Here is a 113,079-nt window from a genome sequence, read left to right as displayed (position 1 = left end):
CGCACGCATGACTCGCTGGCGCACCGTGGCCGAATCCTCGTCACGCGTACTGCGCTGCGCGCTCAATTCGCTCAGGGGCACCGCAGGCACTTCGACGCACAAATCGATGCGGTCAAGCAGCGGACCGGAAATACGCGAACGGTAGCGCTGAATCTGATCGGGTGTGCAACGGCAACGCTGACTGCTTTCGCCCGCATAGCCGCAGGGACAGGGATTCATCGCGGCGACCAGCTGGAACTGCGCGGGAAACCTGAGCTGCCTCGCTGCACGCGAGATCAGGATGTGTCCCGATTCCAGGGGTTCGCGCAGCACCTCCAGGACGTGCCGACTGAACTCGGGCAGCTCGTCCAGAAACAGCACGCCGTTGTGCGCGAGGGAGATCTCGCCGGGCCGCGGCTGCGAACTCCCCCCCACCAGGGCCACCGCCGACGCGGTGTGGTGCGGCGCCCGGAACGGGCGGCGGCGCCAGTGCGCCGGGTCCACCGCCTGGCCGGCCACCGACAGCACGGCGCAGGTTTCCAGCGCCTCCGATTCGCTCAGCGGCGGCATGATGCCAGGCAAGCGCTCGGCCAGCATGGTCTTGCCGGTACCCGGCGGCCCCACCAGCAGCAGGTGATGACCACCGACTGCGGCGATTTCCAAGGCGCGGCGCGCCTGCAATTGGCCACGAACGTCGATGAGATCCGGGCCGGTGTCGTCATCAGGAGTCAGGCTCAGCGCCATCGCCGGCTGCATCAACTCGTGCGAGCCGCGCAGCCAGCCACATACGTCGGAAAGCGTGTCCGCCACGCGCACATCGACTTCGGGAATCAGGGCGGCTTCATCCGCATTCGCACGCGGCACCACCACCCGCCGCCCGCGTGCCCTGGCGCGTAGCAAGGCCGGCAGTACGCCGGAGACGGGGCGCAACTGGCCCGAAAGCGCCAGTTCGCCCAGGAACTCGCAGTCGTCCAGCTTTTCGCGCGGAACCTGGTTGCCGGCAGCAAGGATGCCCAGGGCGATCGCCAGGTCGAAACGACCGCCATCCTTCGGCAACTCGGCCGGAGCGAGGTTCACCGTGACCTTGCGATTGGGGTATTCGAAGGCGGCGCTCTGGATGGCTACGCGCACCCGGTCGCGCGCCTCGCGCACGGCCGCTTCGGGTAGACCCACGATGTGGGTGCTCGGTAGACCGCCGGAAAGATGCACTTCCACCATCACCTGCGGTGCGGCGACTCCTTCCTGTGCACGGCTGAGGGTGACGGCCAGGCTCATAAGGAGGGGCCACCACCCTCGCCTACGGAGTCGCTGATTGATCGGCCCATCGAGCGACTCCGTGGCATCTACGCGGAATTAGGAGTGAAAACGGCCGCCCCCGATTCATTGGGGTGATGGTGACGAATCGGGGACGGCTACCGGAACTGAATTAGACCCCGCGGGATGACACGGCGGCTTCCAGTTCCGCCACGCGTTTTTCGAGTGCCTCGACCCTGGCGCGGGTACGCGCCAAAACCTGGGTCTGGACATCGAATTCCTCGCGGGTAACCAGCTCGAGATGGCGCAGTCCCTGCGCCAGAATATCGCGGAAATTGGCGCGCAAATCCTTATGCGCGTCCACCATCCCTGGCGGAACCAACGAAACTAGTCGCAGGGCAATCTGATCGATATCCTGCCCGCCCATCATGGTCGGCACCTCGAACTCGTCGGGGAGTAGTTTAAGAAGAAGGGGAAAAGCCGCGCCATCAGTGTGCTCCGTCAAAGCTTGTAGGCATTTTCCTACAAAGGAGGACGAGGTGCCTTCGTCGGGGCAGAATGGCTATGCTCCGCACCCCGTAACCGGGCTCGTCCGGGCCTACCGAGGAAGAATTCCATGAAATTGGTGGTAGCTGTCATCAAACCGTTCAAGCTGGACGATGTCCGGGAAGCGCTCGCCGAAGTAGGCGTGCAGGGCATCACTGTGACCGAGGTCAAAGGTTTCGGCCGTCAAAAGGGCCACACCGAGCTTTACCGCGGCGCCGAGTACGTGGTCGATTTCCTACCCAAGATCAAGCTGGAAGTGGCGGTGGACGACGACCAGCTCGAACGAGTGGTGGAGGCCATCACGCAGTCGGCCCGCACCGGCAAGATCGGCGACGGCAAGATCTTCGTCAGCAACCTGGAACAGGTGGTCCGCATCCGCACGGGCGAACTGGACCACGACGCTCTCTAGGGATCGTCTGAAAAAATCCGTCCTGGCTCATTTCAGACGCGTCACGCACGGCGCATGTCCGCACGCGACTACCACGAATCAATCACTTACATGCTTGATTCGCGGGCGGTGCAGCCCTGCACCGCGGAAACTCTGAACTTATTCATTGTTTCCCTTAGGGACCCTCTGTGATCAGGCCGATTCGCGCAACTCCGGCCGGCTACGCACGATGCGCTGGTGGTGGATCAGCAGCCCTGCGTAGTAGCAGACGTAATAGCCCACGACCAGGCCGAAGGTGAGCAAGGTCAGCGGACTCTGGCCGATGCCGGGGCCGTGGATGGGCGGCGTGGCGCCGGTCGGGTCCTGCATCGCGGGCCCTAGCATGGCCAAGCGCCATGCCAGCCGTGCCAGCAACAGGGCGGTGATGAGGGCGCCGATGTAGGGATTGGGCACATAGCAGTCGCCTTTCACCGGGTGCACCTCGAAGCGGCTGAGGCGAAGCCCGAGCAGGCCCAGGGCGGAACCAGCCAGGACTCCGCCACTCAAGCCGCCCAGCAGCCGCAGGTCGTGCCTGGCGGCAAGCGCGATGAGACCGGCGATGACGGCGAAGAACGCGATGCGCAGGATCATCCGGTTGCGCTGGATCGGCTGCGGGCCGAACTGCCTGCGCACTCGCCGCCATACCGCAAAGGCGATCACCGGGATCAGGACCAGCGGCATGCTGAAGTGAGGTTCCATGATGTCTGCCCCTAGGAAGTCACGAACAGATTAGCAACGCACCGTATGACCGGCGATTGACCGCCGCCATCGGCCTTGCCGGCGGAGTCTTGCTTACTTGGCCTTGCCCTGGTTGGCCACGGCGGCCATCTTGGCGGCGATCGCGTCCGCATCGCCCAGGTAGTAGTGGCGCAGCGGCTTGAGCTGTTCGTCGAATTCGTAGACCAGCGGCACGCCGTTGGGAATATTCAACTCGACGATGTCCTCGTCGGAAATATGGTCCAGATACTTCACCAGCGCGCGGATCGAATTGCCGTGTGCCACCAGCAGCACGCGCTGGCCGCTGCGAATGGCCGGTGCCAGCACTTCATCCCAATACGGCATGACACGGGCGACGGTGTCCTTCAGGCACTCGGTTTCCGGAATCAGCCTCGGATCGAGCCCGGCGTAGCGCGGGTCCTCAAACGAAGGGTTTTCCGAGCGTGGCAGCGGCGGCGGCGGAATGTCATAGCTGCGGCGCCAGACCTTTACCTGATCCTCGCCGTACTTGGCCGCGGTTTCGGCCTTGTTCAGACCGGTAAGACCGCCATAGTGGCGCTCGTTGAGCCGCCAGTCGGTTAGCACCGGTATCCACATCAGGTCCATGGCGTCCTGCACGTGCCACAGCGTGCGTACCGCGCGCTTGAGCACCGAGGTGTGCGCCACGTCGAAGTGATAGCCGGCCTGCAGCAGCAGTTCACCCGACTCGCGCGCCTCGGCGGCGCCCTGCTCGGTGATGTCCACATCGGCCCAGCCGCTGAAGCGGTTTTCGAGGTTCCATAGGGATTGGCCGTGACGGATCAGGACGAGCTTGTGCATGGTGTGGATTCGAATGAAGCGAAGGCAAGAAAGGGAATGGTGCAGGCGGTGCCTGGCCGCGTCAATTCCCGGCCATGGCGGAAGTCACGCTAAACCCTCGGGCGGGAGCAGGCATCCTATGCCCATCCACCAAGGAGGTTCATCATGCGCTTCACTACGTTGGCCCTGGCCCTGCTTCTCCCCCTGACCGCGGCAGCCCAGGACATCAGCAAGGTCAATGGTTCGGTTTCAGTCGATGCGGGCCAGCGCGCCGGGGACGTACACAGCGTCAACGGCTCGGTGAACATCGGTGACAGCGCGACGGTGCAGGAAGCCAGCACCGTGAACGGCTCCGTGCATCTGGGCGCCAAGGCGCAAGCGAGCAGCCTGCATACCGTCAACGGCGCCGAGACCCTCGCGCAGGGCGCCCAGGTACGTGGCGATGCAAGCAGCACGAATGGAAGCATTACCCTGGCTCCAGCTGCGGATGTGACCGGCAACGTGTCCAACGTCAATGGCGCGATCCGGCTCGACCATGCCCACATCGGTGGCGGCGTCGAAACGACCAGCGGCGATATCGACATAGGCGAAGGCTCGCGCGTGGACGGCGGCATCATCGTCAACGAGCAGCATGGCTGGGGCTTCTCCAGCCGCCCGCCACGCGTTGTCATCGGCCCGCACGCCGTCGTGCGCGGCACGCTGGATTTTCGCCGCGAGGTGGTCCTTGAGGTCAGCGAAAGCGCGCAGATAGGCCCGGTGAAGGGCGCCACGCCGAAGCGTTTCAGTGGCGCCCAACCGTCGGAGTGAATTTCACACCCACTCGCGCGGCTTGAGGTATTGCGCAAGCCGCGCTTCGGCGGAACCTTCCAGCGGCTGGTAGGCATATTCGAAGCGCACGCGGGGCGGCAGGCTCATCAGGATCGATTCGGTACGGCCGCCGGACTGCAGCCCGAACAGCGTGCCGCGATCGTAGACTAGGTTGAATTCCACGTAGCGGCCGCGCCGATAGAGCTGGAATTCGCGTTCGCGTTCGCCGTAAGGCAGTTCCTTGCGGCGTTCGACTATCGGCAGATAGGCATCCAAAAACCCCTGCCCCACCGCCTGCATGAACGCGAAGCAGCGTTCGAAGCCGCCCTCGTTGAGATCGTCGTAGAACAAGCCGCCGACGCCACGCGTTTCGGCGCGATGCTTGAGATAGAAATACTCGTCGCACCATTTTTTGTAGCGCGGATAGACATCCGCGCCGAACGGTTCGCACACGGCATGGGCAATGGCATGCCAATGTCGCACGTCTTCATCGAACGGATAGAACGGCGTGAGATCAAAGCCGCCACCGAACCACCACGCCGGCTCCTCGCCTTCCTTTTGTGCTTCGAAATAGCGCACGTTGGCATGCGTGGTGGGTACGTAAGGATTGCGTGGATGCAAGACCAGCGACACGCCGGTGGCGATAAAGCCGCCACCGGACAGTTCCGGCCGATGCGCGGTCGCGCTGGGGGGCAGCTTGTCCCCGTGGACGAGGGAGAAGTTCACGCCGGCCTGCTCGAACACGGCGCCCTCGCGCAACACGCGAGTGCGTCCGCCGCCGCCTTCCGGGCGGGCCCATGCGTCCTCCACGAAGCGGGCCTGGCCATCGGCCTGTTCGACCGTTTCGCAAATTCGGTCCTGCAGCTCGCGCAGGAAAGCTTCGACGCGTTCGACTTGCTCGCTTTTCATCCGTCCATCCGTTCCACAGCGTGATCGCCAAGCTTAACAAGAGCGCTTTCACTGGAACCTTAAGGACCCTGTGATCTGTTCCTATGCACCCGGCATGACGTCCTGTATGCGCCTCTGGCGGAGCGTAGGAATAGATCAGAGGGTCCTTAGCTGCGTCAATGAACGCCAGCTGCCCCGGCCGGGCAAGCCATCTAGGCAAGCCCCTGGCCGCTGGCTAGGCTCACGACATGCGTGTGACATCCCTTCCGTTGGCGGTCACAGCCTATACCGCCACTTCCGCACTGGGCCTCGGCCTGAACGCCCACCTTGACGCCTTATGCCAGCAACGCAGCGGCCTGCGCCCCAACGACTTCAGCAGCATGCCGCTGCCTTGCTGGATCGGGCGCGTCGACGGCGTGGAAGACGTCGCATTGCCGGCCGCCCAGGCCCAATGGGATTGCCGCAACAATCGCCTGGCCTGGCTGGGTTTGCGCCAGGATGATTTCCTGGACCACGTGCATGCCGCCCGGGAACGTTATGGAGCGATGCGCGTGGCCTTGCTGCTGGGCACCTCCACCGCGAGTATCGGCGCTACCGAGGAAGGCTACCGGCGTCTCGAAGCCGGACGCTTGCCCGCCGACCTGCGGCGCAGGGACATTCATACGCCGCATTCGCTTACCGCCTTCGTAGCCGCCGGGCTGGGTATCGGCGGCCCCTGCCTGACCGTTTCCACCGCCTGCTCTTCCAGTGCAAAAGTCTTTGCCAGCGCGGAGCGGCTGATCCGCCTGGGGCTGGTCGATGCAGCCGTCGTGGGTGGGGTCGACTCGCTCTGCGACAGCACGCTGTTCGGCTTCAACGCGCTGGAACTCGTGTCGCCGCAACCCTGCCGTCCGTTCGATGCGGCAAGACGTGGCATATCGATCGGGGAAGCCGCCGGCTTCGCCCTGTTGGAACGCGCCCACGCCCAGCCCCAGGCACCGCTGCAACTGCTCGGTTGCGGCGAGTCGAGCGATGCGCATCACATGTCCACGCCGGACCCGTCGGGTGTCGGCGCCGAGCTGGCCTTGCGCGACATGTTCGATCGCGCCGGCATCGACGCATCCCGGGTGAGCTACATCAACCTGCACGGCACCGCGAGCCAGAAGAACGATGCCATGGAAGCCGCGCTGGTCGCACGCCTGTTTCCCGCCGCCACGCGCGTCAGCTCGACCAAAGGACTTACAGGCCACACCCTGGGCGCTGCGGGGATCGTTGAAGCGGTGATCACTCTGCTGGCATTGCGTGAGGGCTTCGTCCCCGGCAACGCAGGCGTCATCGAGCCTGATCCGCTGTGCTCCGCCCACTTCGCCTGGCGCAATGAAACACGGCCTTTGCAGGTGGCGCTCAGCCATTCGTTCGGTTTCGGCGGGAGCAATGCCTGCCTCGCCTTCGCGCGCGCAAGGCAAGCCGCATGAATGCGCTGCATGTCCAGGTGAAAGGCATCGGCCTATGCTCGCCGCATCTGGCTGACTTCCATGCATTGCGTGGCCTGCTCGCCGGCGAATTGCCCGCCGTGGCAACGACGCGTGCGCATGCTTCGGCCTTGTCACCGAATGAACGGCGGCGCGCTCCGCAAAGCGTGCTTGTCGCGATCGAAGCGGCTTCACAAGCCGTTGCCATGAGCGGGTACGCCGCCAGCGGCCTGGCCTGCGTGTTTGCCTCGGCCTATGGCGACCAGGCCACCACGGATTACATGTGCAACTTGCTCGCACGCGCGCCCACCGAGCTTTCACCCACACGCTTCCACAATTCCGTGCATAACGCGGCGGCAGGCTATTGGACCATCGCCACCGATTGCCGCGCATCTTCCAGCGCCACCTGCGCAGGCAACGCGAGTTTCGGCGCCGGCTTGCTGGAAGCTGCCGTGCTCGCTTGCGCCGACCACCGGCCGGTGCTGCTGGTCTGCAGCGATGATGCCGGCGTCGGTCCGCTTGGCGAGCTGATCGGGAGCACGCAGTTCTTCGGCTGCGCGCTGGTGCTGTCGCCAGGTACGGACACCGGGATTCAACTGCGTCTTGCCGTAACGGCATCGGCGCCCAGACACCCTCCACTGCCGGCCGACTGCCTGGCATGGATGCACAGCAATCCAGCCGCGGCAGCTCTACCACTGCTGGCGATGTTGGCGACGGGCGCGGGTGACTGCGTGCTGGGCGCTACGCAGTTGCTGGGATTGCATGCACAGGTGGAGACGAAGGCGTGAACAGTGCATTGCGTTGGTGCGTACTGATTCCCTGCCTCAACGAGGAGAAGGCGATCGGTTCGGTGGTGAAATCGACCCTGCGGCTGGGCGTGCCGGTCATCGTCATCGACGACGGCTCCGACGATCGCACGCCGGAGATCGTCAGTGCATTGCCCGTTACGCTGCTGCGCCACCGTCACCGACAAGGCAAGGGCGAAGCGTTGCGCAGCGGCTTTCGTGAAGCGCTGCGGCAAGGTTTTGACGCTGTGGTAACGATGGATGGCGATGGCCAGCACCTAGCCGAGGACATCCCGCGCCTGGTCGACGTGGGCAAGCGCTTCCCCGATCACATCGTGATTGGTGCGCGCCTGTTGCAACGTGAGCAGCAGCCGAAGGCGCGCCGCCGCGCGAACGCCTTTGCGGATTGGGGTATTTCGTGGGCGTGCGCGCAGCCGGTGGCCGATACGCAAAGCGGGCAACGCTGGTATCCGCGCAACGCCCTGGATCTGGTTGAGCTGGATGCACAGAACTTCGTCTTTGAAGCCGCGGTTTTGATTGCAGCCTCGCGCCAAAAGGGGCTGGGTATCGTCTCGGTGCCGATCGCTTCGCGCTACGAAGGCTCGTTTCGCCTGAGTCATTTCAAGCCGGTGCGCGACTTCATGCGGATTACCCTGTATACCGTCGGACAGGTGTTCCACTACGGACAAATCCGCGCGAGCTACAGCCGCTCGAGAACCGGGCCGTTGATCGTTGACGACAAGTATTCGCACCGCACGACGTAGGTTTGCACCCCAGCCAACTAAACCGCAGCGGCATGCATCGCGGTCACTCGTCCTGATGCGAGCAGCCGGCCTTGCTGCCAGACCTCGAACAGGTACTGTGCACCACGCTCGTCAGCCAGGAGTCGATGTGCATGGATGTCCATGCGCCCGCCCGATAAATCGACGTATTCGACCATCAGTCGCAGGTCACGCAGGCTGACCAGCCGGCCCTCACGCCCGCCCGTTTCACCGAGCAACGCGCCGTGCACAGCCATAGCCTGTGCGCCGTATTCGGCCAGATGCACGGCGTGCAAACCGGCAGGACTGCGCAGCGGATGTTCCTCCGGCGTATGCCGTTCGGCCACCGCATGTATGACGGACGCGTCCCACTCCACCACAGCGTCGATCAAGGCCATGGCGCCGGCATGGGGAATCCGTGCCGCCCAAGCTGCTTGCGTCAGCATGCTCATGCCTCGCGCAAGGCACGTGCATGGACAGCAGACGCCGGCGCACTGTCCTGTTGCCAGAAATCGTAGAAATTGAACCAGTTGTACGGCTCAAGGCGCGCATAGTGCTCCAGGCGCTGCGCGTAGTGGCGCAAGATCTCGTCCAGCACCTGGTGACGGGCCGCGCGCGGAATGTCCACGCGCTCACTGAAAAGCTCGAAGCTCAGTGCGTAGCGGCGGCCGCCGCGATACAGGCCAAAACACAGCATTACCGGCACCTGCAACGTACTGGCCAGCAACCACGGACCGATCGGAAACGGCGCCGGCTCGCCCAGGAAGTCCACGCGCCGCAGCGTTTCGTGGGCGCGGCCACGATCGGCGAGCAGGGCCACCATGCCGCCGGCGCGGCAGGTTTCAGCCATCGCCAACGTAACGGCCGCACCACCCTGCGAAATGTCGATGACCGCCGCACCGACTTCGGGCGCCAGGGCTTCCAGCAGTTCGGTAATGACCGGGGTTTTCTGCTTGTCCAGCAATACACGCAGCGGCGCGTCGGGACAACGTGCCGCCAACGCGCGCAGCGCCTCGAAACTGCCCTGATGCGTACCGACCAGCAGCACTCCGCGTCCTTGCCCAAGGTAATGCTGAAGCTGCTCCAGCCCGGTCACCTCGAATTCGAAATCGCGTTCGCCATGCGCCAGCAGATAGATGCGGTCGAGCATCGTGGTGGCAAAATAGTGAATGTGCTTGAACACCTGCAGGAGGCTCGCGCGGCGACCGAACAGGCGCGTCAGATACGCGCGCGAAGCACGTCGCTCGGAACCGCGGCGCAGAAAGTAGTACAGGCTGATCAGATAGAGGAACCGGCGCATGAAACCATGGCCGAAACGCAGGGTCGCCGCCACCAATACGCCAAGCCAGAAGCGATTGCCGCCTTCGCGCTGGTCCTGCCAATGACCGCTCATGCGGCCCCCTCGATCACGCCCCGAGCCAATACCTGGCCTGCACGGCGCAATTCGAATCGCAGCTGTCCGGAGCGCTCCGTCAACTCAAGGTCGGCCGCCTCACCAGGATTGAGCGGCGCGAGGAATTTCGCTTCGCGGACACCCGCAAGACGCTGCTGGCGCCATTCGCGCAGGGCCTGCGCCACACGTTCGAGCAGGACCACACCGGGCACCAGCGGATGACCAGGGAAGTGCCCGGCAAGGCAGGGGTGCTCCGGCGCAATGCAAAGCGTCGTTCGATAGCTGATTTGGCTGGAAGTAGGCAGGTCCACGTGTGCAACGCTGGGACAGAGACCGTGCCGATGATGCACGGCCCGAATGTCGGGCAGCTTAATGCAGCTTCAAGCTGTACGCTCGCGTTCAATATGGGTTGAGAGCGCACGCAGGCTGCTGAAGATGCGCTGGTTGTCTGGATGGTCCGAGCGCAGTTGCATGCCGTAGCGCTTGGAGACGGCCAGGGCGATTTCCAGGGCATCGATGGAATCCAGCCCCAGCTCGCCGCCGAACAGCGGGGCTTCGGGATCGATCGCCGCAGGATCGGTCGCTTCGAGATTGAGCGCTTCCACGATCAGGGTGGCCAGTTCGTGTTCGGCAGCGGTCTGCGTGGACATGCGTGGTTTCGATGCTCCGGGGGCACGCCCCGGGGAAGGGAGATGGCCGGCCAGTGTAACATAGGGGTCTTTCGCTCCCGGCCGCCGCTTCCAGGCTTGGTTCAGGCAAGCGAAACCGTCAGGCCCGGCTCGACCTGCCGCGAACGGCCAACGAAACTCGACGGCCAGCGGTTCAAAGGGCGTAGCTTGGGCCTTCCTTCGTCATGTGCCGCGAGGGCAGCCACGCCTGCAATTCCCGCTCAAATTCGGCCCCGCGCCTGGATCGGCCATATATCTACCAGCGTGTCATCGTCGACCACATGGTAATAACCATGCAAATTGACCGTTGGATCGCAATGCGAGGTGATGAACTCGATGTGATCGCCCAGCTTCGGGCGATGCGGCGCATCGACGATCAGCTTGCCATGCTCGTCGCCGAAGAATTCATAACGCGATGCTCCCTGGAGGCCATACGCCACTTCAGGCGTGCCGCTGTCCGTGGCCAGGCTCTTGAGGCCGGCATCGACGGTGACCCACTCGCCAGCGTTGACGCTGACCACCATGCCCTGCACGAATAGCGCGGTTTCGAACGGTGCCGGATGCGCGGCATCGCTCAATGCGCGCAAATAATCCCAATCCATGAACAGATAGGAGCCCGGCTGCATCTCCGTGAAGACGCCGGCGGCCGCATCGAAAGCGTGGGTGCCAGTGCCGACACCGGTAACGATTTCAAGCGGCATGCCGGCCGCTTCGATCGCCGCGACAAGGGCCTTCACTTCCTCGCACAGGTTGGCTGCAGCGTGCGCCCGTTGCTGTTGATCATGGATGTGCTGCAGATGCCCGCCATAAGCTTGCAGGCCTTGCAACAGCAGCGTATCGCTGCCGCTGATCTGTTGCGCCAATGCAACCGCTGCCGCTGCGTCGGCAACGCCGGTGCGGTGAAGACCGGCGTGATAATCGACCAGCACCGGCAACCGGTAGCCCAGGGTGCTGGCGAGCACGGCAAGCTCTTCGACGTTGCGTGGATGATCAGCGACGACCATCAGTTGTCCAGGACTGACTTTGCAGCCCAATTCGATCAGTCGGCGCAACTTGTTGGCGCCCACCACCGGCGAAGTGATCAGTACACCCGGCATCCCGGCTTCGACCATCACCTCGGCTTCGCCGAGCGTTGCACAAGAAATGCCGAGCGCACCGGCTTGGGCTTGCAGGCGGGCGATCTCGATCGATTTATGGCTCTTGGCGTGCGGCCGAAGACCGATGCCATGGCGACCGGCCAGCGCGGCCATGCGCGCGATATTGCGTTGCAGGGCGGGCAGGTCCAGCACCAGGGCGGGAGTGTCGAGTCGATACCGGCTGCCGCGTATGCCGATCAGCGTAGTGTTTGGGTTCATTGATGTAGTAGCTAAAAGGCAAAAGATGACTTGCGTAGGATACGTGCATGAATGTCAAGTTCGCCGCTTGCGATATTCCATCGTAGCCGTGCGCCTTTCCAAGACGATACCATCCACCGGCGTGGCGTGGGCTTGCGCAACAGTCCTTATTGAGAAAGCAAATCGGGTAATAGAAGTGGCACCGCGGCATTGACATTGTTTGCCGTAAATCCGACTTCGACTGGAATATTTAAGCGCCCATTATTATTGAATACGGGACTTTCCTGTAAGGGTATGGATACTGTCTGGATATGGTGGGCCAGTGGAATGCCACCTTGGATATGCTCAGTTTCCACCCTGTCCTCTATGGTTGTTATGCTACCCACCACACTCGCACCTATTTGGGCAAGGCGTACCGTATACCTTACCCTGAATGGCACGATGACATTATCTTGTCCAGGAACACTGTTTCTTGCCCGAATTCCCCCCAACAGACGGAACTGGAATTCGTCTTGAACGGAACGATCCCCTAATTCAAGCAGTGGCGTCGCATAGCTTTCTCCTTGCGTCAACGCGGGCGCCCTGGGAATAGGGATTGTTCGACCATCAACCCGGTAGCCGGTTATCTGAACACTCGTGAAGAGAGCAGGAGGCAATCTGGCAATCGTCAGGGGTATTATAACCTTGATAGGTACGGCAAAAACGCTTCCAGAAAACAGAGCCATAAACAAGATGATGAATATTCTTTATATCCAATCATTTCAACATCACTCCTTGTATTTTGAATTGTCGCGGAGACTACACCTCATGATGAGCCATAAATGTCTTTATACCTTCAATTTAAGATGAATCAAATTTTCAATGCAAGATCAATATATTTCAATTCATTGCAAAGCCGATATGCGGCAGGGTGTATCGGCCGAGTGCTGATGGGACTCGAAGGTTTGCGCTTGGAGCAGCACCACGGATGCTCGTGGTGATGCATTGAAGGCTCCCCTGCACGCACCTGATTAGCACCATGTCTCAGCTGGCGTGTATTTGCTCCCTCCCCTACGTGTAGTAGGGGAGGGTTGGGGTGGGGTGAAGCAACCTCGCGGTAAGCTCAAACTCTGCAGCAAGCTCGTGCAACCCTACCCTAGCCCTCTCCGCATGCAGGGGAGGGGTCCGCCTATCGTGCAGCTGAGACTCGACGCTAATCAGGTGCGCGCAGAAAAGTGCTGAAGGATCCGCCGTCGCGGCGCACATGGGAAAAGCATATGGACGTGTCCGGCTTTGAAAAGAAGCGCGGAAAGTCGGGGCTTGGTGCCGCCCCAAACGCCTAAAGACCCCGGTTGCCGGCTTCCGCTGGGACAACCATTCGGAATAGGCACGGACGCTCAATTGCCATGGCGTCACACCGTCTACTTCTGCTTTTCGGGGCGCTTCCATCCGGACAACGTCGTCTGACGCCCACGCGCCACAGTGAGTTCGCCGGCAGGCGCGTCCTTGGTGATCACCGAGCCGGCGCCGATAGTGGCCTGCGCGCCGACCGTCACCGGCGCAACGAGCGCGCTGTTGGAACCGATGAACGCACCATCCTCGATCGTAGTGACGAACTTGTTCACGCCGTCGTAGTTGCAGGTGATGGTGCCCGCGCCGACATTGACGTGGCGTCCGATCACCGTATCACCGAGATAGGTGAGGTGATTGGCCTTGCTGCCCTCGCCGAGGCGCGCCTTCTTCGCCTCCACGAAATTGCCGATATGCACGCCCGCCGCCAGCTCGGTGCCGGGGCGCAGGCGCGCAAAGGGGCCGATCAGGCAAGGTCCATGTGTAACGACGCCTTCGATATCGCAATGCGCATGCACGATGGTGCCGGCAGCGAGCTGCACATCCTTGAGGCGCGAAAAGGGTCCGATGCGCACGTCTTCGCCCAGTTGCACGTTGCCTTCCAATATCACGTCGATGTCGATTTCCACATCGCGCGCCGCGCTGACGCTGCCACGTACATCCACGCGCCGGGGATCGGCCACGCGCACACCCTCCGCCATCAACGCCTGCACGGCGCGCAGCCTGTAGGCATCCTCCAATTCGGAGAGCTGCCACGGGTTGTTGGCTCCGGCGGCCTCCACCGCGTCCTTGCACTCGATGCACTGTGCCGCGCGATGTTCCTCGGCGGCCATGCGGAAGATGTCGGTGAGGTAGTACTCGCCTTGGGCATTGTTGCGGCCGAGCTTGCCGATCCATGGCCTGAGCAGGGCAACCTCGGCGCAGACAATGCCGGTATTGATCAGGTCGATAGCCCGCTGCGCCTTATCGGCGTCTTTTTCCTCGATCACCTCCTGGACAAAACCAAGGTCATCGCACAGTACACGACCATACCCATGGGGATCGGCCACGCGCGTAGCCAACATCGACAAGGCGCTTTCGGTTTGTACGAGACGTTGCAAAGTTTCAACACGCGTAAGCGGTACATCGCCGTAGAGCACGAGTACACGCGCATCGTCCGGCACTTTGGCCAAGGCCTGCCCAACCGCATGGCCGGTGCCGAGCTGTTCGGCCTGCAAGGTCCACTGCAGATCCGGCTGGCCATCGAACGCAGCTAGCACCTGATCACCATGGAAACCGTAAACCACATGAATGGCCGCGGGACGTAAGGCGCGTGCCGTTTCAAAAACGTGCGCCAGCAGCGGGCGCCCCGCCAACGGCATCAGCACCTTGGCTTTCTTCGACTTCATGCGCTTGCCTTCGCCGGCGGCGAGGACGATGACATGCAGGGAGGGCTGGCTCATAAGGGGTCGCTGCCTGGATGACGATGGGCACTAAGAATACCTGCTGACGCGCATGCACTTTGAGGCGCCCGAGTGTCAAAGCGGTGCGCAAACCAATACGCCGACGCGGAGCCTGCTCGACGGGCAGGCATCAAAGCAGCGTGCAAACAAAAACGCCGGCACTGGGCCGGCGTCATGCTGAATGTCAACGCGTTCAGTGCTTGAGGTTCTTGCGCAGGCGTTCCAGCGCCTGCAGCTGGGCCAGCGCCTGGGTGAGCTTGGCCTGCGCCTCGGCCACGTCGATCGTGCCGGTGCGGTTGGCCAGGGCATCCTCGGCTTCCTGCTTGGCGCGCTTGGCGGCGGCTTCGTCCAGGTCAGCGGCACGTGCGGCGGTGTCGGCCAGCACGGTGACCACCTGCGGCTGCACTTCAAGGATGCCGCCGGAGACATAGAACTGCTGGCGCTCGCCACCTTCCAGCACCACGTCGATGTGGCCGGGCTTGAGGCGGGTGATCAGCGGGGCATGGCGGGGCGTGATGCCCAGCTCGCCCAGCTCGCCGGTGGCGACCACCATCACCGCGTCGCCATGAAAGATCTCGGCTTCGGCACTGACGATATCGCAACGAATAGTGCTCATAACTGTCTCGCTTCGCCCGGCGGACCAGGCGGAAAGGATTTATCGGCTTGGCAGGAACCCGCCCTGGCGAGCTCCTGCGAGGGCCTGGATCAGGCAGCCTTCTTGGCGCCCATGTCCTCGGCCTTCTTGATGGCCTCGTCGATGCCGCCGACCATGTAGAACGCCTGCTCGGGGATATGGTCCACCTCGCCTTCCACGATCATCTTGAAGCCGCGGATGGTTTCCTTCAGCGTCACGTACTTGCCGGGCGCACCGGTGAACACTTCGGCCACGTGGAACGGCTGCGAGAAGAAACGCTCGCACTTGCGCGCGCGGTACACCACCTGCTTGTCTTCCTCGGACAGTTCGTCCATGCCGAGAATCGCGATGATGTCCTTCAGTTCCTTGTAGCGCTGCAGGGTGCCCTGCACCTTGCGGGCCACTTCGTAGTGTTCGGCGCCGACCACGTTCGGATCCAGCTGGCGGCTGGTGGAGTCCAGCGGATCCACCGCCGGGTAGATGCCCAGCGAAGCGATCTGGCGGCTCAGCGTGACGGTGGAGTCCAAGTGCGCGAAGGTGGTCGCCGGCGACGGGTCGGTCAGGTCGTCCGCCGGCACGTACACGGCCTGGATCGAGGTGATCGAACCGGTCTTGGTGGAGGTGATGCGCTCCTGCAGAACACCCATTTCCTCGGCCAGGGTCGGCTGGTAGCCCACCGCCGACGGCATACGGCCGAGCAGCGCGGAAACTTCGGTGCCGGCCAAGGTGTAGCGGTAGATGTTGTCCACGAAGAACAGCACGTCGCGGCCCTTGCCGTGCTCGTCCTTCTCGTCGCGGAAGTATTCGGCCATGGTCAGGCCGGTCAGCGCGACGCGCAGACGGTTGCCCGGCGGCTCGTTCATCTGGCCGTACACCATCGCCACTTTCGATTCCGGCAGGTTGTCCAGCTTCACCACGCCGGCGTCCTGCATCTCGTGATAGAAGTCGTTGCCTTCGCGGGTGCGCTCACCCACGCCGGCGAACACCGACAGACCCGAGTGCTGGGTGGCGATGTTGTTGATCAGTTCGAGCATGTTCACCGTCTTGCCCACGCCGGCGCCGCCGAACAGGCCGACCTTGCCGCCCTTGGCGAACGGGCACACCAGGTCGATCACCTTGATGCCGGTTTCCAGCAGCTCGTTGGCCAGCGCCTGCTCGTCATAGGACGGGGCTTCGCGGTGGATTTCCCAATGCGCTTCGGCGTTGATCGGACCGACTTCGTCGATCGGGCTGCCGAGCACGTCCATGATGCGGCCGAGGGTGGCCTTGCCGACCGGCACCTTGATGCCTGCGCCGGTGTTGCGGGCAACCAGGCCGCGCTTCAGGCCGTCGGTGGAACCGAGGGCGATCGTACGCACCACGCCGTCGCCGAGCACCTGCTGGACTTCCAGCGTGATCTGCGTGCCGTCGATCTTCAGTGCGTCATACACCTGCGGCACCTGATCGCGTGCGAACTCGACGTCGATGACCGCGCCGATGATCTGTACAACTTTGCCCTGGCTCATGGAATGTGCTCCGGATAGATCTTTAAAGTATTCGTTCGAGGCGCCGCCAAGCGTCGCCATGCATGATTCAAATCAAACCGCCGCGGCGCCGCCGACGATCTCGGAAATTTCCTGCGTGATCGCGGCCTGGCGCGCCTTGTTGTAGCTCAGCGTCAGCTCGGCGATGACCTTGCTGGCGTTGTCGGACGCGGACTTCATCGCCACCATGCGCGCGGCATGTTCGCTGGCGAGGTTTTCCAGCACTCCCTGGTACACCACGCACTCGATGTAGCGGCCCAGCACATGCTCGAGCACGGCAGCCGCGTCGGGTTCGTAGATGTAGTCCCAGTCATGCGACTGTTCCAGCGTGACGCCCGCGATGTTCTGCGCTTCCAGTTCGGCGGCGACCGCCGGCAGCGGCAGCAGCGCATCCATCGTCGGCTTCTGGGTCATGGTGTTGACGAAGTCGTTGTAGGCCAGGTAGACGCGATCCAGCTTGCCTTCCGTGTACGCATCCAGCACGACCTTGATCACGCCGATCAACTGCTCCAGCTTCGGACGCTCGCCCAGATGGGTCGTGCTGCCGATCAGGTTCACGCCCTTGAGGCGGCGGAAGAACTGCACCGCCTTCTGGCCGATCGCCACCACGTCGACCTGCACGCCCTTGTCCTGCCATTCGCGAATGGCAGGCAGCAGGCGACGGAACAGGTTGGAGTTGAGGCCGCCGCAAAGACCACGGTCGGTGGTCACGACTACATACGCCACACGGGCGACTTCCGCACGCTCGACCAGGAACGGATGCTTGAACTCGGTGCTCGCCTGCGCCACATGCGCAATCACCTTGCGCATGGCGCGCGCATAGGGACGCGAGGCCTTCATCAGGTCCTGCGCTTTGCGAATCTTGGAGGCCGAGACCATTTCGAGCGCGCGCGTCACCTTGCGCATGTTCTGCGTGCTCTTGATCTTGGTTTTAATTTCGCGTCCGCTTGCCACGTTTGCCTCAACCTGTTGGGTCCTATTCGGTCGGTTGACCGACCTGCGGTGCAGTCATCCAGCACGGACGACTGCACACCCTTGCATTGCTTACCAGCTGCCGGTCTTCTTGAACTCGTCGAGACCGGACTTGAAGGTCCCCTCGATGTCGTTGTTCCAGTCACCGCTGGCGACGATCTTCTTCATCAGTTCGCCGTGGTTCTGGTGGAAGAAGGCGTGCAGGCCCTTCTCGAACGCCAGCACCTTGCCGACCGGCAGCTCGTCCAGGTAGCCCTTTTCGGCGGCATACACGGACAGGGCCAGCTCGGCGATGGAGAGCGGGGCGTACTGCTTCTGTTTCATCAGTTCGGTGACGCGCTGGCCGCGGTCGAGCTGGGCGCGGGTGGCCGGGTCGAGGTCCGAAGCGAACTGCGCGAAGGCAGCTAGCTCACGGTACTGCGCCAGGGCCAGCTTCACGCCGCCGGAGAGCTTCTTGACGATCTTGGTCTGCGCCGAGCCACCCACGCGCGACACCGAGATACCGGCGTTCACGGCCGGACGGATACCGGCGTTGAAGAGGTCCGTTTCCAGGAAGATCTGGCCGTCGGTGATCGAGATCACGTTGGTCGGCACGAAGGCGGACACGTCGCCAGCCTGCGTTTCGATGATCGGAAGTGCGGTCAGCGAACCGGTCTTGCCCTTCACTTCGCCGTTGGTGAACTTCTCTACGTACTCCTCGGACACGCGCGCGGCGCGCTCGAGCAGACGCGAGTGCAGGTAGAACACGTCGCCCGGATACGCTTCGCGACCCGGAGGACGCTTCAGCAGCAGCGAGATCTGGCGGTAGGCCACGGCCTGCTTGGACAGGTCGTCGTAAATGATCAGGGCGTCTTCGCCGCGGTCACGGAAGTATTCGCCCATCGCGCAACCGGCGTACGGTGCGATGTACTGCAGCGCGGCGGATTCGGAAGCCGAAGCGACCACGACGATGGTGTTGGCCAACGCGCCGTTCTCTTCCAGCTTGCGCACCACGTTGGCGATCGACGAGCGCTTCTGGCCGATCGCGACGTAAACGCACTTAATGCCGGAATCTTTCTGGTTGATGATCGCGTCGATGGCCAGCGCGGTCTTGCCGGTCTGGCGGTCGCCGATGATCAGCTCGCGCTGGCCGCGGCCGATCGGGATCATCGAGTCGACCGACTTGTAGCCGGTCTGCACCGGCTGGTCGACCGACTTACGCCACACCACGCCCGGCGCCACTTTCTCGATCGGCGAGCTGAGCTTGGCGCTGATCGGACCCTTGCCGTCGATCGGGTTGCCGAGCGAGTCGACCACGCGGCCGAGCATTTCCGGGCCGACCGGCACTTCGAGGATGCGGCCAGTGGTCTTGGCGGTGTCGCCTTCACGCAGGTGCTGGTATTCACCCAGCACCACGGCGCCGACGGAGTCGCGCTCGAGGTTCAGCGCCAGCGCAAACGCGTTGCCCGGCAGTTCGATCATTTCGCCCTGCATCACGTCGGCCAGGCCGTGGATGCGCACGATGCCGTCGGACACGCTGATGATCGTGCCCTCGTTGCGGGCTTCCGCGCCGAGCTTGAACTGCTCGATGCGGTTCTTGATCAGTTCGCTGATCTCGGACGGATTGAGAGTGGTGCTGGACATGGTCAGATCCTGAATGTGTATGCTTAATTCGTGAGTGCCGAAGCCAGGCGCTGCAACCTACCGCGGGCGGAGCCGTCGATCACTTCGCTGCCGGTGTCGATCACCACGCCGCCCAGCAGCGAAGCATCGACCTGGGTTTCCAGTTCGATCTCGCGCTTGAAGCGGCGCTTGAGCGATGCCTTGAGCTGCTCGGTCTGCGCGACATCCAGGGCCATCGCGCTGGTCACTTTCACCAGCAGCTGCGACTCGGATTCACGCTTGTAGGTTTCGTACAGCGCGGCCACTTCCGGCAGCAGCGGCATGCGGCGCTTTTCCGCCAGCTCCGCCAGGAACTTGCCGAAGGCGCCATCCGCCTGCGAGCCATTGGGCAGATGCAACGCCACGAGTTGCTGCGGCTGTACGCGCGGATCATTGCTTAGCGCGGCCACACGTGCGTCCTTCGCCACTTCAGCGGCGAAAGCCAGCGCCTGCGACCAGGAAGAAAGCGTGCCCTCGGCCCGCGACAGCTCGAAGGCGGCGCGGGCGTAGGGACGGGCGAGGGTAATCGACTGGGCCGCCATCGATCAGATCTCGGTGGCGAGCTGGTCGAGCAGCGCCTTGTGCGCCGCCGCGTCGATTTCACGCTGCACGATCTTCGAAGCGCCCTGCACCGCCAGCGAACCAACGCGCTCGCGCAGCTCTTCGCGTGCACGCTGCGCCATCGAGGCGATGTCGTCCTGCGCGGCCGCTTTCAGGCGGTTGATCTCCGCCACGGCATCGGCGCGCGCCTTGTCCAGAATCTGGTTGGCCTGCTGCTGCGCACGGTCGATGATCTCGGTCGCCTGCTGGCGAGCCTGCTTCACCTCGGCGGCGGCCTTGTTATCGGCCTCACGCAATTCGGCATGCGCGCGCTCGGCGGCATTGAGGCCTTCGGCGATCTTCAGCTGCCGCTCCTCGATGGCCTTGGTCAGATGCGGCCACACGAATCGCACACAGAACAAGATCAAAAAGGCGAAGGCAATCATTTCGCCAATTAGAGTGGCATTGAAGTCCATCGCTGCGTTACCTGTACGTCGGATTATTGCGGACACGGGCGCCTGGCGCCCGTGTCGGGTTGGCGGCGCCGAAGCGCCGCCGGTGGATTAGCCGCCAGCAACCAGCTTCGACAGCAGCGGGTTCGCCACCGCGAAGTACATGGCCAGCGCCACGCCGATCAGGAACGCCGCGTCGATCAGACCGGCCAACAGGAACATGCGGCCCTGCAGCAGCGGGACCAGCTCAGGCTGGCGAGCAGCGGCTTCGAGGAACTTCGAGCCCATGATGCCGATGCCGATACAAGCGCCCAGCGCGCCGAAACCGATGATCAAGCCGAGAGCGATAGCGGTGAAGCCCTGGACCTGAGCAATGTGAGCAACTAGTTCCACGATGATCTCCTCAAGAAAAAGAAAGCAGTAGTTCTAACAAGTGAACAAAATCAATGATGATCGTGAGCCATCGAGATGTACACGATGGTGAGCACCATGAAGATGAAGGCCTGGATCGAAATGATCAGGATATGAAAGATGGCCCAGACGGTGTAGCCGATGATGCCCATGCCGTAGAGCAACCAGCTGCCAGCGCTGAACAAGCCGGCGATGAGCATGAACACCAACTCACCTGCATACATATTGCCGAACAGTCGCATGGCCAGGCTGACCGGCTTGGACGCCAGCTCGACCAGGTTCAGCGCGAAGTTGAAAGGCGCGAACCATTTGCCGAACGGCGCCGTAAACAGTTCGTGCATGTAGCCGCCGAAACCCTTGGCCTTGAAGCTGTAGAAGATCACCAGGATCAGCACCGTGAGGGACATCGCAAACGTCATGTTGACGTCCGCGGTCGGCACGGAGCGGAAATGGCCGACACCGAACTTTTCCGTGATCACCGGCAGCAGATCCACCGGCAGCAAGTCCATGGCGTTCATCAGGAACACCCAGACGAAAACGGTCAGAGCCAGCGGACCCAGGAAGCGGCGGTCGCCGTGGAACACGTCCTTGACCTGGCCGTCCACGAACTCGAGCACGATTTCGACGAACGCCTGCCCCTTGCTCGGCACGCCGGAGGTGGCCTTGCGCGCCTTGGACCAGAACCACAGGCAGAAGATGACGCCCAGCGCCAGTGATACCGACACGGAATCGAGATGGAATGACCAAAAACCACTTGGACTGACCCGGAAGTTCAGGTGCGTCAAATGGTGCTGGATGTATTCGGTAAGACCGCCCTGCGGCTCGCTTGCCATCTCTCAACCCTTAAATCTGAATGCCAGCAGATTAACCGCGTACGCTGCCGCCAGCCCCGTAATGGCAGCCAGCGGCGGCAATTTCCATTGAAACATGATCATGATCATCCCCCCGATGATCATCATCCATTTCAGGATCATGCCCGTCAGCAGACGTCCCAGCGCCATACCGGCGCCGCCCACCTGGCTGAATGCCCTCACCGACAGCAGCGCAGTACCTGCCGCCGCGATCGCCGCCCCAGCCGCTGCCGCTATCGCCTCGCGACGCCCTAGCGCCGCGAAAGCGAGACCCACGATGATTGCCGCGGATAGTTGCCAGAGCAACAATCGCAAAGCAAGACGTCGACCGGAAGCAAGACTGTTGAGCACGTGAGATTCCCGCGGTGTAGCGTGTAGCAGGGTATCAAACCCGCCACGGGTCACGAACCTATCTAAAAAAGTATATCAGCGAGGCTTTTGCGCCAGCAAGCCGCATCCCGTGCGACACGCCGTCTCGGGGGGATTTTCGGACAAGAAAAAGGCCGGATGCTTACATCCGGCCCAAGGGCCTATCGCAAGGGGAGTTGCGATAGGCGAAAGAGCTTGAATTACTTGGCAGCGGCGGCGGCCTTCTTGATGGCAGCGACCGGAGCGGCCACGGCCTCGTTGGCGGCCTTCTGCTGTTCCTGCAGCAGCGCATTGAGCGACTCGGCGGTCTTCTGGGCCACGGCGACCACTTCCTTGGTGACGGAAACCGCGCCTTCAGCCTGCTCGCGGGTCAGCGAGGCGCCCTTTTCCCACAGGCCACGCAGAGCGTCGATGTCACGCACTTCCACCGCCTGGGCAATGAAATCAGCCGTCGCCTGGGTCTGCTTTTCCAGCGCGGCGAGCTGCAGCTCGGCTACCTGCTCCAGGCCCTTGATGGTCAGGGCGTGGGCCTTGAACGCATTCTCGGCCAGCTGCTTGGCGTAAGCGAAAACCTGGGTGTTCAGTTGCTGAGTCATGACTTGGTTCCCTCGCGGCGGGAATGGGATAGTGGAACAAAGCCTAACAGAGCTTTTTGTGCGCTGCAATATGATTCTTGTTAAAAAATGTGACTGTCACAAAAATTTCAACTACGGCAACTGTTTAGTTATGGATTTGTGAATTTTGCACCGCGTCAAAAACTGTTGCGGGAGCAGCTGGCGCCCGAAGTACAGGTTTCGTGCACCACCACTTTGTCCAGTCCCGGCAGGCTGGGCTCCAGGCGCGTCCAGATCCAGCGCGCCAGCCTTTCGCTGGTCGGATTCTCCAGGCCCTCGATGTCGTTCAGGTAACGGTGGTCGAGCTGGTCGTAGAGCGGGGCAAAGGCCGCCTTGACGTCGGCGAAATCCATCACCCAGCCGAGCTTGGGATCGGGTTCACCATGCAGATGGATTTCAACGCGGAAGGAATGCCCGTGCAGGCGCGCACACTTATGCCCCTCGGGCACGTTCGGCAGGCGATGGGCGGCTTCGATCTGGAAAACTTTGAAGATATGCATGGCGCCATTTTACTCGTCTGCGGCACGCCCGTAGGCTGGGATGCCAATCCCAGCATTGCCATGCATGTCACCTGCGCGATGCTGGGATTGACATCCCAGCCTACGATCGCCATCCCAGCCTGCCCGACTAGATCTCGCCGTTGCGCGCAATCGACCGCCAGCTATGCCCCGGATCGAGCAGACGCTGCTGGCTAGCCGGCCCTTCGGAACCGGCCGCGTAGAAATCCGGCGCACCCTCTTGCCAAGCATCGAGCACCGGCATCAACAGTTTCCATGCCCATTCCACTTCGTCGAAACGCAGGAAGTGCGTGCGGTCGCCACTGATCGCATCGGTCAGCAACTGCTCGTACGCGGAAAATTCGCGGTCGTCCGAGCTGGCGTAAGGCGCGGTGAGCACCACCGGCCGGCCGGCCAGCTCAAGGCCCGGCCGCTTCGCCGTCACCAGCAGATCCATCTGCTCGGTCGGCCGGATGCGGAAGATCATCCAGTTGTTGCCCGCATGCACCGCCTTGGGCAAGGCCCCAGGCACTTCGCGGAATTGCACGGCGATTTCCGAATAATTGGTCGCCAGCCGCTTGCCGCTACGCAGGTAGAACGGCACGCCACGCCAGCGCCAGTTGTCGATCTCCAGGCGCAGCGCTGCAAACGTTTCGGTACGGGAACCCCGCGCGATGCCGGGTTCGCTGCGATAGCCGGGAAGCTGCTTGCGCCCGATCCGGCCGGCCCGGTACTGCCCTCGCACCGCATGCGTATCCACGTTGGCCGGCGTGATCGGCAGCGTCGAGCGGAGCACTTCCACCTTGTGGTTGCGCAAGACCTCCGGATCCCATTCCGCCAGCGGCGCCATCGCGGTAAGGCTGAACAGCTGCATCAAGTGGTTCTGCAGCATGTCGCGCAACGCGCCGGCCTTGTCGTAGTACGCCGCGCGCTTTTCGACGCCGAGCGTTTCGGCATAGGTGATCTGCACCTGGGCGATGTGCTGCGCGTTCCAGATCGGCTCGATGAAGCGATTGGCGAAGCGGAACACCATCAGGTTCTGCGTGGTTTCCTTGCCGAGGAAGTGATCGATGCGCAGGATCTGCTCTTCCTCCCAGTGCGTGTGCATGGCCTGGCGCAGGGCCTGCGCGGAAGCCAGGTCGGTGCCGAACGGCTTTTCCACGATCAGCCGGCGCCAGCCGCCCCTCGGCGCCTTGGCGAATCCGGCCTGACCTAGCGCCGCGGCCGCCGTGCCGAACAACGGCGGCGGCAGCGCGAGATAAAACAGTGTGCCGGGGCTCAATTTATCCTTCAGCGCCGACAGGTGTTCGGGATGCAGCTCGCCGCCCACGTAATCGAGTTGGCGGCGGAAGCGGTTCCAGTGCGCCGGCGTGTAGTCCGGCGCAAAGGATTGCAGCGCTTTGTGGATATGCCGCTCGAAGCGCTCGCGGCTCCACGATTCCATCGCGTAGCCCACGATGCGCAATTCGCGCGTCAGACCCAGCGCATGCAGGCGAAACAGCGCCGGCATCAGCAACCGCTGGGTCAGATCTCCGCTTGCGCCCAGGATCACCAGCGTAGTGGTGGCCATGGCTCAGCTCTTGTCGCCGGTTTTTTCTTGGTGCCCGCCAAACGCATGGCGCATCGCCGACATCACCTTGTTGGCGTAAAGGTCATTGCCTTGCGAAGTGAAACGGCCGAACAGCGCGGCGGTCAGCACCGGCACCGGCACACCCTCGTCGATGGCGGCTTGCGCGGTCCAGCGACCTTCGCCGGAATCGGAAACGCGGCCGGTGTAACTGTTGAGCCCCGGATCACGCGCCATTTCCGCCGCCGTGAGATCGAGCAGCCACGAACCAACCACGCTGCCGCGACGCCACAGCTCGGTGATGTCGGCGATCGGAAAGTCGTACTGGTACAGCTCCGGACGTTCCAGCGGCGCGGTCTCGGCGTCTGCAGTGCGCTTCTGTTTGCCGGCATTGGCGCCCTTGAGCACATTGAGTCCTTCCGCATACGCAGCCATCAGGCCGTACTCGATGCCGTTGTGGACCATCTTCACGAAGTGCCCTGCCCCACTCGGACCGCAATACAGATAGCCCTTTTCGGCCGGCGACGGATCGCCGCTCCGGCTTTCGCTGCGCGGCGCGGCATCCACGCCCGGTGCCAGTGCCGCAAACGCCGGCTCCAGGCGCTTGAAGGCGGACTCGGGCCCGCCGATCATCTGGCAGTAGCCGCGCTCGCGTCCCCACACGCCACCACTCACGCCGACGTCCACGTACATCAGCTGATGCTTGCTCAAGGCTTCCGCGCGACGCAGGTCTTCCACGTAGTGCGAATTGCCGCCGTCGATGACCGTATCGCCGGCATTGAGCAGCGGCACGAGCTGATCGAGCACTACATCCACCACCGCCGTTGGCAACATCAGCCACACCGCGCGCGCGCCGTCGAGCCTGGCGACCAGGTCCTGGATCGATTCCGCCGCGGTCGCGCCGAAACCTGCCGCTTCGCGCCGCGCCTCGACGTGAGTATCGAACACCACGCATTCGATGCCCGCTTCGAGCATGCGGCGCACCATGTTCAGGCCCATGCGGCCCAATCCGATGAAACCCAGTTGCAGGTTCCGTGCTTTCCCGGCACTCATGTTCTGTTCCCCCATAAACGGAAGCCGCCCGCAAAGGCGTTAAGGTTGTCGCCACGCCGCACGTTGTCCGGCAGCTCTTCGAGGTGGCGCACATTGCCGCCGCCCAGCACGACGTAATCCGGCTCCAGCGCCGCCTGCAGCTGGCCGATCACGTCGAACACGTGCGCCTGCCATTTCTTCTTGCCATGCTCCTTCAGGCCGCGCGCGCCGACGTAGTCTTCGAACGTTCCCTTGCGATACGGCAGATGCGCCAGTTCCATCGGCTCGACGATGCTGTCGACGATGAACGCCGAGCCCAGGCCCGTGCCCAGGCCGAGGAACAGCATGCGTCCGCCCGCATAGCTGCCGAGCGCCTGCATCGCCGCATCGTTGATCAGCTTCACCGGACAACCGAAGGCCTTTGCAAAATCGAAACCGACCCAGCCCTTGCCGAGGTTGTACGGCTCGCGCGCAATGCGTTCATGCAGCACTGGACCGGGGTAGCCGATGCTCACCGCTTCGTACTTCCAGCCACGCATGGCCGGACGCAACTGCTTGATCATGTCTTCCGGCGTCAGCTTGCGGCTGGACTTGATCGCCACCTCGCGCTTGTTGCCGCTGATCATCGCCTTGACGTGGCTGCCGCCGACATCGATCACCAGCACCTTCGGCTGCACCTGCGCCACCGCTGCACCGGCGCCCGCTTCCGTTTTGCGGCGGGCCTTGCGATACCAGGCGATCGCCGCGTTGGTGGCGCTGTCGTGATTGAGCGGCTTGCGCGGCGATTCGATTTCGTCCACCACGCGCAGTGCCAGCTGCTTGCCCAGTTCCACGCCCCACTGGTCGAACGGATTGATGTCCCAGATCGCCGCCTGCGTGAACACGATGTGCTCGTACAGCGCGATCAAAGCCCCCAGGGCGTGCGGCGTCAGGCGATCCGCCAGCAACAGGCTGGAAGGACGATTGCCTTCGAACACGCGGTGCGGCGCGAGGCTCGCATCGATGCCTTCGGCCAACACCTGCTCCAGCGTCTTGCCCATGGCCAGCGCTTCGGCCTGCGCGATCATGTTGGCCAGCAGCAGATCGTGATGGCGCCCGGACGGATTGAGCGATTGCCCGAAACCGACGAAATCGCAGGGAATCAGCCGCGTGCCCTGGTGGATGAGCTGGTAGAACGAATGCTGCCCATTGGTGCCCGGCTCGCCCCAATACACCGGACCGGTGGCGTAGTCGACCTGTGCACCGTCGATGGTAACGTGCTTGCCGTTCGACTCCATCGTGAGCTGCTGCAGATAGGCCGGGAAACGCTTCAGATACTGCTCGTACGGCAGCACCGCCTGCGTTTCCGCGCCGAAGAAGTCGGTGTACCACACGCCCAGCAAGCCCATGATCGCCGGCAGGTTGCGTTCCAGCGGCGCGGTGCGAAAGTGTTCGTCCATCACGTGGAAGCCGGCGAGCAGGTCGGCGAACGCATCCGGGCCGATCGCGATCATGCTGGACAGGCCGATCGACGAATCCATCGAATAGCGCCCGCCCACCCAATCCCAGAAGCCGTACATCTGCTCGGTGGAAATGCCGAACTCCGTAACCGCCTTCGCGTTGGTGGACAGAGCGACGAAATGCTTCGCCACTGCGCCTTTGTCACCGCCCGCCGCCTGCATCAGCCAGTCCCGCGCGCTGTGCGCGTTGGTCATGGTCTCCAGCGTGGTGAAAGTCTTGGAGGCGACGATGAACAGCGTTTCGTCCGGGCGCAGGTCGTGCACGGCCTCGGCGAAATCGGTGTAGTCGACGTTAGACACAAAACGCATCGTCAGCTTGCGGTCGGTGTAGTGACGCAACGCTTCGTACGCCATGACCGGCCCCAGGTCGGAACCGCCGATGCCGATATTGACGATGTTGCGGATCGGCCGCCCGCTGAAGCCTAGCCAGCTGCCCTCGCGAATGGCGCCGGCAAATTGGCGCATGCGCTTGAGCACCGCATGCACCTCGGGCACCACGTTGGCGCCGTCGACCTTGATCACTCTACGCGGAGGCGTACGCAAGGCAATATGCAAGGCGGCACGTTGCTCGGTGGTGTTGACCTTCTCGCCGGCGAACATCGCGTCGCGACGCGCTTCCAACCCGCACTCGCGCGCCAGGGCGAACAGCTGCTCCAGCGTTTGGTCGGTCATGCGATGGCGGGCGTAGTCGAGCCGCCAGCCGGCCGCCTCGACCCGATAACGTTCGGCGCGACCCGGATCGGCAGCGAACAGATCACGTAAATGTTGGGTTGCCAGTGCTTGCGCTTGTGCTTGCAGATTTTGCCATGCCACCTTTTCGCGCAAGGCACTCATGCAACGGCTCCCATGCGCTCGCTCACGGTATCGATCAGCTCGCGCCAGGACTTCACGAAGGCATCGGCGCCTTCCTGCTGCAGCACGCCGGCCAGCGGCTCCACCTGGATGCCGTGCGCCTCGAACTGCGCCAGCGTGCCTGAAAGACCCGGATCATCCAGCGGCATCAGGCGCTCGGCCTTGCCGTGCTCGGCGAACGCGAGCAAGGTCTTTTCCGGCATGGTGTTGACGGTGAGCGGCGCGATCAGGTTTTCGATGTACATCACGTCGCTGGCGTTCGGGTCTTTGGTCCCCGTACTTGCCCATAGCAGGCGCTGCACGCGCGCGCCCGCATTCTGCAGCCGCTGCACGCGCGGCGAATCGATCAGCGCGCGGTACCTGGCGTAGATCTGCCCACACACGGCGAAGCCCAGCTTGTTGCGCAACTCGGCCGGCACTTTGTCCGCCACCTTCACGTCCCAGCGGCTGATGAACACCGAGGCGACCGAAGCCACGTCCAGTTCCAGCCCGGCCGCATGGCGGCGTTCCAGGCCACGCAACCATGCCTCGGCGGCGGCCTGGTATTGCTCGGGCGAGAACAGCAGCGTGACATTGATCGGGACGCCGCGGAAGATCAGCTCCTCGATCGCGGGAATGCCGGCCGGCGTGCCGGGCACCTTGATGAACAGGTTATGCACGGCGGCCTGATTGTGCAGCGCCACCGCCTGCTCGATCGTGCCTTGCGTATCGTCCGCCAGTAGCGGCGACACTTCCAGCGAAACCCAGCCGTCCACGCCGTGCGTATGCTGATACACCGGCTCGAAAATGGCCGCTGCGCGACGCAGATCGTCGATGGCCAGGCCGAAGAACACCGTTTCCGGATCCGTTTGCCCGGCTCCGCGAATGGAAGCGTCGTAATCTTTGCCGGCCTTGATCGCCTGGGCAAAGATGGTCGGATTGGACGTGAGGCCGGTCACATGCTTAAGCTCGCGATAGCCGAGCAAGGTGCCGTCACCCAGGATGCCGCGGGTGATGTTGTCCAACCACAGACTCTGTCCGAGCCCATGGAGCGTGCGGGTCGGTTGATCCATTGCAGTACTCCTAGCTGATTGAGGCGAGTATTCGATCGGGCCGCAACGGCAAGACCTGGCAGGCGTGCCGGCATGTCGGCCGGCAGGGTAGCAAGGCGGGGGTCGCGGTCTGATGACCGTTGCGACTATACGCCTGAACATCACGTGCCCGGAACCCGGCCGCAGCGACCTTAAGCTAGTTCACTTCCTGCCAACGATAGAACTTTCGCTGCGCCATGGAGAGCATGTCGAGATCTTCCTTGGTATCGCCGTAGGCATACACCAAGGGAAAGCTCGCCGGATCACACAGCTCGCGTACGCGCCGGCATTTTTCCTCCTTGACACACTGCAGGCCTTGGTAACGGCCACTGAGCACACCGTTTTCGGCATGCAGGCTTGAGCACAGCAGCTCAACGCCATGCCGCTTGCACCACGGCTTAAGGTAAATATCCAACGCACCGGAGACGACCACGACCTTGTCGCCTTGCGCCTGGTGCCACTGGATTCGTTCCAGCGCCGAAGGGCGCACGATCTGCGGCAGCACCTCTTCGGAGAAACGCCGGCCTGCGTGAGCGATGCTCTCCGCGCGCAAACCGCGGAAGCCGAACGCCACCAATTTTGAGCGGATGCGGATGCCCGAGACCAGCCCGAGCCGGTAGCCGATGACCCACGGGGGAAAGAGAGCGCTCCCCAGCACGTGTCTACGGCGCGGGATAGCAAATCGCAGAAAGGGCGCGAAGGTTTCCTTATGGGTGATCGTGCCGTCGAAATCGAACAGGGCAAGATTCATGCGCGTTTTTAATAGCGGAGGAACTGCGATCATGCCATGCGTATGCGGATAGATTGGAGTGCGAAGGTTGACGCGCGGTGATTCCGATGCCAAGGCGATAGCCATGCCGCCATGCACGGCAACGAATATAAATATCGTGTTTGCTCCGATCGTCGAACCGTTTAACCGGATGCGAACAAGCCGCCCGCTAGCCTGGACTTCCGCGACACACCATCGAGGAACGTTTATGCCTCCCACGATGTTCGACCTGCCGCTCCGCCGCGTGGATCACGACCACGAAGCCCGTCGTGCCTCCACCGAACCGGTCGAGGGGTATGTGCTGGACCCGTGGTCCGGCCTGTATCTGGAAACCGAAGTCGCTTACAAGCATCGCGTTGCCCCGCAAGAGCTGGCTTGATGATCCGCGAATGCAGCGGGATCAAGTTCGCGGCGTTCGATGGTAGCGATCATTCAGTGCATAAAGAATGGCCACGGCTTCCAGGTCCATGCTGCCGCTGTAGTCCGAAGAGCGAAAATGCATCTGGAAGGCGCGCACCAGCAACTTGAATGCGTCTGCATCGGAAGGGCCGGGCATGGCATGGCGCTATCGCCGGAACGCGGCGAGTAACTGCGCGGTGGATGGCAAGCCGCTGCTGGCGAATTCATTTTTTGATAGCGCTGCATCGTGGCGGCCTCGTACCAGGAGCCCACTCCCTTTCACTCCTTTCAAATAGAGTTCGTGCCATGGAAAGCGCGGACCAGGATCCGATTTGCGCGCATAGGCAATGTCCGAATGTCCGAGGACGTGAGTAGGCGTAATCTCCGGATATCGGCTCAGGATATTTCGCGTCAGGGCCGCCACCGCGTCGACCTGCTGCGACGCGTAGTCAGGGGGATGGAATTGGCTATCCGTCTCGCTGGGCTGCTTCCCCATGGACTTCTTCCTTGTCCCCAATCCGTCTTGGCGTCGCCAACCCGCGATGGTTGGCGACGGACGAGTCGGCTGCGCTCTTCATAAGGTGCAAATAGAAAGGCCCCCTTGCGGGGGCCGTGAGCTTCATTGTAGGGGTCAATGAGAACTCTAGTTAGCTAACACCGGATGCGCAGAGAAGGTCACCCGGCAGACGTAGATTGCAACTAAACGCAGTAAAGGAAAATCAGCGACTTGCTCGACGACTTGTAGGATCATGACGACAGATCGTCACCGACCTTCATGCTCTTCCGCCAAATGCGCGCGCAACGCCCTTTCGTGCAGCACGACTCGACCTGATGACTGCGCGAGCAGTAAGGTCCGCGCGCATGCGCCTACGAGAACCAGGCATCGCCAATCTTCCCTGCCCTCCTTCGCCAAGCTTCGGCCTTCGCGTCCACGGCGGGATGATTTTCCCGTCCCTTCCGTTTACTACAGCTTGGCCTTTCTCAGCCGTTGCAGCTCGTTGGTCAGCCAATCCGCCGACAGCTGTTCCTTGCCATCGCAATTCACCTTGTACGGCTTGCCACTCATGCTGCTCTGGCTGCCGGCGCGCTCGATGAACTGCTCGGCGGTGTTCACCATGTCCCGGCGCAACAGATAGTCGAGCTTGTCCTGAAGGTGTGCCTGTGCATCCTTGGCGCTGTAGGAGCTACCGTTGCGAATGAAGGTGCAGTGGCTGTTACCGACGAAAGCCAGCAGAGCATTCACCTCCTGCCGCCCCGTCATACCCAGCGCTGCATAGGCGCTCATCGCAGGCAGGCTGGCGGCGACCACCAACGCGGCGACGAACCATCGGTGTTGCATAGACATATTGAGTCCACCTGTTCTCTGAGGCTCAGTAGGAGCCGCATTGACCGCGCTGGGACGCGACGGGTTCCCATACATGCCTCAGAAACCCGCGCTCCCGATGCGGGGAACGGGAACATGGGAACACCGCAAGCAGCAAAACGAGGCAAAACGAGGCCATCCAGGATCAGGGACTCGATTCATGAATGTGACGACCATTCATGCGAAGCCGTCGGCATCCGGCGGCTTCTCGAACGTGGCTGGATCGGCCTGAGATGAAGGAAGTGGTGGCTATGGGTGGACTCGAACCACCGACCCCAGCATTATGAGTGCTGTGCTCTAACCGGCTGAGCTACATAGCCAAGGGGTGCGCCGTCCGGGGTCCGGACTGGCATCTATTCAGGCGGGGCGCGGCAGTTTAATCGGGCTGCCCGCGCGGTTCAAGTAGGCGGCTTGCTCCCGCTTCGTAGGCTATGGTTGAATCGATCCAGGGTTGCGCATGCTGAAGGTCTGTCAGACTGCGGCGATGCACCCCGAGGAGGTTGGATGATCGACGCTGATGGCTACCGTCCGAATGTTGGCATCGTGCTGCTCAATGCAGACGGCCGGCTATTCTGGGCGCGCCGCGTCCATCGGGATGGCTGGCAGTTTCCCCAGGGCGGCATGCGCAGCGATGAAACCCCGCTGGAGGCCATGTATCGCGAGCTGGCCGAAGAAACCGGCCTGATGCCGCAACACGTGGAGGTGCTGGCCAGCACCCGTGGCTGGCTGCGCTACAAGCTGCCCAGCCGCTATATCCGCCATCACCAGCACCCTACCTGCATCGGCCAGAAGCAGGTGTGGTTCCTGCTGAAACTGGTGAGCGGGGAAGATGCGCTTTGCCTGGACGCCTGCGACAAGCCGGAATTCGACCTGTGGCGCTGGGTGGATTTCTGGTACCCGGCTGCCCACGTGGTGAATTTCAAGCGCGACGTCTATCACCGTGCCTTGCGCCATTTCGCGCCCCTGGTGGAAACCGAGCTGTGCATTCAGCTTGGCCCGCAGCCCCAGTCGCAAGGGCAAGGCCGACCCGGCCGGGGCCGGCGCGCGGCCGCCTGAACCGGCAGCGGCGTCGCTTGCCGAAGTCTAGTTGACAATCATTCGCATTCGCGTTGAAATGCGCGGCATGTACATCTGCCTGTGCAACGCCGTTACCGACCATGACATCCGCCGCGCGGCCGCCGATGGTGTGCGCAGCTTTGCCGAGCTGCAGGCGCGCACCGGCTGCTCCGATTGCTGCGGCTGCTGCGAGACGGAAGCCCGCGCCACGCTGGACCAGGCAATCAAGCAGGTCGCCCTGGATATCCCTCTCTTCATCACGGCCTGAGCTCGAATCGGCGGCAGATCCCATCCACGCCATCGCCTCAAGCGATGGCGTTTTGCATGGTGAATCGTTCTCATTGCGGCAGGGCTCGCAACCAGCTCGTATAGTTCCGTATCTATGCCGTTACGGAGAACAATCATGAAAGGTGACGCCAAGGTCATCGAGTTCCTCAACAAGGTGCTCTACAACGAGCTGACCGCGATCAACCAGTACTTCCTGCATTACCGCATGTACAAGAACTGGGGTTATCAGGAACTGGCCGAGCACGAGTACAAGGAATCGATCGACGAGATGAAGCACGCCGATCGGCTGATCGAGCGCATCCTGTTCCTGGAGGGCCTGCCCAATCTCCAGCACCTGGGCAAGCTGCGCATCGGCGAGAACGCGCTTGAATGCATCCAATGCGACCTCGACCTGGAATTGGCGGCTGTGGTGGATTTGCGCGCAGCGATCGCGCACAGCGAAGGCGTCGCCGACTACGTGAGCCGTGATCTGTTCCGCAGCATCCTGGCCGCCGAAGAAGAGCACATCGACTGGCTGGAAACCCAGCTCAGCCTGGTGAAGGACATCGGTGCGGAGCGCTACCTGCAGTCGAAGATGGAAAGTTAGTGCAAGAAATGGTCAGCAAACGCGCTCGCGCCCATGCAAGCGCTTGCGCGTTCGCCCCTCGCAAGCTCTGCGTCAACGACTTTCTGCGTCTTCCAAGTTAAGAACCTATTGCCCTGCGGCGAGCTCAGCGATCTGCCGCACAAAGCGCCTTGCGTTTCCTTGACGGTCTCGTCACGAACCGGCTATATCCATCATTTTGCCGGAAGGGTCCGCATGGCTTCCCGTCCACCACCCCGCTACGTGGTACGTCCACACGATGCTGCCAGCCAGCGTCGGCGGATGCTGTGGCTGGGACTGGCCTGGTTCGCCAGCCTGGTCGTGGTGGCGATCGTCACCACGCTGCTGAGCGGCGCATGGAAAAGCGTAGGACCGAGTCTGGCCGATCGTCGGGCGCTGCGCACGCTCACCACCGAAAATGAACAGCTCAAGCAGCAGGTCGCCAACGTGCAACGCTCGCAACAGGTCGGCGATGTCGCCAACCAGGCGCTGCGCAAGACCATTTCCCAGCGCGATGAAGAAATCAGCGGCCTGCGCGCCGATCTCGGCTTCTACTCCCGCCTGGTCGGCGGCGATGCGCAACGAGAGGGACTGAAGGTGCAGGAAGTATCTCTGCAACCGGTGCTGCATTCGCCGGCGTGGAACCTCACCATCAGCCTCACGCAGAACGTCAAGCGCGGTGACGACACCGACGGCACCGCCATCGTCACGGTGGAAGGCCTGCGCAACAACAAGGTCATGCAACTGGACTGGTCCACGCTGGGCGATGCCGCCGAAAAGAACGGCATCCCGTTTCGCTTTCGCTACTTCCAGCAATTGCACACCACCATCGCGCTGCCCGCCGATTTTCGCCCGACCCGATTGCATGTCACCGTCCGGCCCGAAAATGGCGACCCAGTCAGCCGCGCCGTCGCCTGGAACGACGCCCTCTCCAGCCCTGTCACGATCTCCCAAGGGGAAACCGATGCTCAGCCGTAAGCGCAACGAACCGACCTCATCCTCCCGGAATGCCGAAACCAGCCTGATTTCGCACGGCACCATCATTCGCGGCGACGTCCGCTTCACCGGCACGCTGCATGTGGAAGGCCGCATCGAGGGCGCCGTGCTGGGCGAGGGAGCGAGCGCGGTGTTCACGTTGAGCGAGCACGGCCAGGTGCAGGGAGAGGTGCGCGTGCCGCATGCCATGATCAACGGCCAGGTGACCGGCGACATCTATGCCAGCGAACGCCTGGAACTGGCCACCCAGGCCCGCGTGGTCGGCGACGTACGCTACAGTTCGCTGGAGATGGCCGCGGGCGCGCAGGTGAACGGCCGCATCGCGCATCAGGGCGAGGAACATACGCATCGCGAACTGCCCGCCCCGGAAGTACGCTCCGAGACGGCAACTGCCTGAACCCGGGCCGGCACGCAGCCCCGGATCACGGGCTTGAGCTGATATGCTTGAGCCCGCGCAATCACAGCCCCATATCCGGCGCTATGGAAACCATCGTAGCCATCCCCGATTACCGCCAGGCCGGCGCGCCCCTCATCTTCACTGAGGCCGCCGCGCGCAAGGTGCATGAACTCATCCAGGAAGAAGGCAATCCTGAGCTGAAGCTGCGTGTTTACATCAGCGGCGGCGGCTGCTCGGGTTTCCAGTACGGCTTCACCTTCGACGAAACCCAGGCGGAAGACGATTTCGCGCTGGCCCGCGAGGGCGTCACCCTGCTGGTGGACCCGCTCTCCCTGCAGTACCTCACCGGCGCCGAGATCGACTACACCGAGAACTTCAGCGGCTCGCAGTTCGTCATCCGCAATCCGAACGCCAAGACCACTTGCGGCTGCGGCTCTTCCTTCTCCACCTGAAGAACTTCGACCCGTCCGGATGATTACGACGAAACTCAACACTTTCGCCGGACTCAGCTTGATCCTCGACCGTGTCGCCGAACAGCGTGACGCCGTCGACTGGGTAGTGTCCAAGGCGGCTTCGCCCGATGCGCGCTATGTGCTGCTGGATGCCGCCGGCGATGCCTTTCTGCAACGCGAAGAAGAAGCCGCCCTGCGCTGGCTCGATGCCGGCGAACGGCAGCGTCTGCTGCCGCATGCATCCTGGAGCCTGCTCGGCATCGTCGACGGACAGCCGCATTTCATGCTGCTGCTCGACCAGAGCCATGACGTTGCCGCGCTGGAAGCGGCCCTGGCCGCGCGACGCATGAGCTTGCGCGAAGCCGGCCTGCTGCTGGCCGCGGATGAAGCAGGCCTGTTCGCCTACGCCAAGGGCCTGGCCCACTGGCAGCGGGAAACTCTTTTCTGCACGCGCTGCGGCTCGTCCTTGCAGCTGGTTTCCTCCGGGCACCGCGCCCAGTGCACCCGTCCCGACTGCGGCCGCGTGCACTTTCCGCGTACCGACGCCGCGATCATCGTGATCGTCGAATACCAGGGCGCATGCCTGCTGGGGCGCCAGGCCGGCTGGCCAGCGGGACGCTACTCCACCCTCGCCGGTTTCGTGGAACCCGGCGAAGCTCTGGAAGACGCCGTGCGCCGCGAAGTCGCCGAAGAGGCCGGGGTGATCGTCGGCGAAGTGCATTACCACTCCTCGCAACCCTGGCCGATGCCGGCTTCGCTGATGGTCGGCTTCACCGCCAGCGCGCTTTCGCCCACCATCCGGCTGCGCGACGGCGAGCTGGAAGATGCCCGCTGGTTCACGCCGCAACAGATCATCGACGCACTCGCCGATGGCAGCTTGAAGACGCCGACCCGGCTGTCCGTGTCGTACCAGTTGCTTTCGCACTGGCTGCAGCAACGCGCAGGGCTGGATCTGGATGCGCTGATAACGCAGTGAGCGCGTAGGCTGGGATGGCAATCGTAGGCTGGGTTGCCAAACCCAGCATTGCCATGCTGCAGCGCACGCGATGCTGGGATTGTCATCCCAGCCTACGCACAGCGAGACTCGCTTACAATCGTGGCCATCCAAGGGAGAGTCCTGTTCATGGCCATTCGCCTGCTTGCTGCGCTGATCGCTCTGGGACTGCTGCACCTGCAGCCACAGCTTGCGTGTTGGCGCGGCGATGCCGGCTTCCGGCGCTGGGTGCACCAGCTGGCCGACACCAGCGGCACGGCACGCGTAGCACTGGCGCTGCTGATACCGGCACTGGTGTGTTCGTTGGCAATTTTGATGCTGCATCGGCTGCCGCTGGCGGATCTGCTGCTGTTGATCTTTGCGCTGCTTGTGCTGCTGTTTTCGCTCGGCCCGCATGCTTTCGAAGCCGACCTGGAAGCGATACTCAAGGCGCCCGACCAGAGCAGCCGTGAGAGCGCTGCCCAGGTCCTGTCGGACGACGGCGAGGCGGTAGCCTGGCGCACGACCGACCTGGGTGAAGCGACCGCCTACGCCGCGCTGCGCCGCCGCTTCGGTGTCCTGTTCTGGTTTTTCGTGCTGGGTCCGTTCGGCGCCCTGCTCTACCGTCTCGCACGGCAATTGGGCCATGACACCTCGTTAGCGCTGGATGCCCAGGCACGCAGCGGCGCCCGTCATGTTGCCAATGCGCTGGACTGGCTGCCGGCCCAGCTGATGGTGTTCACGCTCGCCCTGGTCGGCCATTGGGATGCGGTGATCGGCGCCTGGCGCCGCTGGCACCAGCAGGCGGCGCCGAACAGCTGGTATCTGTCCAATCCTGATTTTCTCGGCGCGGCGGCGCGTGCAGACGTGCTGACTGACATTGAAGGGGGCGATGGCTACGTAGAGGAACGCACCGATACGCTGCATGAGCTGCGCCGTTTACGCAGTGCATTGCTGCGCGCGTTGCTCGCGTGGTTGAGCGTGGTTGCGCTGATCGTGATGGGCAGCTGGCTGCACTGACCGAGATTTAAGGATGCAGCCCAGGCATCAGCATCGCCATCGGGCTTAGCCTTCACCGGATCGCATCGAGCGCCGCCTCGACGGCTCGGCCGGCCGCGAGTAGCGCATCGTCGGCATAGGGCGCTCCCGCCAACATCAACCCCACGGGTGCCGCGTCGCGCGGATGGCACGGCAACGTCAGCGCGCACCCGTCCAGAAAGTTGAACGCGGCCGGATTGCGCAGCACGAGCGCATTGGTCCGGACGAACGCTTCGTCGTCATGTTCGAGTTCAGCCAGGCGCGGCGGCTCGATGGGCACCGTCGGCGCCAGCACCGCGTCGTAATGCCGCCACAGCATGGTGCTCGCAGCTTCGATCATCGCCGTGCGTTCGGCCACCAGGTCGAGATAGTCGGCAGCGCTTGCATGCTCGCCCTGGAGTACACGCGCGAGCACGCGCGGATCGTACTCGTCCCGATGCCGCGCCAGCAGCGAACGGTGCCATGCATACCCCTCGATGGGTGAGAAGCCGAAGCGGTTGATTTCGGGCAGGCGGTCGAACGGCTCGAACCGCACTTCGCTCACGATCGCACCCATCGCTTCGAGCTGCTTGAGCGCGCTGTCGATGGTGCTGGCGACCGCAGGCTCGACGCCGTCGGTCACGTAGTTGGTGAGCACACCCAGCCGCAGCCCTTCGATCGCCCGCATGGCCGGAATGCGCGGCTCGAGCCCCGCAAGCACCCGATCCACCAACGCGCAGCATGCGACCCTGGCGCCGATCGGACCGAACGAGTCGAGCGAGGACGACAGCGGCACGCCACCCTGTTTCGGGATGCGCGCGGCAGTGGGCTTGAAGCCGGTGAGCCCGCACAATGCGGCGGGAATGCGGATCGAGCCGGACGTGTCGGTGCCGAGCGCAACGGCAGCCATGCCGTCCGCCACCGACGCCGCCGCGCCCGACGACGAGCCGCCAGCGATCCGCTCGTCGCCCTTCACACCGCGCCGCCATGGCGAAAGCGGATGCCCGTAGTGCGGATTGAGCCCGAGCCCCGAGAGCGCGAATTCGCTCATGTTGGTGCGCCCGACGATCACGGCACCCGCCCGCTTCAGACGCGCGACCGCCACCGCGTCCACGCTGGCCGGAGCTGCATGGGTCAGTGCGCGCGAGCCTGCGCGCGTCACCTGCCCCTTGATATCGAACAGATCCTTCACCGAGACCGGAATGCCGGCGAGCGGCGAGAGCACGGTGCCGGCCGCGCGCAGGCGATCATGCGCGGCGGCGGCGGCGCGGGCATTTTCAACGTCGACCCGGAGGAACACAGTCGCGCCCTGGCCGCGATCGTCGGCGATGCGTTCGAGTGCGGTTTCGATGAGTGCGACGCTGGTCGTGCGGCCGGCGGCCAGGTCGGCCGCCAATTGGGTCAGCGGGGGGAAGGGGGGGAAAGCAGAGGAATCGACGGCCATGATCTTCGGAGCGTGCTGGAAGCGCAGGGAGCCGAGTGTGGCTCCGGTTCTTGGGAGAAATCCTTAACGCCGTCAGTGTGCGCCCACAGCCGTCTACCGTAACATCGGGCTTGGCCGACGCCGTTTGTAGGCGATCGCTTAAACCGCAGTCGAGATTCGCAGCTCGACCCGCATCGACGTCACGCCATCTCGCCACGCAATTCGCGCACGCGCTCTTCCAGCACCGCGGCATCCACTTCCTCGGCAGGCCGTGGCGCATCCATCACCAATTCCACCCGCGCGCGGAATCGCCGAGGCAGGCGCGCCCGCCGCAGCATCGAATCACGCCGGCTCCATACACTGCCCCACAAACCGCGCAAGGCCATCGGCACCACCGGCACCGGACGACGGGAGAGTATCTTTTCGACGCCGGCCCTGAACTGCGCGATTTCACCATTCTTGGTCAGGCCGCCTTCGGGGAAAATACACACCAGCTCGCCATCCGCCAGCGCGGCATCGACAGCGTCGAAGGCCTGCTGCAGCACCGCCGGGTCTTCCTTCTGCCCCGCGATCGGAATCGCCTTCGCGGTCTTGAACACGAAGTGCAGCAGCGGGATCTTGAAGATCTTGTAGTACATCACGAAGCGCGCGGGGCGGCGCAAGCTGGCCATCAGGATCAGCGGATCCATGAAGCTCACATGGTTGCAGACCAGCAGAGCCGGCCCTTCCTCCGGCAGATGCTTCATCCCGTCCACGCGAATGCGATACAGCGTGTTCACCAGCACCCAGGTGATGAAGCGCATCAGGAATTCGGGCACCAGGGTGAAGATATACCCAGCCACCATCACGTTGAGCAGCGCCGCCACCAGGAACACCTGCGGCACGGTCAGGCCCCATCGATCGAGCATCAGGCCGAACAGGGAGGCCACCACGATCCACAACGCATTGAGGATGTTGTTGCCGGCGATCACGCGCGACAGTCGATCGCGGGGCGTGCGCGCCTGCACAAAGGCGAATAGCGGCACCACGTAGACGCCGGAAAACACCCCGATCATGGTCAGGTCGAGCACGATGCGCCAGCTGCCTGGCGCCAGCAGGAAGACCGACCAGTTTCTCGCCGCCTGCCCGTCGACCGCAGCCGGTCCGCGCAGATAGACATCCAGCGCAAAGATCGTCAGGCCGAACGCCCCCAGCGGCACCAGGCCGATCTCCACGCGGCGGCCCGACATCTTTTCGCACATCAACGCACCGATCGCGGTACCCACGGAAAACAGCACGAGCACGCAGGTGTAAACGGAAGCATCGCCGCCCAGCGCCAGCTTGGCGTACATCGGCAGGTGCGCTAGCACCAGCGTACCGAAGAACCAGTACCACGATATGCCCAGGATCGCGTTGAACACCGCCCGGCTTTCACGCGTAATGCCCAGCACCCTGACCGTTTCGGACAGCGGATTCCAGTTGAGCTTCAGATCGGGCGCCGTGGCGGGCGCCGCTGGAATCAGGCGGCTGGCCAGATAGCCGACCACGGCGATGCCGATGGTCATCGCCGCGGAAAAATGCGAGCCCAGGCCGGCAATCTGCATCACCTCGACACCCGCGATCAGCCCGATCAGGATGGCCATCTGCGTACCCATTTCCACCAGGCCATTGCCGCCCACCAGTTCGGACGGTTTCAGCGCTTGCGGGAGAATCGCGTACTTGATCGGGCCGAATACGGTCGAGTGCATGCCCATCATGAACAGCACGGCCAACAGCAACGGCAACTGATGTGCGATGAAGCCATAGGCCGCTAGCACCATCGCCAGGATTTCGAACAGTTTCACGTAGCGGATGATGCGCGTCTTTTCGAAGCGTTCCGCCAGTTGCCCGGCCGTGGCCGAAAACAGGAAATACGGCAGGATGAACAAAGCTGGCGCAAGGTTGTTGTACAAGCTGATTTCGCTTTGCGGCAGCGCCAGCTGGTAGGACACCAGCGCCACCATGGCGCTGCGAAAGGCATTGTCGTTGAACGCACCCAGCGCCTGGGTCCAGAAAAACGGTGCAAATCGTCGACTGCCTAGCAGGGCGAACTGGCTCATGCGTATCCTTGGCAAAGAAGCTGCCCCGTAGCGTAGCCGGAAATGACCGGCGACATCGAATCCGTCCGCGGCGGGACTCTCGACACATGCCCGGGCGAAATCGGCATGGGAGGATGGCCCGTAGCCGGTCTGCAAACCTGGAGGCAGTGGATGCGCAAGACTCCCCTGGACGATCTAAAACTGCACGTGAAGTTCAAGCTTTCCGCGCTGTGGACAGCCCTCATGTTCTGCTACATCTACGGCGATTACTTCGGCTTGTACGTGCCCGGCCAACTCAAAGGCATGCTCGAAGGACAGGGGCCGGTCGGTCCGACCACCCAGGGCAGCCTGGCGGGCACCGCCTTGTTGCTCGCCATTCCGGGCGTCATGGTTTTTCTTTCCCTGGTATCGCCGCCGGTACTGAGTCGCTGCCTGAACCTCCTGTTCGGGACGCTCTATACACTGATCATGCTCGCCACGATGCCGGGCGCCTGGGTTTTCTACATCCTGCTCGGCGTCATCGAAGTCATCCTCACCGGATCGATCGTCTGGTATGCGTGGACGTGGCCAAGGACCGCGGGCATGCAGCGTGAAGCCCCATAGCTGACCAACTCATGCTCTGGCTGATCGCTGCCGACGCTGTATTGGCCTTGCATCTGGGCTTCATCCTGTTTTGCACGTTGGGCGCCGTATTGGCGCTGAAATGGCGCTGGATTCCCTGGCTGCAATTGCCGGCAGCGATATGGGGGGTGTGGGTGGAAGCAAGCGGATGGATCTGTCCGCTGACGTCCATCGAAAATGACTTTCGTGTTCGCGCTGGGGCAACGGCGTATCAAGGCGACTGCCTGGGGCATTACCTGACCGCCACGATCTATCCCGAAGGACTGACTCGCAACATCCAGTTCGTGCTCGGCACGATCGTATTGCTGATTAACGTTTCGGTGTACGCCCGGCTCTTGGGCAAGCGCAGCAGGCGACGCTCCTGAACCGTGGCGTATGCTTGGGTAATGGACACACCGTTCAACGAGCACACCATGCTGATCACCGGAAGCTGCCACTGCGGCAACATCGCCTACTCGCTCGACTGGGCGCCCGATCCCAAGGAAATTCCCGCACGCGCCTGCACGTGTACGTTCTGCACCAAACACGGCGGCGTGTGGACGGCATATCCGGCGGGCTGCCTGAAGATCCGTGTAAAGGACCCGGCGCAGGTGTCGCGCTATGCGTTCGGCACCGAAACGGCAGACTTCCATATCTGCAAACGATGTGGCGTGGTGCCGTTGGTTACCAGCTCGATCGACGGACAGGACTACGCCGTGGTGAACGTGAATACGTTCGAGAACGTGGATGCCTCGATGCTGCAACGCTCTTCCTCGAACCTGGACGGCGAAAACACCGGTGACCGCCTGGCGCGACGCAAGCGGAATTGGATCGCAAACGTCACGTTCCTACCATGATGCGCTCCCTCCCCTGCTTGCAGGGGAGGGCTGGGGTGGGGTTGCACGAGCTTGCCGCAGAATTTGAATTCACCGCGAGGTTGCTACACCCCACCCCAACCCTCCCCTACTCCACGTAGGGGCGGGAGCAGATGGCGGTAGCGGTGAACAATACGCCGAGGAACAAAGCCCTTAACCGCGATGCAGCGCGCGGTGCGCAATGTCTTTGCGGCAGAACGCGCCATCGAAGTGAAGCTTCTTGATGCTGTCATACGCGTGCTCGCGCGCCACCGCGATGTCCTTGCCGAGCGCGCAGACCGTCAGTACACGACCGCCGGCCGTGATCACCCGGCCCTGCGCGTCGAGCTTGGTGCCGGCGTGGAAGACCTTCACCTCCGCGCCGAAATCCGCGTCCAGGCCTTCGATCGCATCGCCCGTCTTCACCTTCGCCGGATAACCGCCGGCGGCCATCACCACGCCGATCGAGGGACGCGCATCCCATTGCACATGCGTGCGATGCAGCTCGCCATCGAGCGCGGCTTCGATCAGGTCGACGAAGTCGGACTTCAGGCGCAGCATGATCGGCTGCGTTTCCGGATCGCCAAAGCGCACATTGAACTCGATCACCTTGGGGGCGCCGTGCTTGTCGATCATCAGGCCGGCGTAAAGGAAGCCGATGAAAGGCGCGCCCTCGGCGGCCATGCCGCGCAGCGTCGGTTCGATCACTTCCTTGAGGATGCGCTTTTCCACTTCCGGCGTAACCACCGGTGCCGGCGAATACGCGCCCATGCCGCCGGTGTTGGGGCCGAGGTCATTGTCGTCGCGGCGCTTGTGGTCCTGGCTGCTGGCCATCGGCAGTGCGTGCGCACCATCGCTCATGACGATGTAGCTGGCCTCCTCGCCGTCCAGGAATTCTTCGATCACCACGCGAGCGGAGGCGTCGCCGAAGGCGTGGCCGCCAAGCATTTCGTGCAGTGCCAGTTCGGCATCGGCGAGGGTGAGCGCCACCACGACGCCCTTGCCGGCGGCCAACCCATCGGCCTTGATGACGATGGGCGCGCCGTGTTCGCGCACATAAGCCAGCGCCTTGCTGAGTTCGGTGAACACCGCATAGCGCGCGGTGGGAATGTTGTGGCGGAGCAGGAAATCCTTGGCGAAGGCCTTGGAGCCTTCCAGCTGCGCGGCGATCGCGCGCGGCCCGAAGATGCGCAATCCCGCCGCGCGGAACTTGTCGACCACGCCGGCCACCAGCGGCACTTCCGGGCCGACCACGGTCAGCCCGACCTTCTCGGCCTTGGCAAGCCGGAGCAGGCCTTCGATGTCGGTGACAGCCACCTCGGCGTTGCGCACCCCGTGCTCGCGCGCCGTGCCGGCGTTGCCAGGGGCCACGATCACTTCGCCCACGCGCCGCGACTGCTTGAGTTTCCACGCCAGCGCGTGCTCGCGGCCGCCGTTGCCGATCACCAGAACCTTCATGCCCACTCCAACTGCCAAAACCACAAAAGAACGCGCATTGTAGGCTGGGATGACGATCTCGGCATCAGAAAGCCTGAGCAGCTGGGATGGTCATTCCCGCCTACAGGAGCCCGCGAGAGTCAGGCATGCAGCATCTCCAGCAAGGCCGCCCGCGGCAGCTTCCCGGTTTCATTGCGCGGCAGACTCTCCACCCGTCGTAGCGGGCGCGGCAGGAACACCGGATCGATCGACGCGCGCAGCGCATCGAGAATGCCGTGCTCGTCCAGGGCAGGCGCCACCGCCAGCGCCGCAATCCGCCGCACGCCGATCGCATCGGCCTCGTCCAGTTGGAACACCACCCCGTCTTCCACGCCGGGAACGTTCAACAGCCGGCGGGTGAGATCGCCCAATGAAGCGCGCTTGCCGGCGATTTCCAGCAGGTCGGCATGGCGTCCGCGCAGCTCGAAGCGGCGGCCCTCGTCGTGCAGGCTCACGATGTCCGCCAGCACGGCGGGCGCGTCCAACTGCGGCGCTTCGATCTGAGTGCCGTCCGGTTGCGGATGCAGATGCACGCCGTGATACAGCGACCAGCAGCTTTCAACGGTCACGCGCCGAGAGGCGAACGCACAGGTTTCGGTGGAACCGAACACCTCCAGCAGCGGTGCATGGAAACGCTGCTCGGCCTCCCCTGCCAGCTCCGGCGGCAGGGGTGCCGTGGCGGACAGCATCGCCGCCAAGGGCGGCAAGCTCACGCCGGAAGCGATTAGCGCACGCAGATGGACTGGCGTGGTCACCAGCACGCGTGGCACCGGCATCTCCTCCAGGGCATTGGCGATGTCGGACGGAAAGAACGGACGGCCCGAATGGACCTGCACGCTGCCCAGCAACGGCAACAGGATCGACATTTCCACGCCGTAGATGTGTTGCGGCGGCACCGTGGCCACCACGGAAAACTGCTCGCCCACCACCCGCTGCAGCAACGCCAGGTTGCCGGCTGTGCTGGCATGCAAGCTGCGCCAGCTTTTGGCATTCGAGCGCGGCGTGCCGGTCGAGCCGGAGGTATAGCCCACCGCCACCGTTTGCAGCGCGGGAATCGCCGGCCAGGCCATTTCGCCGGAGACGGCTTCATCCACGGGCAACGGCGGCAGTACGTGGTACCGGTGTGGCGCCGGATGCAAGGGCCGGTCGCCTACCGCATGGCAGCCTGGATGCGCCGCCATCACTTCAGCCACCGCCTGCGGTGCCCGCGATGGGGGCAATAGGTTGGCCTGACCGCGCAGCGCGATGGCGCAGAACGCGACCAGAAAGGCGTAACGGTCTTCGCACAGGTTCACTGCGGCAGGCGCTTCCGGCAATTGCGCGGCAACCCGCTGCACATGCGCGACGAATTGCGCGGCAGTGACCGTAAGGCCGTCATGCAGCGCCACCACGCGGCGCGCATCGTCCACCTTCAACAGAGGCAGCAGTCGCGCCGCTTCATCGCGTTGGTAGGTGTCGTAGACGATCGCCACACTTAGACTCCAGGTAGATGTCCATACAAACCCTGTGCCGGCCAGGTCGGTCGGTGGCTGGCGGTGTTCGGGATTTGCCCCTAATCCTCGCTCCGGCGGCTGAATCGGCGCCTACCGCGCCCTGCCGAGGTTCTGCGGGATTCAGCTTCGAATGATAGCGCCGGTCAGCGCGTCGCGGATGGTGGTGGGTTGGGATGAGCCGCCCAAAGGGGCATCCACCACGCCATCCAGCGCATCGCCGAAGTAAGCCGCCACCGTAGCCACGTCACGCGCCGGCGGCTGGCCGTGCGGATTGGCACTGGTGGAGACCAGGGCGCCACCGAAGCTGCGGCACAGCGCGGCGGCCGGCCCATGCGCAGTGACGCGCAAGGCAATCCCTTCGTGCGCGCCTGCCACCCAGTCCGGAACCTCCGCGCTACGCGGGAACACCCAGGTATACGGCCCGGGCCAACTCCCCCGCACCTGGGCCAGCACGCCCGGCGGCACTTTCGTCATGTCCACGTAGCGGGTGACTTGCTCGAAATCGGCGGCGATCAACAGCACGCCCTGCGTGGCGGGGCGCTGCTTGAGGGCGAAGATGCGTTCGAACGCGGCGTGGTCGTGGGGGTCGCAGCCGAGGCCGAAGACGGCTTCGGTGGGATAGGCGATGACGCCGCCGGTGCGCAGGACGTTGGCGACTTCGGCAAGCTCGGCGAGGGCGTAGAACTTGGGCATGTCATGTCCAGTTCCCTCCCCTGCTTGCAGGGGAGGGCTAGGGTGGGGTCGTACGAGCTTGCGGCCATGCTTGAGTTCATCGCGGGGTTACTTCACTCCACCCCAGCGCTCCCCTACTCCACGTAGGGGAGGGGGCAAATTGCGCAGGATTAAGCTCCAGCCTTCTTGCTCGCCGCTTTCTTGGAGGTCGTCTTCTTGCTCGCCGTTTTCTTGGTGGCGGTCTTCTTGGCCGCCGCTTTCTTGGGAGCGGCCTTCTTCACCGCCGCCTTCTTCGCAGGCGCTTTTTTCGCCGAGGCCGTCTTCTTGCCGAAGCGCCCCTTCTTCACCGGTGCGGCCGCCAGCAGTTCCAGGCACTGCGTTTCGGTCAGTTCCTTCGGCTCCTGGTCCTTGGGAATGCGCGCGTTCTTTTCGCCATCGGTGATGTACGGACCAAAGCGGCCGTTGAGCACCTGCACGCCGTTGCCGAAATCCTTGATGATGCGGTTGGCGATCAGCTCGAGCTTTTCCTGCACGATCTGCAGCGCGCGCGGCAGCTCGATGGTGTAGGGATCATCCTCGGCCTTCAGCGAGGCATAGGTGCTGCCCTGCTTCACGAACGGGCCGAAGCGGCCGACGCCCACGCTTACCTCGTCGCCGTTTTCCGCCTGCCCCAGCTTGCGCGGCAGCTTGAACAGCTCCAGTGCTTCTTCCAGCGTGATGGTGTGCATGCTCTGGCCGGGACGCAACGAAGCGAACTGCAGCTTTTCGTCGGTGTCCTTGTCGCCGATCTGCGCGTACGGTCCATAGCGCCCCAGGCGCACCGAGACCGGCTTGCCGCTCTTCGGATCGCCACCCAGTTCACGCGCGCCGGTGGCTTCGCTGCGGTCGACCGATTCGGTCTTTTCTTCCACCTGCTGCTTGAACGGCTCCCAGAAGCGGCGCATCAGCGGCACCCAGGCTTCTTCGCCGCGGCTCACTGCATCGAGCTCATCCTCCAGTCGGGCGGTGAAATCGTAGTCGACGTACTGGGTGAAGTGCTGAGTGAGAAACTTGCTCACCGCACGGCCCACGTCGGTGGGGCGGAAGCGGCGGTTGTCCAGGTACACGTATTCGCGGTTCTGCAGCACCTGGATGATGCTGGCGTAGGTGGACGGCCGGCCGATGCCGTACTCCTCCAGCGCCTTCACCAGGCTGGCTTCGGAGTAGCGCGGCGGCGGCTCGGTGAAGTGCTGGTCGGCGAGGATGTCGCGCAACGGCACTTGCTCGCCCTTGGCGAGCCGGGGCAGGCGGCGGCCTTCGTCGTCGTCCTCAGCGCTCTTCTGGTCGCGGCCTTCCTCGTACACCGCCAGGAAGCCCGGATCGACCACGGTGGTGCCGGTAGCGCGGAACGCGGCGTCGCCGCCCTTCACGTGCTTGAGATCGAAATCCACCGACACCGTGTTCAAGGTGGCGTGGATCATCTGGCAAGCCACGGTGCGCTTCCAGATCAGCTCATACAGCTTGCGCTGGTCGTCGGTGAGGAACGCAGCCACTTCGCGCGGCGTGCGCAGCGCTGAAGTCGGCCGGATCGCCTCGTGCGCTTCCTGCGCGTTCTTCGACTTGGTGCGGTACAACTGCGGGTGATCCGGCACGGCCTTGGGGCCGAAGTCGCGCGCAATCAGCTGGCGCAGCTCGCCCAAGGCTTCATCCGACAGCGCAGTGGAGTCGGTACGCATGTAGGTGATCAGGCCGACGTTGCCCTCGCTGCCGAGGCTCACGCCTTCGTACAGGCCTTGCGCGATCTTCATCGTGCGTGTGGTGCCGAAACCGAGCTTGCGCGCCGCCTCCTGCTGCAAGGTGGAGGTGGTGAATGGCGGCGCGGGGCGACGCTTGCGTTCCTTGCTGCCTACTTCGCTGACCGTGAGCTGGCCGTGCGCGGCCTCCTTCAGCGCCGCACGCGCGGCCATCGCATCGGCCTCGTTGGTGAGGTCGAATTGCTCGAATTTCTTGCCGTGGAGCTTGGTCAGGCGCGCACTGAAATCGCCGTCGGCGTGCTTGAGCTGCGCTTCCACCGTCCAGTATTCGCGCGCCACGAAGGCTTCGATTTCTTCCTCGCGCTCCGCGATCATGCGCAGCGCCGGGCTCTGTACACGACCGGCGGACAAACCACGCTGCACCTTGCGCCACAGCACCGGCGAAAGATTGAAGCCGACCAGGTAGTCCAGCGCGCGGCGCGCTTGTTGCGCATCCACCATGTCGTGCGAGAGCTTGCGCGGCGCGGCCACGGCGGCCTTGATCGCGCGCGGCGTGATTTCGGAGAACACGACCCGGTGCAGCTTCTTGCCTTGGACCAGGCCGCGTTCCTTGAGGATCTCGCTGATGTGCCAGCTGATCGCCTCGCCCTCGCGGTCCAAGTCGGTGGCGAGGTAGATGTCGTCGGCCGCCTTGGCCGCCTTGGCGATCGCATCCACGTGTTTTTCGTTGCGCTCGATCACCTCGTACTTCATGGCGAAATTGTGCTCGGTATCGACCGCGCCCTCCTTCGGCAGCAGGTCACGCACGTGGCCATAGGAAGCCAGGACCTGAAAGTCCTTGCCGAGGTATTTGTTGATCGTCTTGGCCTTGGCCGGCGACTCGACGATGAGCAGATTCTTTGCCATGTGGCGTGGGGTTCCGGAAGTCCTACTGCGGCCGTTCCTGAACGGCCGCCTATTTATAGTTGGGGCACGCCGGCTTGACGACTGTCAAGCTGGCGCACGTGAAATCGCGGCGCAGTGCGCCTTTCAAGCCACCGCGCTAGAGCCTGGGCAAGCGTTGGTAGCGCCCACCCGGCAAGCCCTCCACCCAACCCTCCAGCTCCAGCATGAGCAGCATGGATGACAACTCGGCGGCAGTTTGCCCGGTCCGCTCCGCCAGCTCGTCCAGGGCCAGGGGATCGTGGCTCAACACGTCCAGCAGCCGCCGGTAGTCCGGATCGTCATGCCAGCCGCCAAGCGCCGGCCCGCTGCTGCCGGCGGAGGCCGGTGGTGCCCGTTCCAGGCGCAGGGCCAGTTCGGCGCCCAGCGCCCGGGCGGCGGGCACCAGGCTTTCGACCACTTCCGAGGCACTCTCGACCAGCCGCGCACCATCCCTGATCAGGCGATGGCAGCCGCGGGCGAGCGGATTATGGATGGAACCGGGCAGCGCGAATACCTCCCGCCCCTGCTCGCCGGCCAGGCGGGCGGTGATCAGGGAGCCCGACTGCAGTCCGGCCTCGATCACGAGCGTACCCAGCGCCAGCCCCGCGATGAGGCGGTTGCGGCGCGGGAAGTGATCCGCCCGCGCCGCCGTGCCGGGCGGAAACTCGCTCACCAGCGCGCCTTGCGCCACCACGCGGGCGGACAGTTCACGGTGCTTGCGCGGATAGACCAGGTCCGGCCCGGTGCCGATCACGGCGACCGTGGCCTGGCCGGCCTCCAGCGTAGCCTCGTGGGCGGCGCCGTCGATCCCGTCGGCCAGACCGCTGGTGACCACGAAGCCTGCCAGCGCCAGCTGGCGGGCGAAGGCCCGGGCATTGGTCTTGCCCGCGCTACTCGCGCTGCGCGCCCCTACAATCGCCACCTGCGGGCGCAGCAGCAGGCAGGCGTCACCCGCCACGAACAGCGCAACAGGCGGCTGTGGGATGGCTTCCAGTTGAGGTGGAAAGTCCGGGTCGATGCAGCACAGCAGCCGATGGTTCGGCTGTCCCAGCCAAGCCAGGTCGGCGGCAAGGCGGGCTTCGTCGGGCTGTTCCAGCCATGACCGCGCCTCTACCCCCAGCGTCGCCGCGTGGCGTCGCAAGCGCGCCACCACTTCGCCGATCCGTCCGTTGGCGGCCGCCAGGCGTTCACGCAGGCCGGTCGGCCCTATGCCCGGCGTACGCAGGGCCACCAGCCAGTCGCGCAATGGGCCTTGCTCGCTCATGGGGCGAGTCTACGCGAGGGCGAAAACTGGCACGGCGCGGGATTACCGCGCCGTGCTGTGAGCTTTGTCGGGAATTTATTCTGGCAGCCTGACGCGCGCGCCCTTACGCACCGGCTTGAGTCCATCCATGACCAGGGCGTAGCTGACCCGGTCGAAGGTGCGGAAGACCATCACATGGCCGACGTACTCGTCGGGCAGGGTCACCCACTTGTGGCTGCTGCGAAGCCAGCTGCTGTGGTTGACGTCGTCGGGCACCTTTTCGCCCGGCTGCCACAGCGCGTAGGTCGTGCCGTTGTCCACACCGTCCTTCGAGCCCACTGACAGCACCACCACATCGTAGGGGCCGACCTGGCTGGTGCGCTCCTGCGCAAAGGCGATCACGCGGCCGTTTTCCGGCAGGTTCTTGGGCGGATGCGGGTAGTAGTAGGGGTCGTAAGGATTGTCGTCGACCGGCATCAGGCGGTCGCCGGCGCGGATTTCCATGGTCGAGTTCAGCACCAGCAGGGTGGCCGGATCGCCGCCGCGCAGCACCTCCGCATCACCGATGACCGCCACTTCCATGCCCAGCACATCGCCGTGCTTGTAGTAGTGCTCGGGAGTGACCTCCTTGTTGAGCTCGGTGGGCCATTCCTCGATCCACGGCGTTTCCTGGGTGGCGACGTCGGAGTCGGTGACGTTGGCCGACATTTCATCGCTCTGCTGGGCCTGATCGCCGCCGTGGGTGCGGAACATGTGCGTGGGGCGCACGATCGCCCAGCGCTGGCCCGGCTGGGCATTGAGCTTGCGCACGTAGATATTGCGCCCCGGGGTACCGGCGATGTCGGCTTCTTCGAAGCCCATCACGTAGGGGGCATTGTCCACCTCGTTCGGATCGACCACGCGCGAATCCCGCAGGGACGGCTTGATCTTGTCCAGCGGAACGGCGGGGATGGCCTCGCCCTCATGGCGCGCCGACGGCTCCAGGCGCAGCGCCGGCCCGCCGTTGACGAAGGACAGGTCCAGCACGTCGCCCGGATAGATCAGGTGCGGATTGCGCACCTGCGGGTTGGCCTGCCAGATTTCCGGCCACAGCCAGGGCTTGGACAGGAAGCGCCCGGAAATGCTCCACAGCGTATCGCCGCGGTGCACGGTGTAGTTGTCGGGGTGATCGGCGCGAAGCTGAGCACCGGCCGCATAGACGGCCACGGTAACCAGCATGCCAGCCAGCAGCCCAATGGACTTTCTGATCATAAACGGGAATCCCCCACTCCCCCTACGCTGGGGCGAGTGTAACCGAAGCATTAATCCAAGCAACACGCGTCAGTTGGCAAATTCGTGCGCCGACAGCATGTTGAAGCACGTACAATAACCACATTCTAGACTGCGGCCGGGCTGGCTTTTTACCAATTCGCCCGCATTTCCGGCGTCTGAAAGGTAGTTCTGCCATGTCCGTCCTGACCATCCTTGAATTTCCCGACCCGCGCCTGCGCACCAAGGCCGCCCCGGTGACCGAGTTCGATGCTGCATTGAAGCAGTTCATCGATGACATGTTCGAGACGATGTACGCCGCCAACGGCGTAGGTCTGGCCGCCACCCAGGTCAACGTGCACAAGCGCGTACTGGTGGCGGACATGAGCGAGGAGCGCGACCAGCCGCTGGCCCTGGTCAACCCGGAGATCCTCGAGAAAGACGGCACCCAGGTGTACCAGGAAGGCTGCCTGTCCTTCCCCGGCATCTTCGCCGACGTGACCCGGGCGCTGAAGGTGAAAGTGCGCGCACAGGACGCGCAAGGCAAAACCTTCGAACTGGAAGTGGAAGGCCCGCTGGCCGTGTGCATCCAGCATGAGATGGACCACCTGGCCGGCAAGGTGTTCGTCGACTACCTGTCGCCGCTGAAGCGCTCGATCCTGCTCAAGCGCCTGGAGAAACAGCGCAAGCAGGCCGCGAACGCGTGAGCCTCAGGATCGTTTTTGCCGGCACCCCGGAATTTTCCGTCCCCTGCCTCGAAGCCTGCCGCGCCAGTGGTGCCGAGGTCGTGGCCGTCTATACCCAGCCGGACCGCCCAGCTGGTCGTGGGCGCAAGCTCACGCCCAGCCCCGTGAAGCAGGCTGCATTGGCCGCCGGCATCCCGGTCGACCAGCCGGTAACGCTGAAGACTGCCGAGGCGCGAGCCACACTGGAAGCCTATCGACCGGACCTGATGGTAGTGGTCGCCTACGGCTTGATCCTCTCGCGCAAGGTGCTGGCGATTCCGCGCCTCGGTTGCTGGAACGTGCACGCCAGCCGGCTGCCGCGCTGGCGTGGCGCCGCGCCAATCCAACGCGCGATCCTGGCCGGCGACGGCGAAACCGGCGTCGGCCTGATGCAGATGGAAGCCGGTCTCGACACCGGCCCGGTGCTGCTCGAGCGCTTCACGCCGATCACCCAGGAGGACACTGGCGGCTCGCTGCATGACCGGCTGTCGCTGCTGGGCGCCGATGTGCTCGCCGAAGGCTTGCGCCGCACCCTCGCGGGCGAAACGCTGCCGGCCACGCCGCAATCCGAGAGCGGCGTGATGTATGCGCACAAGCTGGAAAAAGCCGAGGCACGGCTCGATTTCTCGCGCCCCGCGTTGGCGCTTGAGCGACAAGTACGCGCCTTCGATCCATGGCCGGTGGCCGAAGCTGAAGTGGCGGGCGAGAACGTACGCATATGGGCTGCGCATTGCATCGATCAATCGCACCATGCTGCGCCCGGCAGCGTGGCCGCCGCTCAACGCGACGGGATCGACATCGTTTGCGGTGAAGGCCTGCTGCGCGTGACAGCGCTGCAACGTGCCGGCGGCAAACGCATCACCTCAGCCGATTACCTCAACGCCCGCCCCGAACTGCGCAGCGCACGATGAACGACACGCGAGCCCTTGCCGCGCAGGCGCTGGCGGATATCGCATTGCGTGGCGTATCGCTACGCGACGCCATGGAGCAACGCGCGCCGAAGTTACGCGATCCACGCGATCGCGCGTTGCTCACCGCCTTGCTGAGCGACGGTGCCCGCTGGTGGCTGCGCTTCGATGCCGCGCTCGATCGTCTGCTGGACAAGCCGCTGCGCCGCAAGGAGCCCGAGGTCCATGCGCTGCTGGTGCTGGGCCTGGTGCAGCTGGAAATTCTTCAACTGCAGGATTACGCCGCCGTCGCCGCCACCGTGGAAGCGACCCGCGCGCTCAATCGCCCACGCCTGGCCGGCCTGGCCAATGCCGTGTTGCGCCGCTGGCAGCGCGAGCGGGCCAGCTTACTGGCCGAATTGGACGCGCAGCCGCAAACGCGTCATGCAATGCCCCCCTGGCTGGTGCGGGCCGTGGCGACCGATTGGCCCGAGCAGGCCGATGCCGTGTTCGCCGACAGCGGCCGCGAGCCACCGCTCATGCTGCGGGCCAATCGCCGCCGGACCTCGCGCGAGGCTCTGATCGAACAACTGCTTTGCGCCGGTTACAACGCTGCAGCGCATCCGTGGCTGGCCGATGGCATCGTGCTGCCGCACAGCAGCGACGTCACGCGCATGCCTGGTTTCACGCAAGGACAGTTCGCCGTGCAGGATGGCGCCGCGCAAGTGGCTGCCGATCTGCTCGACGTGCGTGACGGCCAGCGCGTGCTGGACGCCTGCGCCGCGCCGGGCGGCAAAGCCTGTCATTTGCTGGAGCGTGCGGACATTGTGCTGACCGCAGTGGAATTTGACGGCAGCCGCGCTACGCGAATTCGCCAGAACCTGGAGCGGCTCGGCCTGCAGGCGAATTTGCGCATCGGCGACGCGGCCGAGCCATCCTCGTGGTGGGATGCCCAGCCTTACGACCGCATTCTGATCGACGCCCCCTGCTCCGCCACCGGCGTGTTGCGCCGCCGCCCGGACGTGCGCCTGCACCGGCGCGCCAGCGACATCGAGGCGCTGGTCATGCAACAGCAACGAATTCTTGTTGCACTGTGGCCGCTGCTTGCTGCGGGTGGAAGGCTGGTTTATGTCACCTGCTCGTTGCTGCGCGGCGAGAATGAAGCCGTAGTCGAACAGTTTCTCGCCAGCCACGGGGACGCGCAGGTGCTGCCGGTGCAGCTGCCGGTCGGACAAGCCGCTACCGTCGGCTGGCAGATCCTTCCAGGCGATGGCGATCTCGACGGCATGTACTATGCCGTGCTTGAACGTCGGTAGCGCCGGCGCACGCCGCAAACTTGGCCCACCTCTGCGTGCAGGGGTGGGGTGGGACGGAGCTCTCACGCCTTGCGGCAAGCTCGGACACCTTCCTCCCATCCTCCCCCTGCCGGCAGGGGGAGGGTAAGAATTCGGACGCGTGCATGTCGAACCTCGCTGTTACCGCCCAGGACCGCCGCCAATTCTGGCTGCTCGCGTTGTTCGCCATCCTGCTGCTGGGCATCGGTATCGGCCTGCGCCATCCCTGGCCCTCCGACGAACCTCGCTACACGCTGGCGGCCAGGCAGATGGTGGAAAGCAGCGACTGGCTGTTCCCACACCGCGGCGTCGAGCTGTATGCCGACAAGCCGCCGATGCTGTTGTGGCTGGAGGCGGCCAGCTTCGAACTGACCCGCAGCTGGCGCGTTGCCTTCATGTTGCCCTCGTTCCTCACTGCACTTGGCACGCTGTGGCTGATCTACGACTTAGGGCTGCGCTTGTGGAACCCCAAGGTCGGCCGGTACGCGGCGCTGGCCGCGCTGATGTGCATCCAGTTCGTGTTCCAGGCCAAGCGTGCGCAGATCGATCCGCTGGTGGTGTTCTTCATCACCGCCGCGAACTGGGGCCTGCTGCGACACCTGTTGTGCGGTCCCAACTGGCCACTGTATTGGTTCGGCTGCTTCTGCGCGGGCCTGGGCGTGATCACCAAAGGCGTGGGCTTTCTGGCGCTGCTGATGCTGCTGCCCTATCTATGGGCTGCGCTACGCCGCTGGGATGGCATCGCGACGATCGACAACGGCAAGTGGTGGCGCTGGCTGCTTGGCCTGGTGGCTCTGCTGGCGGCCATCGACCTGTGGCTGATGCCGATGCTGCTGGCCGCCCGCGCCCATGCCGGGGACCCCGTCTATGCGGCCTATGTGGGCAACATCCTGCTCAAGCAGACCGCGCACCGCTACGCGAATGCCTGGCACCACCTGCACGGGCCGTTGTTCTATTTGCCGCTGATGGTCTACAACTGGTTGCCGCTGTCGCTTACCTATCCCGGCACATTGCCGCGCTGGTGGCAGGCGCTGAAGGCGAAGGACGCACGCATCCTGCTGCCGCTGGGCTGGATCGTGCTCACGCTGCTGTTCTTCAGCGCCTCGGGCGGCAAGCGCGACGTGTACATCCTGCCGATCGTGCCGATGCTGGCGCTGATCACCGCACCCTATCTCGAAGAAATGCTCGCGCAACGATGGCTGCGCGCGCTCGGCGCCAGCTTCCTGCTGTTGATCGGCGGCTGCATGCTGGGCCTGGGTATTTACGCACTGGCTACGCATCCGGCGTTCGCTGCCAAGCTCGCTTACGATCGCGGTTTCGACGGTCCGGCCGACAGCTTGTGGTGGATGTGCATCGTGATCGGTGCCGCACAATGGCTCGCGCTGGCGATTTTCCGTTTGCGCCGCGTGCACTATGCCATCGCCGGCGGCTTGTTCGCGTTGTGGATGGTATGGGGCCTGTGGGCTTACCCCTTGCTCGACGACAGCAGTTCGTCGGCCGGCTTGATGAATCGCGTCGGCGCACACCTCGCTGCGCAAGATGAAATCGGCCTGGTCGACTGGAAAGAGCAGAACATGCTGATGCTCGACCGGCACGCGGTGGATTTCGGCTTCAGCGCGCCATCCGCCCGGCAGTTCGTGCTCGCGGTGCAATGGCAGGCAGCTGCGCCTGCCACGCGCTGGCTGTTCGTGCAGGAGCCGGCCATGGGCCGCTGCGTGGACCGCAGCAAGGCCATCGACGTTGGCCACGCGAATCGGCGTGATTGGTGGCTGTTCAAGGCCGATGCGGTGATCGCCGGCTGTGTGCCGACGAACGACAACGACGAAGCGGAATGATGCACATGCCCGGAATCCAGCAGCTGTTGTATCGCATCGGGAACAAGCCAGGCACCGTGCGTCCGAACTCCGCAATCCAGTGGGAAGCAGGGATGCTTGCCCTGGGTTTGTTCCTGCTTCACCAGCTCATCGAGTGGGGAATAGCAGTCGTCTACCATCACAGCGTGCTGGATATCTGCCACTGGGACTGCCTGCGCTATGTCGCACTGGCCGAGCAGGGTTACCCGGCTGCGGTGACGACCAGCGACCACATGGAGAACTGGGCGTTCTTTCCTTTGTTTCCGCTGCTGATACGCGCCGGGGTTGCGTTGACGGCAAGCCCCGCGCCACTCGTGGCCGTCCTGTTGGGAAAACTGCTCTTCCTCGGCTCGATCTACGCTTTCATCCTGTTTGCCAGGAAATACAGCAACACGTTGCCGGCCCTGTACCCGGCGCTGATCGTTACGCTGAGCCCTTATGCCGTGTACGGCAACAGCGGCTATACCGAACCGCTGTTCCTGCTGCTGACCTCGGTCTTCTTCCTGCTTCTCAAGGATCGGCGCTTCCTGGCCTGCGGCCTGGTCGGCATGCTGCTATCGGCCTCACGCGCCCCGGGAATCCTGGCCACCCTGCCTTATGCGCTGGTTGCCCTGCAAAGCCTGCGCACAGCCAATTGGGAACAGCGCAAGGAAATCGTGCTTGGCGGCTTGTTGATCCCCTTGGGGCTGGGCCTGTTCATGTTTCATCTTTACCACCGCATGGGTGACGCGCTCGCTTTTCTCCATGTGCAAAAGGCGTGGGGGCGCAACTTCGGCAACCCACTGACGGTGATTGCGGCTGGCATCCGCCAGGGCACCATCCACCTGGACTGGGCGCTGATGTCGCTTACGGCGGTAGTCGCCGCGTTGCTGTTGATCGCCATGCAGGATGCGGCACTGGGCGTGTTCTCGCTGGTCAGCCTGCTGATTCCGCTATCGTCCGGACTGCAGTCGATGCCTCGTTACATCTGGTGGCAGGCGCCCCTGCTGTTGCTGCTGGCGCAAGCAATGAAGTGGCGTGCCGCGCGCCTGGCGCTGATCCCTTTGTTCGCCGCCGGGATGGTGTACATGTACATCGCCTGGATGATGGGGAAATCCTGGACCACATGAAGCGACTCTATCCCCTGCTCATTCTGGCGCTGCTCGCGTTTTACGCGGTGCTGGCCTGGTATGCCTTCCATCCTGCCGTCGGTGACCCTTACCGGCAGATCTACCTGGAGTCGTAACTTAAGTGCCGAATCGTTCCCAAGCGATCCGCTGCCAGGTGATCGGTCGCGACAATGGCGCGGGCCTCAGCCGCGATCTGGCTTTGCTCACCCGCAACCTGGCTCGCGCCGAAGCAGACGTGACCGCATCCGCCCTGCCACATCGAGGCCGCCTGGCCGAATGGGGGACCCGCTTGCGCCTCATGGGCCGCCCTCCCGCTTTCGATCTCAACATCATGCTCGAACGCATTCGGCCGGAGTTCGCGCGCGCAGCGCGACGCAATGTGTTGATTCCCAATCCGGAATACTTTCGCCCGCGCGATCGCGCAGCCCTCAAGACCATCGACACGGTGTGGGTGAAGACTCGCCATGCCGAGCGGCTGTTCCAGGCGCTCGGCATGCCGGTGCGCTACATCGGATTTGCCAGCATGGATTGCCTGCGCAGCGATATTCCGCGCCAAAACAGTTTTTTCCATGGACCGGGACGCAGCAACAACAAGGGTACGCAGGCGCTGCTGGAACTATGGGCTCAACACCCCAAGTGGCCGGTCCTGACGGTGGTATGGCGGCGCAAGCGCACCGAAGCGATCGAGATACCGGCCAACGTCAAGTTGATCAATCATCACCTCGATGACGACGCCTATCGTCGCCTGCAGAACGCGCATCGCTTTCATCTATGCCCGTCGCAAACCGAAGGTTACGGGCACTACATCGTGGAAGCGATGAGCTGCGCGGCGGTGGTGATCACCCTGGATGCGGAACCCATGCACGAACTCATCGCCCCTGGACGCGGTATCCTGGTGCCGGCACGAAAGTGCGGTCAGCAGGATCTTGCTGACCGGTATGGCTTCGAGGCGCAAGAAATGGCGGCGGCGATCGAGCGCTGCATTGCCATGACAGACGCGCAGGCCCAAATGCTGGGCAAAGCCGCCCGCAACTGGTACGAGAACGAGGTCGGCGCGTTTCCGAAACGGCTGAGCGAGGCTCTGATTGCGTAGGCTTAGGATGACCATCCCGGCTTTCCGCACAGCCAGACGTTACAGCCATGCTCCAGTCAGCCTTCTTCATCTAGCTTAACGCCTCCTCATCCAGAGCCCACGCGTGCACGAACAGTCCCCCTACAGCCAGAAGCGCTATTGGACGCTGTCCATCCTGCTGGCCAGCATGCCGCTATGTTTTGCCGTGCCCTACAAGGCGAAGGTGCTCCTGATCGCCGCACTATGGGTAAGCGGGTTGGTGCTGCTGGCGATGCGCCAGGACCTCCGGCGCGTCTACCGCGGGGCCGGCATCGTCATGCTGGTTTGCGTGCTCAACATTCTTTACTCGGCACTCAACATCCTCAGCCATCGCTCCGGCTGGGCGGCGTTCGACCTTGAGGGCCAGGAGCTGCTGTTCCTGGGCATGGCCGCCGTGTTTGCGCTGCCGTTGCGTTGGAACCTGGTGTGGCTGGGCTTCAGCCTCACCGCCTGCCTGTTGGGCGGCACCAGCGTCATGCAGCATTACGTGACCGGCATCGAACGCCCCTACGGGCTCAACAATGGCGAATGGGGCGCGATTGAATTTGCCATGTTCCTGCTGGTGCTGGCCTTGCTCGCCATTGTCCAGCTGCTGCGCAAGCAGACTTCCTGGCCGGAAAAAGCGGTGCACGCATTGGGCGCAGGCCTGGCCGTGTATGGGGCGTTGCTGAGTCAGAGCCGGGGCCCTCTGCTGGCCTTTCTCGCGGTATTCGTCGTGTTGATGCTGATACACGGCAAGCGTGTTGGCCAATGGCGGCGCACCGTCACCGTGATCAGCCTGCTGCTTGCCGGTGTGACCCTGGTGGCGACCTTCGTGCAACCGCAAATCCTGGAACGGTTCGTCCAGGGGCATACCGAGGCGAGCAGCTACGACCATGCGCATGAAACCGTGGGGTCGGTGGGCGAGCGGCTGGAGCTGTGGCGCACCGCCAAGCAGGCTTTCGTGGAGCATCCCGTTGCCGGCGTCGGCTCCGGGCGATTCGGGCAATACGTGCGTGAGCAGGTGAAGTCGCACCACAGCGATGATGCCATCGTGCAATACGAGCACGCTCACAACGAATACCTGGAAGCTGCCGCCACCGGCGGGCTGCCGGGGCTGATCGTCATCTTGCTGGTGCTGTACGTACCGTTGGTTTATTTCCTTTTCAACGTGCTGGCAGCCAGGGAAGACACGGCGGCGGCGGCCATGTGCGGATTCGCGGCAAGCGGGATTTACGCCTTGTGCGCCTTGACCGATAACGTATTTTATCGCGCCATGCCGCACTCGCTGTATTTCCTGCTGATCACCGGGCTTGCCGTGCTGGTGGCAAGGCAACGAAACGCAGCCGCGCAGTCCTGACCATGGCGCACATCAACCTCATTGCTTGGGACAACAACCGGGGCATGACGCATGACTTGCGCCTGCTGCGGCAGGCGCTGGAGGCGCTGGGACACCAAGTGACGCTGGCCGACGCCGGCCCCAAACGCAAGCACGGCGCGTGGAAAGCTCGCTCGTTGCGCCTCAAGATGCTGCTGCGCTGGCTGCTGAGCGCCGGACGCAAACCACGCCGGCTCGACGTCAACATCTTTCTCGAACACGTACGGCCGGCCTTCCTCAAGCTGGCGCGTCGCAATGTGCTGATACCCAATCCCGAGTGGCTTTCCCAGCGCGATCGTCGCTGGCTTGACCATTTCGATGCCGTCTTCACCAAGACCCATTCGGCCACCACCACCATCCAGGCCTGGGGCCATCCGGCGACCTATATCGGCTTCCTGAGCGTGGATCGCCATGATCCTGAGGCACAACGCGAACCGATGTTTCTGCATCTGGCCGGCGCCAGTCGCATGAAAGGCACCGAGCGCCTGCTGGCCGTATGGCGCCGCCACCCGGAATGGCCTCGCCTGATCGTGCAGCAATCGCCGGACACCGCCGTCGTGGTCGAAGGCCACTCCGCGCAGAACCTGGATCACCGTGTCGGCTATCCGCGTGACATCGCTGAAATCGCCCAGCTACAGAACCGCTGCATCTATCACCTGTGCCTGTCCGAAGCGGAAGGCTGGGGGCATTACATCGTCGAAGCGATGGGTTGCGGCGCCGTGGTCTTGACTTGCGACGGCCAACCCATGAACGAACTGGTGCGGCCCGACCGCGGCTTGCTGGTGCAGGCGCAGGATGCCGGCCCGCAAAATGCGGCACGTCGCTACCTGTTCGATGAAGCCTCGCTGGAGGCGGCGATCGAGCGAATCATCGCCATGCCGGACGCCGAGCGCTCCGCCATGCAACAGCGGGCACGCAGCTGGTTTCTTGCCAACAACCAAGGCTTCCAGTCCCGTCTGGCGGATGCGCTGCAGCCGCTGCTGTAAGATCGCGGCATGCCGACCCTACCCTTCACGCTCGTTGTGATCACCCGCAACGAGGCGCAAAAAATCGCGCGCTGCCTGGAAAGCGTGCCCTTCGCCGCGGAAAAACTGGTGGTGGACAGCGGCAGCACCGACGACACGGTGGCCATTGCCCGAGCCCACGGCGCACGCGTGGTCCACCAGGATTGGCTGGGCTTCGGACCGCAGCGCAACTTTGCCGCCACCCAGTGCAGCCATCCTTGGATGCTGGTGCTGGATGCGGATGAGTACCTGACGCCGGAACTGGCAGACGAACTGCAGCGACGGCTGCCCGCCTTGATGGAAAGCGACGCTGCGGCGGCGATCCTGCGCCGGCATCTGATCTACATGGGCCGGCCGATGAGCTGGTATCGCCCGGCCGTCGGCGAAAAGATGGCGCGCTTCTACCATCGCGAGCGTGCCCGCTGGAGCGACGTGCGCGTGCACGAATCGCTGCAGTTCAAGGGGGCGTCACCTACCTTCCACGCGCCGTTCCTGCACGACAACAACCCCAGCCTGGTGGAGAAGCAGCTCAAGGTGCTGCTGTATTCCGAACTGAAGTGCCGCGACTGGCTGGACAAGGACAAGTCCGCCCGCATGTGGCAGCTGCCGTTCGTGTTTGCGCTGTCGTTTCTCAAGGACTATGTGCTGCGCCTGGGGTTCCTGGACGGCTGGCGCGGCTATGTGATCGCGCAAACCGCCGCCAGCTACGCCGCCTACAAACGCATGCGCTATTACGAAATGCGCGTGAATCCCGCTTCCCGCGAAACCGCGGCGGCGGCCCTGACCCGTAGTGGCCTGGATCATTGATGCCCAAACACTATCTTCTGTACGGATCCGAACGCTACGCGCTGGCCATCCTGCGCCCGCTGCAGCAAGCGATCCGCGCGCGCGGCGACGAAACCGCCTGGTTCTTCGACGGCCCCGGCGCGGAGGATCTGGTCGAAGGCGAGCGCCTGCTCAGCGTGCAGGAAGTGCGCCAGTGGAAGCCGATCGCGGTGGTCACGCCGGGCAACCACCTGCCGCATTTCTTTCCGGGCATAAAGGTGGAAGTGTTCCACGGCTTCAATGCGGGCAAGCCCAAACACATCTATATCCGTGGCTTCTTCGACCTGTATTGCACCACCGGCCCGCGCGACACGCGGCCCTTCGGTGCGCTCGCGCAGAAGCTCGGCCATTTCGCCGTCACCGAAACCGGCTGGCCCAAGCTCGACCCCTTCATGCATGAGATCGCCGGTGCGCTGCCGCCCGTGCGCACACCGCCGGTGATTCTCTACCACTCCACGTTCTCGCCCTCATGGAGCGCGGCGGAGACCTTGTACGAAGAAGTGAAGCGTCTTTCGCGCGACGGCCGCTGGCGTTGGATCGTCTCCTTCCATCCCAAGATGGAGCCGGCGACGGTGGCCAAGTACAAGGCGCTTCAGAACGAGTACCTGAGCTTCGCCGAAAACGACAACATCCTGGAGCTGTTCCCGCAGGTCGACATGATGTGCTCGGACACCTCCTCCGCGCTGAGCGAGTTCCTGCTCACCGGCAAGCCGGTGGTGACGTTCAAGAACCGTGCGCCGGGACCGCAGCTGATCGATATCCACGAAGCGGCCCAATTCGAACCGGCGATCGAGCGCGCCCTGTCGCGTCCGCCGGACTTGATGCAGGCGATCAAGGACTTCGGCGAAGCGATCCATCCGTATCGCGATGGGCGCTCCAGCGAACGCGTGCTGGCGGCGATCGATGCTTTCATCGCCGCGGGCGGGCGCAACCGCAAGCGCAAGCCGCGCAACTGGTGGCGGAAATTCAGGCTGCGCAAGCGTATCGGCTATTGGGGCCCGGCCTAATCTCCTAGCCTGCGTAGGCTGGGATGACCATCCCAGCATCGCGATGCCACCTGCATGGCAATGCTGGGTTTCGCAACCCAGCCTACCGATTTTGGCACTGCTGGTAAGGGCCAGCGAAGACCAACCGGCTAGAATCCGCCCACCGTCACCCCAAGGCGCCCGCCGTGGCCACATCCAACACCTACCGCCGCTCCGAAGTCCTGCGCAGCCTGTGGCCCTGGCTGCCGCTGTGGACCGTGGTGGCGCTAGTGGCGATCTTCTCGCACGGTCCGATGCCGCTGTACTCCACCCGCACCCTCGCCGTGGCGTGGGAGATGTGGCGCGACCACAACTGGCTGGTGCCGCACATCAACGGCGAGCCCTACAGCGAAAAGGTGCCGCTGCTGTTCTGGCTGATCCATGCCGGCTGGCTCGTGTCCGGCGTGAACGACGTGTGGCCGCGCGTGCTGGAAGTGATCTTTGGCGGCGTCCAGCTGGTGCAGTTGTCGGTGCTTGCAGGTCGCTTGTTTCCGGCTCGTCCATGGGTGCAAAAAGCCGCGCCGTGGATGCTGCTGGCCTTGTCCTATGCCTTCCTGTTCGGCCTGCAGGTCATGTACGAAGTGCTGCTGGCCGATTGCGTGCTGGGCGCCTTGCTGTGCCTCACGCCGACGCTGCGCCGCACCGAACCGCGCTGGCTGCTGTTCGGCGTGCTGACCGGTGCGGGCCTGCTCACCAAGGGGCCGGTGATGATGCTGCACTTACTGTTCCCGTGGCTGTTGGGCCCGCTGTGGAGCGACTGGGCGCGCGAGCATCGCGCACGCTGGTATGGGCGTGGCGTGCTGGCCTTGCTGCTTGGCTTCGCCATGCTGTTGGCGTGGGCGATTCCGGCCGGCTTTGCCGGCGGCGAGGCTTATCAGCATCGCCTGTTCTTCACCCAGACCGCCGGACGCGTCGTGAACAACGCCCAGCAGTCGCAATCCGTGCAAAGCCATCCGCACTGGTTCGGCTGGTACCTGGTGTGGCTGCCGATGCTGCTGTTCCCTTTCACGGCGTGGCCACGCGCATGGGTGGCGATCGGCGCGTTGCGCAAGCCATTCGAAAGCGGCATCCGTTTCGCACTGTGCTGGTTGTTGCCGACGTTGCTGCTGTTTTCGGTGATCAGCGGCAAACAGTGGTACTACCTGCTGCCGGAATTCGGTGGCTGGATGCTGCTGCTGGCCGGCGCCATGGCGGTGCTGCGCGAACGAAACGCCAAACTCGCCGAGGGATACTGGCTGGGCAGCTGGCCGCTGGGCGTAGCCAGCATCGTCTTCGCGGGATTGCTGTTTGCCTTGCCGTACGTCACTGCCGGCCAGGCGTTCCATAACGCATGGGTGGAAGGCGCCGCGCCGTACAGCCGCACTTTCAGCGTGGGCTTCCTACTGCTCGGCTGCCTGCTGCTGCTGCGCGGACGCGGTGAAATGCGCCGCGTGGCCATCGCCGGTCTGCTCGGCGCCCTGGCGCTCAACACCCTGTTCACGCTGACGCTGTGGCACAAGTACGACCTGGCTCCCGCCACCGCACTGATTTCCGACGCGCAAGGCGCAGGTCACCCTGTCGCCTACGCCGGCAACTACGAGGGCCAGTTTCATTTCGCCGGCAGGCTGAGCCGGCCGATTGGGGAATTGCGCGACGGCATGGCGGTGCAGACGTTCGCCCTGGAGCATCCGGACGGCCTGGTCATCACCCACCCCGACCAGCTCGATGCCACGGCCTTGCGCTATGCCTTGCTGGCGCAGCCGTTCCGCTCGGCCTGGGTGGTGGTGTGGCCGGCGCCGACGTTGGCGATGTTGCAGGCGGGCCTCACCCCGCCGGAGCCGGCGGAGCCGCCGCGTGTTTTTCCTGCTGCCATCCCTTCGCTAAACGTGCCGCAGTCGTGAGCAGCACGTTGATCGACAGCCTGCGCAAGCAATGCGGAGGTCCGCGTGATGGCGCACTGCTGCGGTTTTCGTTGGGCAATGCGCTGCTCGGTGCCGGCGATCACGCGGCAGCGATCGAAGAATTTCGGCACGCGGTTTCGTTTGACCCTCACTATTCCGCGGCCTGGAAGCTGCTCGGCAAAGCCTGCCTGGCCGTGCACGACGAAGCTGGCGCAGCCGAGGCCTGGCGGCAAGGCATTGCTGTGGCGCAGCAGCGTGGTGACAAGCAGGCGGAAAAGGAAATGACGGTATTTCTGCGCCGCATTGAGGGCACGTAGGCTTACGTTGCAAAACCCAGCATTGCCGTGCATGCAGCTGCGCCATGCTGGGATTGCCATCCCAGCCTACGAAGCCTTCGCACGCGAGCGCCAACGTCACCCTTGCCGGAGCCTCAATACGGACTCGGCCGGTCATCCGCCGAATACCGCTTGTAATGCCATTGATACTGCGCAAAGGCGAGCTTCACGCAGCTCTCCACCCCGCGATTGAGCGCTGCGCACGCACGCGGCAGGTCCGCATCATCCAGGCCTTCCGGCGCCGGCAAAAAATGGATGCGATAGCCCTCGCCACGCGGCAGGCGCTCGGCAAACGCAAACAACACGGTTGCGCCGGTACGCGCCGCAAGACGCGGCAACAACACCATCGTCATCGCCTCGCGCCCGAAGAACGGCGCGAACTCGCCCTCCCCTTGGCGCGGCTTCTGATCCGGCAGGATGCCCACCGTGCCGCCGGCGGCCAACCGCTTGTACAACGCACGCACGCCGGCCCCTTCCGCCCGCACCTGCTCCGGCGCCAGTGCGCCGCGCACTTTGCGCAGCAACGCCTCCACCGCGGCAATGCGGGGTGGACGATAGAGAATCGCCATCGGCGTCTTGTAGCAAAGCCAGTAATTGAGCAGCTCCCAGCAACCCAGGTGCGGAGCGGCGATGATCACGCCCTTGCCGGAAGCCAGCGCCTGCTCGAACAGCGCCTCGCCGCGCACTTCCCGCACCAGCCCGAGCGCCGATTCTGCGCCGGCGCCCCAGATCTTCACGATCTCGGTGATCGACTTGCCGCCCTCGACTAGCGCCTCGCGCACCAGCCCGCTCCGCGCTTTTTCGTCCAGCTGCGGCTGCACGATCTGCAAGTTCACCGCCGTATAGCGCGCCATCTTTCCACCACGCCGCAACGCCAGCCGCCCCAGCAGTGCGCCGAATCCCTGCAGCCAGCGCAACGGCAATAGACCGAACAGGCGCAGCAGCAGGTAGACCAGGTAGATGTCGAGACGCATTCGAAGAGTGCCGTACAGGGCGGGCGAACGCGTAAGGGTAAAGGGAAGAGGCGATTGCGAATACTCCAAGCCTGCGTGCTCGGTCCCCTGCCCTACGTGTAGTAGGGGAGGGAGCGCCTCAAGCATCGACGCTTTCTGCCGTTGCTTCATCAAGCGATGGGTCAATCGCTGTCCATCTCTTTACCCAACCCGCATCGCCCTGCAGAGTTACCGCTTCATTCCCAGCCCGTCAGCCATCCATGATCGCCCTTATCCAGCGCGCGCTCTCCGCCCGCGTCGACGTCGACAACGAAACCGTAGGCGCCATCGGCCCTGGCCTGCTGGCGCTGGTGGCCGTGCAGCCGGACGACGGCGAGGCGCAGGCGAAGCGGATGGTCGAGCGGCTGCTCGGCTATCGCGTGTTCGCCGACGAAGCCGGCAAGATGAATCGCTCGCTGACCGATACCGGCGGCGGCCTGCTGCTGGTCAGCCAGTTCACCCTGGCCGCCGATACCCGCTCCGGCATGCGCCCCAGCTTCACCAGCGCCGCTACGCCTGAGCATGGGCGAACCTGGTTCGAACGGCTGGTGGACTTGGCACGCGCAGCGCATCCGAGGGTGGAAATTGGGCGCTTCGGTGCCCATATGCAGGTACATCTGGTCAACGATGGCCCTGTCACCTTTTGGCTCGAGGTGCGTTAGCTGCCAGGTGAACACGTTGCTCTAAAGAACGCTTCCATTGGCGCCCAAATCCGCGATTTGGCGCGATTTTTGCGTGCCAATGGAAACGAATTTTTCTCTTGAAAACTGGTCAAAAAAGCATCACATCGCTATACTGATTGGTTCCTATCCCGCGGCGGACGGTATGAACAACAAAGCCCACGAGCAACAGTCGGAAATCAAAGCCCTTATCTCCAAAGGCCTGGAGCAGGGTTATCTGACTTACGCCGAAATCAACGATCACCTTCCCGACGACATCGTCGATCCGGAGCAGATCGAAGACATCATGGCGGTGCTCAAAGGCGTGGGCATCGACGTGCACGATGCCGCCCCCGATGCCGACCCGCTGGCCGACAACGCCCCTGGCGTTGCCACCGACGACGAAACCGCCGCCGAAGAAGCGGTGGCCCTGCTCTCGGCCGTCGACTCCGAAGTGGGCCGCACCACCGACCCGGTGCGCATGTACATGCGCGAGATGGGCACGGTGGAGCTGCTCACCCGCGAAGGCGAAATCGCCATTGCCAAGCGCATCGAGGAAGGCCTCACCCAGGTGCAGACCGCGCTGGCCAGCTTCCCGCTGACCATCGAGCTGCTGCTGGAGGAATACGACCAGCATCTGGACGGCAAGCGCCGCCTCAGCGAAATCCTGGCCGGCTTCGCCGACCTGGAGCAGGCCGCCGACGCCGCCCTGGCCGAAGCTGAGCTGGCCGAAGCCGAATCCGACCTGGAAGAGGAAGACGAAGAGGAAGAAGGCGCCAGCGGCGAAGACGAAGACGCCGGCCCGAGCGGTCCCGATCCGGAAGAAGTGAAGCGCCGCATGGAACTGCTGCGCGACCACCTCGGCAAGTTCCAGAAGGCCGCCGCCAAGGCCACCGACATCGACGACAAGAAGGTAGCCAAGCTGCGCGAGCAGATGGCCGAGGAATTCCTCAAGCTCAAGCTGCCGTCCGCGCTGATCGACAGCTTCGTGCGCCGCCTGCGTGAGGTGGTGGGCAATATCCGCCATCACGAGCGCGTGCTGATGGACGTCTTCGTCAAGCACGTGAAGATGCCCAAGGCCGAATTCCTGAAAGCCTTCCCCAGCAACGAGGGCAACCTCGAATGGGCGGAAGAGCTCGGCCGCAAGCGTCAGAAGTGGTCGCCCAACATCAAGCAGTACCGCGAACAGATCGATGCCGAGCAGCAGAAGCTGCAGGACATCGAAAAGAAGCTGTTCCTGCCCCTCACCGACATCAAGGAAATCAACCGCAGCATGTCGGTGGGCGAGGCCAAGGCCCGCCGCGCCAAGAAGGAAATGGTGGAGGCCAACCTGCGCCTGGTGATCTCCATCGCCAAGAAGTACACCAACCGCGGCTTGCAGTTTCTCGACCTGATCCAGGAAGGCAACATCGGCCTGATGAAGGCGGTGGACAAATTCGAATACCGCCGCGGCTACAAGTTCTCCACCTATGCCACCTGGTGGATTCGCCAGGCCATCACCCGTTCGATCGCCGACCAGGCGCGCACCATCCGCATCCCGGTGCACATGATCGAAACGATCAACAAGCTCAACCGCATCTCGCGCCAGATGCTGCAGCAGTTCGGCCGTGAGCCGACGCCTGAAGAGCTGTCCAAGGAAATGGAGATGCCGGAGGACAAGATCCGCAAGGTGCTGAAGATCGCCAAGGAACCGATCTCGATGGAAACCCCGATCGGCGACGACGAGGATTCGCATCTGGGCGACTTCATCGAGGACTCCAACGCCGCCTCGCCGATCGACTCGGCGACCGAAACCGGCCTGGTGGAAACCGTGCGCGACGTGCTCGCCGGCCTCACCCCGCGCGAAGCGAAGGTGCTGCGCATGCGCTTCGGCATCGACATGAACACCGACCACACCCTGGAAGAAGTCGGCAAGCAGTTCGACGTCACGCGCGAGCGCATCCGCCAGATCGAAGCGAAGGCCCTGCGCAAGCTGCGTCACCCGAGCCGCTCGGAGCAACTGCGCTCTTTCCTCGACATCGACTGAGCCCAGGCAACCGCTGCCAGAACAAAAGCCCCGCTCTCGCGGGGCTTTTCTTTTGGCGCTAGTTCACTGCGAATCGGCCCCTCCCCTGCTCGCAGGGTGTATGGACCGGGGACATAGGTAACAAGTGTTCGGGGACATGGGTTACACCTGGCTGGAGTCCCAGCGAGGTGGCCTATGCCCTGGAACACGAGGAGTGCCATGTCTCTACGAAACGAGTTTGTCGCCTTGGCGCGTCAGCCAGGTTCGAACGTCAGCGATCTATGTCGCCGTTACGGCATCAGTCGCAAGACAGGTTATAAGTGGCTGGGCCGACCGGCACCGTTGGAGGATCAGTCGCGTCGTCCCCACGCTTCACCCAGTCGTACTCAGGAGGCTATCGAAACACTGCTGCTGACCACGCGCGACCAATTTCCTGATTGGGGTGCCCGCAAGCTCAAGCGGTATCTGCAGGATCACGGGCATGCGACGCTACCGGCGGTAAGCACGATCACCACGATCTTGCAGCGTCACGGCCGCATTCAGGCGCAGGCCTCGATCGCCGCCACACCCTGGCAGCGTTTCGAGCATCCTCAACCCAATGCGCTGTGGCAAATGGACTTCAAAGGGCATGTGCCGATGACCCACGGGCGCTGTCATCCCTTGACCTTGCTGGATGACCATTCGCGCTTCAATGTGCTGCTGCACGCGTGTGCCGGCGAAACGCTGCACGATGTGCAAGCCCCACTGATCCAGTGCTTTCGGCGTTATGGCCTACCCTGGCGCATCAGCTGCGATAACGGCTCCCCCTGGGGCACGATGCATCGCGAGGATCGCCTCACGCGTCTGGGCGTGTGGCTGATCCAACTGGGCGTTAGCCTGACGCACGCACGGCCTGATCATCCGCAGACCAACGGCAAAGACGAACGCTTTCATCGCACGCTCAATCGGGGGCTGCTGCAACGGCGAGGGCTGCGCGACTTGGTCGATGCCCAGCAGGCGTTCGATACCTATCGTGATCTCTACAACCAGCACCGTCCGCATCAAGCCTTACAGATGAACGTGCCCGCTTCACGTTATCGCCCCAGCGAGCGGCCCTACCCAGAGCATTTACCACCCATCGAGTACGCGCCCGAACTAGCCGTGCGCCAGGTCGATGTCAGTGGACGCATTCAGTTTCAGGGGCGACGTTTTCACATCTCCCATGCCTTGCGTGGACTGCCTGTCGCACTGGAACCCGATGCTCAGTGTGACGGGCAACATGTGGTGTATTTCTGTCACCACGTGGTGGGCCGAGTCGATCTGACCCAGCCCACCACCATGGAGTAAGTTGTTACCCATGTCCCCGAACACCTGTTACCCATGTCCCCGGTCCATACACAGGGGAGGGTTGTGGTGGGGTTGTACGAGCTTGCCGCAATGCTCATGTTCATCGCGGGTTGGCTTCACCCCACCCAACCACCTCAATGCATGTCGTAGAAAAACTGCTCCTGCACAATCTTGTCGTTCTTGACGTGATACACGCAGATCTCGCGCATATCCGTCCGGCCGCGGCCCTTCATCGTGGCATCCAGATGCATCGCCACACTGAACCAGCCATCCGCCACCACCGGCTCGCTCACTTCGTTCTGGTGGATCGCTTCCACCGCTTCCATGAACTGGTGTCCCTTCTCCAGGATCGCCTTCAATCCCTTGGCATTGCCCATGGGGCCATTCGCCATCTCCTGCGGCTCGATGCTGATCGCATCCTTCGCGTAAAGCTCTTGCTGCGCCTGCTCGTATTTACCCTCGCGGCACAGCTCCACCAACCGCTTCGCCACCTTTTCAGTGCTCATGGTTCCACCTCCGCGTCGAAAGGGGCACCTAATCTATGCCGGGCGACGTTAAAGAATCGCCGATTTGCTCATCATTCCGGCGCACGCCGGGATCTAGCGCCTATTACGAGACACGAAACCGCACCACACCCCTACACCGCCCCCACCTCCATACTGGTATCATCCCCGCGGAGATAGGGCCTATAGCTCAACGGTTAGAGCAGGGGACTCATCGAAAGGTGCCGTCGCGCAGTAATGCGCGAACGGGAACGGGATGAATTCAGGGAACCCGCAGCGACGCCAACGCGGATCGGCGGCAACCCTGAGCCAAGCCGGCGGTACACCGCCGGAAGGTGCAGAGACTACCTGAGGACTTCAGCGTCCTTGATAACAGGCTCGAGCGTCCCGCACCCCACCCGCACGCAAGCGCGGAGGGTGAAGAGATAGTCCGCGCCAGAGGGAAACCTTTGGACTACGCGAATCCCTTGGTTCCAGGTTCGAATCCTGGTGGGCCCACCATCCAGCCGTTCAAGGAATGTCTCGCCGATGCGAGGTTTTCTTACGCAGCAAGCACAACGACGTGCCACTGCTCCCGGCAAAAAGTGAGTAGAGTTCGAGAGAACCAGTCAAACCGGCACCCGCCCACTGAGGCCTTGCTGACATGACACTGATTGGTTGGAGAGCGGACACCACAGCATGCCACCCAAATATCGGCCGCCCTACACACTGACCAGCGAAATCGTTTCGCTGGTGGCTTACATTGCCGAACAAGTGGGGCGAATGAGCGCGACCCACGAGTTCGACATGGACTTGCGCCTGCGCCGCATCAATCGCATCCGCGCCATTACAGGCTCGCTCGCGATCGAAGGCAATACGCTCACCGAGGAACAAATCACCGCGATTCTCGAAGGCAAGATGGTATTGGCCCCGCCCCGCGAATTACAGGAAGCACGCAACGCGCTGACCGTATATGAGCAATTGCCGAAGTGGAACGGACTCAAAGAGCAGCACCTGCTGGCCGCACATAAAAAGCTGATGTACGGCCTGCTGGATCGTCCCGGGGTATATCGCACCGGCGGCGTTGGCGTGATGGCTGGGAAAAAGGTGCTGCATATGGCTCCGCCAGCCGGCCGCGTGCCGCTTTTGATGTCTCGACTGTTCAACTGGCTGCGTGTCAGCAAAGAGCATCCGCTCATTGCCAGCTCCGTGTTCCACTACGAATTCGAGTTCATCCATCCCTTTGCCGATGGCAACGGCCGCATGGGTCGACTGTGGCAAACCCTGCTGCTCTCGCGCTGGCAGCCTGCGTTCGGCTGGCTACCGGTGGAGAGCCTTGTTCACCAGCAGCAAGCCGCGTATTACCGGGCCATCAACGCAAGCACGGCAGCGTCAAATGCCGCGCCCTTTATCCGCTTCATGCTGGTCTGCATCCACGACGCAGTCAGCAAGGCTAGCTCCAAGACGACGGTAAAAACGCCGGTAGAAACGACGGTAAAAACGCCGGTAGAAAAAGCGGCCAAGACGCCACAGCAGATTTTGGCCCTACTTCGCCAACAGCCGGAACTGACCCTGGCGGAGGTCGCGCAGGCCATTGGACGCTCCCCGCGCGCGGTGGAGCGCGCTGCCGTCAAACTGCAGCAGGAAAACAAATTGCGCTATCACGGCCCGAAAAGAAGCGGGCATTGGGAAGTGATGTAACAGGCGGACCGAGACTAGGGGCGGAGTATTTTTCCCGCCAGCTGTTATCGTTGTAGAAAAGTGTTCCGCCCCTGAGGTGTCCCCACGTTTTTCGATCAAGAACCGTCGACACATCAGAGAGATAGCTTATTGCGGCGATGCCTGACGTTTTTTGCTCGTCATTCCGGCGAAGGCCGAAATCCAGTTTAGATACGCGTCCGAAGGACACATTCTTTTTTTAAGTTGAGTGCTTCGCACGGCGTATTTGAACTGGATTCCGGCCTTCGCCGGAATGACGATTCGCTCTGAAATGGCATGCCTGTAACGCCGATTTTTGGGGGATGCAAGCCAAAAACACGTGGGGATACCTCAGGTTCCGCCCCTTTATTTTCCGGACCCCTTATTTGCCGCGGCGCTTGCGACCATTTGGCGAATGAAGTCCCGCATCGGGTCCGTGGTCGGATCAGGCTCTTCGGATCCAAATCAATCTGGTAGCAGTGGCCCATCTACGTTGGATGGCTGCGGCCAAACTATGAGATTCCGGAAGCAACGTTTGGCCAGTGGACGTTTTGCCTTGTCGGGCAAAATCAGGGTTTCCCTAGCCCGGCAGGCTGACCACCGGTGCGAAGCCGCCGAAGATCATGCGCTTGCCGTCGAAGGGCATGTCGCTGGCGGCATCCATACGCGGATCCTTCATGACTTTATCCATGCCAGCATCGCGGGTGGCCTTGTCGGGCCATTCGATCCAGGAGAACACCACGGATTCGTCCTCCTTCGCCTGTACGGCGCGGCGGAAATCGGTAAGTTTGCCATCGGGCACGTTGTCACCCCAGCACTCCATCACACGAATGGCGCCAAACTCCAGGAAAATGGCGTCAAAGGTACGGGCGAATCCGATGAATTTCTCGCGGTTGGCGTTCGGTACGGCGATCACGAAACCATCGATGTAGGACATGGCAGTTTCCTCAGCGGGAAGAGGCGGCCGACATGGTCGCCTTCATGCATGCGATGAATGAGCGTGCGCGAGATCGACACAGTACCGCTCTTCGACCATCCGTCGCAAGAAAGCGACCAACGGATTCTTCTTTGAAGTGAAGGCTCGCTTCACAGCGGCACGCCTTAGCAAGCGGTTACCCGCCGACCTTGATCACGACCTTGCAGCTGCATTTGCCTTGAACGGCCAAACCATGCGAGATCGCGTAGCTTCGCTAGGGCACTTGCCCATAAGTTAGCCGTTTTGGCCAACTTAGGGTCACCTGCCACCCATAAAGTGACCGTTTAAGGCAGACGCCAATGATTGCTTCTGACCCGACGCGGACGCTTTCGAATCGTCCAGGTAGCCGCCATCGGCGCTGATTGGTCCGCATACGCCAACTCCCAGATAGAGCCGACCCCATGAATAAAGTCACTTGCAAGTCCGATGGATTTACATACCTTCAGCAGTTGCATCGACGAGCCTCCTACGGTGGCGTGGGGAATCTATGAAGACCTTGTTGCTGACATTCGTGTTGACCCTGAGCATGGCGGCTGCAAGCGCAGAAGGCTCGTCTTCTGCAAAGATCGATGCAGCGCTTCCGCGCGCGAGCACAGCCGATATACCTGGCTGTGCGATAGGCGTGCAATCTGGCGACAGTGCTCCAATACGACACGCCTTCGGCATGGCCGATTTGGAGCATGCGGTGCCGATCAGGGTCGACACTGTGTTCGAGGCAGGATCCGTAAGTAAGCAGTTCACAGCTGCCGCCACACTGATACTCGTGAGCGAAGGGCAACTTTCGCTTGACGACGATGTTCGCAAATACATTCCCGAAATACCGGATTACGGACATCGGATCACTGTCGACGAACTTCTAGGGCACACCAGCGGACTTCGCGACTGGGGCGATATCGAGGCGATCGCCGGCTGGCCGAGAAGCGAACGTATTTACGACATGGCAGATGTACTGCATGTCGTGGGGCGTCAGCGCGCACTGAATTTCAATCCCGGCACGGCGTGGTCATACACCAACACAGGCTATAACTTGCTCGCAATCATCGTCCAGCGAGTGAGCGGCTCTACGTTCGCCGATTTTACGCGAGATCACTTGTTTGTTCCGCTAGGCATGACGCATACGCAATGGCGTGACGACTTCCGCCGCGTTGTGCGCGATCGGGCGATCGCTTATCACCGCGTGTCCGATGGCATCTACGAACAGATGATGCCGTTTGAAAACACCTACGGTCATGGCGGCCTACTCACCACCGTCGGCGACTTGTTGATCTGGAACAGGGCGCTTGACGATGGGCGCGTGGCCGCGTTCGTCAGCCGAGCATTGCAGACGCGCACACTGCTGGCTGACGGGCATCCTACCATTTACGCACGAGGTATATTTGAGCGCAGCTATCATGGAGTGCGCGAAATGTCCCATGACGGCTCCACAGCAGGTTATCGCGCTTGGCTTGGCCGTTATCCTGATCAACATTTGTCTATCGCTATCTTGTGCAACGCCGATAACATGCATACTTCCGATTTGGCGCACTCTGTGGCTGATCGTTACCTGCCTGGAATGAAGTCAGAGAGCACACCGTATACGGTAACGCCGCCCTCGACTCTCGCCGGAATATATGAGAGCGAGCGCGATGGCTCCCCGCTACGCCTGACATTGCGGGATAAGCGTTTACAAACGGACGCTGGCCTCACCGTGATGGAGGCAGCGGACGGAACATTTGCGTTCGAGCGAGAGGATGGCTCGATCGCTAAATCCGGTGTCGAGCTTTCTGACGGCGGTAGTAGCCATCACTCTGGAGGAGACGGCACCGTTTACGTGCGAGCCGCATTGTATGCGCCGACATCTGCCGACCTCGTACGCATCTCAGGCCGTTATCACAACGATGAGGTGCCCGTGACGTACCAGATAACTGCCGTGGCAGATGGTTTGAACGTAATTGCTGAAGGCCGCCCGGGCCAGAGTCGTTTGTTCGTTCCCGCTTATTCAAACGCCTTTATATCGGACGACATGATGTTGCGGCTCGTGCGTGGCCCCGATGGAAATGTTACAGGCATTCGCATCTCGGATGATCGGGTCTGGAACCTGCCATTCGACCGACTAGCTAATTAGCACCTGATCGCTATGCGTGAAAGAGCTTCGATCACTCGGAGTTCCAGTTCTCAATGGGCGATTCCATCGATTGGCCGCTTTGAGCAAAAAGAGGTCGGAGCGCCCCCTGTCCTCGCCTCACTAAACAATCAAACGCAGGGAATTAGTCATGACAGGGGCGGCTTCAAGATACGTTCGTTGGTGGTTCCCCGTACTGCTTTTGACCTCCCTGACAGCCGCCGCTGTAGCCTGGGTGGATGGTTGGATCATCACGGCAAGCGAGCCCTTAAACGATGCGGCCAATGCGTCGAGATCGGGAGGCACCACAGACGCGCCGCACTCCTCGTTTCTTGCGCCACGACACTTTTTGCAGGCATTCGGTGGCGAACTGGAAGGTTCGGATGGCGGCGAATTTGGTGGGCATCTGACGTTTCTCCACCCTGATGGCAGCACTGACTTGCTCTTGGACCGTGACGTAAGGGCCATTGTTCAATTTCCTTCGGGCGTAGCCGTGCTCACCGGACTAGATCATCTTGGCATGAGCTCCGGTGCCATTTATAAGATCGACCAAAAATCCAACGGCTCTTTGCATGCTTCACTTCTCCATCCGCTACGAGGCGCCCCTGATAACTTTCGTTGGACGACCCGAGGGGATCTTCTGTTCGATGTTATGGTGCGGCCAAGATTGAGACACACGTTTATTGAGCGATCTTCGAGCCAATGCTTTGTGTTGACCAAGGAAATAAGGTTGCGACGGCAATGGTGCGCTCTAGTCTTTAACAATCAGCCGTGAGGAATTGGGCTGGATAGGATTCGCGAACTAGAACGTCAGCTTTCGCAAAGAGGTCTTTCTGGCACGTTTCTTTTCAAAGAGAGCAAGGTCGTAGTCTGATATCGATGTTCCCGTTCAGTTGACTGATATTCGATGAGCAACTTTCCAATCCTCGGAACCGAACGCCTTCTTTTGCGTGAGATCGTGGCCTCGGACGCACCAGATGTATTTGCCATCTACAGTGACAGCTTGGCGATGCGCTGGTTTGGCTCGGACCCGCTTACCTCGATGGAAGAAGCGCAGAAGCTGATTGAAGCATTCGCGCGATGGCGACAACTGCCAAGTCCCGGAACGCGCTGGGGTATTCAACGAAAGGCCGATCGTCGATTCCTTGGCTCGTGCGGCCTCTTCAAGTGGAACCGCGCATGGAAAAGTTGCGTCATCGGCTACGAACTTGCCTCCTTCGCCCAGGGGGAGGGTTTTATGTTCGAGGCGCTATCTGCCATTTTGAACTGGGGTTTCGAAAACATGGGGCTCAACCGAGTTGAAGCGCAGATTCATCCGGAAAACGACGCATCCTTGAGGCTACTTTCGAGGCTCGGTTTCGTACGGGAAGGCTGCATGCGTGAGGCAGGGTTCTGGCACGGAAGCCATCATGACTTGCAACAGGTTGCACTTCTTCGCCGGGACTTCATGATTCAACGAGCAACCGAGGAGCGCACGACGCCCGGGTGCGCTAAGCAGTAGGTCCGCTATGCGAAGTAGACGGCTCGGAGAGGGGGCGTGTTCGAAGGGGGAAGGATGGCACGACGCCGCCGGGTCAGCTGTGATCGCTGCAGATCGGCCTCTGCTTGCCGTTGCAAGCGAGCTGAATGCCGTCTTGTCACCTCAGGAACTGGTCGTGACCGACAGCTTTGATGAAGTCAATATTTCGAAGTGGACCCCAAAAAATTCCTCCGATTGGCTCATTTCCAGTCTTCGCGTTTTTTCTTAAAGTCTCTCCAAGTCTTCGTGAAACGAAGGTCGTAGTGTCGTGGAATCGGTTGCTCCCTGGCGTCGTAATAGCGAGCGCTCTTGCATACTTTCCTTGGACCGCAAAAGCCGCACATCGCGGAATCGCTTGCCTGATTTCAACTTCTCTCGCGAATCCGGTCACGCGCACGTGACCCCGGTGCTTGTTTCATTCAATTGCGAAACTCACGCGGCGCCCCTTGATGGCACGAAGGCAGCGCGCCCGATCTGAGGTGGTCGCGCATGGCTTGCCCATGCGGAAACCTGCCTCTTCCTGATGCCGTCCCCTTGACGTTGGCCGCGGAGCTTTCGAACAAGCCGGGCAACATTTCAGATCACTACGAGGCGGTGACCCTGCCGAACGGTAGTAGCCATGCGCGAAGGCATGGTTGTGGTTCCTGTAACGAGTTCGTAGCTTGGAGTTCGATCGGAGGTCTGTAGGTGGATTGGAGTGATCTGCGCATTTTCCTTGCCATTGCCCGCGAGGGAACGCTTGGCGCCGCCGCCCGCAAACTGGGGCAGACGCAACCCACCATGGGGCGACGCTTGCAAGCGCTTGAGCAGGCGCTGGGACACCGGCTGCTACATCGCGTCAAGGGCGAGTTCGTTCTGACCAACGAGGGTGCGCTGGTGCTTGGCCATGCGGAACGCGTGGAGGAAGAGGTGCTCGCTTTCCAGCGTCAGCTAGCGGGCAAGGGGCAGCAACTGGATGGCATGCTACGCATCACTTCGGCCGACTGGTTTGCCGAGTATGTGCTGGCACCCGTCATTGCCCAGTTCTCCGCACGGTATCCCGGTGTGTCCATCGAACTGTTGACCGATTCGCGGATGTTCAGCATGTCACGGCGGGAAGCAGACCTGGCCTTTCGCATCCAGCCATTCGACGAGCCGGATGTCGTTTCACGCAGGCTCCTACGCATGCCCTACGGCGTCTATGTGGCGGCGGACCACCCGCACCCAGTAGCGGGAGACGGTAAGGGTGCGTCGCTGCTGGTGATGAATTTCGCCTTTTGCGGCATGCCCGAAGTCGCATGGTTGCAGCGCATACTGCCAAACGCACACATCGTCTTCCGCAGCAACTCGCGCGCCGTACAGGCGCGCATGTGCGCGAGCGGCAGGGGCATCGCCGTGTTGCCGCGACCGCTGGGTGATGCCATCGAGCAACTTCACCGCATCGATCTGGGGGAGGAGCCGCCTGTGCGTGATATCTGGGTGGGCTATCATCGCGACATGCGCCAGCTCGCAAGGCTCCGGGCGTTGCTGGATATGGCGGTCGGCCAGTTGGCCAAATAAAGATGACCGCACTGGCCTTTCCGGTACTAATGGCCACGGTAGTTACCGTGGCGGTTGCCCCACCCTACCCAGGTTGGAAGTCGATGCCTTGCGCTAGTCCGGTAGCCAGGCGTCACATAGGTCGAATGGTAGGGCAAGCCCCTTGCCCGGCGCGCCGCCTGCCCAAGACTGGACAGAACTATTCCCAGTCTTGGGCATTTGTTGCCTGGTGGCATCGCCACGTACTTCTAAGACAAAGGCTTAATCCAAGCGATAAATGTGATACGCGTTGGCATCGGCGAAGGTGTCAGTGAAAGTCGTGCCGTTGACCAATGGGATCGTGCGCCCCTCGTTGACGACAGTGACCGTGGTTGCACCAGAGCTCTTCACCGTGAACGTGACCGACTGGTTAGCCAAGGGCGGAGTGGCCGGCGTGCCGGAGGCAGCGAAGACATAGAAATGGCTGCCGTCGAATTTGGCCATGGCGCTGACGTTGCCAGTCTGGCTGACGTAGCCATCCGCGAACGGTGACAACAATACGTTGTTCAGACTGTTCACCAGCTGATTGAACGCCGTGACGCTCTGCACCACATTGTGGATCGTGACGCCTGGGGTCTGCTGGCAGCTGTAATCGGAGGTAGTCGGATCCGAGCCGTCGATGAGGGTGGTGTTGTCGGTGCAGGGGCCGCCGAAGTTGTGCTGGAACCAAAGGATGCCGCGCGCACCGGCGATCAGGCCGTGCATGGCAGCCGCCTGCATCGCCGGCGGCGTGATGCACTCGGTTCCGCCACTGACGGGACAACCGGTTTCTACGTCAACCACCACCGGTTTCGATTGATGGTTCAGGGTGTTGGATAGCGTCTGCAGCCGCGTCACGTTGAACGCGTAGTTGGCAGGCAGGGCACGCTGGTCGTGCGTCAGCCCGGTGGGGTTCGCTCCATAGCAGATACTTTCGCTGCTGGGGAAGAAGGCACAACCGCCTTGGGAGTTCGCCTCCAGATCGGAGTCGGTCATCCAATAGCTGTCGGCCGAAAGGATGTCCGAGTAGCCCAGAAATACCGCGGCCTCGGAGTCCCACATCCAGAACAACACGCCTTTGCCATAGCCTTGATGCTTGGCCATGCTGTCGATGGGGTAGCCGGGCGAACCGTAGCTGGTGGGCAGGCCTGTATAGGACCACTTGGAGACGGTATAGCCACACTCGCTGCCGGCCGGAATGCAGTCGTTGAGGTTGTTATTGGGGGCAGCGGGATTCCATCCATTGGCGCCCGCGCCGTATTGCATATCTGCCTCGTCCCAGCCGTCGTACGACACCGTTTCCGATCCGCTATTGGACGTGGTGTCTGGCGCGGAAACGTGCATGCCGGCCGCGCGGATCACGTCATAGTCCGCGCGCATCTGGGTCGGGTCGCCTGCAACGCCGGCGAGATTCCAGTAGATGTTTTCGCCCATGGCCACTGCATACCCCACCTGTGTGGCATCGACCGGCTGCTCAAGCCACGCGCCCAGCAAGATGTGGCCGTCCATCCAGGCGCTGCGGGAATCCTTGTTGGCGAAGTACTGGGGACCGCCGTCGATATCACGCAACGTGACCCCCAAGGGTAGCGTGGCAGTGGCCAGCGAGGCCGCGGTAGCCACTTTCGGGGTCAAGCTGGCACTTGTCTTCGAGTCTTGCAGCAAATTGCTGCGCGGTGCGTGAACAGCGTCAGCCGCCGCACTGCCATGCGAAACCATCAACGAGAGCATCAGACAAAGAGGAAGCATCTTGTGTGTCAGGGCTTTCATTACGTTTCCTTGGGGTTGGGGTAGAAAGTGCCCTCCACCGTCGCGGTCGTCGTCGGCAAGCTTCCGCTTTGGACCCAATGCGGAGGATTCAGGTACCCGACAGAGGGGATCTCAACGGCTTTTCTTCGACAGGCGCTTGCGGCCCGGTGACGCGAGACAGGGAAGGCTGTTGTTGCGCTTGAAGGAAAAGGCGAAGCCACCTGGCGGATCAGGCCGATGCGCAGTAGTGTCTGATGGCATCCATGACATGCGCGTAATACACCAGAGCGGCACCTGCGTTGAGCGCGATAGCTACGCCGAGCGCTTCGGCGATTTCTTCGCGGGTGACGCCCTGCGTGGCGGCTTCGTTGATGCGGAAGGAACGGTGCACCCCTCCCGTGCGGCATTCAGGCCAATTCATCATGAGTGTTTTCCTCATTTGGGACCTATCGTTCCAGCCTGATAGCACGGGCGCAGAAGCGCGCGACCAACGCCACCCAGCGGGTACGCGACCGCTCCGGCTGGGGAAGGCAGCGCACACTACGCCAAATATTTCCGCATGTTGATAGAAAAAAATGCATGAGCCTCATGCTGATTTGCATGGGCATCGCGGTAGTTCATCGCCACAAGGCTGTGTAGCATCACCAGACAATGCTCGTTTCCGACCCGTGACGGGAAGGCGGCACTTACCTGCTTTGCCACGCCAAGACGATGCATGCTCACAGGGCATGCCTATGAATTCGATCGAGATAGCCCCATGAATGATTCAGCCAGCCCTGTTGAAGTTCCACCGCACGACATAGCTAAGCGAACCCTCCGACGCTCCATAACTGTTGCTTATAGCCATCGGTAAAACCATCTCGTCGCGTGACTCCTATAGCCATCGAGAAGAGCGGCAACAATTTCGTCGTTACGCTCGTTGCAGCGCAAGAAGATAGGCCGACACCATACGCTTGACCTCTATCCTGACGGCTGAAGATCCCAGTTCCTCACGGCTCGCTGCCGCGTGGACAATGCCCTCCACGGCATCAGCAAGAATCCTGGCTGCCATAAGGTTGCGTGCGCCGTCATCGAGCGCCACCCGGGTCAATATCTCGTAGCGATGAAGGTATTCGCGTTCGAAATCCGTATCGAAGGAACGTGCGGCGAGAGGCACTTCATCAAGAAGAATTCGGTGCAATTTCTGATTGATCGAGTGAGCGGCGACGACGCCGTCGATCAATTGGTCAACGTGGCGATTCAGGCTTAGGGCTTTCCCCTGCTTCCCGGGATCGGGCAGGACCGCAAGCAATTGGCTCAAATGCCTTTGGCGGATAGCCTCGGCGATGGCCAGCTTGTTCGGAAAGTATTGATACAGCGAGCCGATGCTGGCACCTGCAACACGGGCCACCTCATTGGTGGTGAACTTGGCCCAGCCTCGTTGCGCTAGAACGCGAGCTCCCGCTTCGACAATGCCCTCCACCGTGCTTTGGGAACGTAGCTGTTTTGGCGCTTTTCGCATCGCGCGATGCTTCGCTGGAATGCGAGTAGTCATGTCCGGTCTCCGCCCATAATATGAGCATCAGCTCACATCTTGAATTTGCCAGACTCAAGCGCGATTCACCAGCCACGGAATTTTCATCATGGCCGCACGTTCGACGATCAACAGGGAAGTAAAACTCGCCAGGCACTCGACGGCGGAGCTGCTTGCCGAGCATTTCGCAGTCAAGGAATGCGATGTGCCAACGCCTTGCCAAGACGATGTCGTAGTCCGCAATCGCTGGTTCCGCGTTTCTGTCTCAACGCGCCTCATGGCACGTGAGGGAGCCGAGGCCATCGAGGGCATTCCCTTCCCCCCACTTCGACCCGGCGACACCTTGGCAGACGCCGCCATCGGCGAAGTCATTCATAGTGGATCTACCAGTGGCGTGGCCGTTGGTAGCCTAGTCATGCATTCCCTTGGGTGGCGGGAATTCGCCGTCGTCAGAGGAAGCGAATGCACCGTTCTCGAAAGTAGAAATACCGATCCTGCAGCATTCCTCGGCCATGGTTGGACAGCCTACGCTGCATTGACCCAAGGCGTTCAGATCCACCAGGGCGATACCGTATTCGTATCCAGCGGTGCGGGCGCCATTGGCTCCATGGCCGGACAGATCGCTCGGCAATTGGGCGCAGGGCGCGTGATCGGAAGCACCAGCACCCCGGACAAAGCTCATTGGATGGCGACTGAGCTGGGCTACGATGCCGTTGTTACGCGCGGCAATGGGCCACTCATCGATCAGTTGAAGCGGGCTGCTCCAGACGGCATCGACGTCATCGTCGACATGGTCGGGGGAGAACAACTCTCCGCCTCCATCGCCGTCGCCAACGAGGGGGCTCGTTGCGTTTTACTTGGGGCGCTGACTGCCGAGCTGGATTCGAAACGCGCCACACTGCAAGCTCCGGTTGAACTGGATGGCTTTCAGATCATTCTCAAGGGCATGACCCTACGTGGCTTCAGCGCCAGCGAGGACGCGTCAGACATGTTTGACGCATGGATTCATCAGCAGGAAGCCTGGCAGCGTGAGGGAGTCATCCAGCTTCCCTGCACCATCTTCAAAGGCATCGAGCAAGCTCCCCTCGCCTTGCAGGAAGCCTGTGCCGGCCGGCTCAAAGGGGTGGTCCTGGTCGAACTGTAGAAGCGCCATGACTATGGCGAACGTGAGGTCGAGCACCTCGGCAGGCACGGCAACTTCAGGGTCAGCGTCCGAGGCTCTCCACGCATTTCGGCTTCGAACCCTCGCCAGATCAGAAGCTAGCGTATTGATGCGATGCGTGTTGTTTGCTCGCGATTTCGGCAAAAGCCGGAATCACGAGCAATAGCATAGGCGCTACTACAACTATCTTTTTTACTAGCCGGCTGGTCCTAGGCGAAAAACGTGAAGATGCTTCAGCCTTCGGCCTCATTCTTGCGTAGCCCGCGACTACCGCTTAATGTGACCCAGCGCAGAAATGGGGCTGATTCACTGATTAGATGAGCAGGCGCAATGTCCGCTTTCACCTACGAATGCAGTCGCCAATCTTCGCGGATCAGACTAGGGGATGGGAAATGGATAGCGACGAGCGATTACTGAAGAAGAGCTCTGGCCAGAGTTTCCACAAGCCATTCCTGACGGTTGTGTTTGCTTTCATCGCGGCGCTCTCGACCGTTGCCCATAGTGCCGCTCCGGAACTCACCACGCCAGACGACGCGACGATCAGCCTGACCCGTTCGGCTTGCTACGGCGAATGTCCTGATTACACCGTGGTGATTCATGGCGACGGACGGGTGCATTTCAGCACGGAGGTGGCGGCGGTCAGCGGCGCTGATGTTGTATTTCGGCAATACGCTCGATCACAGGGTGTGCTCTTGCCAGGCACACATGAGGATAGCGTCCCTCCCCAAAATGTGGCGGAACTGCTTGCACAATTTCAGCGAGGAGGCTTTTGGCAACTGAAGGATCGCTATGCGGCAAGGGCCATGGATAACCCCACGCAAATCATCACGCTCGCGGTTGGTGGCCGGCATAAGCAGGTGATCGACTACCTGGGCACTGAAGTCGGCATGCCGCAGGCGGTGCTAGACCTGGAAGATGCCATCGATCGCGTGGCCGGAACGGCACGTTGGGTAGAAGGCAATGCCGCACTCATTCCATGGCTGGCCCGCCAAGGCTTCGATTTTCATTCGGTGCAAGCGAGCGAACTTGCGGTCGCTGGCGAAAGGCACGGCGCTGACGAAGCGATGGTGCTAGCGCTGCTTGACCGCGGCGCGAGCTTGAACCTACCCGTCGACGATAGTCCGGTACCACGCAAGGTCGCGGGTGCCCCAGAGCCAGCAGGCGTCCTGCTGATCCAGGCAACGATCCGCCGAGGGCATGCCCAGGTGTTTCAACGTTTGGCCGCGCACGGGTGGCTTGCTCGCTGGGGTAAGGCCAAAGCGGCTGAAGCGTTTGCTGAGCAGGCCGCAGGCTGCTCGCCTAAGCTGGTCGATGCGGTAGCTGCCGCAGGTATCGACATAGATACAGTGGAGCACCGCGCTCCCGGGTCAGATTGGCAGGACGTACAAGGACGCACAGCGCTCAATGTACTTGGCGACAGCTATGCGTGCGGCCCGAACAAAGACGCTCGGGTGCAGACCGCGCTACGTCTGCTGGCGCACGGCGCGAACCCAAACCATCGTGACAGCGAGGGCCATACTCCGCTATACCAAGTCGAGGATCTAGGACTACTCAATTTGTTGCTGGCCAACGGAGCGGACGCCACCATTAAATCCAACACTGGTGAAAGCGTGGTTTTCGGTAGCTGGACCGATGCGATCGTTCTGCGTTTGTTGCAGGCCGGGGCAAGTCCTGCAGGGCACTATTACGACGGAATGACATTGGCTCAGCAAACGGCACTCCGAAAGATGCCGCACGTTGCGAAGTGGCTGGCGCACCATCCTGAGGCATACCGGCGTTGATGTGAGCGAATATTCAACGTGATCGTAACGTGCGTTTTCGACAGGGCGGACATATAAGATGGCGCTAGAGTGGAATCTGAATGGGCGATTGCGGCTCGCAATCACGTGTTTCGCCCTGGGGTACCTGGTCTGGGCCGCGCCATGGCGTGAGTTCAATGAGTCAAAAGCGGTGGGTGCGTACACTTGCTCGGCGGCACTCATCACTTTGGCGCTTATTCCCAAGCACACGCGAACTTGGATCGCCATTTGTGCTTCGCTTACAGTGCCGGTGCTAACGGATATAGTGATCGACGTTCTTCATTTGTCGAAGTAGTCGTTGGGCCGGCAAGTCCGCTTCCGACCAAGGCTATTGAAGTAGCGGTATATAGGCGGATGTGCCCGTCGTCAATTGGGCAACAAGGGAAAATCATGGAACGCCGCAGTCCTCCAAAAGCTCGCTTGCTTGCAAATATTCCTTCGGAAAGAGTGGAGTACACGGCTGGAGATGGCAGTCAGCCCGAAGCTGGCGATATCGTCGCACTTGATCAAGGATATATCGGCCCCAACGGGGAACCCATGGGGATGGTTGTTTGTTTCAACGCGGATGGGAGCATTCGTTGGGCTGGAGATGTGCTCGATTCGGAGATCGAGGTCCTGCAGTAGTCTTTCCACAATCGTGACTTTCGTCGATTTTCACGCCCAGGGTATCAATGTCCGACCATGCCATTTCCTGCTGGAACTCTCTTTTGAAAAGCACTCGAACTTCCACCTCGTCGAATTGAACTACATTGAGATTTCATACGGATCCCTTGGTTCTTTGGCCTCTGGCTTGATGAAACCAGAGATGATGAAGAATCCAAGTGCGAGCACGAGGGCGGTCACCGCGATGACACCATAGGCCTTGGCCCATGGAACGAATGCGATCAACCAGAGGGCGCTGCCGAAATGCGGGAGGTAGCGCTTCTTATTGTTGCCCATGAAAACCCCTGCAACCTTTGGGCATTTCACCAATTGCCGCATCGTGATTTGCGTTCATTGTCTCCGTCCCCGAAAGGATTGTCTGCCATGGAATCGCGCATTTTTCATATTCCCATCGGGTTGGAAGCAGACACTCGCTTATTGCTCGTGAACCCATTCCAGGAATTTCTCAGCCGTCTCCGGATCGAGTTCCATCACCGCCTCTGCGACAGCGGGCTGCCCTTTAGCTACAGCAATGGCGGCCAAAGCGCATTGCATGAAGCCATCATCCCAAGGGCGCTTGCTTGCATCGGCAACAAGCATGGGAAGCCGCGACAAGGCACGCGTGTAATCATCAACGAGATCGTCAGGAACGGGAACGTTTCGGCGCACGCGGCAGCACTCGATCCATGCTGGAAAATGAAAGTAGCTCGAGTCGGCCTTTGCAGGGTCGGTCGCCAGTGCAGCGATCACGTGAGGGACGGCTGCAAACGACGCTGAATATACGTCCCCTTGATGAGCAAGTGCACTCCAAAGGGATGACCATGGCTCGACCTGACCATCCGCTGCCGGCAAAGTAGCTAGCTGTCTAAGAAGAGGCGGGATATCCGAAGCAGTACCGTAGGCGTGCTTCAACTCGTTCCACCGAGGATTGTCCAAATCGAGCATTCTTCCTCCTATAGGCTGATCATCCAATATGCCTCATCCTTGCCCGCATCGAAATAGAGGACAGCGTCTGAGGTATCCCACCTTTCTGGGCTCGTCATCCCAGCGAAAGCTGGGATGACGGTGGGATGAGTTGAAATATCTCGGCTCACTCGGAAACCCCGCCAATGGGGTGGCATGGCGAGACGAAAGTCGTGGGGATAGATCAGAGAGTCAGAGTACCGCTTCAACAACGACCGTCGGCGTAGAAAAGTGTTCCTCCCCCGCTTGCTTGCTTTACTCAGCAGATTTGATCACTCGATCGTTCAGCGCCTGAAATTGCCTGACCATGATGTCGCAAGCCTGCTTTGAGGCACCGCAGAGCACCTTCATTTCCAATTCTCTGTTGACTACCAATCGCTTGACCGCAGCGGGATACGCGGGATTTCCCGGTTTGGCAATGGTCCACAGGGCGTTTTCGTTCTTGTCCTGAAGGATGATCCATCCATCTTTCTCTGAAACCATAACGCCGGGCTTGGACCGAAGCGCACTGAGTGCTGCGGCTGGGCTGGGGTATCCAATATCGCTCGGCTGCTCAGGCAGTTCTTGTGCAGCTGCGAGAAATGGAATGGAAAGTCCGATCACTAAGGCAGGCCATGAGCTCATTAGCTTTCCTCTTTCAGAAGCGACTCAAGATGCCGGAACCAAGGCCAGAAAGTGCTTTCAAAGTCAGCCTCGATGAAAGCCCACTTCAATCGTTGTTTTCCTAAATGCCGCCAAGCGGGCATCACGCGGCATTGGAATTTTCACCCTGCCCTACCCACTTTTCGGCATAGTCTGATAGACACACAAGGCATATCCATGCAAAGTTGAGAACGTCGGGTGCGCCCAGCGCCAAGGGAAACCCACACCCGACGTAAGAGGTAAAGCGCGAACCGCATGAGGTGAAGACTCACACGGTTCGCTGACCACAAACAACATTGGAGTGTTGATCATGGCTATCACCGATCTTACGGCATTTGTGCGCCCCGGCGCGCACGCAATCGTGCCAATCACGCGCTTTACACCCACGCAGCTAGCGTGGCGTCCGGTGGTCAAGGGCTCTTAGTCGAATTCTGCTGTCAGCGTTTTCCGACTTCGAAGCAGGGCCAGGCCCTGCGCCCATCACGCCGTGCGCAAGGTACGGCGTGACCACCAAGGAGAGTCCGTGATGAATGCACCTTCCCAACTCGTCGCTTACGCATCCCAAACGGCAGAGCCGTCTTCCCGCTGGGCAGTGAAAGAGCGCGCTGCGATCTACCATGTAAAAGCAACACCCACCCCATCGCCAGCACGCATCCTGGTGATCGATGAGGACGCCCAAAGCCGCAGCGTCCTCGTCAGCCAGCTCAAGGCACTGGACCTGGAGCCGCTAGCCGTACCTGACAGCCTGGCGGCCTTGAACGTCATCACCTACCAGGCGCCCGACCTGATCCTGATAGCTTGCGATGGACCAGACACAGCGGCTTACAAAACCGTGATGCGCTTGGTGGTGGTAAGCCATGCAAGGCAGGCCTGCATCCCCATCATCATCCTGGCTTCGGAGCGGGATGTGTTTTTTTGGCAATTGTGCCTGGACGACGACATAGTCGATGTCCTGCAAAAACCGGTGCGCGCCGAGAAACTGCAAGTCTCGCTGGGGTTGTGGCTGGACTTGCCGCCTTCCGTCAGCCACGAGCCGGGTGAATCGCTGCCACCCTTCGAAGACACGCCTCAGTGGTACCAAGCCTGCCTCGCCGTGGAAATCCAGGCGTATGAGCAGGCCCTGGCAGAGCACGACAACATTCTGATGGTGCACTATGCGCATCGCACGCACGGCGTTGCGCTCGTGCTGGGTATAGACCGGGCGGCCAAGCTGGCTGACCGACTGGAGCAGTCGGCAAGAGGCCACAAGCCCCTGAAGCCGGACGGGATACGGAAAACCCTTGCTGCTTTGAAAGCAGCCATCACCCATCACTTCGTATGAGCACAATGGGAGAGCAAAAAGGGGCCGGAGGTAGGTGAGCGTACTTAACCACCTCCGGCTCGATTTTTCGGCAACTTTTCTCCAGGCTAAAGCTGCGCCATCGGCAAGGCGGCGGTATCTCCTAGCCAGTTGCTGCGAGCTAGTGCGTTCTGCTGCCTTGCTTCTTCCGAATGCCCCAAGGCTTGCTGGCAGTCCGCCAGGATTCTCAGACTCTGGGGATCGCGCGGCCAGTGCGAGAGCGCCTCATCCACCTCCACCTTCGCAGCCATCGGATTTCCTTTCGCCAGCAAAGCGGCGGCAACACTTCGGCGTACGGGATACCACCAGGTCGGCGGATCGGTGAACGACCCCAGCTTCGTATCCTGGATATCGGCAGCTTTGCGATAGTCGGCTTCCGCGTCGCTCCACCGTTTTTCGATCATGGCTACGCGGCCCTCAAGAACCAGCCGGGCAATGTCGACCATCGTCTGGACTTGCTCGGCGGAGTCGCCGAATTTGGCTAGATCATCGTGACCGATCGCAAGGTTTTTTGCCTCCCGTTGAGCGCCGCGGGCATCGCCGTTTCGCGCATCGGCTTCTCCCCTCGCGTAATGCCACATGGCTAATGCGTACGGGAGCGCCTTGTCCGGCTGCGGCAAGGAAGCCATCATTTGCGGCGAAGCAAATCGCCCGAACACGAAATAGGCGGTCACGAATTCAAATTGATGGAGGAAGCTCGAAGCGTTAGGTGCCGCCAATTGCTGCAGCTGCGGTGCCGCCAGTGCGAGCCCTTCTTTCGCGTCGCCATCAATCAGTGTTGCGGCCTCGCCATACTGCACATTGTGGCCGTGATAAGGCAGCCCAAAGACACCGTCTTTCGGCTTCAGTCGCGCTACATTTTCACCATCGATTTTCACGGCTTTGAGGTTCGCGTTTTCCGCGTCGCGGTACTGTCCCACCCAGAAATAGGTATGCGACGGCATATGGATGAGATGGCTCGCCGCCGGTGCCAGTGCGGACAATTTGCCTGCATAAGGAAGCGCTTCCGCCGCTACCCCGTCCATCTCCGTGGCATGAATATAAAAATGGATGGCGGCGCTGTTGTCGGGCGACCGCTGCAGCACTTGTTCGAGAATCTGCACGGACCGATCCAGATGGTCGCGGCCATTCTCCTGCGCAGCAGGTATCATCCAGGCGTCAGCCGTCAGGACCGCGACCTCGTCGTCGGAAGGATAGGCGTCGTACACGGCATCCATGGCTTGCGCATACGCCGTGTCGCCGGGACCTTTGCCGCCACCTTGGTGATAGCGCTTTTGCAAAGCGGCAATCAAAGCCCGCTCCTTGGGCGGATTGTCTTTCGCAAGCGCAGCAGCATGATCGGCGAGGCTGGCTAGTTGCGCTTGCACCGATTCGTTGATCGTATAGTTGATCGTGGGCCCACGGGACCACGCCTCTCCCCATACGCACATGGCGCAATCGGGATCGAGTTGCTCAGCTCGTCGAAAAGCCGCGATTGCCGCCTTGTGAGCGAAGGCATGCGCGAGCTGCATACCATTGTTGAAGTAGGCCTGGGCTTCCGGGCTCGATGTTTTCACCGTGAAACCGCCCGTGCCATAGCCGTTCAAAAGAGCCGTGGCCGCCGGCACCGAGCTGAGGGGAGCCATGGCCATTTTATGGCCCACCGCCTTCATCGGCAGCGCCTGGGCACTAGGGATGTCTGCCAAGGCCCACGACGGCGCAAGAACGAAGAACCATGACGCGATCCAACTCGCTAACGTTAAGCCTGACGGTAGCGATCTGACGACCTTGGTAGACTGCATTTAACCCTCCAAGTGCGCTTGGCAAATTGAAGTTGAGTCGCAACGCCTGCTGATGAGGAGCGGCGCAAATGGCTAGCGTCGCTCGATAGGAGCGAAACCTTCGGTGCCGGGTGATGAGTCAGATTGACACGGCAACTTAGGTCGACATTTAGCTTCGAACCAGTGCTGGACGTCATGACCTGACCTCAGCGTCAGAGTGCTCATTTTTAAAGTCGAGTCGTTCGAGACTAGGGCTTTCAGTGCCAGCATCTAAACGGGCCGGAGACTGAGGTATCTCCACGTTTTTTAGACTGTATCCAGCAAAGATCGACACTAGCGACTCCATAGTGAGTTCAAGGCGAGATGGATGAGCCAACCGGATATGGCTCCCTCCCCTGTTTGCAGGGGAGGGTTGCACGAGCTTGCCGCCGTGTTTGAGGTGCACCGCGAGGTTGCCTGACCCCCTCCCAGCCTCCCCCTGCAAGCAGGGGGAGGAGCTTGCTTCAGGCACGGAATGAGCTGCGTGATTTCCCCCGGACAGCAGTGGGCCTGCGCCGGAGTGACGACTCACCTTGAAACGACCCAAACATGGCACTGGTTTTCTTGCGGCAACGACAGCCAAAAAACGCGGGGCTACCTCGGGGCCGGAGACGGTTAAGCGTACTTACCTGCTTCCGACCCAATTTCTACTAAGTGGCAGCGGGCCCGCTCTTTGCTGGAGGAGCCGACCATCGCTCCGCCCGTTCAAGGGATATGGCATTTACAAAACGATCGGGCACTTATGGCTGCTGCGGCGAGGATTGAGGTCGCAATCTCATAAGGAGACTGGCGAAGCCGGGTGGACGGCATTCGCGAGCGCGCGCAAGATGAAGTCTCGTTTCCCATTACGCGGCAGCGCCTGATGAGAGTCTTTCAGAACCTGTTTGACTATGGCGAGAAGGGTATCGTCGCCCTGACCACGTCCAACTCGATCTACGGGCCAGTCCCTGCAGCGGACTACGGCCAGGCCATGCTTTGGAAGGAGGGTAAGAGCGTGGACCTGTTCGAGCTTTGCACACGCCCGGTGGAAATGGCAGCGCAGAGAGAAGCGATGGCGGCACTGCGCAGCAGGCTCATGCGCGCTGCGGAACGTGTACACAAGCAGCTCGACTGGGCCGAAGCGCATATGTCGGAGCGCTATCGCGAACTCCCCTCTTATGCAAGGCAGATGGGCGGCGACTTATTGTTGCTCTTCTTCGTCGGCGCGATCACACCGCGAATTTGGCGGCTGATCGACGTTGCGCAGCGACGAGTCGTTTGGGAAAGCGATTCCGACGAGATCCGTTCGGCGTGCGGCATCGCCGGAACCAAGCCCGGCCAAGTATCGATGCTGTCGGATGTGCAGTTGCCGCTGGCGTCCGGCGCCGACCATCTGGTAGTTCAGCTCGGAATGACCCGGGTCGTGTTTGTGCTGGACGGCGAATCACTCGTTCCAGCCGAGTGGTCTGTAAAAAAGCGCGACGACTACACTGACAAGGCGGGCTCGAAGTCTAGCCTCATAGCGCGAATTGATTACGCGCAAAACGTCTTCGCCGCCCTCGACGCACGTACCGGGAAGACATCGAAGAGCTTTCCGGCGCCGAGTCGTTCAAAAAAACCGTCCAACTTCTACTCGGCGCCCGAGAGTGGCCGCATCGCCATTTCGCACCGCGGCGGCACGGTGGACATTGTCGATGGCTTTGGCGACAGCCATTTCACGATACGTCCCTTTTCGCAGGTTCCACGTACGGAAGCACTTCGCGTGCGGCTTGCCAATGACGGGGATTGGCTGAGCGCCTATGGCTGGGATGTTTTTCGCGCTGTGGATTTGACCAGGCGCGAGGTGGCGGAACTGCCTGCGCCACCGCCGAACCTGGAAGATGATCCGGAGCGTGTTCTCTACGATGGGGACATGCTCGCGACCCGTTACGGCGTCGCGTTCATGGACCAATCGGGTCTGTCGGTGATTCCACATTCGGATTTGTCTTGGCAGCCAGTCATCCAGCCTGGACGGGGAGCAAGCAAAAAATCCGGCGCTACCTACCAGCGGCATCTCGACCAGTGGCGCAAGCCGGCACTGACACTGAAGCCCGCGAAGAAAGGCAATTCGTGGCTGTACGGCTCGCCCGACTTGCCGGAATCCGAAGTGCCTTTGCGCGATGGCCGGCCGATGCAGCTACTGGCGCGCGTCGACCTCGAAGACGTCAAAGCGGCGCGGCCGGAGAACCCCTGGCCGAAGCACGGCGCATTGTATTTCTTCACCGCGGTCGATGCGGAAGGTGCGCCGCTGGAAGACGACCTGCGTAATTTGAACGCGACGCAGGTGCTGTGGTCGCCCGGCCCCTTCATCACGCCAGCGGATTCCGGCGAGCGGCTGGCCGTGAAGCGGCCGCTCAAGCTTGCCGCTCACAAGGCTGACATGCCGGATATTAGCGCCGTGATCGTCGATGCGGCCATGCTGAGCGACGCAGAACTGGAGGAATATCGAGATTGGCTGGAACAGCGCAACCTGGCCGACCAGCCGGCCGGGCATCGCCTGGGCGGCTATCCGACCATTCTGCAAAACAACGACCTGGAAGCGCAAGCCGCACGCTTCGCGGACGACGCGCACTACCCGCCACGCGACTCGGCGGAAAAAGCGGCGGCAAGTCGCTGGCGGCTCCTGCTACAACTCGATTCTGACGACGTATGCATTTGGGGTACGGACAGTGGAGTGCTGTATTTCCTGATCCACGAGGATGATCTCTCCCGGCAGAACTTTTCGCGCATCGTGTCGGTTTGCGAAGGTCTTTGAGTGCTGGCGTTTGGGAGGTGCCCCCTCCGATGAGGGAAAGGCAGGGTAAAATCCTCCTGGCGGGTGGAGCAGTCAGCGTGCGGGCTTGGACGCTAGGCCCAACTTTCCATGCGGCAATCGGATGCTGGGATTGCCATCCCAGCCTACGCGCTCAAGGCGTAGTGCAGTTCTTCGCCATTTGATACGCATTCTCCCCTAGCGCATAGGCATCGTCGGCAGCACGCTCTTCGCCCTGCCGCACCAGGTCAGGATTGGCCCCGATAGGCGTATGGGCGATGTCCACCTGCATTTGGAAGTACTTGATGTCGGCGTCCATGGATGCCAATTCGGCCCGTTGTGCTGACTTGGCACAATCGTCTTGCAATGACATGTCCGCGAGCTTCTGCCGTACCTGTTGCATATAGGGCAGTCGCCTTTCGATTTCCGAGACAGGTCCAAATCGATAACCCACATTACGCTCAGCGGTGCTCCACTCGATCCACTGCATCGCGAGATTGCCGGCATCGGTGCTGGTAGGTAAGCCATGCACTACCGGCCGCCGCGTATTGCTGGGTGTGTCGACCGTGCTCTGGTTTGATGCAACATCTTCAGGCACTGCAGCCTGCGCACTTTGATCTTCCATGACTCTGTTGTGATGGTGTCGCATGACAACCATGCCTAGCATCAGGGCGATGACCACCCCGACGCTGATCCAAAACCGATTTTCCACCTGGATTCCCCAATCCGCCGTTTGATGCTGCCGCAAATTGTCGCATAAATCGAAGGCGGACTCCGTTTCATTGAGGTATATGAAAGCGGGAGCCTGCCACTCCGCTCGTTGTTTCCAGGCCCAGCTGCCGTCTCTCTATGAGCGCAGCTTGTAGCCGCTATGGAATATCCAGCCAATAGCCGCGCCACATAGCAGAAGAAACGCCAAGGTCATGCCCGCGCTCAACATGACGTTGACATCGGACTGGCCGTAGAAGCTCCAGCGAAATCCACTGATCAGGTACACCACGGGATTGAACAGCGCCACCTTCTGCCAGAACGGTGGCAACATCCCAATGGAATAGAAGGCGCCGCCGAGGAAGGTCAGGGGCGTGACGATCATCAACGGGATCACCTGGAGTTTTTGAAAGTCGTCCGCCCATAACCCGATGATGAAACCGAACGAGCAGAAGGTAACGGCGGTCAAAAGCAAAAAGGCGATCATCCACACCGGGTGCAGGATGCTGTAAGGCACGAAGAAGCGCGCGGTCACAAGAATCAGCAAGCCCAGCATCACCGATTTGGTCGCCGCGGCCCCAACATAGCCCAGCACTGCCTCCAGCGGCGAAACCGGTGCGGAAAGCAGCTCGAAGATGGTGCCCGACCATTTGGGAAGGTAAATGCCGAACGAGGCGTTGGAGATGCTCTCGTTGAGCAGTGACAGCATGATCAGGCCTGGAATGATGAAGGCGCCATAGCTGGTGCCGCCGATATGCCCCATGCGCGACCCGATGGCCGTGCCGAACACGATGAAGTACAGCGAGGTCGACAACACCGGCGAGATGATGCTCTGCGTCAGCGTGCGGAACGTTCGGGCCATTTCGAAGCGGTAAATGGCGCGGATCGCGGGAATGTTCATGGCGCCTCCCGTACCAGGCTGACGAAAATGTCTTCGAGGGAACTTTCCAGGGTGTGCAGGTCTTTGAAGTCGACCCCTAGATCCCCCAGCTTGCGCAGCAACACCGTAATGCCGGTATCGTCGCTTTGGGCATCGAACGTATAAGTCAGCGTTGCGCCATCCCCGGCGAGCTCCAGGGCATGCCCGTCCAAGCCTTCGGGCAGCACCTGCATGGGCCTTTGCAGACTGATCACCAACTGTTTCTTGCCAAGCTTGCGCATCAGCACATGCTTGTCTTCCACCAGGATCAACTCGCCACGCGTGATGACGCCCACGCGATCGGCCATTTCTTCGGCTTCGTCGATATAGTGCGTGGTGAGGATCACGGTAACGCCGGATTCACGCAGCCGGCGCACCATCCGCCACATATCGTGCCGAAGCTCCACATCCACGCCGGCCGTGGGTTCGTCCAGGAACAGGATGCTGGGCTCGTGGGCCAGCGCCTTGGCGATCAGCACGCGGCGCTTCATGCCGCCGGACAAGGTCATGATCTTGGCGTCTTTCTTGTCCCACAGCGACAAATCCCGCAGCACTTTTTCGATGTGCTTGTCGTTGCGGGGGCGCCCGTACAAGCCTCGACTGAATCTCACCGATGCCCAGACGGTTTCGAACGCATCGGTGGACAGTTCCTGCGGGACCAGGCCGATCTTCGAGCGCGTGATCCGATAACCCCGCAAGACATCGTGGCCATCCGCCGTTACCGTGCCACCGCTGGGTTTGACGATGCCGCAGATGATGCTGATCAGCGTGGTCTTGCCCGCGCCGTTGGGCCCAAGCAACGCAAAGATTTCGCCACGTCGGATATCCAGATCGATCGACTTCAGAGCCTGGAAGCCGCCCTTGTAGGTCTTGCTGACACCGCGAACGGAGACGGCGTGCGGTGTCGGTGTGGCCTGCTCGTTCATGGCATCGCGGGTTCCCGATTCAAGGCGCTCCAGTTTACGCCCAGACTCGACCATAAAGCGCCTGCCTTGGCGTCGCTGACTCTGTACAGCCGAATTCGAAGCAGCAGACACTGATCTGGCCGGCTCTTTTCAATAGTGCACAATGGCGTCGATCACCGCAACGAGCTGATAGTCGCGCCTGCCCTTGTCATAGGCCGGCAAATCGTACGAATGGTCGTAACGAAGTTCGGGGCGAATCTCCAGGTCTTGGGACACCCAATGCGTCAGCCCAACGGTATGCTCGCTGTATCGCGTGGCATAGCCTGTACGCTGACCCTTTTCGTCGTTGTAGAACTCGTTGCGGAACGACACCATGTCCGCCCCGCTCAGCTCGAAGTTCATGTAGTTGACGATGCCGAACTCGCCGGCTTTACCAGAGTAAGGCGACGAACCGGCCACGCCCGGCGTTCCGCCGGGACCATAGCCGGGAATGCCACGTGCATACATCCAGTACGCCTCGGTAAGGATGTGAAAGTGCGGGCTGAAACGATGCCCCCACGTCGCCGCATACATCTGGAGGTTGTCGTAATGGTAGTCGTCCCGGTTGAAGCTGTTGATGCACGGGTAGAGCATGTCGTCGTCACTGACCGATACCCAGCGAACGCAGGCCTGGAGCGTAGGCCGCGCACTGCGATTCCATACAGCCGTATCGTCGCTGCCGTGGACACCCAGTTGCACCGTCCACTGCGCATTAAGGCGCGTCGTCGTCAACACGCCCATTTGCGTGTACGGGTCGGCCGTGTAGAGGATCGAATGCGTGACCAGATAATTGTTCGGGGAGAACTGCGCTTCGATATCCGGCAATGAAAGCCAACGCCCCACCCTCACCACCATGCCTTCGGCCACCCATGGCACATAGATGTCCGCATAAAACAACATGGGGTCGGCGCCATAGGTGCGCCCTGGAAGCGCTGCGTAGGCAGACGAATTATTCAGCAATTGGTTGCTGAACACGCCTTTCATCGTGGTGAAGTGGTAGTCGTAGCCATACAGCGCCGAGATGTCGAATCCCCAATCAAGGTGATCGGTTTGCACCGTGTCGACAATCCGCTGAATATTCAAGACCGCCTGATTCAACTCGACGCGGTTGGGGCGAACCTGGTACGCAAGAGGATAATTGGTGAAATGGGATGTACTTAGATTGGCCGCGGCATTGAGCCAGCCAAACATCTCGATACGATGCCGTTTCATCCATAGGCCAAACACGGTACAGCCCAGGGCTTTTTCAAGCGGGTACTGCGAGTTTTCATCGGGCGCGCCGATGGGATAGCTGACTCCCCCAAGCTGCCATTCGGCGGATGGGAACGCAGGTGAATCCAACGGTGTACCTAGCCCCCTTCGCGCAGGCGTCGGGGCATTCGGATCAGGCGGTTGCGCGTCTTCAACGTATGCGGCACCGAGTCGATGGAAAATGTTTCGGGAGCAATCGCCGCTCTTCTCGGGTGCAGGCGCGGCTTGCCCGTTAGCGCCCGCACTGGCCGATTCGAATATCCCGGTCAATGAAACCGGTGGCTCGTCAAACGCCTCCGCGCCCTGACTCAACATCGCACCCAGGCACACCAGCACTGCGGTCTGCACCACGTAACGCATGACCATCTCCGTCTCACGCATACACCGTTGAGGCTCATCCCGATGATGCCATACCGAACTTCGGGCTAGGAGCGCGGCGCTGCTTCGCGTCATCTGTGCAACGGCCACGATGAGCTTGTCCGGATTCCGTAGCCGATCTTTTCGGGGCAATCCAACTCAGGAGACAGATGTCGCCCTTGAACGACCTGCGCCCGGCTAACGGAAGCCTGGTCGTCAACGACCTATTGTTTCATGTGCAAGCAATGCTCCCTCCCCGAGCCGGAAGCGACATTGTCGAACCATGGCGATGCTACGCGTTTACTTCCCCACCGCAGCCCTCAGGGCGATCACGTCTGCTTTGGACAAGTCGCGCTCCCGTGGCAGCGTTGGGCTTGGCTGGAAGAGGTACGCCGTAGCAGCTCCATCCTTAGCCTCGAACAGATTCAAAGTGGTCTGTCGGCCATCCTGGGTTCGCATAACGACGGCCATGGCTACTGGCGCGGGAAGTGATGCCATCAATCCTCTCCAACCGGCGTTGTGCGCTTTCATCCAGCTCGACAGACTCGCCACTTCTTGCGGGCTCAATGTTCCACCGGAAATTTCAGGGCCGTAGATTGAGGCAGTCGCAATGTCCGGCATTTTTATGATGTGGTAGCAGCCAGCTAGGCCAAGCACTAGAGCAGCAACAATGACGATTCGCATGATGGCTTGCATGACGACCCATCCTCCACTGTCCGAAACGAATACGTTTGACTCAACTATAGGGTGTCAAACGCGAAGAGCTGAGAGGGAAGCAATCGGGCCGTTTACCCTGCTTGGCCTTCGGATCCCCATGGCGCCGGCTTAAATGAGGTGCCAGCTTCGCGTCGCAAGGAAGGCACAAATTTGGCCCGCCAAGGAAACCGGGAACGACCCAAGGAGTAACAAGATGAACACCGACGTTGCCACGAAACCACCTTTGGCTCCGCGAGAACGGAAGAAATAATACGGAAGCGCGATCAGGACTATGCCGGCGACGCACACGTTTAGCAGGTACGTACGTCTGTAGGATCGCTGGTCGGCGTCCAACCGGTACCAAAGAAAGGTAAGAAACGCGCTTATCGGAACCGATGCCAAGGCAATGGGAGGGGGTAGAGCATGCCTCTGGTGGAAGTACTGCACGATCGCCCCGCTTAGGAACGTGATTAAAGCCAATAGCCAAATCACCACGGTCTTTGGATTCATTCCGCGTCCTTCCAGTCAATCCAACCCGGAACCTGATGCCTTTTCCTTCTCATCCTGATCCAGCTCCCCTTTGTTTCCGGCTCTTCCAACTTATGCACCGGAACGCTTTGCCCTTTGTTGCAACTCCGCGCGACAGTCCACCAAATCACCGATCTGCAAGGGCGCCGCTTTCTCCAGCCACAGCATAGTCTGCTTTTTCGCTATGGGCGATACCACGGCTTTCCTGATACATGCTCGCTACGCAGTAAGCCGCAAACATCTCGCCTTACCTGGCCGCACGCAGCGACAGAAAGTCCACTCCGGGTTGCGGAAGTCCACGCTGCGAACATTAGCCAATGGGTGACAGATCATCCGGAAATTGCGAAGCCAACTCCCAATCGTCGTCGGCCACCGCTTTGGCGCTGCGTCGCCAAGCCCTGTTTAAATGCGCGTACACATGACCAAGATCTATACGAAAGGCGTCCTCGTCATAGTCCGGGGTCTGTTCGATGTCCTTAATCAGGTTTTCCAGATGCTCCAGGGCGTCTCCGAGTTCGTACATGAACGCGGCCCACTCAACCGGTTGAAGATTCCTATCGATCATTTGGCACCTGATTCATCACTCATCCTGCAATATGGCATTGTCAGCTTTGAAAGCGAGCACTTCGCAGTCAATTCGCTGATTAGTCTTCCGAATGATCGTAGATGTCGAGGCCGAGCTCGATCCCACGTTCACCTAAAGCAAGTAACTGTTCGGGTGAAATGGATAGCCCATTGTTTCCAGAGCTCATGAATAAGCCAACAAAGAGGTCAATTTGGCACGTTTCTCTGACCGTTGCCCAGGCGCGCATATCACCAGTCAACTTTCCCAGCAGTTCATCGATTTGTCCCGGTAGATCTTCCGGTTCCCGCTGCTCTGCTTGGAGGCGCCACATGCCGGTCTTCGCAATACGCACAACCCCAGTCTTCGGGTCAACAATATGCTCCCCCATACGTTGAGACACTGTCGGCTCGTAGCCAAGAAGGCGTGTCACTTCCTCGGGACGCAGGGAATTACCCATGACGCGGATCGTTGCTCGAGAATTTTTGAATAGCGCCACGCTTTACACCCCCTCCTCAATTTCGCCCCTATCTTGCAATAGGACAGGCTTAAGAATTTTTGACACCGTAGCCATACCTACATGCCTTGAGCCTTCCGCGATGGTAGGAGTGCGCCCCACCCAGAGCGAATGCGGATAACTCAATGGAGTAAGAAGCCAGACTTCGGCGCGAAGCCTTCTCGCCCGTAGCGACACCTTCGACACCTATGAATTCGTGATGTACCGATGTCCAGTAGCCTGGCTGAACGTCGTAGGTTAGTCGATATCCCGATAGCACATGATTGATGCCCCCTGACAACGAGGGCGACGTAAGGGCAAGCAGCACCTCGGCATCTGGATTTCTTTGGGGTCGGCTCGTGGTCGTTGATTCTCCTTGCAATAACGCCTATTGATCCCTGAACCCGATTGGTTCCACTTCGGAATGGGAAGCGGACATTTCACCTCACCAGCACAAGCCGCTACTTAGGGGCTTGCGATTGCCAAAGCTGCATCTTCTTCTTGTTATATATTTTTGCGTACCGCAACGCGTTTGCGTTTAGCTCATCCTCGTCTGGATGGCAAGGGATATCAGTGCCTTCAATGATCCTAAGACCATAGCCTGACGTGTCTGGCTTTGTCGCCAGACCAGGGACTATCAATCCTACGCCACTATGGATGCCAAGAAGCCGATGATCGCCTTTATCGCTGTCGCGAACAGCATCAAATTCCGCCCGCTGCAATTTCATCGCTCGCATTGCCAGAAGATCACTTGCTTGCGTGCAACTTACGGCATCCAACTTTTGAGTGCACGCTGCACAACAGAGAAACGGGAAAATAAAAAAAACCGCCGCGCCTTTCATGCAGATTCTCTCTTCTGTCTGATGTCAGCTTTGGGTTGCGGATTCAGCCAGTCGATATAACACACTAAAGACTGCGCGAGTAGCGGGGGTGTTGCAAGATGTCCCGACGATCAAAGATCTATTACAGCGATTCCCAGGGGGCATTGATGTGAAAACGTTGGCAGCGGAGTGGGTCGCTTCATAAGATTGCCAGCCTATTTGATCGGCACCATTCCTCGGTGCACCTAATTTTGGCTGAGACCGGCAGCATCCGCCCGACTACCGACACAACGCCGGCAACTGGGCCTCACTTGCGCAATCCGAGGAATTGGACGGACACTGCTGTTCGCCGGAACAACTCGCAATACGAGGGTCGGCAGCCGTGGCGAGGATCGAACCCATTGCGCAACCCAAATCAACGGGCCTGGTCCGTGACGTGCGGCGTTGGGACGCGGTCGCCGTGGCAGTTAACGGCATGATCGGCGCGGGGATCTTCGGCCTGCCCTCGACGGCCTATGCATTGATCGGTGTCTACAGCCTGCTCGCCTTGGCGCTCAGCGCCGTGCTGACCTGGCTGCTCGCACTTTGCTATGCAGAGGTGAGCAGCCGATTCAAACAAACCGGCGGGCCGTATCTGTATGCGAAGCGGGGACTTGGCCCGTTTCTCGGCCTCGAAGCGGGATGGCTCTACTGGCTTGCGCGAGTGCTGACCATTGCTTCGGTCTGCAACCTCCTCGCCGATTACCTTGGCTACTTCGTGCCTGGCGCGGCGACCGGCCTGCCACGCGCTGTCATCGTCTGCGCCGCGATTGCCATCATGACACTGACCAATCTTGCCGGTGTGCGAACCTCGACGACGGTGACGAACGTTTTTACAGTGGGGAAGTTGGTCCCGTTGCTGCTGTTCGCGTTGGTGGGGCTTTTCTTTCTCGACTTCGATCGGTTCGCCGTGCCCTCCCACGTCGAACCCACCTCATTCGGGAAAGCAATACTGTTGCTATTTTTCTCGTTCAGTGGCTTCGAGCGAGTGTCGATCATCGCTGGCGAAGCACGCGATCCGCGGCGAGACGTGCCGTTCGCTTTGCTCGCCAGCGTTGGCATAGTTGCTGTTGTCTATATCTTGATTCTTTTCGTCTGCATCGGCACGCTTCCGCACCTGGCGCAATCGACGCGCCCGCTGGCCGAGGCGAGTAGTTTGGTACTGGGCGGTACCGGCGCCGCAATCGTCGTGCTTGGTGCAATCGTATCGATAGCAGGTAACCTCAACGGCGCATTGCTCGTCGCTCCGCGTGTACTCTATGCGATGGCGGAGCAAAAGCAGCTGCCGTCGATGTTCGCTGCGACGCATTCGCGTCTTCGCACACCACATGTCGCCATCCTGTGCACTGCGCTGGCGTCCGGTGCGTTTACCCTAAATTCGTCGTTCGTTTCCGCGCTGACGTTTGCCTCGATGGCCTACCTGACCGCACACATCGCCACGGTGCTTAGCATGCTAATCATGCGACATAGTAAGGACGTGGATCCTGCGACGTTTACAGTGGGGCCTGGCGGCGTGGTGGTCGCGTGCGTGGCGCTCGCATTCTGCATTGGACTGATAGCGAGCAGCAGTGCTAGCGAGCTTCGCGATCTGGTTGTAGCAGCAGTGGTTGGGTTGGTCATCTATTTCGCGCACGTTTGGTCGCTGCAGCACGCGACCAAAAGCCCTTGACCTATCTTCATCCAACTATGCCGTCATTTGCCCGGAAGCTTTCGAGACTCGAACTATAGTCTCTGCTTTGATCGAGATCGAACGTTAGATTTGATTAGCCGATAAGGTAACCTGGCTCCGTTTCTTGAAATGATAGATGGCCGCCCCCCTAGATGCGGGGCGGCCGGGTTGCTTGCATCAAAGCGAGACTGGCGATGCGACCCTGTGTCAGTCTTCCAGCACGCCAAGATCGATGGAGTTCGCGATCGCCTGGTATCCCACGTCGTTGGGGTGCAGATGATCGCCGGAGTCGTACGCGGGCAGGATGGCGGTGGGATTGGACGGGTCGCGCACGACCTGGTCGAAGTCGAGCACGCCGTCGGCGCCATTGTCCGAACGCACGAAGGCGTTGACGGCCTCACGTTTCAATTCCCCTGCGGCGTCGTAATACGAGGCGCCGTTGTAGGGGGTTATCGTCGCCAGGTAGATCTTGATCCGCTTGGCTTTCGCCTGGGCGATGGTAGCCTGCATGGCCGCGATGATCTGATCGGCGGAAACGCTTTGCGTCGGATCGAGCTCGCCGATGCCGATATCGTTGATACCCAGCAGTATCATGACATGCGTCGCACCCGAAACGCCGGCAACATCATGGGCGAATCGCGTCACGCCGGCAGGGCCTACGCCGTCGTAGATCCAGCGGTTGCCGGCGATGGCAGCATTGACCACGCTTACACGGCCCAGGTCCTCGGCCTCGGTTTGTATGCGATTGTCGAGGTCGTTGGGCCAGCGGTGGTTGGCATCCGGGGTTGAGCCATATCCGTCAGTGATCGAATCACCGAATGCCACGATCACCTTGTAGGGATGCGCCGCCAGGTCGGTAACGGTGTCTTGTGGGTTGACGGTCGATGCATCGACCTCACTGAGCCAGAAGTACGTGGTCTTGGTGGTGGGGTTACTCATCGTCGCGGCACCTACCTGGTTACCTGGCGAGAGATAATTGGTCTGCATGCCGATCGTGTGGGTCGTAACCACGGGTGTGCTCAGCGGAATGTAGAGGCTGATTGCCAGGTCCGAATGCGTCGGAACCTGCAGACTGACCGGGTCGCTCCATCGTTCTTCGCCGGGCGCAAGCGTTACGGAGCTTGCGCCGCCGAATTGGAGCGTGTGATCGGTGGTGAGGTCGACGCCGCCGTTGCCCGTGCTGCGTGCAATGTGCGCCTCCCCGAAGGTGACGGGTGTAGTTCCGAAGAAGTTGGTCAGCTTGACGCGGATCAGGTTGCCGCCAAGCGATGTATGGACGATCTGGCGGACCGACTGGTTCGAGATGGTGAGCGGTGGAACGGGAATGCCGAGGAAGAGGATGTTGTAGTTCTGCGGCGCGGCGTACCAGGTTGCGAACCACGGTGGTTGATAACAGGACGCCGACAGCAGCATGACCAATGCCACGCCGGCGATGACTTTTCCGAATGACCAAAAGGCGCGGACGCCTCCCAGGGATACACGCTTGCTCATAACCATTCTCCTAGGTTGATTTGCACGTGTGTTGCTGAGCTTGGTTTTGCTTCGGGTCCCGCGCAAAAGATGTCCAGCCGTCCTGTCGGGCAGGCGGACATGTCATAAACGTTCTTGGTTGTTTGTGGGGAGTGGGCGTTCTAACGCCTGCCGTGTGGTGATTTCGTCGCGGAGGCGTTGCATTGCGTTATCGAGGGCGCTTCGCTTTCCATGCTGCCATGGAGATCACTTTTTAGAGCGCCGCCTCCCAAGAGTTAAGAGCCAATTGACCTGCCGGGGGCGACGTTTCTGGCCTTCTTTGGCTCTTTACTTAGTGATTGACCACAGATCACTTCGGCTCATGTATCACGCTTATGCAAATGTCGGCTCTTGAAGTCGAATGCAGCCCTGCCTTATTCCCAATGGCACGGGCTATTCATGCTGCCCCTCACCTTGGCGCAAAGGCGCTCCTCAGCGATGCCTGCTCTCCACCAAGCCCCACCCCAAAGCCAGCAATGACATCGCAGCTATCGCCAGCCACATGCCGATGGCGGACGTCGTTAGCTCTCCTGCCCGCCAGTCCTGCCAGCCGATATGCAGCAGCGGCACTCCAGCCAAGCAGAGCCAGCACGCCGCGGCCCCTATCAGCACGCCCAGCCATAGCGGCCATGAAGCGCGATGGCGACGAGCCGGCAAATGTTGCATCACCCGCTCGCTGAAGCCGTCGTCGGCAACCGACCCCTCGAATTGTCGGCGCAGCAGCGCTTCGATGCTGTCGTCGTGCGATTCGTTCATGATGCTTCCTCCGCGCTGGCATCGCGCCAGTCCGCCAGCCATGTCTTCAATTTTGCCTTGCCGCGCGTCGCATGGGTCTTCACGGTGCCGAGCGGCATCGCCAATACATAGGAAGCCTCTTCGTGGCTGAGTCCCAGTTGCACGCAATGTAGCAGCACCACCTGCTCAGCCGTGGACAACCTCTGCATGGCACGCTGCAGATCGAGCTGTAGATCAATCGCGCGCCTTGGCGCCTGCAACTGCTCCATCGCCTCGTCGTCGACACCAACGTGTCGCACGGGAGTTCGGCGCGCCTGCAGGAAGCAGGTATAGGCAATTCGGTACAACCAACTGGAAAACTGCGCCTCGCCACGGAACTGGTCCAGGTTCCGCCAGGCCAGCATGAAGGTTTCCTGCGCCAGGTCGTCCGCCGCGGCCGCGTCACCGTGCAACAGCCGGCGCAATTGCGCACGCACCATGCCTTGGTGCCGGCGAACCAACTGCTCGAATGCTCGGCGGTCGCCGTCCAGTCGTATGCGTGTTACCAGGGCCTGGTCGATGCGCGCCTCGGCGGCGCTGTCAGCCACGCACGTCCTCCCGCCGGTTCAACCACCAACTGGCGAGGTAACCCAAGCCAGTCATCAACGGCAACAAACCGATGCCCCACAGACGCGCGACGCCCAGGCCGTTGTCGAGTTGACCGGGCAGGGTCAGGAACATGGCCATCAGTCCCAGACCGACACCAATCAGCACCATCGCCCGTCGGCGTTCACAATAAGCCACCTGCGGCTCCAGCAGCAGCTGGGACGGCAGGTCTACGCCCTTGTCGGCCAGTTGCAACAGGGTGCGGTACCGCGCCTGCGTCTGCACGTAGCGGTAGCGCAGCACGGTCAGGACGATGAGGACGGGCGCCGACATCACAACAAGAGGGATGAGAACAAATTCCATGGTCGTGCTCCAGATCGTGTTTCGAGCCAACGGGCTTTGGTGACAGATGATGAGACAGCGCGCTTTGCGCTGCTCAGTTTTTCGCGCCTTCGACGGCAAGCAGATCGGCAATTTGCTCGGCGAGCAACCAGTGTTGCGACTCCCCTTCGTTGCTCGCCAGGGCCACGGCCGCGCCGGTTTCCCAGATCATTTCCAGGTTTGCCGTGGTGCCCGCGATGCCCCCTTGGTGGCCACGGACGTGGCGGCCATGCGAGAGGCGATCGCCGAATCCCGTCGCATAGCCGCCGGGGCCAGCCGGCACTTCGTCGTCGAACATTTTCGTCAGCGTCGCAGGCTTGACCAGCTTGCCTCCCTGCAGAGCCTTGGCGAACCGCAGCAGATCCGCGGTGGTGGAATAACCGCCGCCGGCGGGGCCGCTCTTGTAACCGATCTTCAGCCAGTCGGCTTTCCACGTGCGGGAGAACACCCCATCGTCGTGGTAGTAGCCCACGGCCAGCCCAGGAACTATCTCGTCCTCGCTGTCAAAGCCGCTGGACGCCATCTGTGCGGGCTCAAAGACGTGGTGCTGGATATAGTCGAAGTAACTTTCGCCGGACACGTTTTCGATGATGCGGCCGAGCAGCATGAAACCGGCGTTGCTGTAATTCATCTGCTTGCCCGGATCGCTTAGCAGCGGCTGGCGGGCAATGAGGCTCAGGTAGTCCACCGGATTGACGTAGCGTTCGGAGTGCTCGAAATATTCGGGCACGAGGAAATCGCCCAGGCCCGAAGTGTGATGCAGAAGTTCCCACACCGTGATCTTCTTCGTCGCCGCTTGGCCGGGATATTCCGGAATTAGCTTTGCCAGTGTGTCGTTCCACGACAGTTTGCCGGACTCGACCAGCTGCGCGATAGCGACTGCGGTGAACATCTTGTCCATCGAGCCGATGTGGAACTTCGTCTGGTGATCGATCGGCACATGGAAATTTCGTTCCGCCAAGCCACGGCATTCATCGAACACGGTCTCGCCACCATCCAAAACCGTTACACAGCCGGAGAAATCGGACGCGCGTACCAGTTTGTCCAGTACGGTGTGTATTTGTTTTCCCAGCTCTGCATGCGACACCGGCCCCTTGGGCCAGCTGTCAAAAAGCGGATTGTCCATCGGAACCAGCATCGCCTGCGCAAGCCGGTTCGGGTGGGCCGAGTCGGCGGTCAGCCAGAACAGGGCGGCCTGCCCGTGGCGACGTCCCTTGACGGCAACTTCGAGCAGCCCCGGCTGGTGCGGATCGGTACGCACATCGAACACGTCCAGGCCGCCGCTGTCGCGCGCCGCAGAGGCCAGGTCCGTGACAAACGCGGCCTTATCGTCGGAGGCCATGGACGCGGACAGGACACTGGGCGCCCATTGCGTGATCCGTGCAGGGCCGTCGTCATTGGCTTGACGGATCAGCTCGCCGGCGAGATGGCCCACCGGCGTATCGGGCAGCTGCGTTTGCTTGGACGTAGTGGCCATGGACGGAGCCGCGACGCAGAACATTGAGAGGGATGCGCACAGGGGAACGAATCGAAGCGCGCGGGTCGTGGCCCTGACGATGAAGGTACGGTCGATCATGGAGGATGCTCCCTGGGTCACCGGCGGACATGGCGGTATTGATCCCTTAGATGCAACGACTCCACGGATCGGATTCAGCCAAGTTGGTGGCAGAGCGAACCGCGCAGGCTCTCGGGATCTTGCCGAGGTGAACCTGCGGCGGATCAGCCTCTAAGCGCCCACACGCAGAAAGCAGACGTGCCGCTTCCGCTTCGCGATTGACCCGCTGCGGGCAGGCAGCCATATCTGAATTCACATATGCCCCGATCGCCAGCCCAGGAGGGTGCCAACCTAAGCATGGTGCGGGGTCGCAATAAATTTCGCTATCCAGACCCCTCCAATGGCGAGCAGGCACGAAACCGTTGCAATCGTGCTCGGCCCGGGCGCAACATATATGAAATTTAATTTCGCCAATGAACATAGCGAAGTCGCCGCCATGCCTGGGGCGGCCAACGGCCGGATAAGGGATGGGGTGTATGCCGATTTGGAAGAAGAGCAGTCAGCCAAGGGCCTGCGTCGTCGGCTCGCCGTTCGCCGCCACCCGCCCGCCCGCGACGTACGGTGGCCGCCGCTGGATTGGAATGCTTTGTGCGCTATGCAGCACGGCGGTTTTCGCCAGCAATCCGCCGCAAACTTTTGTGCCGCCGGATGCAGTTACGATCGAGCACCAGTGGGTGGATGCGAATCGTCCCTATGATGCCGCGCGTCAAACCATCCTTGCGCAGACGCATAAGGCGGCCTGGCAAGGCCCCCTGTCCCCGGATTGGAAGAGCCTTACCGCCTACCGCACGCCGGAATGGTATCGGGACGCCAAGTTCGGCATCTTCATCCACTGGGGCGTGTATTCCGTCGCCGCGTACAAGGGCGAGTGGTATCCGCGCCATGCGTATGAACGCACGGGCGAGTACGCCAACTATTATCAGCATCAGGTGAGCACGTATGGGCCGATGCCGAAGGTCGGCTACAAGGACCTGATTCCGCGCTTCAAGGCCGAGCAATTCGATCCGCAAGCGTGGGCGGCATTGTTCCATGCAGCCGGCGCGCGTTATGTGGTTCCCGTTGCCGAGCACCATGACGGCTTCGCCATGTACGACTCCAAGCTGTCCGACTGGACCGCCGTGAAAATGGGGCCTCATCGCGACGTGATCGGCGAGCTTGCCAAGGCCATTCGCGCGCAAGGCATGAAGCTTGGCTTGTCTTCCCATCGCGCGGAGCATGACTGGTTTTTCGAATACGGCCGCCGCTTCGATTCCGATGTGAACGACCCGAAATACGCCTCGCTGTACGGACCGGCGCATCCCACCGTGGGAGCCAAGGGCGCGGACGGCAAGGACGTGGATTGGACCCTCGTTTCGGATGCCTACCTCGACGATTGGCTCGCGCGCTCTTCCGAAATCGTCGCGGACTACCACCCGGACCTGATGTATTTCGATTGGTGGGTGGGTCAGCCGCGTTTTCGGGGTGCGCTTGCCGAGTTTGCGGCCTTCTACTACAACCAGGCGGCATCGCGTGGACAGGGTGTCGTGCTGAACTACAAGCTCGACAACATGATGCCAGGCAGCGGCACACTGAACATCGAGCGTGGGCAGGCCGCGGACATTCTTGCGCAGCCATGGCAGACCGAAACGTCCGTGAGCCCGGATTCCTGGGGTTATGCCGAGGGCGATACGTACAAGTCGCCCGACGAGATCGTCCATTTGCTGGCCGATGTGGTGAGCAAGAACGGCAACTTGCTACTGAATGTCGGTCCCAAGGCCGACGGCACCCTTCCCGCCGAGGCAAAAACCATCCTGTTGGCGATCGGCCAATGGCTGCAGCAAAATGGCGAAGCGATTTACGGCTCACGGCCGTGGCAGCGTTTCGGCGAAGGCCCCACCCAGGTCGCCGCCGGCACCATGCAGGACACCAAGACCAAGCCGTTTACCGCCGAAGACTTTCGCTTTACCACCCACCTCGGCCACCTCTATGCCATCGAGATGGAGTGGCCTGCAACAGGCCAGGCACTGATTCATGCCATCACGCCTGTCATGCCGGTTCGAAAGGTAACGCTGCTGGCCACGGGCGCATCGATCGGATTCCACCAGCAAGCCGATGGCTTACATCTTCAATTGCCCGCCCGTCCCGAAGGCCTGCACACCTATGTCTATCGCATCGATTTGGCGGGAAGCGAAAAGAATGACACCAAGCAACCATCGCCATGAGCGCGTGATCGGATCATCAACGGTGCGAAGATATCGGGCTTGGGTCGAAAGCTGACTTATCCTTGGCAGCCTTCGAACGCGAAACCCACCACGCCGCCCTACGGTAATTCGCCAGGCTCATACCGATACGCCTGGGAATTCCATCGCGCCGCGATGATCATGTTGTAGCCGTAAACCAGGCGCACGACGATAGGGACTCGTTGGGATTTTTCCGGATAAGCCGTTCGAATGATGCGGGCGGCAGCCTTGGCGACATCCGGATCCGATGTCATGGGGGCGTCGAGCGTCAGCTCGGCTTGAAGATAGCCGATGGTTCGATTTCCGGTGTTGGAATAAACGACGGTCTCGCCTTCCATAAAACCGGCGTTGCGCACATGCGGTTGTTGCTGGAGTCGCTGCTGTACTTCCAGTATCGGTTGAAAGCTTGGGTGCCGCGTGATGATGGTAGCCAACGATGGCATAACGAGCGCGAAGAGCGCGATCAGTCCGACAACCAGCAGGTGTCCACGCCACAGGGTAACCGACGGTATCCGCAGACCGGGCGGATTAACGTTTACGACATACGTTCCCACTATCAAATCGTGCAAGGACTGCCGTGTTCGCCGGTTAAACAGATACAAATAGAAAATGCTGAGCATGCCTCCGAACAGAATGATCGAGATCAGCGTTTCGATGGATAGGGCAGTTACCCCGAAATCCACGGGCAGGTAATTTAAAAAGAAGGGAAGCCCGAGCACGGTGTAGCGAAGCAGCGAGCGCGGCAACGAGAGACACAAACCACGGCCATCGACAACTCGCAAGCCCAGCCAGCGCTTGGCCAGGGTCTGGCCATTGCCGATACGGCTATGAAGTATCCCGAAATACGAGACGGCGATAACGAAGCCGACAATGCGCGCATACACGCCAAGCCTGGCAAGCGTGTCGAATAAAAAGATGCCCAACACGTAACCGACTGCGCCAACGATTAACAGGTCGATAAATAGGGCGCCTAAGCGCGGCCAGAATTTGGCAATCGTCAGCGTCGGCAGCTCGTTGAGCTGCCCGTTCTCCTGCAATGCGTCCATGTGCCCTCCCCTTGGTAAAAGGGATTCTGCCGGAAAACCTTCGTGATCGGGAGGGATAGCCAATCTTGCCTTGCTGCCAGTGTCCGCTTTTGGGTCGGAAGCGCATCGGCGCGTTCGGCAGATCGTGCTGGTTGTTGCTGTAGTTGCAATGATGTATCTGGCGCCCGGCTTATAACCCGAGGTCGCTCAGGCCAGCGTGGTCATCCGGCCGCCGGCCCTGCGGCCAGTGGAAACGTCGATCCGCTTCGCGCAAAGGCGCATCATTGATGCAGGCGTAACGCTTGCGCATGAGGCCGTCCTCGCCGAACTCCCAGTTCTCGTTCCCGTAGGAGCGGAACCAGTTGCCGCTGTCGTCGTGCCACTCGTAAGCGAAGCGCACGGCGATACAGTTTTCGCGGAACGCCCACAGCTCCTTGATGAGCCGATGATCCATTTCGCGCTGCCATTTTCGGCTCAGGAACGCGATGATGGCTACGCGGCCGGTTACGAATTCGGCGCGATTGCGCCACTGACTATCGACCGTGTACGCCAGCGCTACCTTCTCGGGGTTGCGACTGTTCCACCCGTCCTCCGCAAGACGCACTTTCTCAACGGCAGTCTCTAGCGTAAACGGCGGCACAGGCGGTCTTGCGGTGTCCATCATATTTCTCCAGGGGCTTCGAGCCGGGCGCGCAGGGCGATGTTTTCCGACTCCAGTTGGGCAAGGCGCTTCCGCAACGGGTGGATCACCGCAGCGATCTCCGATTCGGTAAAGCGCGGGGTGATGTGTTGCTGACAGTTCCAGTCGAAGCTCTTCAGTCGCAGCCGGAAGATCCGCTCAAGCTTCGCTTTGTAAGCGACGTCCGTGACCAGCTCGGTCAGTGCGGAATCGGCGTCGAGCGCCAACTTCTCGACGTGGGCGTAGATCTTCAATCGCGCCCGCCGCGGATAGTCCATCAGGAACAGGCACGCGCGATCGTTGGCGGCGAAATTACCTGCGCTGATGTATTGCCGGTTTCCACGGTAGTCGGCGAACGCCAGGGTCCGGTCGTCGACAAGCTTGAGGAAGCCGCGTGGACCGCCGCGATGTTGGACGTAGGGCCAACCGGTCTCTGAAACCGATGCGATATAGAAGCTGTCCCGGTCCGCGATGAAGGCGGCTTCGTCCTCGGTGAACCGATCGAATTCCCGGTGGCCCTTGAAATCCGCCCAGAAGCGATCGGCCCCCATCTCGGCCTGCACGGCACGGACGCTCGGCGTCATCGCAATATCCAGGAATCCATACGACATGGCCACTCTCCCACGGGGAAGCCGGGCCGGGGCGCCATCGCGCCCTCGGCCCAGGTCCATCAAGCGGCATCCTTGGCCAGCACGACCGGGAAATCGATGTCGGTCTTGGCGACTTCGTTGAGGTAATTGGTGAAGGTGTTCTCGGCGACCATGGCGACGATCTCCACGATCTGCGCATCACTGAATCCCGCGGCGCGCACGGCAGCGATATCCGCTTCTTCGACATGACCACGCTGCGAAGCTACCTTCGACGCGAAGCCCACCGCCGCATTGGCTTTGTCGTCCTTCGATGCGCCCTGGCGATTGAGCGCGATTTCTTCGGGGCTGAGCTTGGGCAGGTTCAGACCCAGATAGCTGTGCGCCGACAGGCAGTAATCGCAGCCGTTCACTTGCGCGACGGTCAGCGCGATACGCTCGCGCGTCTTGACGTCCAGCGTCTTGGACAAGGCCCCTTGAAAGCTGGTGAACGCACCCAGGGCGGCCGGACTGGTCCCGATCAGGCGGAACAGGTTGGGCACAACGCCCAGTTGTTTGTGCACGGCATCCAGGATCGGCTTGGACGCTGCCGGAGCCGCATCAACGGTGGGGATGGGAAAGCGAGACATGGCGAACTCCTCAGTTTGACGGCCCGCGTGGCCTTGACTGGGAGGCATGTTGCGCTTTTCCATTCGATAAGATAATCAGACAGTATCGGGAATATCCCTTGCAAAATCTGGAATAATCCGTGGACCGCCTCGAAGCCATGTCGATGCTGGTAGCCATCGCCGATCACGGCAGTTTTTCCGCGGCGGCAAGGGCTCTGCGGGTTCCCCTGGCCACGCTCAGCCGCAAGATTTCCGACCTTGAAGCGCACTTGGGTACTCGGCTACTCGTCCGCACGACCCGCAAACTTACGTTGACTGACGCGGGGGCTAACTACGTAACGGCGGCGCGGCGCATCCTTGAGGAGGTGGAGGGCGCGGAGCGCGAGGCGACGGGCGAATTCACCACGCCCAAAGGCGAACTGGTCGTGACCGCGCCGGTCTTCTTCGGTCGTCTGCATGTCTTGCCGGTGGTGATCGACTTCCTTGCCCTCTATCCGCAGATCAACCTTCGCCTGATCCTGACGGATCGCAATGTCGATCTGATCGAAGACCAAGTGGACATGGCCGTACGCATCGGCAAGCTGCCGGACAGCTCCATGGTGGCCACCCAGGTGGGCTCGATGAGGACGGTGACCTGCGCCAGCCCAAAACTCCTCGCCGGTCACGGCGTCCCCAAGCAGCCGGACGACCTCTTGAAGTATCCCTGTGTGGCTGTCATCACGCCTATGCCGGTACCGTCCTGGCGCTTCCGTATGCCAAGGTCACAGGCCATGCATGATGTTCCGATTCTTCCGCGACTCGCCGTAACGACACCGGAAGCAGCGGTGCAGGCAGCGATCCGCGGTGTGGGTGTCGCTCGCCTGTTGCAATATCAGGTGGCCGACGCGGTGCAGGATGGCACTCTGCAAATCGTTCTTCAGCACTATGAGCCGGAGCCCGTACCCGTCAACCTGCTGCATGCCTTGCGTGGCCAAATGCCACTCAAGATGCGCAGCTTTATCGATTTTGCCGCACCGCGCTTGCGAGAGAGCCTGGGACTGGACGCCTCCGCGTAGGCCGCCCGAAAGAGTTGCCTTGACGCGGCTGGCAGTCGGACGCGGGCATTGGCTATCTTAGGGAGGTACACGAATCACCGCCCGGAAAGCCAGACAGGGATCGGGCGAACAGTCGGCCTGTTTCAGGGATGCAACCATGACCGCGACCGGTATTCCAGTTCAACGCACCATGCCACGGCGCCCGGGGAGTGCTATGCCGGTGCTCGTCATTGCCGCGCTCTTCGGCACAGCCCACATGTTGACCAACGGGCAATACGGCTTTCATCGCGACGAATGGCAATTCCTGAGCGATGCGCAGCATCTGGATTGGGGCTTTGTGCCTTATCCTCCCTTGACCGCGGCACTGGAGCACCTGGGCCTCGGGATGTTCGGCTTGTCACTCGTCGGGCTGCGACTGTTTTCAGTGCTCGCGCAGGTCCTGGTGATACTTGCCGGCGGCCTTATGGCTCGCGACCTGGGGGGCGGGCGACTGGCGCAGACCCTTGCGGCCATCGCAGTTGCGCTGTCGCCATTGCCGATGTTCGAGGCGACCGAATTCCAGTATTCCTCCTTCGATCTGTTGTGGTGGGTGCTTATCGCCTGGTGTGTGATTCGCCTGCTGCGTGACGATGAGCCGCGCTGGTGGTTGGCGATCGGCCTGCTTGCCGGCCTTGGTCTTGAGACCAAATATTCGATCGCATTCGAGCTCGCCGGCGTACTGGTGGGGGCGTTGCTCACCGACGCACGGCGATATGTCGCCAATGGCTGGTTCTGGGCCGGTGGTGCAGTCGCGCTACTTATCTTCGCCCCCAACCTCGCCTGGCTCATCCGGCACGACTTCGTTTCCTACCATTTCCTGCAGAGCATCCATGCGCGCGACGTACATCAGGGGCGTGCGGATGGCTTCCTGCGCGATCAGTTCCTGTTGAATGCCAACCT

111 protein-coding genes, 1 tRNA gene and 1 pseudogene (2 of these 113 only partly in view) are annotated in these 113,079 nt (G+C 61.6%); 46 read left to right on the top strand and 67 right to left on the bottom strand.

The genetic code is table 11. The annotated features are described in order from the left end of the window. Window positions 1-1,254: the 5' portion of a YifB family Mg chelatase-like AAA ATPase gene (locus EKH80_RS10055; protein ID WP_126684615.1), read on the bottom strand. 264 nt of this gene lie to the left of the window's left edge; the window shows 1,254 of its 1,518 coding nt (coding positions 1-1,254); its start codon is at window positions 1,252-1,254; its stop codon lies beyond the left edge, outside the window. Between the two features lie 151 nt (window positions 1,255-1,405). Continuing rightward, on the bottom strand, window positions 1,406-1,663 hold the full coding sequence (locus EKH80_RS10050) for an accessory factor UbiK family protein (RefSeq protein ID WP_126684757.1): 258 nt from the start codon (window positions 1,661-1,663) through the stop codon (window positions 1,406-1,408). Between the two features lie 186 nt (window positions 1,664-1,849). On the opposite strand from EKH80_RS10050, the gene glnK reads away from it, so the two are divergent. Continuing rightward, complete coding sequence (glnK, locus tag EKH80_RS10045) at window positions 1,850-2,188, top strand: P-II family nitrogen regulator (protein ID WP_126684614.1); 339 nt, start codon at window positions 1,850-1,852, stop codon at window positions 2,186-2,188. A 171-nt stretch (window positions 2,189-2,359) separates the two neighbouring features. Here glnK and EKH80_RS10040 read toward each other — a convergent pair whose 3' ends face one another. Beyond that, on the bottom strand, window positions 2,360-2,905 hold the full coding sequence (locus EKH80_RS10040) for a CcdC protein domain-containing protein (protein ID WP_126684613.1): 546 nt from the start codon (window positions 2,903-2,905) through the stop codon (window positions 2,360-2,362). 93 nt (window positions 2,906-2,998) lie between these two features. Further along, window positions 2,999-3,742, bottom strand: a complete 744-nt coding sequence (gene gpmA, locus EKH80_RS10035) for a 2,3-diphosphoglycerate-dependent phosphoglycerate mutase (protein WP_126684612.1) — start codon at window positions 3,740-3,742, stop codon at window positions 2,999-3,001. Window positions 3,743-3,886: 144 nt separating this feature from the next. Between gpmA and EKH80_RS10030 the strand changes: the two genes are divergently transcribed. Then, window positions 3,887-4,528, top strand: a complete 642-nt coding sequence (locus tag EKH80_RS10030; protein ID WP_126684611.1) for a DUF4097 family beta strand repeat-containing protein — start codon at window positions 3,887-3,889, stop codon at window positions 4,526-4,528. Window positions 4,529-4,531: 3 nt separating this feature from the next. On the opposite strand, the gene hemF is transcribed toward EKH80_RS10030, so the two are convergent. Beyond that, window positions 4,532-5,437 (bottom strand): oxygen-dependent coproporphyrinogen oxidase, encoded by a 906-nt coding sequence (gene hemF / locus EKH80_RS10025; RefSeq protein WP_126684610.1) that lies wholly within the window; start codon window positions 5,435-5,437, stop codon window positions 4,532-4,534. A gap of 227 nt (window positions 5,438-5,664) precedes the next feature. On the opposite strand from hemF, the gene EKH80_RS10020 reads away from it, so the two are divergent. From EKH80_RS10020 to EKH80_RS10010, 3 genes are read left to right on the top strand one after another with little or no spacing between them, the layout of a single operon-like run. After that, window positions 5,665-6,870, top strand: coding sequence for a beta-ketoacyl-[acyl-carrier-protein] synthase family protein (locus EKH80_RS10020; protein WP_126684609.1), 1,206 nt, complete (start codon window positions 5,665-5,667; stop codon window positions 6,868-6,870). After that, window positions 6,867-7,655: a beta-ketoacyl synthase chain length factor gene (locus EKH80_RS10015; protein ID WP_126684608.1), complete on the top strand. Its 789-nt coding sequence runs from the start codon at window positions 6,867-6,869 to the stop codon at window positions 7,653-7,655. Before EKH80_RS10020 ends, EKH80_RS10015 begins: the two co-directional genes overlap by 4 nt. Beyond that, window positions 7,652-8,416 carry a glycosyltransferase family 2 protein gene (locus EKH80_RS10010; RefSeq protein WP_126684607.1) on the top strand — a complete coding sequence of 255 codons (765 nt, stop codon included), beginning with the start codon at window positions 7,652-7,654 and terminating at the stop codon, window positions 8,414-8,416. The genes EKH80_RS10015 and EKH80_RS10010 overlap by 4 nt, the downstream gene beginning before the upstream one ends. A gap of 17 nt (window positions 8,417-8,433) precedes the next feature. Here EKH80_RS10010 and EKH80_RS10005 read toward each other — a convergent pair whose 3' ends face one another. The 23 genes from EKH80_RS10005 to EKH80_RS09895 all read right to left on the bottom strand — a co-directional run bounded on the left by EKH80_RS10005 (window position 8,434) and on the right by EKH80_RS09895 (window position 29,887). Then, entirely contained in the window at window positions 8,434-8,859 is a 426-nt protein-coding gene (locus EKH80_RS10005; RefSeq protein WP_126684606.1) for a hotdog family protein, read from the bottom strand. Window positions 8,860-8,861: 2 nt separating this feature from the next. After that, a complete protein-coding gene (locus EKH80_RS10000) occupies window positions 8,862-9,806 on the bottom strand; it encodes a lysophospholipid acyltransferase family protein (protein ID WP_126684605.1) in 945 nt (314 codons plus the stop codon). Further along, the gene (locus EKH80_RS09995) at window positions 9,803-10,117 is read right to left on the bottom strand and encodes an ApeI family dehydratase (RefSeq protein WP_230473588.1); all 315 of its coding nucleotides are present in this window, start codon (window positions 10,115-10,117) and stop codon (window positions 9,803-9,805) included. Before EKH80_RS09995 ends, EKH80_RS10000 begins: the two co-directional genes overlap by 4 nt. 69 nt (window positions 10,118-10,186) lie before the next feature. After that, a complete protein-coding gene (locus EKH80_RS09990; RefSeq protein WP_126684604.1) occupies window positions 10,187-10,456 on the bottom strand; it encodes a phosphopantetheine-binding protein in 270 nt (89 codons plus the stop codon). 239 nt (window positions 10,457-10,695) lie between these two features. Further along, window positions 10,696-11,829 (bottom strand): DSD1 family PLP-dependent enzyme, encoded by a 1,134-nt coding sequence (locus EKH80_RS09985; RefSeq protein ID WP_126684603.1) that lies wholly within the window; start codon window positions 11,827-11,829, stop codon window positions 10,696-10,698. Window positions 11,830-11,975: 146 nt separating this feature from the next. Continuing rightward, window positions 11,976-12,533 carry a hypothetical protein gene (locus EKH80_RS09980; RefSeq protein ID WP_126684602.1) on the bottom strand — a complete coding sequence of 186 codons (558 nt, stop codon included), beginning with the start codon at window positions 12,531-12,533 and terminating at the stop codon, window positions 11,976-11,978. A 675-nt stretch (window positions 12,534-13,208) separates the two neighbouring features. After that, on the bottom strand, window positions 13,209-14,579 hold the full coding sequence (gene glmU / locus EKH80_RS09975) for a bifunctional UDP-N-acetylglucosamine diphosphorylase/glucosamine-1-phosphate N-acetyltransferase GlmU (protein ID WP_126684601.1): 1,371 nt from the start codon (window positions 14,577-14,579) through the stop codon (window positions 13,209-13,211). 193 nt (window positions 14,580-14,772) lie between these two features. Next, window positions 14,773-15,195: a F0F1 ATP synthase subunit epsilon gene (locus EKH80_RS09970; protein WP_126684600.1), complete on the bottom strand. Its 423-nt coding sequence runs from the start codon at window positions 15,193-15,195 to the stop codon at window positions 14,773-14,775. An 89-nt stretch (window positions 15,196-15,284) separates the two neighbouring features. Continuing rightward, the gene (gene atpD / locus EKH80_RS09965) at window positions 15,285-16,718 is read right to left on the bottom strand and encodes a F0F1 ATP synthase subunit beta (protein WP_126684599.1); all 1,434 of its coding nucleotides are present in this window, start codon (window positions 16,716-16,718) and stop codon (window positions 15,285-15,287) included. 72 nt (window positions 16,719-16,790) lie between these two features. Continuing rightward, window positions 16,791-17,690: a F0F1 ATP synthase subunit gamma gene (gene atpG / locus EKH80_RS09960; RefSeq protein WP_126684598.1), complete on the bottom strand. Its 900-nt coding sequence runs from the start codon at window positions 17,688-17,690 to the stop codon at window positions 16,791-16,793. Window positions 17,691-17,780: 90 nt separating this feature from the next. Beyond that, complete coding sequence (atpA, locus tag EKH80_RS09955; protein WP_126684597.1) at window positions 17,781-19,331, bottom strand: F0F1 ATP synthase subunit alpha; 1,551 nt, start codon at window positions 19,329-19,331, stop codon at window positions 17,781-17,783. Window positions 19,332-19,354: 23 nt separating this feature from the next. After that, window positions 19,355-19,891, bottom strand: coding sequence for a F0F1 ATP synthase subunit delta (locus EKH80_RS09950; protein WP_126684596.1), 537 nt, complete (start codon window positions 19,889-19,891; stop codon window positions 19,355-19,357). 3 nt (window positions 19,892-19,894) lie between these two features. Continuing rightward, the gene (locus tag EKH80_RS09945) at window positions 19,895-20,365 is read right to left on the bottom strand and encodes a F0F1 ATP synthase subunit B (protein ID WP_126684595.1); all 471 of its coding nucleotides are present in this window, start codon (window positions 20,363-20,365) and stop codon (window positions 19,895-19,897) included. Between the two features lie 87 nt (window positions 20,366-20,452). Next, complete coding sequence (gene atpE, locus EKH80_RS09940) at window positions 20,453-20,734, bottom strand: F0F1 ATP synthase subunit C (protein ID WP_126684594.1); 282 nt, start codon at window positions 20,732-20,734, stop codon at window positions 20,453-20,455. Window positions 20,735-20,784: 50 nt separating this feature from the next. Next, complete coding sequence (atpB, locus tag EKH80_RS09935; protein WP_126684593.1) at window positions 20,785-21,585, bottom strand: F0F1 ATP synthase subunit A; 801 nt, start codon at window positions 21,583-21,585, stop codon at window positions 20,785-20,787. 3 nt (window positions 21,586-21,588) lie between these two features. Further along, the gene (locus EKH80_RS09930) at window positions 21,589-21,954 is read right to left on the bottom strand and encodes a hypothetical protein (RefSeq protein WP_126684592.1); all 366 of its coding nucleotides are present in this window, start codon (window positions 21,952-21,954) and stop codon (window positions 21,589-21,591) included. Window positions 21,955-22,172: 218 nt separating this feature from the next. Further along, a complete protein-coding gene (locus EKH80_RS09925; protein ID WP_126684591.1) occupies window positions 22,173-22,568 on the bottom strand; it encodes a phasin family protein in 396 nt (131 codons plus the stop codon). Window positions 22,569-22,723: 155 nt separating this feature from the next. Further along, window positions 22,724-23,086: a 6-carboxytetrahydropterin synthase QueD gene (gene queD, locus EKH80_RS09920; protein ID WP_126684590.1), complete on the bottom strand. Its 363-nt coding sequence runs from the start codon at window positions 23,084-23,086 to the stop codon at window positions 22,724-22,726. Window positions 23,087-23,213: 127 nt separating this feature from the next. Continuing rightward, complete coding sequence (gene zwf / locus EKH80_RS09915) at window positions 23,214-24,653, bottom strand: glucose-6-phosphate dehydrogenase (protein ID WP_126684589.1); 1,440 nt, start codon at window positions 24,651-24,653, stop codon at window positions 23,214-23,216. 3 nt (window positions 24,654-24,656) lie between these two features. After that, a complete protein-coding gene (gene gnd / locus EKH80_RS09910) occupies window positions 24,657-25,703 on the bottom strand; it encodes a phosphogluconate dehydrogenase (NAD(+)-dependent, decarboxylating) (RefSeq protein WP_126684588.1) in 1,047 nt (348 codons plus the stop codon). Then, window positions 25,700-28,015 carry a glucose-6-phosphate isomerase gene (pgi, locus tag EKH80_RS09905; RefSeq protein WP_126684587.1) on the bottom strand — a complete coding sequence of 772 codons (2,316 nt, stop codon included), beginning with the start codon at window positions 28,013-28,015 and terminating at the stop codon, window positions 25,700-25,702. The genes gnd and pgi overlap by 4 nt, the downstream gene beginning before the upstream one ends. After that, complete coding sequence (gene tal / locus EKH80_RS09900; RefSeq protein ID WP_126684586.1) at window positions 28,012-29,085, bottom strand: transaldolase; 1,074 nt, start codon at window positions 29,083-29,085, stop codon at window positions 28,012-28,014. Before tal ends, pgi begins: the two co-directional genes overlap by 4 nt. 175 nt (window positions 29,086-29,260) lie before the next feature. Next, window positions 29,261-29,887 carry an HAD family hydrolase gene (locus EKH80_RS09895; protein ID WP_230473587.1) on the bottom strand — a complete coding sequence of 209 codons (627 nt, stop codon included), beginning with the start codon at window positions 29,885-29,887 and terminating at the stop codon, window positions 29,261-29,263. 193 nt (window positions 29,888-30,080) lie between these two features. Between EKH80_RS09895 and EKH80_RS23800 the strand changes: the two genes are divergently transcribed. Then, the gene (locus EKH80_RS23800) at window positions 30,081-30,251 is read left to right on the top strand and encodes a hypothetical protein (RefSeq protein ID WP_158628802.1); all 171 of its coding nucleotides are present in this window, start codon (window positions 30,081-30,083) and stop codon (window positions 30,249-30,251) included. 21 nt (window positions 30,252-30,272) lie between these two features. On the opposite strand, the gene EKH80_RS09890 is transcribed toward EKH80_RS23800, so the two are convergent. From EKH80_RS09890 to EKH80_RS09875, 4 genes are all read right to left on the bottom strand, one after another. Beyond that, complete coding sequence (locus EKH80_RS09890; protein WP_126684585.1) at window positions 30,273-30,428, bottom strand: N-acetylmuramoyl-L-alanine amidase; 156 nt, start codon at window positions 30,426-30,428, stop codon at window positions 30,273-30,275. A gap of 9 nt (window positions 30,429-30,437) precedes the next feature. Further along, window positions 30,438-30,767: an N-acetylmuramoyl-L-alanine amidase gene (locus tag EKH80_RS09885; protein WP_126684584.1), complete on the bottom strand. Its 330-nt coding sequence runs from the start codon at window positions 30,765-30,767 to the stop codon at window positions 30,438-30,440. Window positions 30,768-31,235: 468 nt separating this feature from the next. Continuing rightward, window positions 31,236-31,616 carry a YfeK family protein gene (locus EKH80_RS09880; protein ID WP_196240364.1) on the bottom strand — a complete coding sequence of 127 codons (381 nt, stop codon included), beginning with the start codon at window positions 31,614-31,616 and terminating at the stop codon, window positions 31,236-31,238. 261 nt (window positions 31,617-31,877) lie between these two features. After that, window positions 31,878-31,954: transfer RNA gene (locus EKH80_RS09875), tRNA-Met, on the bottom strand. 184 nt (window positions 31,955-32,138) lie between these two features. Here EKH80_RS09875 and EKH80_RS09870 point away from each other — a divergent pair. The 8 genes from EKH80_RS09870 to ampE all read left to right on the top strand — a co-directional run bounded on the left by EKH80_RS09870 (window position 32,139) and on the right by ampE (window position 37,399). Further along, window positions 32,139-32,690 carry an RNA pyrophosphohydrolase gene (locus EKH80_RS09870; RefSeq protein ID WP_126684583.1) on the top strand — a complete coding sequence of 184 codons (552 nt, stop codon included), beginning with the start codon at window positions 32,139-32,141 and terminating at the stop codon, window positions 32,688-32,690. Between the two features lie 58 nt (window positions 32,691-32,748). Then, the gene (locus EKH80_RS09865) at window positions 32,749-32,958 is read left to right on the top strand and encodes a (2Fe-2S)-binding protein (RefSeq protein ID WP_126684753.1); all 210 of its coding nucleotides are present in this window, start codon (window positions 32,749-32,751) and stop codon (window positions 32,956-32,958) included. A 135-nt stretch (window positions 32,959-33,093) separates the two neighbouring features. Beyond that, the gene (gene bfr, locus EKH80_RS09860) at window positions 33,094-33,564 is read left to right on the top strand and encodes a bacterioferritin (RefSeq protein WP_126684582.1); all 471 of its coding nucleotides are present in this window, start codon (window positions 33,094-33,096) and stop codon (window positions 33,562-33,564) included. Between the two features lie 213 nt (window positions 33,565-33,777). Continuing rightward, window positions 33,778-34,539, top strand: coding sequence for a DUF6776 family protein (locus tag EKH80_RS09855; RefSeq protein ID WP_126684581.1), 762 nt, complete (start codon window positions 33,778-33,780; stop codon window positions 34,537-34,539). After that, window positions 34,526-34,954: a bactofilin family protein gene (locus EKH80_RS09850; RefSeq protein ID WP_126684580.1), complete on the top strand. Its 429-nt coding sequence runs from the start codon at window positions 34,526-34,528 to the stop codon at window positions 34,952-34,954. The genes EKH80_RS09855 and EKH80_RS09850 overlap by 14 nt, the downstream gene beginning before the upstream one ends. A gap of 83 nt (window positions 34,955-35,037) precedes the next feature. Further along, window positions 35,038-35,406 (top strand): iron-sulfur cluster insertion protein ErpA, encoded by a 369-nt coding sequence (erpA, locus tag EKH80_RS09845; RefSeq protein WP_126684579.1) that lies wholly within the window; start codon window positions 35,038-35,040, stop codon window positions 35,404-35,406. 19 nt (window positions 35,407-35,425) lie between these two features. After that, window positions 35,426-36,382 carry an NAD(+) diphosphatase gene (gene nudC, locus EKH80_RS09840; RefSeq protein WP_126684578.1) on the top strand — a complete coding sequence of 319 codons (957 nt, stop codon included), beginning with the start codon at window positions 35,426-35,428 and terminating at the stop codon, window positions 36,380-36,382. A gap of 147 nt (window positions 36,383-36,529) precedes the next feature. Further along, window positions 36,530-37,399, top strand: a complete 870-nt coding sequence (gene ampE, locus EKH80_RS09835; RefSeq protein ID WP_126684577.1) for a regulatory signaling modulator protein AmpE — start codon at window positions 36,530-36,532, stop codon at window positions 37,397-37,399. Window positions 37,400-37,451: 52 nt separating this feature from the next. Here the strand turns inward: ampE and EKH80_RS09830 are convergent, their stop codons facing one another. Continuing rightward, entirely contained in the window at window positions 37,452-38,840 is a 1,389-nt protein-coding gene (locus EKH80_RS09830; protein WP_126684576.1) for an amidase, read from the bottom strand. A gap of 179 nt (window positions 38,841-39,019) precedes the next feature. Then, window positions 39,020-40,897, bottom strand: coding sequence for an MFS transporter (locus EKH80_RS09825; RefSeq protein ID WP_126684575.1), 1,878 nt, complete (start codon window positions 40,895-40,897; stop codon window positions 39,020-39,022). A gap of 150 nt (window positions 40,898-41,047) precedes the next feature. On the opposite strand from EKH80_RS09825, the gene EKH80_RS09820 reads away from it, so the two are divergent. From EKH80_RS09820 to EKH80_RS09810, 3 genes are read left to right on the top strand one after another with little or no spacing between them, the layout of a single operon-like run. Then, the gene (locus EKH80_RS09820; protein ID WP_126684574.1) at window positions 41,048-41,479 is read left to right on the top strand and encodes a DUF6326 family protein; all 432 of its coding nucleotides are present in this window, start codon (window positions 41,048-41,050) and stop codon (window positions 41,477-41,479) included. A gap of 11 nt (window positions 41,480-41,490) precedes the next feature. Next, window positions 41,491-41,862 carry a DUF2784 domain-containing protein gene (locus EKH80_RS09815; RefSeq protein WP_126684573.1) on the top strand — a complete coding sequence of 124 codons (372 nt, stop codon included), beginning with the start codon at window positions 41,491-41,493 and terminating at the stop codon, window positions 41,860-41,862. Between the two features lie 21 nt (window positions 41,863-41,883). Further along, window positions 41,884-42,333: a GFA family protein gene (locus tag EKH80_RS09810; RefSeq protein ID WP_230473585.1), complete on the top strand. Its 450-nt coding sequence runs from the start codon at window positions 41,884-41,886 to the stop codon at window positions 42,331-42,333. A gap of 171 nt (window positions 42,334-42,504) precedes the next feature. Here EKH80_RS09810 and purD read toward each other — a convergent pair whose 3' ends face one another. The 6 genes from purD to EKH80_RS09780 form a co-directional block, all read right to left on the bottom strand. Then, entirely contained in the window at window positions 42,505-43,788 is a 1,284-nt protein-coding gene (gene purD, locus EKH80_RS09805; protein ID WP_126684572.1) for a phosphoribosylamine--glycine ligase, read from the bottom strand. A gap of 119 nt (window positions 43,789-43,907) precedes the next feature. After that, window positions 43,908-45,278, bottom strand: coding sequence for an AMP-binding protein (locus EKH80_RS09800; protein ID WP_126684571.1), 1,371 nt, complete (start codon window positions 45,276-45,278; stop codon window positions 43,908-43,910). 141 nt (window positions 45,279-45,419) lie between these two features. After that, complete coding sequence (gene tsaC / locus EKH80_RS09795; protein ID WP_126684570.1) at window positions 45,420-45,992, bottom strand: L-threonylcarbamoyladenylate synthase type 1 TsaC; 573 nt, start codon at window positions 45,990-45,992, stop codon at window positions 45,420-45,422. A 149-nt stretch (window positions 45,993-46,141) separates the two neighbouring features. Further along, complete coding sequence (locus EKH80_RS09790) at window positions 46,142-48,610, bottom strand: DNA topoisomerase I (protein ID WP_126684569.1); 2,469 nt, start codon at window positions 48,608-48,610, stop codon at window positions 46,142-46,144. A 136-nt stretch (window positions 48,611-48,746) separates the two neighbouring features. After that, window positions 48,747-49,892 carry a DNA-processing protein DprA gene (dprA, locus tag EKH80_RS09785; protein WP_126684568.1) on the bottom strand — a complete coding sequence of 382 codons (1,146 nt, stop codon included), beginning with the start codon at window positions 49,890-49,892 and terminating at the stop codon, window positions 48,747-48,749. Window positions 49,893-49,967: 75 nt separating this feature from the next. Further along, entirely contained in the window at window positions 49,968-51,122 is a 1,155-nt protein-coding gene (locus EKH80_RS09780; RefSeq protein WP_126684567.1) for a LysM peptidoglycan-binding domain-containing protein, read from the bottom strand. Between the two features lie 194 nt (window positions 51,123-51,316). On the opposite strand from EKH80_RS09780, the gene def reads away from it, so the two are divergent. The 12 genes from def to EKH80_RS09720 all read left to right on the top strand — a co-directional run bounded on the left by def (window position 51,317) and on the right by EKH80_RS09720 (window position 64,546). Then, window positions 51,317-51,826, top strand: coding sequence for a peptide deformylase (gene def, locus EKH80_RS09775; protein WP_126684566.1), 510 nt, complete (start codon window positions 51,317-51,319; stop codon window positions 51,824-51,826). Then, window positions 51,823-52,755 (top strand): methionyl-tRNA formyltransferase, encoded by a 933-nt coding sequence (gene fmt, locus EKH80_RS09770; protein WP_126684565.1) that lies wholly within the window; start codon window positions 51,823-51,825, stop codon window positions 52,753-52,755. The genes def and fmt overlap by 4 nt, the downstream gene beginning before the upstream one ends. Next, entirely contained in the window at window positions 52,752-54,047 is a 1,296-nt protein-coding gene (gene rsmB / locus EKH80_RS09765; RefSeq protein WP_126684564.1) for a 16S rRNA (cytosine(967)-C(5))-methyltransferase RsmB, read from the top strand. The genes fmt and rsmB overlap by 4 nt, the downstream gene beginning before the upstream one ends. A 143-nt stretch (window positions 54,048-54,190) precedes the next feature. After that, entirely contained in the window at window positions 54,191-55,900 is a 1,710-nt protein-coding gene (locus tag EKH80_RS09760; RefSeq protein WP_126684563.1) for an ArnT family glycosyltransferase, read from the top strand. 5 nt (window positions 55,901-55,905) lie between these two features. Next, window positions 55,906-57,027 (top strand): mannosyltransferase family protein, encoded by a 1,122-nt coding sequence (locus EKH80_RS09755; RefSeq protein ID WP_158628801.1) that lies wholly within the window; start codon window positions 55,906-55,908, stop codon window positions 57,025-57,027. Window positions 57,028-57,148: 121 nt separating this feature from the next. Continuing rightward, window positions 57,149-58,120: a glycosyltransferase gene (locus tag EKH80_RS09750; RefSeq protein WP_126684561.1), complete on the top strand. Its 972-nt coding sequence runs from the start codon at window positions 57,149-57,151 to the stop codon at window positions 58,118-58,120. A 103-nt stretch (window positions 58,121-58,223) separates the two neighbouring features. Next, window positions 58,224-59,477 carry an O-antigen ligase family protein gene (locus EKH80_RS09745; RefSeq protein ID WP_230473583.1) on the top strand — a complete coding sequence of 418 codons (1,254 nt, stop codon included), beginning with the start codon at window positions 58,224-58,226 and terminating at the stop codon, window positions 59,475-59,477. A gap of 2 nt (window positions 59,478-59,479) precedes the next feature. After that, window positions 59,480-60,481 carry a glycosyltransferase gene (locus EKH80_RS09740; RefSeq protein WP_126684560.1) on the top strand — a complete coding sequence of 334 codons (1,002 nt, stop codon included), beginning with the start codon at window positions 59,480-59,482 and terminating at the stop codon, window positions 60,479-60,481. A gap of 9 nt (window positions 60,482-60,490) precedes the next feature. After that, window positions 60,491-61,306, top strand: a complete 816-nt coding sequence (locus EKH80_RS09735) for a glycosyltransferase family 2 protein (RefSeq protein WP_126684559.1) — start codon at window positions 60,491-60,493, stop codon at window positions 61,304-61,306. After that, window positions 61,306-62,331 (top strand): CDP-glycerol glycerophosphotransferase family protein, encoded by a 1,026-nt coding sequence (locus EKH80_RS09730; RefSeq protein WP_126684558.1) that lies wholly within the window; start codon window positions 61,306-61,308, stop codon window positions 62,329-62,331. The genes EKH80_RS09735 and EKH80_RS09730 overlap by 1 nt, the downstream gene beginning before the upstream one ends. Before the next feature lie 164 nt (window positions 62,332-62,495). Continuing rightward, window positions 62,496-64,229 (top strand): ArnT family glycosyltransferase, encoded by a 1,734-nt coding sequence (locus tag EKH80_RS09725; RefSeq protein ID WP_126684557.1) that lies wholly within the window; start codon window positions 62,496-62,498, stop codon window positions 64,227-64,229. Continuing rightward, complete coding sequence (locus tag EKH80_RS09720; RefSeq protein WP_126684556.1) at window positions 64,226-64,546, top strand: tetratricopeptide repeat protein; 321 nt, start codon at window positions 64,226-64,228, stop codon at window positions 64,544-64,546. Before EKH80_RS09725 ends, EKH80_RS09720 begins: the two co-directional genes overlap by 4 nt. A gap of 113 nt (window positions 64,547-64,659) precedes the next feature. On the opposite strand, the gene EKH80_RS09715 is transcribed toward EKH80_RS09720, so the two are convergent. Then, window positions 64,660-65,538, bottom strand: coding sequence for an LpxL/LpxP family acyltransferase (locus EKH80_RS09715; protein ID WP_126684555.1), 879 nt, complete (start codon window positions 65,536-65,538; stop codon window positions 64,660-64,662). Between the two features lie 239 nt (window positions 65,539-65,777). Between EKH80_RS09715 and dtd the strand changes: the two genes are divergently transcribed. The 3 genes from dtd to EKH80_RS09700 all read left to right on the top strand — a co-directional run bounded on the left by dtd (window position 65,778) and on the right by EKH80_RS09700 (window position 69,546). After that, a complete protein-coding gene (gene dtd, locus EKH80_RS09710) occupies window positions 65,778-66,218 on the top strand; it encodes a D-aminoacyl-tRNA deacylase (protein WP_126684554.1) in 441 nt (146 codons plus the stop codon). Between the two features lie 163 nt (window positions 66,219-66,381). After that, window positions 66,382-68,241 (top strand): RNA polymerase sigma factor RpoD, encoded by a 1,860-nt coding sequence (gene rpoD / locus EKH80_RS09705; RefSeq protein WP_126684553.1) that lies wholly within the window; start codon window positions 66,382-66,384, stop codon window positions 68,239-68,241. A 174-nt stretch (window positions 68,242-68,415) separates the two neighbouring features. After that, a complete protein-coding gene (locus EKH80_RS09700; protein ID WP_126684552.1) occupies window positions 68,416-69,546 on the top strand; it encodes an IS481 family transposase in 1,131 nt (376 codons plus the stop codon). 134 nt (window positions 69,547-69,680) lie between these two features. Here EKH80_RS09700 and EKH80_RS09695 read toward each other — a convergent pair whose 3' ends face one another. Then, window positions 69,681-70,052 (bottom strand): SnoaL-like domain-containing protein, encoded by a 372-nt coding sequence (locus EKH80_RS09695; protein ID WP_126684551.1) that lies wholly within the window; start codon window positions 70,050-70,052, stop codon window positions 69,681-69,683. A gap of 759 nt (window positions 70,053-70,811) precedes the next feature. Between EKH80_RS09695 and EKH80_RS09690 the strand changes: the two genes are divergently transcribed. Then, window positions 70,812-71,729, top strand: coding sequence for a Fic family protein (locus EKH80_RS09690; protein WP_230473581.1), 918 nt, complete (start codon window positions 70,812-70,814; stop codon window positions 71,727-71,729). Between the two features lie 577 nt (window positions 71,730-72,306). On the opposite strand, the gene EKH80_RS09685 is transcribed toward EKH80_RS09690, so the two are convergent. Next, window positions 72,307-72,663: a DUF1428 domain-containing protein gene (locus EKH80_RS09685; RefSeq protein WP_126684549.1), complete on the bottom strand. Its 357-nt coding sequence runs from the start codon at window positions 72,661-72,663 to the stop codon at window positions 72,307-72,309. A 526-nt stretch (window positions 72,664-73,189) separates the two neighbouring features. On the opposite strand from EKH80_RS09685, the gene EKH80_RS09680 reads away from it, so the two are divergent. From EKH80_RS09680 to EKH80_RS09665, 4 genes are all read left to right on the top strand, one after another. Next, window positions 73,190-74,806 (top strand): serine hydrolase domain-containing protein, encoded by a 1,617-nt coding sequence (locus tag EKH80_RS09680; RefSeq protein WP_126684548.1) that lies wholly within the window; start codon window positions 73,190-73,192, stop codon window positions 74,804-74,806. 148 nt (window positions 74,807-74,954) lie between these two features. Beyond that, on the top strand, window positions 74,955-75,578 hold the full coding sequence (locus EKH80_RS09675) for a hypothetical protein (protein WP_126684547.1): 624 nt from the start codon (window positions 74,955-74,957) through the stop codon (window positions 75,576-75,578). Between the two features lie 132 nt (window positions 75,579-75,710). Beyond that, complete coding sequence (locus EKH80_RS09670) at window positions 75,711-76,304, top strand: GNAT family N-acetyltransferase (protein ID WP_126684546.1); 594 nt, start codon at window positions 75,711-75,713, stop codon at window positions 76,302-76,304. A 705-nt stretch (window positions 76,305-77,009) separates the two neighbouring features. After that, window positions 77,010-77,861, top strand: coding sequence for a LysR family transcriptional regulator (locus EKH80_RS09665; RefSeq protein ID WP_126684545.1), 852 nt, complete (start codon window positions 77,010-77,012; stop codon window positions 77,859-77,861). Window positions 77,862-78,101: 240 nt separating this feature from the next. On the opposite strand, the gene EKH80_RS09660 is transcribed toward EKH80_RS09665, so the two are convergent. The 3 genes and pseudogenes from EKH80_RS09660 to EKH80_RS09650 form a co-directional block, all read right to left on the bottom strand. Then, the gene (locus tag EKH80_RS09660) at window positions 78,102-79,625 is read right to left on the bottom strand and encodes a hypothetical protein (protein ID WP_126684544.1); all 1,524 of its coding nucleotides are present in this window, start codon (window positions 79,623-79,625) and stop codon (window positions 78,102-78,104) included. 208 nt (window positions 79,626-79,833) lie between these two features. Next, window positions 79,834-79,956: pseudogene (locus EKH80_RS09655) on the bottom strand (carboxymuconolactone decarboxylase family protein); the annotation flags it as partial. A gap of 558 nt (window positions 79,957-80,514) precedes the next feature. Continuing rightward, window positions 80,515-81,138 (bottom strand): TetR/AcrR family transcriptional regulator, encoded by a 624-nt coding sequence (locus EKH80_RS09650; RefSeq protein WP_126684543.1) that lies wholly within the window; start codon window positions 81,136-81,138, stop codon window positions 80,515-80,517. 88 nt (window positions 81,139-81,226) lie between these two features. Here EKH80_RS09650 and EKH80_RS09645 point away from each other — a divergent pair, with 88 nt between their 5' ends. The 3 genes from EKH80_RS09645 (at window position 81,227) to EKH80_RS09635 (ending at window position 84,702) form a co-directional block, all read left to right on the top strand. Beyond that, the gene (locus tag EKH80_RS09645) at window positions 81,227-82,261 is read left to right on the top strand and encodes an MDR family NADP-dependent oxidoreductase (RefSeq protein ID WP_126684542.1); all 1,035 of its coding nucleotides are present in this window, start codon (window positions 81,227-81,229) and stop codon (window positions 82,259-82,261) included. Window positions 82,262-82,671: 410 nt separating this feature from the next. Further along, entirely contained in the window at window positions 82,672-84,060 is a 1,389-nt protein-coding gene (locus tag EKH80_RS09640; protein ID WP_126684541.1) for a DUF6438 domain-containing protein, read from the top strand. A 408-nt stretch (window positions 84,061-84,468) separates the two neighbouring features. Further along, window positions 84,469-84,702 (top strand): hypothetical protein, encoded by a 234-nt coding sequence (locus tag EKH80_RS09635; RefSeq protein ID WP_126684540.1) that lies wholly within the window; start codon window positions 84,469-84,471, stop codon window positions 84,700-84,702. A gap of 120 nt (window positions 84,703-84,822) precedes the next feature. On the opposite strand, the gene EKH80_RS09630 is transcribed toward EKH80_RS09635, so the two are convergent. The 3 genes from EKH80_RS09630 to EKH80_RS09620 form a co-directional block, all read right to left on the bottom strand. Further along, the gene (locus EKH80_RS09630; protein ID WP_126684539.1) at window positions 84,823-85,017 is read right to left on the bottom strand and encodes a hypothetical protein; all 195 of its coding nucleotides are present in this window, start codon (window positions 85,015-85,017) and stop codon (window positions 84,823-84,825) included. Between the two features lie 138 nt (window positions 85,018-85,155). Next, window positions 85,156-85,665, bottom strand: coding sequence for a hypothetical protein (locus EKH80_RS09625; RefSeq protein ID WP_126684538.1), 510 nt, complete (start codon window positions 85,663-85,665; stop codon window positions 85,156-85,158). A 273-nt stretch (window positions 85,666-85,938) separates the two neighbouring features. Further along, window positions 85,939-86,307, bottom strand: a complete 369-nt coding sequence (locus EKH80_RS09620; protein ID WP_126684537.1) for a hypothetical protein — start codon at window positions 86,305-86,307, stop codon at window positions 85,939-85,941. Window positions 86,308-86,851: 544 nt separating this feature from the next. Here EKH80_RS09620 and EKH80_RS09615 point away from each other — a divergent pair. Continuing rightward, the gene (locus EKH80_RS09615) at window positions 86,852-87,646 is read left to right on the top strand and encodes a response regulator (protein WP_126684536.1); all 795 of its coding nucleotides are present in this window, start codon (window positions 86,852-86,854) and stop codon (window positions 87,644-87,646) included. 86 nt (window positions 87,647-87,732) lie between these two features. On the opposite strand, the gene EKH80_RS09610 is transcribed toward EKH80_RS09615, so the two are convergent. Next, window positions 87,733-89,445, bottom strand: a complete 1,713-nt coding sequence (locus tag EKH80_RS09610) for a hypothetical protein (protein ID WP_230473578.1) — start codon at window positions 89,443-89,445, stop codon at window positions 87,733-87,735. An 817-nt stretch (window positions 89,446-90,262) separates the two neighbouring features. Between EKH80_RS09610 and EKH80_RS09605 the strand changes: the two genes are divergently transcribed. Continuing rightward, on the top strand, window positions 90,263-92,236 hold the full coding sequence (locus EKH80_RS09605; RefSeq protein ID WP_126684535.1) for a YwqG family protein: 1,974 nt from the start codon (window positions 90,263-90,265) through the stop codon (window positions 92,234-92,236). Window positions 92,237-92,387: 151 nt separating this feature from the next. Here EKH80_RS09605 and EKH80_RS09600 read toward each other — a convergent pair whose 3' ends face one another. From EKH80_RS09600 to EKH80_RS09565, 8 genes are all read right to left on the bottom strand, one after another. Then, the gene (locus EKH80_RS09600; RefSeq protein ID WP_126684534.1) at window positions 92,388-92,915 is read right to left on the bottom strand and encodes a hypothetical protein; all 528 of its coding nucleotides are present in this window, start codon (window positions 92,913-92,915) and stop codon (window positions 92,388-92,390) included. 165 nt (window positions 92,916-93,080) lie between these two features. After that, the gene (locus EKH80_RS09595; protein WP_126684533.1) at window positions 93,081-93,842 is read right to left on the bottom strand and encodes an ABC transporter permease; all 762 of its coding nucleotides are present in this window, start codon (window positions 93,840-93,842) and stop codon (window positions 93,081-93,083) included. Further along, on the bottom strand, window positions 93,839-94,786 hold the full coding sequence (locus tag EKH80_RS09590) for an ABC transporter ATP-binding protein (protein WP_230473576.1): 948 nt from the start codon (window positions 94,784-94,786) through the stop codon (window positions 93,839-93,841). The genes EKH80_RS09595 and EKH80_RS09590 overlap by 4 nt, the downstream gene beginning before the upstream one ends. A gap of 129 nt (window positions 94,787-94,915) precedes the next feature. After that, the gene (locus tag EKH80_RS09585) at window positions 94,916-96,415 is read right to left on the bottom strand and encodes an outer membrane beta-barrel protein (protein WP_230473574.1); all 1,500 of its coding nucleotides are present in this window, start codon (window positions 96,413-96,415) and stop codon (window positions 94,916-94,918) included. 297 nt (window positions 96,416-96,712) lie between these two features. Beyond that, window positions 96,713-97,108, bottom strand: coding sequence for a hypothetical protein (locus EKH80_RS09580; RefSeq protein WP_126684531.1), 396 nt, complete (start codon window positions 97,106-97,108; stop codon window positions 96,713-96,715). 838 nt (window positions 97,109-97,946) lie between these two features. Continuing rightward, on the bottom strand, window positions 97,947-98,201 hold the full coding sequence (locus EKH80_RS09575; RefSeq protein WP_126684530.1) for a hypothetical protein: 255 nt from the start codon (window positions 98,199-98,201) through the stop codon (window positions 97,947-97,949). Window positions 98,202-98,280: 79 nt separating this feature from the next. After that, window positions 98,281-98,697 carry a DUF4279 domain-containing protein gene (locus tag EKH80_RS09570; RefSeq protein WP_126684529.1) on the bottom strand — a complete coding sequence of 139 codons (417 nt, stop codon included), beginning with the start codon at window positions 98,695-98,697 and terminating at the stop codon, window positions 98,281-98,283. A gap of 458 nt (window positions 98,698-99,155) precedes the next feature. Then, complete coding sequence (locus tag EKH80_RS09565) at window positions 99,156-99,536, bottom strand: hypothetical protein (protein WP_126684528.1); 381 nt, start codon at window positions 99,534-99,536, stop codon at window positions 99,156-99,158. 361 nt (window positions 99,537-99,897) lie between these two features. Between EKH80_RS09565 and EKH80_RS09560 the strand changes: the two genes are divergently transcribed. After that, window positions 99,898-101,223 carry an APC family permease gene (locus EKH80_RS09560; RefSeq protein WP_126684527.1) on the top strand — a complete coding sequence of 442 codons (1,326 nt, stop codon included), beginning with the start codon at window positions 99,898-99,900 and terminating at the stop codon, window positions 101,221-101,223. 207 nt (window positions 101,224-101,430) lie between these two features. On the opposite strand, the gene EKH80_RS09555 is transcribed toward EKH80_RS09560, so the two are convergent. The 5 genes from EKH80_RS09555 to EKH80_RS09535 form a co-directional block, all read right to left on the bottom strand. Next, window positions 101,431-102,714, bottom strand: a complete 1,284-nt coding sequence (locus tag EKH80_RS09555; protein ID WP_158628800.1) for an SGNH/GDSL hydrolase family protein — start codon at window positions 102,712-102,714, stop codon at window positions 101,431-101,433. Between the two features lie 450 nt (window positions 102,715-103,164). After that, window positions 103,165-103,488 (bottom strand): DUF5056 domain-containing protein, encoded by a 324-nt coding sequence (locus EKH80_RS09550; RefSeq protein ID WP_158628799.1) that lies wholly within the window; start codon window positions 103,486-103,488, stop codon window positions 103,165-103,167. Then, complete coding sequence (locus EKH80_RS09545) at window positions 103,485-104,054, bottom strand: RNA polymerase sigma factor (RefSeq protein ID WP_126684524.1); 570 nt, start codon at window positions 104,052-104,054, stop codon at window positions 103,485-103,487. Before EKH80_RS09545 ends, EKH80_RS09550 begins: the two co-directional genes overlap by 4 nt. Beyond that, a complete protein-coding gene (locus EKH80_RS09540; RefSeq protein ID WP_126684523.1) occupies window positions 104,047-104,415 on the bottom strand; it encodes a DUF6249 domain-containing protein in 369 nt (122 codons plus the stop codon). The genes EKH80_RS09545 and EKH80_RS09540 overlap by 8 nt, the downstream gene beginning before the upstream one ends. Before the next feature lie 73 nt (window positions 104,416-104,488). Beyond that, window positions 104,489-105,910: a serine hydrolase domain-containing protein gene (locus EKH80_RS09535; protein ID WP_126684522.1), complete on the bottom strand. Its 1,422-nt coding sequence runs from the start codon at window positions 105,908-105,910 to the stop codon at window positions 104,489-104,491. Window positions 105,911-106,569: 659 nt separating this feature from the next. Between EKH80_RS09535 and EKH80_RS09530 the strand changes: the two genes are divergently transcribed. Continuing rightward, window positions 106,570-108,189: an alpha-L-fucosidase gene (locus tag EKH80_RS09530; RefSeq protein ID WP_126684748.1), complete on the top strand. Its 1,620-nt coding sequence runs from the start codon at window positions 106,570-106,572 to the stop codon at window positions 108,187-108,189. Between the two features lie 98 nt (window positions 108,190-108,287). Here the strand turns inward: EKH80_RS09530 and EKH80_RS09525 are convergent, their stop codons facing one another. The 4 genes from EKH80_RS09525 to EKH80_RS09510 all read right to left on the bottom strand — a co-directional run bounded on the left by EKH80_RS09525 (window position 108,288) and on the right by EKH80_RS09510 (window position 111,127). Next, window positions 108,288-109,253, bottom strand: a complete 966-nt coding sequence (locus EKH80_RS09525) for an RDD family protein (protein ID WP_126684521.1) — start codon at window positions 109,251-109,253, stop codon at window positions 108,288-108,290. A 169-nt stretch (window positions 109,254-109,422) separates the two neighbouring features. Then, window positions 109,423-109,896 (bottom strand): nuclear transport factor 2 family protein, encoded by a 474-nt coding sequence (locus tag EKH80_RS09520; protein ID WP_126684520.1) that lies wholly within the window; start codon window positions 109,894-109,896, stop codon window positions 109,423-109,425. Further along, window positions 109,893-110,522 (bottom strand): pyridoxamine 5'-phosphate oxidase family protein, encoded by a 630-nt coding sequence (locus EKH80_RS09515; RefSeq protein ID WP_126684519.1) that lies wholly within the window; start codon window positions 110,520-110,522, stop codon window positions 109,893-109,895. The genes EKH80_RS09520 and EKH80_RS09515 overlap by 4 nt, the downstream gene beginning before the upstream one ends. A 59-nt stretch (window positions 110,523-110,581) precedes the next feature. Then, complete coding sequence (locus tag EKH80_RS09510) at window positions 110,582-111,127, bottom strand: carboxymuconolactone decarboxylase family protein (protein ID WP_126684518.1); 546 nt, start codon at window positions 111,125-111,127, stop codon at window positions 110,582-110,584. Between the two features lie 119 nt (window positions 111,128-111,246). Here EKH80_RS09510 and EKH80_RS09505 point away from each other — a divergent pair, with 119 nt between their 5' ends. Next, window positions 111,247-112,161, top strand: a complete 915-nt coding sequence (locus EKH80_RS09505; protein ID WP_126684517.1) for a LysR family transcriptional regulator — start codon at window positions 111,247-111,249, stop codon at window positions 112,159-112,161. Between the two features lie 193 nt (window positions 112,162-112,354). Next, window positions 112,355-113,079: the start of a glycosyltransferase family 39 protein gene (locus EKH80_RS09500; RefSeq protein WP_230473573.1), read on the top strand. Its footprint extends 742 nt past the window's final position; only the first 725 of its 1,467 coding nucleotides appear in the window; its start codon is at window positions 112,355-112,357; the stop codon falls past the right edge of the window.

It is taken from the genome of Dyella choica (genome assembly GCF_003977665.1).
Lineage (GTDB): Bacteria > Pseudomonadota > Gammaproteobacteria > Xanthomonadales > Rhodanobacteraceae > Dyella_B > Dyella_B choica.
This window is presented reverse-complemented; position numbering and strand designations above follow the sequence as displayed.

What these genes read in the sequence shown, in the direction of transcription:
- EKH80_RS10050 (WP_126684757.1), bottom strand. Translation starts at nt 1,663, where the DNA reads ATGATGGGCGGGCAGGATATCGATCAGATTGCCCTGCGACTAGTTTCG.
- glnK (WP_126684614.1), top strand. Translation starts at nt 1,850, where the DNA reads ATGAAATTGGTGGTAGCTGTCATCAAACCGTTCAAGCTGGACGATGTC.
- EKH80_RS10040 (WP_126684613.1), bottom strand. Translation starts at nt 2,905, where the DNA reads ATGGAACCTCACTTCAGCATGCCGCTGGTCCTGATCCCGGTGATCGCC.
- gpmA (WP_126684612.1), bottom strand. Translation starts at nt 3,742, where the DNA reads ATGCACAAGCTCGTCCTGATCCGTCACGGCCAATCCCTATGGAACCTC.
- EKH80_RS10030 (WP_126684611.1), top strand. Translation starts at nt 3,887, where the DNA reads ATGCGCTTCACTACGTTGGCCCTGGCCCTGCTTCTCCCCCTGACCGCG.
- hemF (WP_126684610.1), bottom strand. Translation starts at nt 5,437, where the DNA reads ATGAAAAGCGAGCAAGTCGAACGCGTCGAAGCTTTCCTGCGCGAGCTG.
- EKH80_RS10020 (WP_126684609.1), top strand. Translation starts at nt 5,665, where the DNA reads ATGCGTGTGACATCCCTTCCGTTGGCGGTCACAGCCTATACCGCCACT.
- EKH80_RS10015 (WP_126684608.1), top strand. Translation starts at nt 6,867, where the DNA reads ATGAATGCGCTGCATGTCCAGGTGAAAGGCATCGGCCTATGCTCGCCG.
- EKH80_RS10005 (WP_126684606.1), bottom strand. Translation starts at nt 8,859, where the DNA reads ATGCTGACGCAAGCAGCTTGGGCGGCACGGATTCCCCATGCCGGCGCC.
- EKH80_RS10000 (WP_126684605.1), bottom strand. Translation starts at nt 9,806, where the DNA reads ATGAGCGGTCATTGGCAGGACCAGCGCGAAGGCGGCAATCGCTTCTGG.
- EKH80_RS09990 (WP_126684604.1), bottom strand. Translation starts at nt 10,456, where the DNA reads ATGTCCACGCAGACCGCTGCCGAACACGAACTGGCCACCCTGATCGTG.
- EKH80_RS09985 (WP_126684603.1), bottom strand. Translation starts at nt 11,829, where the DNA reads ATGAACCCAAACACTACGCTGATCGGCATACGCGGCAGCCGGTATCGA.
- EKH80_RS09980 (WP_126684602.1), bottom strand. Translation starts at nt 12,533, where the DNA reads ATGGCTCTGTTTTCTGGAAGCGTTTTTGCCGTACCTATCAAGGTTATA.
- glmU (WP_126684601.1), bottom strand. Translation starts at nt 14,579, where the DNA reads ATGAGCCAGCCCTCCCTGCATGTCATCGTCCTCGCCGCCGGCGAAGGC.
- EKH80_RS09970 (WP_126684600.1), bottom strand. Translation starts at nt 15,195, where the DNA reads ATGAGCACTATTCGTTGCGATATCGTCAGTGCCGAAGCCGAGATCTTT.
- atpD (WP_126684599.1), bottom strand. Translation starts at nt 16,718, where the DNA reads ATGAGCCAGGGCAAAGTTGTACAGATCATCGGCGCGGTCATCGACGTC.
- atpA (WP_126684597.1), bottom strand. Translation starts at nt 19,331, where the DNA reads ATGTCCAGCACCACTCTCAATCCGTCCGAGATCAGCGAACTGATCAAG.
- EKH80_RS09950 (WP_126684596.1), bottom strand. Translation starts at nt 19,891, where the DNA reads ATGGCGGCCCAGTCGATTACCCTCGCCCGTCCCTACGCCCGCGCCGCC.
- EKH80_RS09945 (WP_126684595.1), bottom strand. Translation starts at nt 20,365, where the DNA reads ATGGACTTCAATGCCACTCTAATTGGCGAAATGATTGCCTTCGCCTTT.
- atpB (WP_126684593.1), bottom strand. Translation starts at nt 21,585, where the DNA reads ATGGCAAGCGAGCCGCAGGGCGGTCTTACCGAATACATCCAGCACCAT.
- EKH80_RS09925 (WP_126684591.1), bottom strand. Translation starts at nt 22,568, where the DNA reads ATGACTCAGCAACTGAACACCCAGGTTTTCGCTTACGCCAAGCAGCTG.
- queD (WP_126684590.1), bottom strand. Translation starts at nt 23,086, where the DNA reads ATGCATATCTTCAAAGTTTTCCAGATCGAAGCCGCCCATCGCCTGCCG.
- zwf (WP_126684589.1), bottom strand. Translation starts at nt 24,653, where the DNA reads ATGGCCACCACTACGCTGGTGATCCTGGGCGCAAGCGGAGATCTGACC.
- gnd (WP_126684588.1), bottom strand. Translation starts at nt 25,703, where the DNA reads ATGAGTGCCGGGAAAGCACGGAACCTGCAACTGGGTTTCATCGGATTG.
- pgi (WP_126684587.1), bottom strand. Translation starts at nt 28,015, where the DNA reads ATGAGTGCCTTGCGCGAAAAGGTGGCATGGCAAAATCTGCAAGCACAA.
- tal (WP_126684586.1), bottom strand. Translation starts at nt 29,085, where the DNA reads ATGGATCAACCGACCCGCACGCTCCATGGGCTCGGACAGAGTCTGTGG.
- EKH80_RS09895 (WP_230473587.1), bottom strand. Translation starts at nt 29,887, where the DNA reads ATGATCGCAGTTCCTCCGCTATTAAAAACGCGCATGAATCTTGCCCTG.
- EKH80_RS23800 (WP_158628802.1), top strand. Translation starts at nt 30,081, where the DNA reads ATGCCTCCCACGATGTTCGACCTGCCGCTCCGCCGCGTGGATCACGAC.
- EKH80_RS09890 (WP_126684585.1), bottom strand. Translation starts at nt 30,428, where the DNA reads ATGCCCGGCCCTTCCGATGCAGACGCATTCAAGTTGCTGGTGCGCGCC.
- EKH80_RS09885 (WP_126684584.1), bottom strand. Translation starts at nt 30,767, where the DNA reads ATGGGGAAGCAGCCCAGCGAGACGGATAGCCAATTCCATCCCCCTGAC.
- EKH80_RS09880 (WP_196240364.1), bottom strand. Translation starts at nt 31,616, where the DNA reads ATGTCTATGCAACACCGATGGTTCGTCGCCGCGTTGGTGGTCGCCGCC.
- EKH80_RS09870 (WP_126684583.1), top strand. Translation starts at nt 32,139, where the DNA reads ATGATCGACGCTGATGGCTACCGTCCGAATGTTGGCATCGTGCTGCTC.
- EKH80_RS09865 (WP_126684753.1), top strand. Translation starts at nt 32,749, where the DNA reads ATGCGCGGCATGTACATCTGCCTGTGCAACGCCGTTACCGACCATGAC.
- bfr (WP_126684582.1), top strand. Translation starts at nt 33,094, where the DNA reads ATGAAAGGTGACGCCAAGGTCATCGAGTTCCTCAACAAGGTGCTCTAC.
- EKH80_RS09855 (WP_126684581.1), top strand. Translation starts at nt 33,778, where the DNA reads ATGGCTTCCCGTCCACCACCCCGCTACGTGGTACGTCCACACGATGCT.
- EKH80_RS09850 (WP_126684580.1), top strand. Translation starts at nt 34,526, where the DNA reads ATGCTCAGCCGTAAGCGCAACGAACCGACCTCATCCTCCCGGAATGCC.
- erpA (WP_126684579.1), top strand. Translation starts at nt 35,038, where the DNA reads ATGGAAACCATCGTAGCCATCCCCGATTACCGCCAGGCCGGCGCGCCC.
- nudC (WP_126684578.1), top strand. Translation starts at nt 35,426, where the DNA reads ATGATTACGACGAAACTCAACACTTTCGCCGGACTCAGCTTGATCCTC.
- ampE (WP_126684577.1), top strand. Translation starts at nt 36,530, where the DNA reads ATGGCCATTCGCCTGCTTGCTGCGCTGATCGCTCTGGGACTGCTGCAC.
- EKH80_RS09830 (WP_126684576.1), bottom strand. Translation starts at nt 38,840, where the DNA reads ATGGCCGTCGATTCCTCTGCTTTCCCCCCCTTCCCCCCGCTGACCCAA.
- EKH80_RS09825 (WP_126684575.1), bottom strand. Translation starts at nt 40,897, where the DNA reads ATGAGCCAGTTCGCCCTGCTAGGCAGTCGACGATTTGCACCGTTTTTC.
- EKH80_RS09820 (WP_126684574.1), top strand. Translation starts at nt 41,048, where the DNA reads ATGCGCAAGACTCCCCTGGACGATCTAAAACTGCACGTGAAGTTCAAG.
- EKH80_RS09815 (WP_126684573.1), top strand. Translation starts at nt 41,491, where the DNA reads ATGCTCTGGCTGATCGCTGCCGACGCTGTATTGGCCTTGCATCTGGGC.
- EKH80_RS09810 (WP_230473585.1), top strand. Translation starts at nt 41,884, where the DNA reads ATGGACACACCGTTCAACGAGCACACCATGCTGATCACCGGAAGCTGC.
- purD (WP_126684572.1), bottom strand. Translation starts at nt 43,788, where the DNA reads ATGAAGGTTCTGGTGATCGGCAACGGCGGCCGCGAGCACGCGCTGGCG.
- tsaC (WP_126684570.1), bottom strand. Translation starts at nt 45,992, where the DNA reads ATGCCCAAGTTCTACGCCCTCGCCGAGCTTGCCGAAGTCGCCAACGTC.
- EKH80_RS09790 (WP_126684569.1), bottom strand. Translation starts at nt 48,610, where the DNA reads ATGGCAAAGAATCTGCTCATCGTCGAGTCGCCGGCCAAGGCCAAGACG.
- dprA (WP_126684568.1), bottom strand. Translation starts at nt 49,892, where the DNA reads ATGAGCGAGCAAGGCCCATTGCGCGACTGGCTGGTGGCCCTGCGTACG.
- EKH80_RS09780 (WP_126684567.1), bottom strand. Translation starts at nt 51,122, where the DNA reads ATGATCAGAAAGTCCATTGGGCTGCTGGCTGGCATGCTGGTTACCGTG.
- def (WP_126684566.1), top strand. Translation starts at nt 51,317, where the DNA reads ATGTCCGTCCTGACCATCCTTGAATTTCCCGACCCGCGCCTGCGCACC.
- rsmB (WP_126684564.1), top strand. Translation starts at nt 52,752, where the DNA reads ATGAACGACACGCGAGCCCTTGCCGCGCAGGCGCTGGCGGATATCGCA.
- EKH80_RS09760 (WP_126684563.1), top strand. Translation starts at nt 54,191, where the DNA reads ATGTCGAACCTCGCTGTTACCGCCCAGGACCGCCGCCAATTCTGGCTG.
- EKH80_RS09755 (WP_158628801.1), top strand. Translation starts at nt 55,906, where the DNA reads ATGCCCGGAATCCAGCAGCTGTTGTATCGCATCGGGAACAAGCCAGGC.
- EKH80_RS09740 (WP_126684560.1), top strand. Translation starts at nt 59,480, where the DNA reads ATGGCGCACATCAACCTCATTGCTTGGGACAACAACCGGGGCATGACG.
- EKH80_RS09735 (WP_126684559.1), top strand. Translation starts at nt 60,491, where the DNA reads ATGCCGACCCTACCCTTCACGCTCGTTGTGATCACCCGCAACGAGGCG.
- EKH80_RS09730 (WP_126684558.1), top strand. Translation starts at nt 61,306, where the DNA reads ATGCCCAAACACTATCTTCTGTACGGATCCGAACGCTACGCGCTGGCC.
- EKH80_RS09715 (WP_126684555.1), bottom strand. Translation starts at nt 65,538, where the DNA reads ATGCGTCTCGACATCTACCTGGTCTACCTGCTGCTGCGCCTGTTCGGT.
- dtd (WP_126684554.1), top strand. Translation starts at nt 65,778, where the DNA reads ATGATCGCCCTTATCCAGCGCGCGCTCTCCGCCCGCGTCGACGTCGAC.
- rpoD (WP_126684553.1), top strand. Translation starts at nt 66,382, where the DNA reads ATGAACAACAAAGCCCACGAGCAACAGTCGGAAATCAAAGCCCTTATC.
- EKH80_RS09700 (WP_126684552.1), top strand. Translation starts at nt 68,416, where the DNA reads ATGCCCTGGAACACGAGGAGTGCCATGTCTCTACGAAACGAGTTTGTC.
- EKH80_RS09695 (WP_126684551.1), bottom strand. Translation starts at nt 70,052, where the DNA reads ATGAGCACTGAAAAGGTGGCGAAGCGGTTGGTGGAGCTGTGCCGCGAG.
- EKH80_RS09690 (WP_230473581.1), top strand. Translation starts at nt 70,812, where the DNA reads ATGAGCGCGACCCACGAGTTCGACATGGACTTGCGCCTGCGCCGCATC.
- EKH80_RS09685 (WP_126684549.1), bottom strand. Translation starts at nt 72,663, where the DNA reads ATGTCCTACATCGATGGTTTCGTGATCGCCGTACCGAACGCCAACCGC.
- EKH80_RS09680 (WP_126684548.1), top strand. Translation starts at nt 73,190, where the DNA reads ATGAAGACCTTGTTGCTGACATTCGTGTTGACCCTGAGCATGGCGGCT.
- EKH80_RS09675 (WP_126684547.1), top strand. Translation starts at nt 74,955, where the DNA reads ATGACAGGGGCGGCTTCAAGATACGTTCGTTGGTGGTTCCCCGTACTG.
- EKH80_RS09670 (WP_126684546.1), top strand. Translation starts at nt 75,711, where the DNA reads ATGAGCAACTTTCCAATCCTCGGAACCGAACGCCTTCTTTTGCGTGAG.
- EKH80_RS09660 (WP_126684544.1), bottom strand. Translation starts at nt 79,625, where the DNA reads ATGAAAGCCCTGACACACAAGATGCTTCCTCTTTGTCTGATGCTCTCG.
- EKH80_RS09650 (WP_126684543.1), bottom strand. Translation starts at nt 81,138, where the DNA reads ATGACTACTCGCATTCCAGCGAAGCATCGCGCGATGCGAAAAGCGCCA.
- EKH80_RS09645 (WP_126684542.1), top strand. Translation starts at nt 81,227, where the DNA reads ATGGCCGCACGTTCGACGATCAACAGGGAAGTAAAACTCGCCAGGCAC.
- EKH80_RS09640 (WP_126684541.1), top strand. Translation starts at nt 82,672, where the DNA reads ATGGATAGCGACGAGCGATTACTGAAGAAGAGCTCTGGCCAGAGTTTC.
- EKH80_RS09635 (WP_126684540.1), top strand. Translation starts at nt 84,469, where the DNA reads ATGGAACGCCGCAGTCCTCCAAAAGCTCGCTTGCTTGCAAATATTCCT.
- EKH80_RS09630 (WP_126684539.1), bottom strand. Translation starts at nt 85,017, where the DNA reads ATGGGCAACAATAAGAAGCGCTACCTCCCGCATTTCGGCAGCGCCCTC.
- EKH80_RS09625 (WP_126684538.1), bottom strand. Translation starts at nt 85,665, where the DNA reads ATGCTCGATTTGGACAATCCTCGGTGGAACGAGTTGAAGCACGCCTAC.
- EKH80_RS09620 (WP_126684537.1), bottom strand. Translation starts at nt 86,307, where the DNA reads ATGAGCTCATGGCCTGCCTTAGTGATCGGACTTTCCATTCCATTTCTC.
- EKH80_RS09615 (WP_126684536.1), top strand. Translation starts at nt 86,852, where the DNA reads ATGAATGCACCTTCCCAACTCGTCGCTTACGCATCCCAAACGGCAGAG.
- EKH80_RS09610 (WP_230473578.1), bottom strand. Translation starts at nt 89,445, where the DNA reads ATGCAGTCTACCAAGGTCGTCAGATCGCTACCGTCAGGCTTAACGTTA.
- EKH80_RS09595 (WP_126684533.1), bottom strand. Translation starts at nt 93,842, where the DNA reads ATGAACATTCCCGCGATCCGCGCCATTTACCGCTTCGAAATGGCCCGA.
- EKH80_RS09590 (WP_230473576.1), bottom strand. Translation starts at nt 94,786, where the DNA reads ATGAACGAGCAGGCCACACCGACACCGCACGCCGTCTCCGTTCGCGGT.
- EKH80_RS09585 (WP_230473574.1), bottom strand. Translation starts at nt 96,415, where the DNA reads ATGCGTTACGTGGTGCAGACCGCAGTGCTGGTGTGCCTGGGTGCGATG.
- EKH80_RS09580 (WP_126684531.1), bottom strand. Translation starts at nt 97,108, where the DNA reads ATGCAAGCCATCATGCGAATCGTCATTGTTGCTGCTCTAGTGCTTGGC.
- EKH80_RS09575 (WP_126684530.1), bottom strand. Translation starts at nt 98,201, where the DNA reads ATGATCGATAGGAATCTTCAACCGGTTGAGTGGGCCGCGTTCATGTAC.
- EKH80_RS09565 (WP_126684528.1), bottom strand. Translation starts at nt 99,536, where the DNA reads ATGAAAGGCGCGGCGGTTTTTTTTATTTTCCCGTTTCTCTGTTGTGCA.
- EKH80_RS09555 (WP_158628800.1), bottom strand. Translation starts at nt 102,714, where the DNA reads ATGAGCAAGCGTGTATCCCTGGGAGGCGTCCGCGCCTTTTGGTCATTC.
- EKH80_RS09550 (WP_158628799.1), bottom strand. Translation starts at nt 103,488, where the DNA reads ATGAACGAATCGCACGACGACAGCATCGAAGCGCTGCTGCGCCGACAA.
- EKH80_RS09540 (WP_126684523.1), bottom strand. Translation starts at nt 104,415, where the DNA reads ATGGAATTTGTTCTCATCCCTCTTGTTGTGATGTCGGCGCCCGTCCTC.
- EKH80_RS09535 (WP_126684522.1), bottom strand. Translation starts at nt 105,910, where the DNA reads ATGGCCACTACGTCCAAGCAAACGCAGCTGCCCGATACGCCGGTGGGC.
- EKH80_RS09530 (WP_126684748.1), top strand. Translation starts at nt 106,570, where the DNA reads ATGCTTTGTGCGCTATGCAGCACGGCGGTTTTCGCCAGCAATCCGCCG.
- EKH80_RS09525 (WP_126684521.1), bottom strand. Translation starts at nt 109,253, where the DNA reads ATGGACGCATTGCAGGAGAACGGGCAGCTCAACGAGCTGCCGACGCTG.
- EKH80_RS09520 (WP_126684520.1), bottom strand. Translation starts at nt 109,896, where the DNA reads ATGATGGACACCGCAAGACCGCCTGTGCCGCCGTTTACGCTAGAGACT.
- EKH80_RS09515 (WP_126684519.1), bottom strand. Translation starts at nt 110,522, where the DNA reads ATGTCGTATGGATTCCTGGATATTGCGATGACGCCGAGCGTCCGTGCC.
- EKH80_RS09510 (WP_126684518.1), bottom strand. Translation starts at nt 111,127, where the DNA reads ATGTCTCGCTTTCCCATCCCCACCGTTGATGCGGCTCCGGCAGCGTCC.